We start from the raw sequence: 112,503 nt of genomic DNA, 5'->3' as shown, positions 1-112,503 counted from the left end.
CCACGACGGTGCTGTCCACGGCGGATCCGTCGACATCGTCCAGGCGCAGAATCTCGAAGCGCATGGGGCTTCTCCCTTCGTCAGTGTTCTCCTTGCACTGTTCCAACGAAGTGTAAGAGGCAAACATTCCCTACGCTAAGGAAATTTTTTCACTCGCTAACTAACCGTGCGGGTGGGCATCCCAGAACGAGGCCAGTGCACCTGCCGTGACCTGCGGATTCTCCGCATTGGGGGAGTGCTCGGCACCCTCCACGACCACCCGGGCCGCACCCAGTCGCCGTGTCATCTCGTCCATCAGCGGGACCGGCCACGCGTAGTCGACCTCGCCGGACAGCACCAGCTTCGGCAGCTCCACGGCGCGGAGCCGGTCCACCCGGTCCGGCTCGGAGACCAGGATCCGGCCCGTGGCGATCAGCTGCTCCGGCACCGTGGCCAGCCACCGCTCGCGCAGGAAGTCCGCGAGCTCGGGGGAGTCGGGCACCGCGTCCTCGGGATCGAAGGACCGCATCGCCGTCCACACGCCCGGCATGTCCTCCCGCATCGCCTCCAGCGCGGCGACCAGCAGCTTCGTACGCTCCCGCTGGTCCTCGGCGATCGCGGCCGGCCCGCTGCTCATCAGGGTCAGGGAGGCGAAGGGGGCCGCGTCGCGCAGTACGGCGGCCCGCGCGATCAGCCCGCCCAGCGAGTGGCCGACCAGGTGGACCGGGCCCCCGTCCACGGCGGCGGCCTGGGCGAGCACGTCCTGCGCCAGCTCCTCCAGTGCGTACGCAGACTCCTCGCGCGGGCCGGGGCTCTCGTGCTGCCCGCGCCCGTCGACCGAGACCACCCGGTACCCGGCGGCGGCCAGGGGCGCCAGGAGGCCGATGAAGTCCTCCTTGCTGCCCGTGAACCCGGGGACCAGCAGGGCGGTGCCGCGGACCGGCTCGCCGGCCTCGTGCACGGCGAACGCTCCGCGGGCGGTGGACAGGAGGTGTGCGCGGGCACCGGACGGCAGCGTGAGGCGGGGCGGCTTGCTCATGGGCCAGAGGCTACCGGCCTTGGGTTACCGGCGCGTAGGGGCGGTGTGCACGGCCCGGATACGCCGGTGGCCCGGCCCCCTCGGAAGGGGACCGGGCCACCGGACGGTGCAGCGGGGATCAGGCTTCCGTGGTCTCCGCGACGGGAGCGGCGGCCTTGCGGGTCCGCGTGCGCTTCGGCTTCGCGGGGGCCTCCTCGGCCACCGGCGCGGCCGGAGCCTCGACGACGGCAGCGGCGGTCTTGCGGGCCCGGGTGCGCTTCGGCTTGACCGCGGCCTCCTCGGCCTCCTCGGCCTCCTCGGCCACCGCGGCCACCGCGGCGGTCTCGGCGACCGGAGCGGCCGCCGCGACCTTGCGGGTCCGGGTGGTGGGAGCGCTGCGTCGGGCCTTCACCGGGGGCTCCACGGGCGGGGCCACCTGGAAGTCCGGCTCCGGGGCCGCGACGACCTTGCGGGTACGGGTCCGGCGGGCCGTGACCACCGTCTCCGCGGCCGGAGCCTCGGCGATCGGGGTCACCTGGGCGAGGACCGGCTTCTGGGTCGGGACCCGGCGGGCCCGGACCGGCTCGGCTTTGACGGGCTCGGCCGTGACCGGCTCGGCCGGTGCGGCCTGCACGAACTCCGGCTCCGCGAAGACCGGGGCCTCCGCGACCTTGCGGGTGCGGGTCCGGCGGGCCTTGACCGGGGCCTCCTCGGCCGGAGCCTCGGCGACCGGGGCGACGGCGACGGGGGCGGCCTCCACGACCGGGGCGACCACGGTGACCGGGGCCGACTCGGCCACGGCGGCGGCCGCGGCGGCCGCCGTCGTCACCGAACGGGTCCGGCGGCGGCGCGGCTTGCGCGCCTCGTCGCCGGCCGTGGCCTCGGAGGCCTCGGCCACCGGCGTCACGGCGGCGACCTCGCCGCCGAGCTCGCTGCCACCACGCGTACGGCGGCGCTGACGCGGGGTGCGCGTACGGGCCTCACGCTCCTCGACCGGGGCGGCGGCGGCCGGACCGCGGTCACCGCGGTCACCGCGACCGCCACGGCCACCGCGGCCGCCGGTCTCGCCCAGGTCCTCGAGCTCCTCGGCCTTCAGGCCGGCCCGCACGCGCTCGGCGCGCGGCAGGATGCCCTTGGTGCCGGCCGGGATGTGCAGCTCCTCGAACAGGTGCGGAGACGTGGAGTACGTCTCGACCGGGTCGTGGAAGTCCAGCTCCAGCGCCTTGTTGATCAGCTGCCAGCGCGGGATGTCGTCCCAGTCGACCAGGGTGACGGCGGTGCCCTTGTTGCCCGCGCGGCCGGTGCGGCCCACGCGGTGCAGGAAGGTCTTCTCGTCTTCCGGCGTCTGGTAGTTGATGACGTGGGTGACGCCCTCGACATCGATGCCGCGCGCGGCGACGTCGGTGCACACCAGCACGTCGACCTTGCCGTTGCGGAACGCGCGCAGCGCCTGCTCGCGCGCGCCCTGGCCCAGGTCGCCGTGGACGGCGCCGGAGGCGAAGCCGCGCTTCTCCAGCTGCTCGGCGATGTCGGCCGCCGTGCGCTTCGTACGGCAGAAGATCATGGCCAGCCCGCGGCCGTCGGCCTGCAGGATGCGGGAGACGAGCTCCGGCTTGTCCATGTTGTGCGCACGGAAGACGTGCTGCTTGATGTTGGCGACGGTGACGCCCTCGCCCTCGGGCGAGGTGGCGCGGATGTGCGTCGGCTGCGTCATGTACCGGCGGGCCAGGCCGATGACCGCGCCCGGCATGGTCGCCGAGAACAGCATCGTCTGACGCTTGGCCGGGAGGTAGTTGATGATCTTCTCGACGTCGGGCAGGAAGCCCAGGTCGAGCATCTCGTCGGCCTCGTCCAGGACGAGGGCCTTGACGTGCGACAGGTCGAGCTTGCGCTGGCCGGCCAGGTCGAGCAGGCGGCCCGGGGTGCCGACGATCACGTCGACGCCCTTCTTGAGCGCCTCGACCTGGGGCTCGTACGCGCGGCCGCCGTATATGGCGAGGACGCGGACGTTGCGGACCTTGCCCGCGGTGAGCAGGTCGTTGGTGACCTGGGTGCACAGCTCGCGCGTCGGGACGACGACGAGGGCCTGCGGGGCGTCGGTGAGCTGCTCGGGCGTTGCCCGGCCGGCCTCGACGTCCGCGGGGACGATGACCCGCTCCAGCAGCGGAAGGCCGAAACCGAGCGTCTTGCCGGTACCGGTCTTGGCCTGGCCGATGACGTCCGTGCCGGAAAGGGCGACGGGGAGGGTCATCTCCTGGATCGGGAAGGGGGACACAATGCCGACGGCCTCAAGGGCTTCGGCCGTCTCGGGAAAGATCCCGAGGTCTCGGAACGTAGTCAGGGTGCTGCCTCTTCTGTGAGACGCGGCGCGAGGCGGCGAGGGGGGTCGTACCGTGCCTGGCTTGCAGTACTGCGCCCCTCCGGAGATCGGAAGAGCCATTACTAAGCTGCGCGGGACCACTGGCCTTCGCTCAAGCGCTTGTGCCGCTGAGGGGGCCCCTCGTGGAGAGGCGGTACGCATGAACGTACGCATCACGCCGAGGGCGGTCGGGTGGAGCCGATCGGGCCACCGACCGGGCATCCTCATTCGGATGGCCCGCCGAGTATCCGGCAGGCGCATTACCACTGTACCCCGGAATCGCGCAGGTGTGTCGGGTGAATTCACCTGGTAGTCGCGTTTAGGCAGACCACCGGTGACCCGATGCGGTGCCTGTGGCGGGGTTCCGGCGGGCTATTGTGCGGAGCATGTCGACCGTTGAAAACGCATCGCCCTCCGACGACAGCGCCGGCGCCGAGGCGACCGGGATCGCTGCCCAGGACTGGGCGACCGCCTCCGCCTCGCCGCAGTACCGGGCAGCCGTCGTGGACCTGCTGGGAGCGCTCGCGTACGGAGAGCTCGCGGCCTTCGAGCGCCTCGCGGAGGACGCGAAGCTCGCGCCCACCCTCGACGACAAGGCCGAGCTCGCGAAGATGGCCTCCGCGGAGTTCCACCACTTCGAGCGGCTGCGCGACCGCCTCGCGGCGATCGACGCCGAGCCCACCGCGGCCATGGAGCCCTTCGCGAAGGGCGTCGACGACTTCCACCGCCAGACCGCGCCCTCGGACTGGCTGGAGGGCCTGGTCAAGGCGTACGTCGGCGACTCCATCGCCAGCGACTTCTACCGCGAGGTCGCCACCCACCTGGACAGCGACACCCGCGCCCTCGTCGTGAGCGTGCTCGACGACACGGGTCACGGCGGCTTCGCCGTCGAGAAGGTGCGCGCCGCCATCGACGCCGATCCGCGCTGCGGCGGCCGGCTCGCGCTGTGGGCCCGCCGGCTGATGGGCGAGGCGCTCTCGCAGGCGCAGCGCGTGGTCGCCGAGCGCGACGCGCTCTCCACGATGCTGGTGGGCGGCGTGGACGGGATGGCGGCCGGCTTCGACCTGGCGGCCGTCGGCGAGATGTTCACCCGGATCACCAAGGCGCACACCAAGCGCATGGCCGCACTGGGCCTCGCCGCCTGATCGTTCTACCCGCTCGTACGCCGGCCCCGGCGCGGAATCCCGCGCCGGGGCCGGCGTACGAGGTGACGGAGTGCGGACGATCCGGATCAGGTCGGCCGGAGGACCGGTCAGCCCTGCGACGGGAGTGAAAACGGAGTCCGGCGCGATGAGCGCCGGGGTCCCGCGCCGGGGCGCAGCAGCAGCGACAGCACCACCGCGGAGACCAGCACCGAGCCGACCAGGGTCGCGAAGAGCGTGTTGTGTCCCGGACCGAGCGCGAACTGTGTCAGGTACGCCCCGAAGAGGGCCCCCAGGACCCCGCTGACCAGCACCGTCCTCCGGGACGGCAGCCGCAGGGCCAGCACTCGCAGGGCCGCTCCGGCAAGGGCGAGGCCCAGGAGGGCGGAGCCGAGCGCTTCCAACAGCAGCATGGGGGTCTCCCGCAGGTCAGGGGCAAACCGGTTCACTGCGGTCCTACCCGAAGCGGAGGAAAGGGAAACGGCCCGGTGGAATCAACCACCGGGCCGTTTCACCCAGTTCTGCCGAATGCCGGTCGCGATGCGTCAGAGCGCGCCGAAACCGACCTTGCGGACGCTCGGCTCGCCCAGGTCGATGTACGACAGGCGGTCGGCCGGCACCAGGACCTTGCGGCCCTTGTTGTCGGTGAGGCTCAGCAGCGGCTCCGAACCGGTCAGCGCGGCGGTGACGATGCGCTCCAGCTCCTCGGCGCTCAAGTCGCTCTCCAGCACGATCTCCCGGGGTGCGTGCTGCACGCCGATCTTGACCTCCACGGCTTTGTCCCTCCGATGGTCGGTTGTGCGCGATCAGCCGCGCCGTACCCGGTCCACATTAGCCCGGAGAGGGGACCCGGATGCGGCGCTCCGGACACGCTCGCAGCGAACATCGGGCCTGGCGGCCGCCCGGCGGCCGCCAGGGCGTCCGGTCAGGCCTGCGGGGCCTGGCCGCCCTCCGTGCCGTGCAGCGGGAAGCCGGCGATGCCGCGCCAGGCCAGCGAGGTCAGCAGGCCCACCGCGGTGTCGCGGGCGACCGGGCTCTCGCTGGAGAGCCAGTACCGGGCCACGACCTGCGAGACCCCGCCCAGGCCCACGGCCAGCAGCATCGACTCGTCCTTGGACAGGCCGGTGTCCTCGGCGATGACGTCGGAGATGGCCTCGGCGCACTGGAGCGAGACGCGGTCGACGCGCTCGCGCACCGCGGGCTCGTTCGTCAGGTCGGACTCGAAGACCAGCCGGAAGGCGCCGCCCTCGTCCTCCACGTACGCGAAGTAGGCGTCCATGGTGGCGGCCACGCGCAGCTTGTTGTCCGTCGTCGACGCGAGCGCCGTGCGCACGGCGAGCAGCAGGGCCTCGCAGTGCTGGTCCAGCAGCGCCAGGTAGAGGTCGAGCTTGCCCGGGAAGTGCTGGTAGAGCACGGGCTTGCTGACGCCGGCCCGCTCCGCGATGTCGTCCATCGCCGCCGCGTGGTAACCCTGCGCGACGAAGACCTCCTGGGCCGCGCCCAGCAGCTGGTTGCGCCGGGCTCGGCGCGGCAGTCGCGTGCCCCGGGGACGCGCTGCCTCCGTCTGCTCGATGGCTGTCACGCCGCCTCCCACTTTCTCTAAGAACACAGTGCGCTCTGCGCCGCGCGGCCATCGTACTTTTCGGTAACCGAATCTGTAGGGTCCAAGCGGAGTTTTCTCGCTGTGCGGACCGTGTACGGACTGCCCGGAGACGCTGGTCAGCGGTAGTCGTCCTCGTCCAGGGTCACCACCCGCGCCTGCTCGGCGGCGTCCCCGTCCGCGGCCTCGTCGCGGTCCACCCCGGTGACCCGGTCGTCGTCGTCCGGCTGCAACTCGGCCAGCTGTTCCGCCGCATCGGCCTCGGGCGCCTCGGTGTCGAGGGTCTCCGGGAAGCGCTCCTGGAAGGTTTCCGGCTCTGCGGGGTCGACGGTCATGTGGCTCCCCTTCTTCCCTCGCCCCTCGTGGGCCTGCCGCATCTGTGGCCTGCCTCATCTATGAGCGTAGGAGGATCGCGAATACCCCGCTACGTGGATCCCCATGCATCTGTGATGTCGAACACAAGAGTCCGGACGTGATCGTCTCGTAACATTGGCGGCATGTCTTCGACCGAGCTGCCGGGTGTGCGATCCGCATCCGAAGCGTTCTCCCAGGTGGGAGCCGTCCACGTCGCCGAGGGGGAGCAGCTGCGCCTCGCGGTGCTGCCCGGACTGGAGCTCGCCGTCCGGTCCCGGCCCCCGCTGCGCACGGGTCTGCCGCCCGCGCTGTTCGTCCACGGACTCGGCGGTTCGTCGACGAACTGGACGGACCTCATGGCACAGCTGGAGGACAGCGTCGACGGGGAGGCGCTCGACCTGCCCGGCTTCGGCTGGTCCCCGCCGCCCGCCGACCGCGACTACTCGGTCACGGCGCTGGCCCGCGCCGTCATCCGGCACCTCGACGCCGCCGGCCGCGGCCCCGTCCACCTCTTCGGGAACTCCCTCGGCGGAGCCGTCTCCACCCGCGTCGCGGCCGTCCGCCCCGACCTGGTGCGCACGCTGACGCTGATCTCGCCCGCGCTGCCCGAGCTGCGCGTGCAGAAGTCGGCCGTCCCCACCGCACTGCTCGCCGTACCCGGGATGGCCTCGCTGTTCGGCCGGCTCACCAGCGGGCTGAGCGCCGAGGAACGCACCCGAGGGGTGACGGCCCTCTGTTACGGGGACCCCTCCCGGGTGACACCGGAGGGCTTCGCGCACGCCGTCGCGGAGATGGAGCGGCGGATGGCCCTGCCGTACTTCTGGGACGCGATGACCCGCTCCTCGCGCGGCATCGTCGACGCGTACACCCTCGGCGGGCAGCACGGACTGTGGCGCCAGGCGCAGCGGGTGCTCGCCCCGACACTGCTTGTCTACGGCGGCCGGGACCAGTTGGTCTCGTACCGTATGGCGCAGAAGGCGGCGGCGGCCTTCCGGGGCTCGCGGCTGCTGACCCTGCCCGAGGCCGGGCACGTGGCGATGATGGAGTACCCCGGGGTGGTGGCGCAGGCCTTCCGGGAGCTGTTGCACGACACCGACCCGGACGCGCCCGGCACGCCGGGCATCCGAGATACCGAAGACGGCAGAGGCTGAGGACCGTGGGACGACATAGTCGCAAGGGGCCCGCTCCGGCCCCCGCCCCCGTCCGTCCGGCGCCCGCGCCGCAGGCGGAACCCGGGGCGGCCCCGTACGAGGAGCGGCCGCCGTACGCGGAGCGGACTTCGCACGAGGAGCGGTCCGTCTTCGAGGAGCGCCGCCCGTACGAGGGGCAGCGCGGGTCCGCGGACGCGTACCGGCCGTACGAGGAGCACCGGCCGCACGAGGAGCAGTGGCCCTCCGGCGGGTACCCCGCGTACGAGGAGCCGCGCGGCGGCCACCCCGAGCAGCGCGAGCCGGGCGGCGCCTGGGGCGCGGGGTCCGACACGGTGTACGGGGACTGGAGCGGCGTACCGCGGTCACGCGGCTCCGCGAACACCGCGCCGGCCGCCGCCGTGCCGGACACCGACACCCCCGCCTTCGGCACCCCCGCGGTCGGCTTCCCGCAGGTGACCCTCCCGCAGCCCGCCGCCGACCCCTCGACCTCCACCGGCTCGCACCCGCGGGTGCCGGGGCCGCGCGCGCCGATGGCCGCCCCGGTCTCGACCCCGGCCGCTCCCGCGGCGCCGGCCGAACCGCTCGCGCCCGCCGAGTCCGCCGCTCCCGCCGAGGAGCCGCCCGGCCCCGGGCGCGGCCGGAAGGTCCGTGCGTACACCGGGATGGCCGTGGCGGCCGTCACCACCGCGCTCGCCGTCGTCGTGGCCGTACAGATGGCTTCCGACGGCGACAGCGGCTCCTCGCCCACCGCGAGCTCCGCCGGCGGCGCCCAGAAGCGCGCCGAGCCCGGCACGTCCGCCGCCTCCCGCTCCGACGGCCGGGCGACCCCGGCGGCGCCCGCCGCCCCGGCCGCGCCCGCGGTGGAGCTGTCGTACGAGCAGAAGATGGCCCAGCAGTTCCCCATCGACGAGAAGCTGAAGGGGCCGGGCACCTTCGACACCGTTCCCGGGGTGGCGCCGGCGCCCGGCAAGGGCAAGAAGATCCGCTACCGGGTCGACGTCGAGCAGGGGCTCGGCCTGGACGCGCAGCTGTTCGCCGAAGCCGTCCACCGCACCCTCAACGACGACCGCAGCTGGGGCCACGGCGGGACGAAGACCTTCGAGCGGGTGCCGGGCGGCGAGGCCGACTTCGTCATCACGCTGGCCAGCCCCGGCACCACCGGCGTGTGGTGCGCCAAGTCCGATCTGGACACCACCGTCGACAACGTCAGCTGTGACTCCGCCTCCACGGACCGGGTCATGATCAACGCGTTCCGCTGGGCGCAGGGCTCGACGACGTACGGCGCGGACCAGATGTTCACGTACCGGCAGATGCTCATCAACCACGAGGTGGGCCACCGGCTCGGGCACGGGCACGTGAACTGCCAGACCCCGGGCGCGCTCGCGCCGATCATGCAGCAGCAGACGAAGTCCCTCAACATCGGCGGAATTCAGTGCAAGCCCAACCCCTGGGTGTTCCCCGGGAGTTGACCGGCAGGAGGTGGTGAGCGGCGGAATGCCGCGTTGACAACTTGTCCGATGATCGGTAATTGTTCTCCGCATGTCGCACCACCACACCACCATCGCGAGCGCCGCCATTGAGCTGGCGCTGCTCGGTGTGACCGCGCACAGCGTGGCCGACATCCTCTGTCGCTGACGCCCGCCCGATCGCGCCGCGACTTCTCCTTCTTCCTTCCTTCGCCGCGCCCGGGTGCATCCATGCCCGCAGGTGCGGCTTTCTCATTCCACCCGCATGCGGCCACATACAGGCCGCTGCCGGTTTCCGACTGCTGACCGCTGCCCCTCGCGTGGCCCTTTCCTCCCTTTTGTTCGGTTCCTGAAGCCGAGCGATCCGCGATTCACGCCGAGAGGTCCCTTTTCCCATGCTCCGTCAGTCCCAGACATCGCGCCGCGTGGCCGCGGTCGCCGTCAGCCTCGTCCTGGCCGGGGGCGCCGCGGCGTGCGGGCCCAAGGGTGCGGCGGACCAGTCCGGCGCCAAGTCCGGCGCCGCCGGCGGCGCCCCGCAGAAGGGCGGCACCCTGACCGTCCTCAACTCCGAGCCGCAGAGCGACTTCGACCCGGCCCGCCTCTACACCTCCGGCGGCGGCAACGTCCCCTCGCTGGTCTTCCGGACGCTCACCACCCGCAACCGCGAGGACGGCGCCGCCGGCACCAAGGTCGTGCCCGACCTGGCCACCGACACCGGCAGGCCCAACGCCGACGCCACCGAGTGGACGTACACGCTCAAGGACGGGCTGACGTACGAGGACGGCACCCCGATCACCACCGCCGACATCAAGTACGGCATCGAGCGGTCCTTCGCCGCCGAGCTGTCGGGCGGCGCCCCGTACCTGCGGGACTGGCTGGTCGGCGGGGAGACCTACGAGGGCCCGTACAAGGACGGCGGCAAGGGGCTCGACTCGATCCTCGTGCCCGACGCGAAGACGATCACCTTCAAACTGCGCAAGCCCGAGGGCGAGTTCCCCTTCGTGGCGACCCAGACCCAGTTCGCCCCCGTTCCCAAGGCCAAGGACACCGGGGTGAAGTACGAGGAGCACCCCGTCTCCTCAGGCCCGTACAAGGTCGTCAAGAACGAGAACGACGGCGAGCACCTCACCCTGGAGCGCAACGGGAACTGGGACCCGAAGACCGACGAGGAGCGCAAGGCCTACCCGGACCGCATCGACGTCCGCTCCGGGCTCGACGCCGCGGTCATCAACCAGCGGCTGTCCACCAGCTCGGGCGCCGACGCCGCGGCGATCACCACCGACACCAACCTCGGGCCCGCCGAGCTCGCGCAGATCGGCAGCGACAAGGAGCTGGAGGGACGCGTCGGCACCGGCCACTTCGGCTACGTCAACTACCTCGCCTTCAACCCGAAGGCGGCCCCCTTCGACAACCCGAAGGTGCGCCAGGCCATCTCCTACGCGATCAACCGCACCAGCGTCGTCAACGCGGCCGGCGGCTCCGCCCTCGCCGAGCCGGCCACCACCTTCCTGCCCGAGCAGAAGGCCTTCGGCCACACCCCGTACGACCACTTCCCGGCGGGCAAGGCGGGCGACCCGGCCAAGGCCAGGGAGCTGCTGAAGGAAGCCGGCTTCCCGGACGGGCTGAGCATCACCCTGACGCACTCCACCGCGCAGAACCGGCAGACCAGCCCCGAGGTCGCGACCGCCGTGCAGCAGGCGCTCGCCGCCGCCGGGATCACCGTCAAGCTGGAGGGCCTGGAGAACAACGCCTTCAACGAGAAGCGCTGGGACGCCAAGAACACCCCCGGCTTCTTCCTCTCCCGCTGGGGCGCCGACTGGCCCTCCGGCGGCCCCTTCCTCGCGCCGATCTTCGACGGCCGGCAGATCGTCACCAACGGCACCAACTACAACCACGCCCAGCTGAACGACCCGGCCGTCAACGCCGAGATCGACGAGATCGCCAAGCTGACCGACCTCGGCGAGGCGGGCAAGCGCTGGGGCGCGCTCGACAAGAAGATCGGTGAGCAGGCCCTCGACGTGCCGCTCTTCCACCCGGTCTACAAGCGGCTGGTCGGCAAGGACGTCAAGAACGTCGTCATCAGCGACTGGACCGGCGTCCTCGACATCTCGCAGGTCTCCGTCAAGTGACCGTCACCCTGCAGCAGCCTGCCGCGCCGTCCGCGCCCGGGGCCCCCGCCCCGGGCGCGGGCGCCGCGCGCCAGGTCTGGCGGCGGCTGCGCCGGCGGCCCTCGGCCGCCACGGCCGCCGCCGTCCTCGCGCTCCTCGTCCTCCTCGCCCTCGCGGCACCCCTCTTCGCCGGGCTGACCGGCCAGGACCCGAACGCGTACCACGACGATCTCGTGGACTCGGCGCGCGGCGGCGTCCCGCTCGGCTCCCTCGGCGGGATCTCCGCCGACCACTGGCTCGGCGTCGAACCCGGCACCGGCCGCGACCTGTTCGTCCGGCTGCTGTACGGGGCCCGGATCTCCCTGCTCGTCGCGCTCGGCGCCACCGCCGTGCAGATCCTCGTCGGAGTCGCCGCCGGACTCGCCGCCGCCCTCGGCAACCGCTTCACGGGACACCTCATCGGCCGGCTCACCGACGTGATGATCGCCCTGCCCATGCTGGTGCTGGGCATCGCCCTGACCGCCGTCGTCCCGGCCGACTTCCCCCGGACCCTGCTGCTGATCCTCGTCATCGGACTGCTCAGCTGGGGCGGCACCGCCCGGATGGTCCGCGCCCAGACCCTGGCCCTGCAGGGCCAGGACTTCGTCGCCGCCGCCCGGCTGTCCGGCAACGGCACCCTGCGCATCGCGCGCCGCGAACTGCTGCCGTCCCTGGCCGCGCCCGTCATCACGTACGCGGCGATCCAGGTCCCCGCCAACATCGTCGCCGAGGCCTCGCTGTCCTTCCTCGGCGTGGGCGTGAAGCCGCCCACCCCCTCCTGGGGGCAGATGCTCTCCAGCGCCCAGACCTGGTTCCGCGCCGACCCCCTGTACGTCCTGCTCCCGGCCGGACTGCTCTTCGTCACCGTGCTCGCCTCCACCGTGCTCGGCGACGCCGTCCGCACCGCCCTCGACCCGCGCGAAGGCTCCCGCCTGCGGATCGGCACCGGAAAGGAGGCCGCGGCGTGACTCGCTTCGCGCTGGGCCGGATCGGCGGCGCGCTCTTCGTGCTGCTCGCCCTCTCCGTCACCGTCTACCTCCTCTTCTACGTCGCCCCCGGCGACCCCGCCCGGCTCGCCTGCGGGGAGCGCTGCAATCCGGCGCAGGTCGCCCAGGTGCGCGAACAGCTCGGCCTGAACGACCCGGTGGTCGTCCAGTACCTGCAGTTCCTCCAGGGGCTGTTCACCGGCCGGGACTACTCGGGCGGCGCCGGGCTGGTGCTGCACTGCGACGCGCCCTGCCTCGGGTTCTCGTACCAGAACGACCAGCAGGTCACCGGCCTGCTGCTCGACCGGCTGCCGGCCACCCTGTCCCTGGCTCTCGGCGCCCTCGTCATCTGGCTCTTCGTCGGCGTCGGCACCGGACTGCTGTCCGCGCTGCGCCGCGGGGGACCGACCGAGCGGATCCTGACCGTGCTGACCCTGGCCGGGACCGGGACGCCCGTGTTCATCCTCGGGCTGCTGCTGCTCATGGCGGTCTGCGCGTACCTGCAGTGGCTGCCCTTCCCGACGTACGTGCCGCTGGGCGAGGACCCCGAGCAGTGGGCCTGGAACATGCTGCTGCCCTGGATCACGCTCGGCGTCTTCGAGAGCGCCAAGTACGCCCGGCTCACCCGCAGCTCCACCCTGGAGACGCTCGCCGAGGACCACATCCGCACCTTCCGCGCCTACGGGGTGGGGGAGCGGGCGATCGTCACCCGGCACGCGGTGCGCGGAGCGGTCGCCCCGGTGATCGCTCTCAGCGCCGTGGACTTCGGGACGATGATCGGCGGCGCGGTGCTCACCGAGTCGCTGTTCGGGATCCCCGGCCTCGGCAAGACGCTGATCGACGGCGTGCGGGTCGTGGACCTGCCCGTGGTGGTCGGCGTCGTCCTGGCCATCGGCACGGCCGTGGTCCTCGCGGGCGCCGTGGCCGACCTGCTGTACGCCCTCGCCGACCGAAGGGTGGCGCTGACATGAGCCGGACGCTGGTGGAGGTCACCGGTCTCGCGGTCGACTTCCCGGTCGACGGGCCCGCCGGCGGACCGCGGGAGTACGTACGGGCCGTCGACGGGGTCTCGTTCACCCTGGAACCGGGCGCCGCGCTGGGCATCGTCGGCGAGTCCGGAAGCGGCAAGTCCACCGTCGCCGCGGCCCTGCTGGGACTGCACCGCGGGACCGGGGCCCGGCTCGGCGGCTCGGTCCGGGTCGGCGGCACCGACGTCGGCGCGGCCTCGGCCGCGGAACTGCGCGCGCTGCGCGGGGGCACCGCCGCCATGGTCTTCCAGGACCCGCTCAGCTCCCTCGACCCGTACTACGCCGTCGGCGACCAGATCGCCGAGGTGTACCGGGTCCACGCGGACGCCTCGCGGCGCGCCGCGAGGGCCCGGGCGGTCGAGGTGCTGGACCGGGTGGGCATCCCCGACGCGGTGCGCCGCGCGCGGGCGAGGCCGCACGAGTTCAGCGGCGGCATGCGGCAGCGCGCGCTGATCGCCATGGCGCTGGCGTGCGAACCCCGGCTGCTGATCGCCGACGAGCCGACCACCGCCCTCGACGTCACCGTGCAGGCCCAGATCCTGGAGCTGCTGCACGGGCTGCGCGAGGAGCGCGGGCTCGCCCTGTTGCTGGTCACGCACGATGTCGGCGTGGCGGCGCACAGCGTGGACGAGCTGCTGGTCATGCGAGACGGCGCCGCCGTGGAACGCGGCCCCGTGGGGCAGGTCCTGACCGCGCCCTCGGACCCGTACACCCGGGGCCTGCTGGCGGCCGTGCCCAGGCTCGACACCCCGCGGCCGCGGCGGGGGGCCGCCCCGGTGGCGGGCCCCGAGGCGGGCGTGCCCGTCGTCGAAGCCGTCTCGCTGCGGCGGGAGTTCGGGCGGGGCAAGCGGCGCGTCGCCGCCGTCGGCGGGGTCTCGCTCTCCGTACGGGCGGGGGAGACGCTGGGCATCGTGGGGGAGAGCGGCAGCGGCAAGAGCACCCTGGGGCGGATGCTCGTGGGCCTGCTGGAGCCCGGCTCCGGACAGGTCCGCCACGACGGCCGGGCGACCGCGGGCGTGGTCCCCGGAGTCCAGATGGTGTTCCAGGACCCGGCGTCCTCCCTCAACCCGCGCCGTTCCGTCGGGGAATCCATCGCCGACCCGCTGCGCGCGGCGGGGGAGCGCGACGAGGCCGCGATCCGGGCCCGGGTCGGGGAACTCCTGGTCCGTGTCGGGCTGGAGGCCGGGCACCACGACCGCTACCCGCACGAGTTCAGCGGCGGCCAGCGCCAGCGCGTCGGCATCGCCCGGGCCCTGGCGCCGCGGCCGCGGCTGATCGTCTGCGACGAGCCCGTCTCCGCGCTCGACGTGACCACGCAGGCGCAGGTCACTGCCCTGCTGGCCGAGCTGCAGCGGGAGCTCGGGATCGCGCTGGTCTTCATCGCGCACGACCTCGCCGTGGTCCGGCAGGTCAGCGACCGGGTCGCCGTCATGCGGGGCGGCCTGGTCGTCGAGGAGGGACCGGTCGACGAGGTGTACGACCGTCCCCGGCACGCGTACACCCGGCAACTGCTCGCCGCCGTACCGGCTCCGGGAGGCGCGGGGGCAGACACCGGGGGCGCCTGAGGTACGAGGGCCGCAGGCCCTTTCTAGCGCGCTCGAACGCGGACCGTGGGCGAAAGTTACGACTCTTCACCCCTTCCGGTGGCGCGACGGACAACCGTCCGTCGCGTCATCGGCATATCCGCTTGAGTTTCCCGCGGCGGGTCACCGGACCACGGAGACCGCCTGAACGGGAGATCGGGGGTGCCACTCGTGCGGATCGGACTGCTCACGGAAGGTGGTTATCCGTATGCGACGGGAGAAGCGCGGCTGTGGTGCGACCGGCTGGTCCGCGGGCTGCCGCAGCACGAGTTCGAGCTCTACGCGCTGAGCCGCAGCGCAGAGCAGGAAGAACGCGGCCGGGTCGTCCTCCCCGAGCACGTCACCCGCGTCTGGACCGCCCCGCTCTGGGCCCCGGCGGACGACGGGCGCACGTACTCCCGGCGTGAGCGCCGGCGCTTCGCCGACAGCTTCAAGGAGCTGGTCCGCGGGATCTGCGCGGGCGAGCCGGAGCCCGAGCCCTTCGCCGCAGGACTGTACGGACTGGCCGAACTCGCCCGCGAACAGGGCGGGTTGTACGCGGCCCTGCGCTCCGAGACCGCGGTGCGGGCGGTGGAGTCCGGCTGCCGGGCCCCCGGCGCGCGCCGCTCCGTACAGCGCGCCCAGGTGGCCGACCTCCTCGACTTCGTCGACGAACTGGAGCGGCTGCTGCGGCCGTTGTCCCTCGACTGGTACGAGGACCTGCGCGAGGTCGACGTCTGCCACGCGGCGGCGGGCGGGATCGCGGCGCTCCCCGGCCTGCTGGCCAAACGCTTCTTCGGGGTTCCGCTGCTGGTGACCGAGTACGGGGTCCAGCTCCGGGCCCACTACCTGGAGCACGCGGCGGACCCCTCGGCCGCCACGGGCACCGGCGGGCGGGGGGCCCCGCCGAGACCCGCCGTACGGGCCCTGCTCGCGGCCTTCCACATGCGGCTGGCCTCCGAGATCTATGCCGAGGCCGACCTCCTCACCCCCGGCAACGCGCACGCCCGGCGCTGGCAGGAGCGCTGCGGCGCCACCCGCGACCGGCTGCGGACGGTGTACCCGGGGATGGAGGCGGACCGATTCGCCACCGTCGGCGAGGACCCCGGCTGCGGGGACCCCGACACCCTGGTCTGGGTCGGCCGGATAGAGCCCGCCAAGGACCTGATCGCCCTGCTGCACGCCTTCGCCGAGGTGCGCCGGGCCGCGCCCGGCACCCGGCTGCGGATCTTCGCGACCGCCGTGGTCCCCGGCTACCTCGCCGACTGCCGCTCGCTCGCCGCGCAGCTCTTCCCCGACGAGGCCGCCGACGCCGTCACGGTCGGGGAGAACCCCGTCACCTTCGAGGAGATCGGCGGCCCCGAGGCCCCGACGCCGGCTCACGCGTACGGCTCGGGACGGGTGGTCGTGCTGTCCTCGGTGATCGAGGGCTTCCCGATCACGCTCGCCGAGGCGATGCTCTGCGGCCGGGCCACCGTCTCCACCGACGTCGGCGCCGTGTGCGAGGTCATCGGCGGTACGGGTCTGGTCGTCCCGCCGCGCAATCCGCGGGCGCTGGCCGACGCCTGCCTGTCGCTGCTGCGGGATCCCGAACGGGCCCTGCGGCTGGGCGCTGCCGCCCGGGCACGGGCCCTGGAGCTGTTCACCGTCGAGCAGAACGTGGCCGCCTTCCGGGAGATCTACCTCCAGCTGCTGGCCCGCGGCCGGGCCCGGGCGGAGGGCGGGGTCCCGTTCGAACAGCCCCTGGAGGCGCGGGTCCCGGGGCACTGGACGAGCCCGACGTGGGCGGAGCCGGCGGCGGACCGGTCAGGGGGCCCTGCTTCGGCCGGCGCTTCGGCTCCTGCTGTTCCTGCTCCTGGTCCTGCTCCTGCCGCTCCTGCTGCTGCCGTTCCTCCTTCTCCTTCTGCTTCTGCCGCCGCTGCCGCCACGGCCCCGGCGCCGGGCGCGGCTTCGGCGACGGCCCCGGGCGCCGTGGCCGCGAAGACCCCGAGTACCACCACCAACACGGCCACGGAGGCGACCGTATGACCCTGGACGAAGCCGCCCCCGTCGCCCCGGCCCCCCGCCGCAGGGCCGCCGGGGACCCCGTCAAGACGCTGCTGCACCACCACCGGGCGCTCTGCGAGCGGGCCGTGGACCCGCTGGAGATCGCCGCCGGGCTGGAGGTACAGGGCATCACCGACCGCACCGCCGCGCGCTTCCGGCACCGGGACGTGTTCTCGCTCGCCGAGGAGCTCTATGCCCGCACCCCGCGCGGGGACGAGCCGGTCGCGCCCTGCGTCGCCCGGCCCCGCGACGCCCGGGCCTTGCGGGGCTTCGGGTACGCCGTGCTCCCCGGGGCCCTCGCGCTCGGGGCGAGCGCGGCCGGGCTGCCGTTCGCGGGCCCCGTCGCCGTGCTCGCCGCCGTCGCCGCCCTGGTGTGGCCCGCCGGGCCCGGGCGGCCCGCCGCCGGCCGGTTCCCGTACGCCGTGCTGCTGCTCGCCGCGGCCGTCGTGGGCTGGGCGGTGTACCGCGACGGCACCGCGCTCGGGGGCGGCCTCGCCCTGGCCGCGGCCCCCGGGCATCTGGTCGGCGCCGTGTTCGCCGCCCGTGCCCGGAGCCGGCTCGCCGGGAGCCGGGCCCTGGAGGAATTCGCCGACCGGGCCCGGCCGCTGCTCGTCGCGGCCGTCCTGGCCTTCGGCGCGGCCGCCGCGGGGGCGGCCGCGCTCGCCGGGACCCCGCTCGGCGTCGCCGTGCCGCTCGCCGTGCTGCTGTTCCTGACCCGCCTGCTGCTCGGGCACGGGGCTCCGCGCGGGCCCGTCGCCGCAGCCCTGGCCCTCGCCCTGGTCCCGACCCCGCCGGCGGTGTCCGCCGCCGCGGCGGTGCTCCTCGTACACGCCGTCCTCGCGCTGTCCCGGGCGTCCGCGCACGCCCGGCCCTGAGCCCGGCCGCCGCGTCCCCCCTTTCCGCCGCCGCTCTTCGGAGCCGTACCCACCCCTACCCCCACCACCCCCGACCCCCGCCCATCGACCAAGGAGACACAGGATGACCGGCCAGCCAACCAACCAAGGGGCCGCGCGATGAGGGTGCTGCTGATCGGAGCCAACGGATACCTCGGCCGCTACGTCGCCGACCGGCTGCTCGCCGACCCCGCCGTCCAGCTCACCGCGCTCGGCCGCGGCGACGACGCGGACGTCCGCTTCGACCTCGCCACCGGCAGCCCCGGCGCCCTCACCCGCTTCCTCGACGCCGTCCACCCCGGCGTCGTCATCAACTGCGCCGGGGCCACCCGCGGCGGGGCCCGGGAGCTGACCCGGCACAACACCGTCGCCGTGGCCACCATCTGCGAATCCCTGCGCCGCAGCGGCTGCGGGGCCCGTCTCGTCCAGCTCGGCTGCGCCGCCGAGTACGGGCCCAGCCAGCCCGGTTCGTCCACGGCCGAGGACGCCGTGCCGAGACCTGGTGGCCCGTACGGCGTCAGCAAGCTGGCAGCCACCGAGCTGGTGCTCGGGTCGGGGCTGGACGCGGTCGTCCTGCGGATCTTCTCGCCCGTCGGGCCCGGCACCCCCGCCGGATCCCCGCTCGGCCGGCTCGCCGAGGCCATGCGCCGCGCGATGCAGAACGGGGACGGCGAGCTCAAGCTCAGCGGGCTCGGCGTGCAGCGCGACTTCGTGGACGTACGGGACGTGGCGCGGGCCGTGCACGCCGCCTCGCTCTCCGCCGCCCAGGGCGTCGTCAACATCGGCACCGGGCGCGCGGTCCGGCTGCGCGACGCGGCCGCGGTGCTGGCCAGGGTCGCCGGATACGGAGGCGCCCTGCACGAGCTGGACGTACCGCAGCAGGGCCAGCTCGGGCCGGGACACGGCCAGGGCCACGGTCACGGACCGGGCCACGGGCACGGGCTCGGGCTCGGGCTCGGCCACCAGGGCGGCGGCCGGCCGGGGCTCGCCGCCATCGGCTCCCCGCGCTCCGAGGCGACGGCCGAGCAGCTCGCAGGCGGCTCCGTGACGCCCCCGTACCCCGACGGCTGCGGCGCCTGGCAGCAGGCCGACGTGCGCACGGCCCGGGACCGGCTGGGCTGGCGGCCCCGGATCAACCTGGAGGAGTCCCTCGCCGACATCTGGATGGAGGCGGCGTGCCGCATCTGACGACCGCGGCCACGGCGGCCGCCGCGACGGATGCGGGCCGCCTCGGCCTCGGCGCCCCCGGATACGCGCACCCGCTGCTCGCGCCGGTCGAGTGGGCCGAACTGACCCGGCCCGGAACCCCGCTGCACTGGACGGTGCTCAACGTCACGGACGGGCCGGGCGGCCGGCCCGATCCGCACTGCACCGAGGCTGCGGGCAAGCTCCGGGAGGCCGGCGGGACCGTACTCGGCCATCTCGCGATGCGAGACGGATCCCGCTCGTTCGGCGAGCTGGTCTCCGACGCCCACCGCTTCCTCGACTGGTACCGGGTCGGAGGTTTCTACCTGGCCGACGTCCCGGCGGACCGGGCCGAGCTGGCCGCCGTGCGCCGGGTCACCGACGCCCTGCGCGGCCTCGGCGAGGACCTCCGTATCGTGCTGGGACACGGCACGCACCCGTACGAGGGCTATGCGGAAGCCGCCGACCAACTGGTCACCTTCTCCGGGGCGTGGGCCGACTACCGGTGGTCGCAGGTGGCGGAGTGGACCGCCGAGCACCCGCCCGAGCGCTTCTGCCACCTGGTCCACGGGGTGCCGCAGACGCATCTGGAGGAGGCGGTGCGGATCGCCCGCTGGCAGGGCGCCGGCACGATCTGGTTCACCGACCGGGGCGGGGCCGGAGGCCGCGATCCGTGGGCCTCGCTGCCCGCGTACTGGGACGAAATCGTCTCGCGGATCGGACCGGGTGTCTCGGAATGAAGAAGGGCGTGGCAGTGTTACGGGAAGAACCACCGTTACGACGTAACCATCTACGGAGTCCCCGTGTCGCTGCCACCCCTGGTCGAGCCAGCTGCTGAGCTCACCGTTGACGAGGTCCGTCGGTACTCCCGCCACCTGATCATCCCGGATGTCGGGATGGACGGCCAGAAGCGCCTGAAGAACGCCAAGGTGCTGGCCGTGGGCGCGGGCGGCCTCGGCTCCCCCGCCCTCATGTACCTGGCCGCGGCCGGCGTCGGCACGCTGGGCATCGTGGAGTTCGACGAGGTCGACGAGTCGAACCTCCAGCGCCAGATCATCCACAGCCAGGCGGACATCGGCCGTTCCAAGGCCGAGTCCGCGCGCGACAGCGTGCTGGGCATCAACCCGTACGTCAACGTGGTCCTTCACGAAGAGCGGCTCGAAGCCGAGAACGTGATGGAGATCTTCAGCCAGTACGACCTCATCGTCGACGGCACGGACAACTTCGCCACGCGCTACCTCGTCAACGACGCCTGCGTGCTGCTGAACAAGCCGTACGTGTGGGGTTCGATCTACCGCTTCGACGGCCAGGCCTCGGTCTTCTGGTCCGAGCACGGCCCGTGCTACCGCTGCCTGTACCCGGAGCCCCCGCCGCCGGGCATGGTCCCGAGCTGCGCCGAGGGCGGCGTGCTGGGCGTGCTCTGCGCGTCCATCGGCTCCATCCAGGTGACGGAGGCCATCAAGGTCCTCACGGGCGTCGGCGAGCCGCTGGTCGGCCGCCTGATGATCTACGACGCCCTGGAGATGCAGTACCGGCAGGTCAAGGTCCGCAAGGACCCCGACTGCGCGGTCTGCGGTCCGAACGCGACGGTCACCGAGCTCATCGACTACGAGGCCTTCTGCGGCGTCGTGTCGGAGGAGGCGCAGGAGGCGGCCGCCGGCTCCACGATCACTCCGAAGCAGCTCAAGGAGTGGATCGACAACGACGAGCCGATCGAGATCATCGACGTCCGCGAGAAGAACGAGTACGAGATCGTCTCGATCCCCGGCGCGAAGCTGATCCCCAAGGGCGAGTTCCTGATGGGCACCGCCCTCCAGGACCTCCCGCAGGACAAGCGCATCGTCTTGCACTGCAAGACGGGTGTCCGCAGTGCGGAGGTCCTCGCGGTGCTGAAGTCCGCGGGCTTCTCCGACGCGGTCCACGTCGGTGGCGGCGTCATCGGCTGGGTCCACCAGATCGAGCCCGAGAAGCCGGTCTACTAAGACGGTCGAGAAGGCCCTTGCCCCGCCCCCCATGGGCGGCGGGGCAAGGGCCTTCTCCGTTGTCAGGCCGGGGTGCAGACGGTGTCGGCGGGGGGCACCTTCCCGTCCAGCAGGTAGCTGTTGACCGCGGCCTGCACGCACTTGTCGCCGCTGTTGTAGGCGCCGTGCCCCTCGCCCTTGTACGTGAGCTCCATGCCCACGCCGGGGCCGAGCCGCTCCACCATCTTGCGGGCGCCCTCGTACGGGGTGGCCGGGTCGCCGGTGTTGCCGATCACCAGGATGGGCGCCGATCCGGGGGCGGAGACGTCCGGGGTGTCCCAGGCGCCCGGGACCGGCCAGTCGGTGCAGCTCATCATGGCCCAGCCGAGGAAGTCCCCGAAGACGGGAGAGGCGGCGCGGAAGTCGGGCAGCTTCGCCTTCGTCTGCGCCAGCGTGTACCGGCCCTTGGAGTCGGCGCAGTTGATCGCCGTGTTGGCGGCGCCGATGTTGCTGTAGCGACCTTGCTGGTCGCGGCCGTTGAGCGCGTCGGACAGCGCCATCAGCAGCTGCCCCTGCCCGCCTTCGGCCTCGTCCAGCCCCTGCTCCAGCAGCGGCCACAGCTCCTTGGAGTACAGGGCCTGGGCGATGCCGTTGGTGGCGGCGGAGTCGGTGAGCATCCGGCCGCCGATTCCGGGGATGGGCTTGTCGGCCAGGCTCTTCTGCAGCTTGATGATGTTGTCCTCGATCTCCTTGGCGGTGCTGCCCTGGAGCCGGCATTCATCGCCGCGGTTCACGCAGTCCTGCGCGAAGTTGCCGAGGGCGAGCTGGAACCCCTTGGCCTGGCCGAGCGCGCCCTCCTCGGAGGTCTGGGTCGGATCGACGACGGCGTCGAAGACGGCCCGGCCGACGTTCTTGGGGAAGAGGTGGGCGTAGACCCCGCCGAGCTCGGTTCCGTAGGAGATCCCGAAGTAGTTCAGCTTCTCGTCGCCGAGGGCCTGCCGGATCCGGTCGAGGTCGCGGGCGGCGTTCTCCGTGCCGACGTGGGGCAGCAGGTGCCCGGACTTGTCCTTGCAAGCCCGTTGGTACTTCTCGAGGTTCGCGAGGTAGGTCTTCTCCTCCTGGGGAGTCTCGGGCGAGGAGTCCTGCGCGTAGTAGGCGTCGAGCTGCTTGTCGTCCTCGCACTCGACGGGGGCGCTGCGCCCCACGCCGCGAGGGTCGAAGCTCACGAGGTCGTACCGGGCCCGCAGCGCCTCGTACTCCTTGGCGGCGCCGGGCAGCGTACTGATCCCGGACCCCCCGGGCCCGCCGAAGTTGAACACGAGCGAGCCGAGCCGCTTGCCCTTGTCCCGGGCCTTGGCCCGGATCAGCGCGAGCGGGATCGTCTCGCCCTCGGGCTTGGCGTAGTCGAGGGGCACGTGGAGCGTGGCGCACTCCCAGTCCTTGGGCGGCGCCTGCCCGCCGCCTTCGGCGACGTCCGGAGCGGTGCACTCCCCCCACTTCAGGGGCGCGGCCCCCGGGGTACCCCCGGCCTTGGGCTTGCCTTCGCCGCTGTCGGAGCACCCGGCGACCCCGGCCAGCCCGAAGGCGACGATGACGGCCATGGCACCCCGCACCAAGTTTCGACCCATACCCCCATCCTGCGACCCCCACCCCCACCCCGCCCCCGCGCTGACCCATTGGGGTGCCCTTGACCGGCTGTGCCCTGCGCCCGCCGCGCAGACGGGGCTGCGGTCAGGGGTGGGTGAGGAGGTGGTGGGCCGCTTTGCGGGCCGTGGCCACGCAGGCTGCGACCTACGCCCTCGTACGCCGCGCCGCACACGGCCAGGCCCGGGAGCTTCGACGTGGCCTCACTGATGCGGGTGACGCGGGCTGCCACCGGTTCGCCCATCGGGCCCACCGCGCGGTGGAGTTCGGCGATGGCCGCGCGGATCAGGTGGCGGTCCGGGCGGGAGAGTGCGCTCTCTTCGCCCGCGCGGCCCATCGAGGCGCGCAGGACGAACATCTCGGGGGACGAAGCGTGCAGCCGAGGCCACTTGTTGGAGAGGAACGAGGCTGCCTTGAGCAGGTGGCCGTCCACCCGCGGGACCAGGAAGCCGTTGCCCGTCGGGAGGAAGCGGGCGCCGAGCTCCTCCGGGTACGGGAAGCTGCCCGGCTCGTACGCGCAGTACGGGTCCGCCGCGAGCACGTCTCCCGTGGATCCGTACGCCCGCGAGCCCCCGCACACCTCCTTGAACTCGCACCGGCCGCACTTGCCGCCCAGCGGCGACGGGTCCCGCAGCTTCGTGAACAGCGCCGAGCCCGGGTAGATCCCGGTCGTCGGACGGTTCTTCACGTTGCCCGCCGAAACGGGCAGAAGGCCGCTCGGGTGCACCTCCCCGGTGTGCGAGACGAAGACGAAGCCCCGTCCCGAGCAGACGTCCATCGGCGGCCGGCGGCCGGCGGCCGGCGGCCGCCGGGCGACGGGCAGTGCGGCGGGCGCCGTCGAACAGCCCGATCTCCGCGGCCCGCGCCGACAGGCGCCCGTACAGCGGTCCGAGCGCCGGCCGCTCGCCGCGCGCGTCCCCGAGTTCCCGCGCCGCCCGCCAGTCGTCCAGGGTCTGCTCGTACACCCCGGGCACGCCCCGGAACGCGTCGTGCCGCCGCGCCGTCGAGCCGTCCGGCGAGAGGGACACGGCGACCGCCCCCGCGTCCCGCACCTCCGAGAGCCTGTCCGGCGGATCAGGGCCGGGCAGGCCCTAGATGGCCTCTTTCCGGGTCAGGTAGTTGAAGGACAGCCAGCCCGGCAGCACCGGCAGCCAGAACGTCATCAGGCGGAACAGGAGCACCGCCGAGATGGCGACCTCCTTCTCCAGACCCGCCGCGATCAGACCCAGCGTCAGCGTGGTCTCCACCGCGCCGATGCCGCCCGGTGTCGGCGCCGCCGACCCCAGGGCGTTGCCGGCCAGGAACACCACCGCGATGCTCGCGTAGCTGATGGCCTGGCCGCCGCCGAACGCCCGGATCGACGCGTCCAGGCACATCACGAAGCAGCCGGTCAGCAGCAGCATGCCGCCGATGCCCGTCATCAGCTTCTGCGGCCGCTGGAGCACGTCCAGCATGCGCGGCACCACACCCGCGAACAGCGCCCGCACCCGGGTCGCCACGAACTTCCGCAGGAACGGCACCGCCGTCACCACCAGCACCAGCACGGCCACCGTCAGCAGACCCGCGATGACCGTCCGGGACGGCGTCATCTCCGGGGTCTTCTCCGTACCCGTCAGGTAGCCGAAGGCCAGCAGCAGCAGGATGTGGCTCGCCAGACCGAACAGCTGCGAGGCGCCCACGCTCGCCACCGCCAGCCCCGGCCGGATCCCGGCCCGCTGCAGGAACCGCGTGTTCAGCGCGACACCGCCGACCGCCGCCGGCGCCACGAGCTTCACGAACGACCCCGCCACCTGCGCGAGCACCGTCCGCAGGAACGGCACCCGCTCGGGTACGAACCCGAGCAGGCTCATCGCCGCCGCGAAGTAGGTGAGCGCCGAGAAGGCCAGCGCGGCCCCCACCCAGCCCCACTGCGCCTGGCCGACGATCGTCGCGAAGTCCACGTGCGCCAGCTGCGTCAGCAGGAAGTACGCACCGAACGCACCCGCGATGAACGACACCAGCGTGCGCGGCCGGATCCGCTCCAGCCGGGCCGGCTCCACCGGCGCCTGCGGGCGGATCAGCAGCACCTGCTGGCGGATCTGGCTCAGCAGATCCTCCTCGCGGGCCCCGTCGAGGGCGTCGTCCAGCGCCTTCTTCTCGGCCTTCTTCTCCGCTGCCGTGGTCGCCGCCGGCTTGGATCCGGCCTTGCCGGCCTTCCCCGCCTTCCCCGCCTTGCGGTCGGGCTTCGCCTCCTCGGCAGCCGCCTCGCGCGCCGCCTTCGCCGCCCGCGAGGACTCCAGTACGGCCTCCCGCTGCCGGTCGGCCCGCTCCCGGGCCAGCCTGCGCAGCGTCGCCCGCGTGGAGCGGCTCAGCGCGATCGGCTGGAGCAGCGGCAGGCAGTCCGCCACGGCGTCGGGGCCGAGCACCGACACCGCCGAGGCCACCGAGCGCTCGGCGCCGATCCGCAGGCCGAGCGTGGTCAGCAGCTGTGCGATGTCCATCCGGAGCACCAGGTCCCCGGCCGCGATCTCGCCGCCGCGCAGGTCGGTGAGGACGACATTGCCGGAACGATCCACCACGAGCGCGTCGCCGGTCAGCCGCCGGTGGGCGATCCGCCGCGACTGCAGGGCCTGTACCTGCTTCCACGTGTTGCGGGTCAGGTCGTCGGTGATCTCCTCGTCGGCGAGCGCGTCGAGGGGCCGGCCGTCCAGGTGCTCGTAGACGAGCATCACGGCGTCCGGGCCGAGCTCGGAGGTGGCGATCAGCTTCGGCGCGTTGGCCCCGGCCGCGATGGCCGCGTACGCGAGCAGCGCCTCTTGCTCCAGCGCCTGGCGCAGCGACTGCAGGCTGCGCCGCGTCGTGATGCCGCGCAGGGTGAGCCGGCGCCAGACCCGGTAGAAGAACCCGTGCGCCTGCTGCTCGCGGTCGACGACGGTGACGTCGAGCGGCGGTCCGTCCTCCAGCGTGACGTGGTAGCGCCGGCCCCGGTCGCTGACCTCCGAGGCGTCGGCGCCGTCCGGGAGCTCCGCGCGCATGGCGCTGACCGGCTTGAAGCCGACCCGGCGCAGGCCGGCGAGGAGGGTCTGCCCGGTGGGGCGGACGTTCGGCGAGCCGACCGCGTACAGGGTCCCGTACGCGACGCTCCAGCCGATGAGCACGGTCAGGATGATCGAGAACGGGGTGGTGTACCCGCTGACCAGCATCGCGAAGGCGTCGAGCAGCAGGACCACCCACAGCGCGACCCGCCAGCGGGGCCTGCGGGTCATGCCGACGGCGGTCATGTACGCGATGACGGGCGCGAGGTAGCCGTGCACCGGGTCGGTGAGGGGGCCGCCGATGCCGGTGGGACGGGTGAGGGCCTCCTGGATGGTGTCGGAGGCGGCCTGGGAGACCCACAGGTCGGTGGCCAGGGTGACGCCGTGGGCGAGGACGGCGGCGAGCACGCCGTCGGCGATGCGCAGCCCGTCCCGCTTGATCAGCCGCTCGATGGCGAAGGCCACGGGCACGAGCAGCACGGCGATGCTGGACACCAGCCCGGCGACCTTGATCAGCAGATCGGGGGCGGCGCCGGTGCCCTGGGAGATGTCGGCTTCGAGTCCGGCGGTGGTGCGGTGGGCGAAGGCGGCGATGGCGAGGACGACGGCGATGCCGAGGACGCCGACGAGCAGGCGTACGAGGTCCGAGGGGCGGTGGACACGGGCGGCGAGCAGCGGCTCGTCGACCTCGACCCGGTCGGCGGACGCGGAGGCATGCCCGTGCGTCCCGCCGGCGTCGGCCGCGGGCTCCGCCCCGGCCCTGGCGCGGGCCCGGCCGGGAGGGTCGTCGGGGAGCTTCCCGGACCCGGGGTGCGGGTCAGGGCGCGTGCCGTCGTCCTCAGCCGCGCCGTCCGGAGGGCTCACACCCTGCTCCTTCGTCGTCACTTCCGTCTCTTCTTGATCACGTATCACCAGTCACCGCCCGGAAGATGGTGGCACGGACCGACGTGCGGGCGGGGCATCAGGGTGCGTGCCGGTACGGAAGGAAACCTTCCGGGAACCGGTCCGTGATGTACGGCACCATGGGCGCAATGAGCGAAGAGCTGCCCGAGTACGCGGAGCGGGTGCTGGAGGTGGCCGAGCGGATTCCGCCCGGCCGGGTGATGACGTACGGGGACGTCGCCGAGTGGCTCGGCGAGGGCGGACCGCGCCAAGTCGGCCGTGTGATGGCCCTGTACGGGGGAGCGGTGCCCTGGTGGCGCGTGGTCCGGGCGGACGGCCGGCCGCTGCCCGGCAGCGAGGTCCGGGCCCTGGAGCACTACCGCACGGAGGCCACTCCGCTGCGGCTGACCGCCGCCGGCGAGGCCCGGCTGAACATGCCGCGGGCGCGCTGGGACGGGCGGGAGGAGTACGCCGCACGGGACGAGGGTCACATCTGACAGCTTCGGCCATGCGGGGGCGGGGCGGGCGGTCGAGCGCCCGTACGGGCGACGGCACGGGGGCGCTCCGTCCCGACCTCGGGGAACTGCGCCGGCCCCGGCGGTTGCCGTAGCGTTGCCCCTTCGGCTTCGGCCTCGGCAGGCGCGGCGGTGACCGCGGCACCCGCGGGGACGGCCGTGACCGCAACAACCGCAGACCCACCAGGACCTGGACCGGCACCCCACGTGATCACCTCTCCATCCGACCGCACCGAGCGGCGGCGTGCGCGGACCCCCGACGCGTACCGGCTCGTGCGTACCGGGCCGCAGCGGGTGGATCCCCCTGTTCTGGACGCAGCGCAGCAGGCGGTGGTTGATCACACCAGCGGACCGCTTCTCGTCCTGGCCGGACCGGGTACCGGGAAGACCACCACGCTTGTCGAGGCGGCCGCGGCCCGGGTCGAGGCCGGGACGGACCCGGCCCGGATCCTCATCCTCACCTTCAGTCGCAAGGCGGCCGTCGAACTGCGTGACCGGGCCGCCCTGCGGCTCGGCGGGGCGCACGCCCCGCAGGCCACCACCTTCCACTCCTTCTGCTACGGACTGGTCCGCGCCCACCAGGACACCGACCTGTTCGCGGATCCGCTGCGGCTGCTGTCGGGTCCGGAGCAGGACGTGATGGTCCGCACCCTGCTCGACGGCCAGCGCCGGATCCGCTCCATCCGCTGGCCGGACGACCTGAGGGCCGCGCTCACCACGCGCGGATTCGCGGACGAGGTCCGCGCGGTGCTCGCCCGCGCCCGCGAGCTGGGCCTCGGCCCGGCGGCGCTCGACGCGTTCGCGACCCGGCTGGGCCGCCCGGACTGGAAGGCGGCGGCCGCGTTCCTGTCGGAGTACCTGGACGTACTGGACATGCAGGGCACGCTGGACTACGCGGAGCTCGTCCACCGGGCCGTCCTCCTCGCCGAACGCACTCCATCCCTCGCCCTGTCCTACGACGCGATCTACGTGGACGAGTACCAGGACACGGACGCCTCCCAGCTGCGGCTGCTGCGGGCCCTGGCCGGACCGGCGGGCACGCTGGTCGCCTTCGGCGACCCGGACCAGTCGATCTACGCCTTCCGCGGCGCCGACATCAACAACATCCTCGACTTCGAGGGCTCGTTCCCGGGTGCGGCGGTCCACGCGCTGACGGTGGGCCGCCGCTCGCGGGCCGGCCTCCTGGCGGCGACCCGCCTCCTGACCACCCGTATGCCGGTCCCGCGCCTCCCCTCGGCGGCGGTCCGCGCCCACCGCGCCCTGACCCCGGTCCGGGAGGGCGGCGGGGTGGAGGTGTTCACGTACCCCACGGCCGGGGCCGAGCTGGACAACATCGCCGACATCCTGCGCCGGGCGCACCTGGAGGACGGCGTGCCGTGGCAGGACATGGCCGTCCTGGTCCGCTCCGGCGGCCGCACCCTCCCGGCGATGCGCCGCGCCCTGATCTCGGCGGGAGTCCCGGCGGAGACGGACGGCACGGACACCCCCCTGCGCCACGAACCGGCGATAACCCCCCTCCTGACGGCCCTGCGCATCGCCGCGACCCCGATCCCGGCCCCCGCCGGCGAACCCTCCCCTCCCCAGGTCGCCGAGGGCCCGGACGCGGAGCCGGACGCGGGCCCGGACACCTCGGGCCCGGACACCTCGGGCCCGGAGCCGGAATACGAGGCCGAAGTCGAGACCGAGACCGAGACCGAGGCCGACGCCGACGCCGAGGCCGAGTCCGCGCCCGCAGCGGATGAAGGGTGGGTCGGGGTCGAGGCCGCGCTCGCGCTGCTGAGCTCGCCGCTCGGGGGGATGGACGCCGCCGATCTGCGGCGGCTCGGGCGGGCCCTGCGCGACGAGGAGCGGGCGGCCGGCGTCAAGGTACCGGCCCCCTCCGACGTCCTGCTCGCCCGCGCCCTCGCCGAGCCCGAGCGGCTCACCGCCCACGACCCCGCGTACGCCCGCGGAGCACAGCGCCTCGGGCTGCTCCTGCGCAAGGCCCGCGAGCTCCTCCAGGGCGGCGGCACCGCGGAAGAGGCCCTCTGGACCCTCTGGGAGGGCACCCCCTGGCCCCAGCGCCTGGAGCGCGGCGCCCGCCGCGGCGGCGCGGCCGGCCGCAACGCCGACCGCGACCTCGACGCCGTCTGCGCGCTCTTCGACACCGCGGCCCGCGCCGAAGACCGCACCGGCGGCCGCGGCGCGCTCAACTTCCTCGAACAGCTCGAAGCCGAGGACATCGCCGCCGACACCCTGACGGGCAAGGCCACCCGCACCGACGCCGTCCGCCTCATGACCGCCCACCGCTCCAAGGGCCTGGAGTGGTCCCTCGTCGTCGTCGCCGGCGTACAGGAAGGGCTCTGGCCCGACCTGCGCCGCCGCGGCTCCCTCCTCGAAGCCGACCGCATCGGCCGCGACGGCCTCGCCGAGCCCCTCACCCCCGGCGCCCTCCTGGCGGAGGAGCGCCGCCTCTTCTACGTCGCCGCCACCCGAGCCCGCGACCGGCTCGTCGTCACCGCCGTCAAGGCACCGGCCGAGGACGGCGACCAGCCCTCCCGCTTCCTCACCGAGCTCGGGGTCATCCCGAAGGACGTCACCGGCCGTCCCCGCCGCCCCCTCGCCGTCCCCGCGCTCGTCGCGGAACTGCGCGCCACCACCGTCGACCCCGACGCCTCGCCCGCGCTCCGCGAGGCCGCCGCCCGCCGTCTCGCCCGCCTCGCCGCGCTCACCGACGAGGACGACCGCCCGCTGGTCCCCGCCGCGCACCCGCAGCGCTGGTGGGGGCTGTACGAGCCCACCCGCAGCAGCGTTCCGCTGCGCGACCGGGACCGGCCCGTCGCCCTCTCCGGCTCCGCCCTGGACCAGCTCGCCAACACCTGCTCCCTGCAGTGGTTCCTCGGCCGCGAGGTCAAGGCCGACGCCCCCTCCACCGCCGCCCAGGGCTTCGGCAACGTCGTCCACGTCCTCGCCGACGAAGTCGCCTCCGGCCGCACCCCCGCCGACCTCGCCGTCCTGATGGAACGCCTCGACTCCGTCTGGGACGCCCTCGCCTTCGACGCCCCGTGGAAGTCCCGCCAGGAGAAGGACAACGCCCGCGCCGCCCTGGAGCGCTTCCTGCGCTGGCACACCACCGACCGCGGGGGCCGGGAGGCCGTGGCCACGGAGCACGCGTTCGACGTCACGCTCGAAGCCGGTGACGTCGCCGTCCGCATCCGGGGCTCCATGGACCGGGTCGAGGCCGACCCGCAGGGGCGCGCGTACGTCGTCGACTTCAAGACCGGCAAGTCCGCGCCCACCAAGGCCGAGGTCGAGCGCCACCCCCAGCTCGCCGTCTACCAGCTCGCCGTACGCGAAGGCGCAGTCGACGAGGTCTTCGACGGGGTGCGCCCCGAGGCCGGCGGCGCCGAGCTGGTGCAGCTGCGCCAGGGCGCCGCCCAGCGGGAGGGCGGCGAGACGGTGCCCAAGATCCAGGCGCAGCAGCCGCTGAACGGCGAATGGGTCGGCGACCTCCTCGCCACCGCCGCCGGCCGGGTCCTGGACGAGCGCTTCGCGCCCGCCACCGGCAAGCACTGCGACCACTGCTCCTTCCGCAGCGCGTGCAGCGCGCGCCCGGAGGGCCGCCAGACCGTGGAGTGAGTCACACGGCCGGCACCCGCGGCCAACCGGCGGTTGACCGCGGCCGGCCGGTGACCGGCCGGCCCGTGAGACGGCGGCCGGGAGTGTCGGCGGGTCCGGCTAGCCTCTTCACGTGCCCGCGCGTCCGTCCGTCCTCACCGACCCCGAGCAGCTCAAGGAGCTCCTCGGCATCCCGTTCACGCCCGAACAGCTGGACTGCATCACGGCCCCCGCCGCCCCCCAGGTCATCGTGGCCGGCGCCGGTTCCGGCAAGACCACCGTCATGGCCGCCCGCGTGGTCTGGCTGGTCGGCACCGGAGCGGTCGCCCCCGAGCAGGTCCTCGGCCTGACCTTCACGAACAAGGCCGCCGCCGAGCTCGCCGAGCGCGTGCGCAAGGCCCTCGCGCGGGCCGGCATCACCGACCCGGACCCCTCGCCGGCCGATGCCGACGCGGCCGGCGGCGAGCCGCGCATCTCCACGTACCACGCCTTCGCCGGCCAGCTCCTGGGGGACCACGGCCTGCGCATCGGCCTGGAGCCCAGCGCCCGCCTCCTCGCCGACGCCACCCGCTTCCAGCTCGCCGCGCGCGTGCTGCGCGAGGCCCCCGGCCCGTACCCGGCACTCACCAAATCCGTCCCCGACCTGGTCAGCGACCTGCTCGCGCTCGACGGCGAACTCTCCGAGCACCTGGTCACCCCGGCCGAGCTGCGCGCGTACGACACGGAGCTCCTCGACGCCCTCGCCGGCGCCAAGCTCACCAACGACGACCTGCGCAAGGTCCCCGAGGCCGTCCGCGGCCGCCTCGAACTGCTGGAGCTGACCGAGCGCTACCGCACCGCCAAACGCTCCCGCGACCTGCTCGACTTCAGCGACCAGATAGCCCTCTCCGCGCAGCTCGCCACCACCCGGCCCGAGGTCGGTGCACTGCTGCGCGAGGAATTCCGGGTGGTCCTGCTCGACGAATACCAGGACACCTCCGTGGCCCAGCGGCTGCTGCTGTCCGGCCTGTTCGGCGGGGGCAGCGGGCACGCGGTGACCGCCGTCGGCGACCCCTGCCAGGCGATCTACGGCTGGCGCGGCGCGTCCGTGGCCAACCTGGACGACTTCCCCGAGCACTTCCCGCACGCCGACGGCCGCCCCGCGACCCGGTTCTCGCTGAGCGAGAACCGGCGCAGCGGCGGCCGCCTCCTCGACCTGGCCAACGAGCTGGCCGCGCCGCTGCGCTCGATGCACGAGGGCGTGGAGGCGCTGCGCGCGGCGCCGGGGGAGGAGCGGTCCGGATCGGTCCGCTGCGCCCTGCTGGACACGCACGCCGAGGAGCTGGAGTGGCTCGCGGACTCGGTCGCGCACCTGGTCCGTACGGGGACGGAGCCGCGCGAGATCGCGGTGCTGTGCCGGTCGGCGCGGGACTTCGCGCAGATCCAGGCCGTACTGGTGGCCCGGGACGTGCCGGTGGAGGTCGTCGGGCTGTCCGGGCTGCTGCACCTGCCGGAGGTCGCGGACCTGGTCGCGGTGTGCGAGGTGCTCCAGGATCCGGGCGCCAACGCCTCCCTGGTACGCCTCCTCATCGGCCCGCGCTGGCGGATCGGCGCGCGCGACCTGGCCCTGCTGGGGCGCCGGGCGCGGCAGCTGATCGGCCGCGCACCGGGCGAGGTGGAACCGGACGAGCGCCTCGCGGCGGCGGTGGAGGGGGTGGACCCGGCGGAGGTCGTCTCGCTGGCGGACGCGCTGGAGACGTTCCTGGACGGTTCCGGGGCGGGGTCCTCCGCCGACGACCTGCCGTTCTCCCCGGCGGCCCGGGTCCGCTTCGCGCACCTGGCCCAGGAGCTGCGGGACCTGCGGCGTTCGCTCGCGGACCCGCTGATGGACGTACTGCACCGGGTGCTGGCCGCGACCGGCCTGGACGTGGAGCTGTCGGCGTCGCCGCACGCGCTGGCGGCCCGGCGGCGCGAGTCGCTCTCCGGCTTCATGGACGTGGCGGCCGGCTTCGCGTCCCTGGACGGCGAGGCGAGCCTGCTGGCCTTCCTGGGCTTCCTGCGCACGGCGGTCCAGTACGAGAAGGGCCTGGACCACGCCCTGCCCGGCGGGGAGAACACGGTGAAGGTGCTCACCGCCCACAAGTCCAAGGGGCTGGAGTGGGACGTGGTGGTGGTCCCGGACCTGTGCGCGGGCGCGTTCCCGAAGGAGAAGGCCCCGGAGCCGTGGACCTCGTACGCCAAGGTCCTGCCGTACGGCCTGCGCGGCGACGCGGCCACCCTTCCGGGTGATCCGGCGTGGACCCCGGCCGGCCTGAAGGCGTTCAAGGCGGCGCTGAAGGAGCACAAGGCGGTGGAGGAACTCCGCCTGGGCTACGTCACGTTCACCCGCCCCCGCACGCTCCTCCTGGCCTCGGGGCACTGGTGGGGCCCGACGCAGAAGAAGCGCCGGGGCCCGTCCGCCTTCCTGTCCGCCCTGTACGACCACTGCGTGGCGGGGAACGGCGAGATCGAGGCCTGGACGCAGGAACCGGACCCGGACGCGGAGAACCCGTCCCTCGCCACGGAGTCCACCCCGGACCGGTCCTGGCCCCTCCCCCTGGACCCGGCGTCCCTGGCCCTGCGCCGCGCGGCGGCGGCCCTGGTCGAGTCGCACCTGGCTGCTCCCGAGCCGGACCCCGCCCCTGCCGCCGCCCCCGCCCCGGAGCCGGAGCCCTACCTGTGGCCCCCGGACTGCGAGGACCCCTCGTACGGCGAGGAGCCGGACGGCGAGGACCTCTGGGCGGCGGACGGGGCCTGGGACGCGGACGAGTCCTGGCCGGCGGACGAAGCCCGGCCGGCGGACGAAGCCCCGGTCGTACGAGGCGGGGCGGCGGCCGTCCCGCACCCCCGCACCGGGCCCGCGGTCCGGGACCCGGCTCCCGCCGGTCCGCCCGACGACGGCCGGGGCTCCGCCCCCGCGGGACGGCGTACCGCGGGAGCGGCCGCCCTCACCCCCGAAGAGGCCCGGGCCATCGCCTCCTGGGACCGGGACCTCGACGCCCTCGAGGGCGAGCTCCGGCGCGCCCGCGCCGCCGTGCGCGACGTCGAGCTCCCGGCCGCCCTCTCCGCCAGCCAGCTCCTGCGCCTCGCCGCGGACGAGCAGGGCTTCGCCCGCGACCTGGCCCGCCCCATGCCGAAGCCCCCGCAACCCGCGGCGCGCCAGGGCACGCGCTTCCACGCCTGGGTCGAGTCCCGCTTCGACGAGCTCCCGCTGCCGCTCCTCGACGTACTCGACCCCGTCACCGAGCTGCCCGGCTCCGACCAGGACATCGCCGACGAGGCCGACCTCGACTCCCTCAAAGCCGCCTTCGAGCGGAGCGAGTACGCCGAGCGCACCCCGTACCGCATGGAGGTCCCGGTCCAGTTCACCCTTGCCGGCCGCGTCGTCCGCGGCCGGATCGACGCCGTGTACCGGACCGAGGACGGCGGCTACGAGATCGTCGACTGGAAGACCGGCCGCACCACCGAGGCCGACCCCCTCCAGCTCGCCGTCTACCGCCTGGCCTGGGCGGAAGCCACCGGCACCCCCCTCGACCGGGTCGGCGCCGCCTTCCTCCACGTCCGCAGCGGCCGCGTGATCCGCCCCCGCGACCTCCCCGGCCGGGACCGTCTTGAGCGGATCCTCCAAGGCAAATCGGACACGGACAGTGACCGGCACCCCGACAGTTAGGCTCGTAGGCATGAGCGAAACCCCGGCGGACAGCGTCGTCCGCACCGTCCGCACGTACATCGACACCCACCGCGCCGCGTTCCTCGAGGACCTCGCCGAGTGGCTGCGCATCCCCTCCGTCTCGGCCCAGCCCGAGCACGCGGACGACGTACGGCGCAGCGCCGAGTGGCTCGCGGCGAAGCTCAAGGAGACCGGCTTCCCGGTCACGGAGATCTGGCCGACCCCCGGTGCGCCCGCCGTCTTCGCCGAGTGGCCGAGCGCGGACCCGGACGCCCCGACCGTCCTCGTCTACGGGCACCACGACGTGCAGCCCGCCGCCGTTGCCGACGGCTGGCACACCGACCCGTTCGAGCCGGTGGTCCAGGGCGGCCGCCTGTACGCGCGCGGCGCCGCCGACGACAAGGGCCAGGTCTTCTTCCACACCCTCGGTGTACGGGCCCACCTGGCGGCCACCGGCGCCGAGGCCCCGGCCGTCCACCTCAAGCTGATCATCGAGGGCGAGGAGGAGTCGGGCTCCCCGAACTTCCGCGCCCTCGTCGAGCGTGAGGCGCAGCGCCTCGCCGCCGACGTCGTGATCGTCTCCGACACCGGCATGTGGTCCGAGACCACGCCCACCGTCTGCACCGGCATGCGCGGCGTCGCCGACTGCGAGATCGACCTGCACGGGCCCGACCAGGACATCCACTCCGGGGCCTTCGGCGGGGCCGTGCCCAACCCGGCCACCGTCGCCGCCCGCCTGGTCGCGGCGCTGCACGACGCCGACGAGCGGGTCACGATCCCCGGCTTCTACGACAACATCGCCGAGCTCACGGACGAGGAGCGGGCGCTGATCGCCGAGCTGCCGTTCGACGAGTCCGAGTGGCTGCGCACGGCCAGGTCGCACGCCGCCGCGGGCGAGAAGGGCTACTCCACCCTGGAGCGGGTCTGGGCCCGCCCGACCGCCGAGGTCAACGGCATCGGCGGCGGCTACCAGGGCCCCGGCGGCAAGACCATCGTGCCCGCCTCCGCCCACCTGAAGCTGTCGTTCCGCCTGGTGTCCGGGCAGGACCCGTACGAGGTCGAGGCGGCCGTCCGGGACTGGGTCGCGGCGCGGATCCCGGACGGGATCCGGCACTCCATCGTCTTCGGCGCCCCCACCCGGCCCTGCCTGACGCCGCTGGACCACCCGGCGCTGCAGTCCGTCGTACGGGCCATGGGGCGGGCATTCGGCGAGAAGGTCCGCTTCACCCGCGAGGGCGGCTCCGGACCGGCGGCCGACCTCCAGGACGTACTGGACGCGCCCGTCCTGTTCCTCGGCATCTCCGTGCCGTCGGACGGCTGGCACTCGCCGAACGAGAAGGTCGAGCTGGACCTGCTCCTCAAGGGCGTCGAAACGGCCGCCTACCTGTGGGGCGACCTGGCCGCCTCCCGCGGGAAGCCCGCCTGAGGCACCCACAGCCTCACCGGTTCACCGCGTTCACCGCGTTCACCGCGTTCACCGCGTTCACCGCGTTCACCGCGTTCACCGCGTTCACCGAGCCACGAGCCACGAGCCACGAGCCACGAGTCACGAGTCACTGAGCCTGCCTGTCCCACCACCGGGGGAGTTGGAAGTACCTGTGAGCACCCATACCGAGCACCCGATCTCGCTCGCCGCGCCCAGCGGAATCGACCGCGCCGCGCACCACCGCCTCGACGAGGCCTGGCTCGCGGCGGCCTGGAGCCACCCGGACACCCGCGTCTTCGTGGTCTCCGGCGGCCAGGTCCTGATCGACGACACCCCCGACGGGGTGACCGGAATCGTGATGACCCCGGCCTTCGAGGCCCCGGTCACCGAGACGCACCGCTATTTCCTGGGCACCGACGACGACGGCGTACGGTACTTCGCGCTCCAGAAGGACTCCCTGCCCGGCCGGATGGACCAGTCGGCGCGCGCGGCCGGCCTGCGCGAGGCCGGGCTGCTGCTGTCCCCGCGCGACGCCGGGCTGATGGTGCACGCGGTGGCCCTGGAGAACTGGCAGCGGATGCACCGCTTCTGCTCCCGCTGCGGCGAGCGCACGGTGGTCGCGGCCGCCGGGCACATCCGCCGCTGCCCGGGCTGCGGCGCCGAGCACTACCCGCGCACCGACCCCGCGGTGATCATGCTGGTCACCGACGAGCACGACCGCGCGCTGCTGGGCCGCCAGGTGCACTGGCCGGAGGGGCGCTTCTCGACGCTGGCCGGGTTCGTGGAGCCGGGCGAGTCGATCGAGCAGTCGGTCGTGCGCGAGGTGTGGGAGGAGGCGGGCATCAGGGTCGGCGAGGTCGAGTACGTCGCCAGCCAGCCCTGGCCGTTCCCGTACAGCCTGATGCTGGGCTTCACGGCGCGCGCCACGACCACCGAGATCACGGTCGACGGCGAGGAGATCGAGGAGGCCCGCTGGTTCTCCCGCGAGGAACTGCGCGCCGCGTTCGAGTCCGGCGAGATGCTGCCCCCGTCGGGGATCTCCATCGCGGCCCGCCTGGTGGAGCGCTGGTACGGGGAGCCGCTGCCGCGCCCGGTCGCGTGAGACCGGTCGCGTAAGACTCGTCACACGGCGGCGCGCAACGCCCCTCACACGCCAGAAGGCCCCCGCACGCTGCGGGGGCCTTTCTGCGCGCGCACCGCGCCGGGCTGCGGACGCTGCGGATCAGACGGCGAGGGCCTGCTTGACCTGGGCCAGGCTCGGGTTCGTCATGACCGACTCGGCGCCGGCGGCGGACTTCACGAGCACGGTCGGGACCGTCTGGTTGCCGCCGTTCGCCTTCTCCACGAACGCCGCGGACTCGGGGTCCAGCTCGATGTTGATCTCGTTGTACGCGATGCCTTCCCGGTCCAGCTGGGTCTTCAGCCGGCGGCAGTAGCCGCACCAGGTCGTGCTGTACATCGTGACGGAACCCGTGTCCTGCATGCTGCGCTCTCCTCTGTGGGGTCTGGGTGGTCCGAGTACTCGAACGTACGGGACCGCGGGGCCATTCCCGCACCCGCGTTGCGGCCGGGACGTCCGAGTACGTCAAGTACGCCGGGTCCGTCAAGTGCGACGGTGCGATGAACGGCGCACCCTGTGGACAACTTTCCCGGCCGCCCCTCGGGACCTGGCAGCATGGCGGGGTGACATCAGCAACGCACTCCTCATCCTTCCCCGCCGGCGCGGACTCGGCCGACGCGGTGCTCCTGGGCCTGGACCCGGAGCAGCGCGAGGTCGCGACGACCCTGCGCGGGCCGGTGTGCGTGCTGGCGGGTGCGGGCACGGGCAAGACCCGGGCGATCACCCACCGCATCGCCTACGGGGTCCGCTCCGGGCAGCTGATGCCGGCCAGTGTGCTGGCCGTCACGTTCACCAACCGGGCCGCCGGCGAGATGCGCGGCCGCCTGCGCACCCTCGGCGCGGGCGGGGTGCAGGCGCGGACGTTCCACTCCGCCGCCCTGCGCCAGCTCCAGTACTTCTGGCCCAAGGCGATCGGCGGAGACGTGCCCCGGCTCGTCGAGCGCAAGATCCAGCTCGTCGCCGAGGCCGGCGCCCGCTGCCGCATCCGGCTCGACCGCGGCGAGCTGCGCGATGTCACCGGCGAGATCGAGTGGGCGAAGGTCACCCAGACCGTGCCCTCCGACTATCCGGCGACCGCCCTCAAGGCGGGCCGTGAAGCCCCGCGGGACATGGCGGAGATCGCCCAGATCTACGGGACGTACGAGCAGCTCAAGCGCGACCGCGGCATGATCGACTTCGAGGACGTGCTGCTGCTCACCGTCGGCATCCTCCAGGACCGCCACGACATCGCCGAGCAGATCCGCACCCAGTACCAGCACTTCGTGGTGGACGAGTACCAGGACGTCAGCCCGCTCCAGCAGCGGCTGCTGGACCTGTGGCTCGGCGAGCGCGACAGCCTCTGCGTCGTCGGCGACGCCAGCCAGACGATCTACTCCTTCACCGGTGCCACCCCGGACCACCTGCTGAACTTCCGCACCCGCTACCCGCAGGCGACCCTGGTCAAGCTGGTCCGCGACTACCGCTCCACCCCCCAGGTGGTCCACCTCGCGAACGGGCTCCTCGCCCAGGCCAGGGGCCGCGCCGCCGAGCACCGCCTGGAGCTGGTCTCCCAGCGCGAGCCCGGCCCCGACCCGGTCTACGCCGAGTACCCGGACGAGCCCGCCGAGGCCGAGGGCGTCGCCCTGCGGATCCGGGACCTGATCGCGGCGGGCGTCCCGGCCGGCGAGATCGCGGTGCTCTACCGCATCAACGCCCAGTCCGAGGTCTACGAGCAGGCCCTCGCCGACGCGGGCGTCCCGTACCAGCTGCGCGGCGCCGAGCGCTTCTTCGAGCGCCCCGAGGTGCAGAAGGCGATCCTCGCCCTGCGCGGCGCCGCCCGCTCCGGGGGCAACGACCCGCTGCTCGAGGACGTCGTCGAGCTCGGCTCCCAGGTCCGGGCCGTGCTCAGCTCCACCGGCTGGACCACCGAGCCGCCCGCCGGCTCCGGCGCCGTCCGCGACCAGTGGGAGTCGGTGGCCGCCCTCGTCCGGCTCGCCGAGGACTTCGCCCGCGGCCGGCCCGGGGCCACCCTGGCGGAGCTCACCGTCGAGCTGGACGAGCGCAAGGCCGCCCAGCACGCCCCGACCGTCCAGGGCGTCACCCTCGCCTCGCTGCACGCCGCCAAGGGCCTGGAGTGGGACGCCGTGTTCCTGGCCGGCCTCACCGACGGCATGCTGCCGATCACGTACGCCAAGACCGACGAGCAGGTGGAGGAGGAGCGCCGGCTGCTCTACGTCGGCGTCACGCGGGCGCGGCTGCACCTGACGCTCTCCTGGGCGCTCTCCCGGGCTCCGGGCGGCCGGGCCTCCCGACGCCCCAGCCGCTTCCTGAACGGCCTGCGGCCGGGCTCTGCGGCCCCGGGAAGCCGGCAGGGCGCCGAGGCCGAGCGAGGGGTCCGCAAGCGCGGGCGCCGCGGACCGGCGCTGTGCCGGGTCTGCGGCAAGACCCTCACCGAGGCCGCCGAGCTGAAACTGATGCGCTGCGACGACTGCCCGTCCGACATGGACGAAGGGCTCTACGAGCGGCTGCGCGAGTGGCGCGCGGGGCAGGCGAAGGAGCAGGGACTGCCCGCGTACTGCGTGTTCACGGACAGGACGCTCGTCGCGATCGCGGAGGCCCAGCCGTCCGAGGCGGGCGAGCTCTCGATGATCTCTGGAGTCGGCGGCCGCAAGCTCGACCGGTACGGAGCCGATGTCCTGGCCATCTGCGCAGGTCAGGAGCGCGGGGGTGCGGATGCTGACGACGCGTAGAAACTCGTCGGAAAAATAGTTTGCACATGCCCAGCGAATCCCCATAGGTTCTTAGCAACGGAAACGGTGGCTTCTCCGAAGCTCCGGATCCGTGCTGTACTTATCCGAATACGCATGGGACAGGCCCCCGGGCCCCGTCCCCGAGACGCCGAGAGGAGGCGAGACCAGTGACCAGCTTCATCACCACCACCAAAATGACCGATCGCTCGGTCGCCGCTTCCTGCACGCTCGGCTCCTCCTCGCTCCTCCCGCTCCTGGGTACCGGTCTGTCCGCGATTTCCGCTGACAGCCGCGCCCTGCTGGCCGCGCCCTCCGCGCTCCTGGCGAGCGAGCGGAATGAGCGACCGACCCAGGCACCGGTGGCAGTACTGGAAGCCCAGGCGCATGGCGCCTATGGGTTTGCGGCCGCAGCCGGTGCCGGATCCAAGACGACGCAGACGAAGAAGCAGCAGCACCACCTGATGTGGGCCTTCCGCGGGCTCGAACCCTGGAGTGATCCAGCCTGATCCATGATCAGGCCGGCGCCTTCAGGGCCGCGGAACCCCACCCGGGATCCGCGGCCCTTCTGTTTGTCCCCGACCAGGGGACGACGGCACGAAGGAGCCTCGGGACTGGCAAGACCAGGTACCAGCCGCCCCCGGCCGAACCCGGCCGGAACGACTAGCCAACCAAGACGAGGAAGAAAACACCGTGCAACTCGAAGCGCACGCCCCGTCCGTACCGCAGACCCAGACGATCTCCCCGCCCGCAGTCCCGGAGGACTCCACCTTGACTCCCCTCACCGCGCTGACCGCGCTCGACGACGCCATCGAGAACCTCGGCGTACCCGTCGCCTGCCGTACCTACGACCCCGAGGTCTTCTTCGCCGAGTCCCCCGCGGACGTCGAGTACGCCAAGTCCCTCTGCGCCACCTGCCCGCTGGTCGAGGCCTGCCTCGCCGGTGCGCTCGAGCGCCGCGAGCCCTGGGGTGTCTGGGGTGGCGAGCTGTTCGTCCAGGGCGTTGTCGTAGCCCGGAAGCGCCCCCGTGGCCGTCCGCGCAAGAACCCGGTTGTCGCGGCATGACCGCCATCGGAACCATCGACCGCCCCGTGACGCACGACCCCTTGAAGCAGGCCCTCATGACCGCCCACACGACGAGCGAGCAGCCGCACGGCTCCGCCCACGCAGACTTCATCACCACCGGCGCGATCACCTCGCGTCAGAACAGGACCCGAGAAATGCAACTCATCCCAGAAGCCCTGGCCCGTGCCCATATGGACGACCGCATGCGCGAGGTCGACGCCGAGCGTCGCGCCGTGCGCCTGGTCGCCGCCCGCCGCATGCAGCGGCGTGCCGAGCGCGTCTCGCTGCGCGCCCGGCGGGCCCTCGCCATGGCCGTCATGCACTGAGCAACCGCTGAACCGCCGCTGACCAGCGGCGCAGCAGCGTACGGGGGACCGGTCCGAACGGACCGGTCCCCCCGGTGCGTTGCGGACGGCTCTCCACCCCTCGCGGGGATATCGTCTGGAGGTGGACCAGCCGAATCCCCACCCCGCCCCGTCGGGACCCGAGGCCCAGCCCGTCGTCTGCGCGCGCTGCGGCAAGAAGGCCCCCGACGGCGCCCCGCCCACCTGGACCTGCTCGGTGGAGAACGGGACCAGACAGTACTTCTGCGTCGACTGCGCGCGAGCCAACCTCAGGGCGATCGAGGGCCGCCTCGACTCCTCCTGGTGGTGAGCCGGAGTCCGCGGCGCCCAGTGCTCACTCCTCGGGCAGGAACCCCGGGAGCCAGGACTCCAGTTCGTCCCGCAGCCGTACCGTCGCGCCCAGCTGGCAGAGCACCCCGATGGTGCTCAGCGTCACCCGGTGGATCAGCAGGTACGAGGGCGGCAGATTGATCTGCCGGCCCAACTGGTGTGCGGGGGAACGGGGATCGGCGATCCGCGCCGCCTGGCCGCGCAGCCACGGCCGCGTGAAGGTGAACTCCTGCGCCTGGGCGGGCTCGATGATGGGCAGCAGATAGTCCAGCACCGCCTCCGGATCCAGTTCGATGGACTCCCTCACGAACCCCTCGGCGCACAGGTGCCCGTAGATCCCCTCGGCGTCACCCTCCAGCGTCATCCGCAGCGAGGTGCCTATGGGCTTGGGCCAGCCGCCGGGCAGCCGGTCGACGGTGCCGAAGTCCAGCACGCCCAGCCGTATCCGCCCGTCCGCCCCCGTCAGCAGCCGGAAGTTGCCCGGGTGCGGATCGGCGTGCAGCAGCCCGGTGCGCGCGGGCCCGGAGAAGAGGAACCGGGCCAGCAGCTGTCCGGCGCGGTCGCGCTCCTCCTGGGTGCCGTCCGCTATCACCTCCGACAGCGGGGTCCCCTCCATCCACTCGGTCACCAGCACCTGGTCGCTCTGGTGCACGACGTCCGGTACGACCACGTCCTCGTCGCCCTCGAACGCGTCCGCGTGGGTCCGCTGCGCCTCCGCCTCCAGCTCGTAGTCCAGCTCCTCGGAGACCCGGTCGCGCAACTCCTTGATCAGCGGCTTGACGTCCATGCCGGGAATCAGCGGCCCCAGCAGCCCCGCGAACCGGCCCAGTTGCTTCAGGTCCGACAGCAGCGCCTCGCCGGCCCCCGGGTACTGCACCTTGACCGCGACCTGCCGGCCGTCGTGCCACACCGCCCGGTGCACCTGCCCGATCGAGGCGGCCGCCGCCGGCTTGTCCTCGAACTCCTCGAACAGGTCCCGCCAGTCGGCTCCCAGCCGGTCCGCCAGCACCTGGTGCACCGTCTGGGCGGGCAGGGGCGGAGCCGCCTCCTGGAGCTTGGTCAGCGCCGCCCGGTACGGGCCGGCGACCTCCTCGGGCAGGGCCGACTCGAAGACCGAGAGCGCCTGCCCGAACTTCATGGCACCGCCCTTCAACTCCCCGAGCGTGCGGAACAGCTGCTCGGCGGTGCGCTGCTGGAGCTCGCGCGCCACGATCTCCGCCGACTTGCCCCCGATCCGCTTCCCCAGCCCCCAGGTGACCCGGCCCGCGAAGCCGAGCGGCAGCGCGGCCAGCTTGACGGTACGGGTGACCGCCTTCCGGGGAAGATCAGACATGCGCCCCTCCAGTTCCCAGACAGCTGTGCCGCAAGCGGCGGTTCAGGATGACCCCTCGGACAACCGCATCCTGTCATGGCGCCCCCACCCCACCCCGTCCGAGGCGCCCACCCCGACGGCGAGCGGATCCCCGGTGCCAGGCCGTGTCCACCCCCGCGGGCCCGCGCGACCGGCGAACCCGTGGAGCCTTCACGAGGGCACCGCCTGTTCCGCCGGGATGCGGGCCGCAGCGCAGGGGCAGTCGGAGTGGGGGTGTACGGGGGTCCGCTGCCAGTGGAGGCCCGGGAGGGCAGCTTCCCAGCGGGTGGCCGTGGAGGCGGGGAGTTCCCCGTCGAGGAAGGACAGGGCGTGGGCCGCGGCCAGGCCCGCCACCGCCGTCGCCAGGCCCAGATCGCAGGCCGCGGTGGTCCGGCGGCGGTGCGCCGAGCGCCATTGCACCAGCATGCGGGGCCAGGCCGGATCCGCCTCGACCCGGTCGCGTTCCATGCAGCCCGCGCACGCCGTGGCCCCGGGCAGCACCAGTGGCCCCACCAGCCCCGTGGCTTCCAGGACCCCGGCGTACAGATGAGGGGTGCCGGAGGCGATCCAGTCGGCCGCGGTACCCGGATCCGGGGCCCACGCCTGCAAGCCGTCCCGGGGCGCGACCACCACCAGGGACACCCCCGGCCCGGGCCCCTCGTACTCCGCGGTCCGCGGTGGGCTCCCCGGGGCCGAGGCGCGGACCAGCCCGGCCGCGGCCTCCGCCCGCATCCGGCCCACGCTGTCGGGGGCGAGTCCGCCCGGCGCCACATCCGCCGGCTCCACCCGGCCGCCGTCGAGCACCTCGACCCGGCCCACGCCCGCAGCCGCCAGGACCCCGGCGATCACCGCGCCCACCCGGCCGCTCCCGCGTACCTGGACCCGTACGGCCCGCCGCGCCGCGACCGCCCGTAAGTCACCCCCCGGCTCGCGGCGCACCAGCGACAGCGAGCCCAGATCGGGCCCGAGCCGCTCCAGGGTCTCCGGCCGCTTGCGCACGGCCTGGGCCCGCGGACCGCCCGCCGTGGCATCGTCCAGCAGCCCTGCCTCCGCCAGCCGCCGCACCAGCGCGTCGACCTGCCCCTCCGGCAGCCCCACCGCCACCGCCTCCGCGCGCAGCAGCTCCATCCCCCGCGTCCCGTCGATCCGGTCGATGAGCGACCCCGTCGCCGTGTCCACCGGGCCGAGCACCACCGCATGCGCGGGCGTCACCCCGAACTGCACCGTCTGCAGATCCCGCCACGCCCTCGCCAGCGTCGGCTTCACCTTCGGATACATGACTCTCCCCCTCCTGCGAACCCCGCCTCGTTCCCGTCCTTTCGAAGAGTGCCCGCCCGCCGCGCTCCGTGCGTCAGTTTGTCCACAGGCAAGGGTTATTAGGCATATGAGATGGAGAGAAGAGGTGCTTTTGGTGCCGCCTTCGAATCGATCACGTTCGAAGCGTGGAGCGTGAGGACTTCGGGCAGGCGAGCGGGTACGGTCTTGGGCGTGTCCGCCGACCCACAGCAGCGCGCCGTCGAAGTCCGCCGGAGCGCGCGCCGCCGCAGGACCGTATCGGCCTACCGCGAGGGTGACCGTACGGTCGTCCTCATCCCTGCCCGGATGTCCGAGGCCGAGGAGCAGCGCTGGGTGGGGGTCATGCTCGACAAACTGGCCGCGCAGGAGAGCAAGCGCACCCTGGGGGACGCGGAACTCACCGAGCGCGCCGAGCGTTTGTCCGACCAGTACCTCGGCGCCCGCGCCCGCCCCCGCTCGGTCCGCTGGGTCACCAACCAGAACACCCGCTGGGGCTCCTGCACCCCCGCCGAAGGCAGCATCCGGCTCTCCCACCGCCTCCAGGGGATGCCGGAGTACGTCGTCGACTACGTGCTGCTCCACGAGCTGGCCCACCTCCTCGTGCCCGGCCACGGCCCCCGCTTCTGGGAACTGCTCGAGGCCTACCCGCGCACCGAGCGGGCCCGCGGCTACCTGGAGGGAGTGGTCGCCGCCGAGCGCCTCCCCAAGGTCCCGGCGGCCCGCGAGGAATGATCCGCCCGAGCACCCGGCCCGAGCACCCGCCCCGAGCACCGCCCGAGCACCCGTGCCGCGCACCCCGGGCGGCTGACGTCTCGATATGTACCGGGTCGGTACCGACTTGGCCGGATGTCGGCGGATGCGGCTAGCCTGAGCGGCACGCAAATCACTGTCGGGATGGGGGACGGTCGTTACGTATGGCCAGGGAATTCCAACGCGGTCACAAGGCCAAGATCAGCGATCTGACGGCAGGCACGGATCTGTACGTGGGCGTGCAGGTCGCCGGTCCGGGACTCGCCTTCGACATCAGCTGCTTCGGCCTTGACGCCAACGAGCAGCTCTCGGACGACCGGTACTTCGTCTTCTACAACCAGCCGAAGTCGCCGGAGGAGTCGATCCAGCAGCTCGGTGCCCAGGCCGGAGACACCGAGTCCTTCCGGGTGACGCTGGACCGCGTCCCGGCGGGCATCCACAAGCTGTCCTTCACCGCCACGATCGACGGCGCCGGACATATGTCGCAGATCGGACCGGGCTACATCCGGATCGTGGCCGGCGGCGAGGAAGTCGTCCGGTACTCCTTCACGGGCGCGGAGTTCAGCACCGAGCGCGCGGTCATGCTCGGCGACTTCTACCTCAAGGACGTGTGGCGCTTCGCCGCCGTGGGCCAGGGCTTCGACGGCGGGCTCGCCGCGCTGCTCAAGAACTTCGGCGGCGAGGTCGCCGAGGAGGAAGAGCAGCCGGCACCGCAGCAGCAGGCCGCCGCCCCGGCCCAGGCCGGCGCCGCGCCGGGATTCGCCCCGCCGCCGCAGGCAGCCGCTCCGGCGCCGTCCTTCGGCACTCCGGTCCAGGCCCCGCAGGCACCCCAGGCCCCGTACGTCCCGCAGCCCGCACCAGCCCCGGCCCCCGCCCCGCAGTACCAGCAGCCCGCCCCGCCCGCCCCGGTGCACTCGGCCCCGACCATGGTCGGCCCGATCACCACCCCGCCGGCCCCCGCCCCGTACGGCCAGCCGCCGCACGCCCCGCAGCCGCCCGGCCCGCCCTCGTACGGCCAGCCGCCGCAGCCCTCGTACGGCCAGGTGCCCGGCTACGGCGGCCAGGTCCCGCCCCCCGCCCCGGCTCCCGCCCCCTACGGCCAGGTCCCCGGCCAGCAGCCGCCCCCGTACGGCCAGCAGATCCCCGGGCAGCAGCCCGGCTACGGCCAGGGCGCCCCGCAGGCCGCCGGCGCCGGCCTCGCCGCCGCCCTCCAGCCGTACAAGGAAGTCCCCACCGGCACCCGCTGGACCTCGCAGAACCAGCAGCTCATGCGGGTCGACCTGTCGATGGGCGGCCAGCCCGTCCTCGCCCGCCAGGGCAGCATGGTCCTCTACCAGGGCAAGGTCGACTTCAGCTACAAGGGCGCCGGTTTCGCCGGCCGCATCGTGGGCAACGCCACCGGCCAGGAGATGCAGCTGATGCGCTGCAGCGGCCGCGGCCAGGTCTTCCTCGCCGAGAACGGCGCCCACCTGCACGCCATCGAGCTCCAGGGCGACGGGATCTGCGTCTCCGCGGAGAGCGTCCTCGCCTTCGACGAGTCCCTCCAGCACGAGGTCCGCCGCATCGAGGGCCACGGCATCCCCGGCGGCGCCCTGTTCACGATGTTGTTCCAGGGCTCCGGCACGGTGATCGTCAAGACGCACGGCACGCCCGTCGTCCTGCCCGTCACCCCGACCACCTTCGCCGACAGCAACGCCATCGTCGCGTGGTCGGCGGCCTCCCAGGTGATCGTCTCCAGCCAGGTCCGGCTGCGGCGCAACGCCTACCCCGGCCACAGCGGGGAGACCGTGAACCTCCAGTTCCGCGGCGCTCCCGGCAACTTCATCGTCGTCCAGCCGTACGAGGTCTGAGGGAGCCCCACATGAATGCCATGAACGCAATGAACCAGCAGCTCGCGGGCTACGCCCCCACCCCCGTCACGGCCCGCATGGAGAACCACGGCAAGGCCATGCTCAAGGTCGCCATGCAGAGCGGCCAGGACCTCTTCGCGCGCACCGGATCGATGGTCGCGTACGAGGGCTTCGTCCAGTACGAGCCCAACCCGCCGGCCCTGCGCCAGATGGCCTCCCAGTGGCTCACCGGCGAGGGCGCCCCGCTGATGAAGTGCACCGGTGACGGCCTGCTCTACCTCGCCGACTACGGCGCCGACGTCGTCGTGATCAACCTCAACAACGACGCGCTCTCGGTCAACGGCACCAACCTGCTCGCCTTCGACGCCCACCTCCAGTGGGGCGTCGAACGCGTCAAGGGCATGGCCAAGTTCGCCGGCCAGGGCCTGTTCAACGTACAGATCGCGGGCACCGGCTGGGTCGCCATCACCTCCCGCGGCACCCCGATCGTGGTCGACTGCGGCCGGGGCGACGACGAGACGTACGTCGACCCGGACGCGCTCGTCGCCTGGTCCCCGAACCTCAAGGTGAAGGGCAAGCGCAGCTTCAAGGCCTCGTCGATGATCGGCCGGGGCAGCGGGGAGGCCTACCAGATGGCCTTCTCCGGCCAGGGCATCGTCGTCGTACAGCCCAGCGAGGACAGCACCGACCGGCTCCGGACCCGGGGCTGAGGGGGAGCGGACACATCATGCAGAGCTCACTTTTCGGCCACGCCGAGCAGCAGTCCCAGGAGCGGTACGCCGTCCAGAACCCGCAGCTGCTGCGGGTCACCCTGGCCGGCTCCGACGACGTGCTCGCCCGCAAGGGCGCCATGGTCGCCTACCAGGGGATCATCGACTTCGACGGCGAGTACCAGAGCACCACGCAGCGCACCGCCCGCGCCCGCACCGGCGAGGGCCTCGACCTGATGCGCTGCTCCGGGCAGGGCACGGTCTACCTGGCCAACCTCGCCCAGTACGTGCACGTCGTGGACGTGGACCAGGACGGCCTCACCGTCGACAGCAGCTACGTGCTGGCCCTGGACTCCACCCTGCACACCGAGGCCATCGCGGTGGACAGCCAGTACGGGGTCTCGGGCTCGGGCAAGTATCAGCTCAACATCACCGGCCGCGGCAAGGTCGCGCTGATGACCTCCGGGCAGCCGCTGATGATGCAGGTCACCCCCGACAAGTACGTCAACGCCGACGCGGACGCGATCGTCGCCTGGTCCACCTCGCTGCGCGTGCAGATGCAGGCCCAGACGCACTCCACCGGCGTCTGGCGGCGGCGCGGCAACACCGGCGAGGGCTGGGAGCTCAGCTTCCTGGGCACCGGCTTCGCGCTGGTGCAGCCGAGCGAGGTGCTGCCGCCGCAGAACGCCCAGCTCGGGCAGGGCATGGCCGCGCAGTACGGGATGGGCCAGCACGGCGTCCAGGCCCAGAACCAGAACAACGCCTGGAACTAGCGCGCCCGACGGGTACGGGGAAGGGGCGGCTCCGCAGGATGCGGGGCCGCCCCTTCCGGGCTGTTCGAGGGGTGTCAGAGCCGCGCCCGGGTCGCCTCCATCAGCCGTACGACCGAGGTGTCGGCCGCCGCCGCCACCTCCTCGTACGGGAACCAGCGCAGGTCCAGCGACTCCTCGCTGATCTCCGCCACCGCGTCGGCCGGAGCCAGCGCCGCGTACTGGACGTCCAGGTGCCAGTTGCACGGCGCCGGGATCGGGTGCCTGTCCAGCCGTACGGGGCCGCCCGGAAGCAGGGTCAGCCCGGAGGCGATACCCGACTCCTCGACGGCCTCGCGCAGTGCGGCTCCGGCGAGGGTGGTGTCCTCGGGCTCGCAGTGCCCGCCCATCTGCAGCCAGATGCCGAGCTTCTTGTGCAGGGTGAGCAGGACGCGCCCGCCCGCCGGGTCGATGACCAGCGCGCTGCCGGTGATGTGCCCGGCCTGGCAGGGCTTGTACATCGCGTCCGGGTGGGCGGCCAGGTGTTCCAGATAGAGATCGCGCAGCTCGGGCTGGCCCTCGTACTCCTTGAGGACCAGCACCGCGTCGTCGTACAGGCTCACTTCTTCGTTTCACCCTCACCGTCGGAGCCGTCAGAGCCGGCTTCGCCCTCGGGGCCCTGCCCGCCCTGCTCGCCTTGCGTGCCCTGCTCGCGCTTCTGCGCCGCTTCGCCGAGCATCTTGTCGATCTCGGAGAAGTCCAGCTGCTCCCGGTGCACGAACCCGTCCGGGTCGTCCAGGTCGGAGGCCGTCGGCAGCATGTCCGGGTGCTCCCACAGCCCGTCCCGGCCGTCCACGCCGCGCGCGTCGGTCAGCGAGGCCCACAGCCGCGAGGCGTCGCGCAGCCGGCGCGGGCGCAGCTCCAGCCCGACCAGCGTCGCGAAGGTCTGCTCCGCCGGGCCACCCGAGGCGCGCCGCCGGCGCATGGTCTCGCGCATGGCGTCCGCCGAGGCCAGCCGGGGCTTGGCCGCCTCGTGCACGACCGCGTCCACCCAGCCCTCGACCAGCGCGAGCGCCGTCTCCAGGCGGGCCAGCGCGGCCTTCTGCTCGGGGGTGTCCTGCGGCTGGAACATGCCGCCCTGGAGCGCCTCCTGCAGCTGCTCCGGGTTCGACGGGTCGAGCTGGCCGACCACGTCCTCCAGCTTCGAGGTGTCGACCTTGATGCCGCGCGCGTACCCCTCGACCGCGCCGAACAGGTGCGAGCGCAGCCACGGCACGTGCGCGAAGAGCCGGGCGTGGGCCGCCTCGCGCAGCGCCAGGTACAGCCGCACCTCCTCGGCGGGGACGCTCAGGTCCTTGCCGAAGGCCTCGATGTTCAGCGGCAGCAGGGCGGCCTTGCCGGCGGGGCCCAGCGGCAGCCCGATGTCGGTCGAGCCGACGACCTCGCCCGCGAGGGTGCCCACGGCCTGGCCGATCTGCTGGCCGAACATGGCCCCGCCCATGGAGCGCATCATGCCGAGCAGCGGGCCCGCCATGGCCTGCATCTCCTCGGGCAGCACGCTGCCCATGGCCGCGCCGACGCGCTCGGCGACCGGGTCGACGAGCTCCTTCCACACCGGCAGGGTCGCCTCGACCCACTCGGCGCGGCTCCACGCGACGGCCGTGGTCGCGCCCGAGGGCAGCGAGGTCACGCCGTCCAGCCAGTGGTCGGCGAGGCGCACGGCCTCCTCGACGGCGGACTTCCCGGCGCCGCCGACGCTGGCGTCCTTCACCCCGTCCGCGGTGCCCTGGGCGACGGTCTGGCGGGCGATGTCCTTGGCCATGTCCCAGTTCACGGGACCGCCCTCGTAGCTGAGCATCTGGCCGAGCTGCTGGAAGGCCGCGCCCAGGTCGTTCGGGTTCATCGAGCCGAACATCGCCGCGAACGGGTTGTCCGCGCCGCCGGCGCCGCCCGGCAGGCCCATGCCCGGGAACCCGAACGGATTCGGGCCGCCCTGACCGCCCTGATTGCCCTTCTTCTTGCCTTCGTCGCCGTTCTCCGGCTCCTCCGGCGGAAGGCCGAATCCGAATGGGGTGTCGCTCACGGGTTTCCTCGGCTCGTAGGGCCGTCGGCAAGGGCCGACGGGAAATGGTCCGACAACACCACCCAGCGTAGACACCTGACCCGCTTCCGGGCTCGGTGCTCCGCCGACTCCTGGGCTGCGGCAGGATGGACATCACCTGGTAGGTACGCGTCACGGCGCGTCCCCACTGAAGACAACCGCTGGAGACGCCTGGTGAGTTCCCCAGATCCACAGGTTCGCGCGCCGCACGACGCCGAAAACCGCCCTGAGCACGGTGAGAGCGCCCACGGCGTTCGCCTGCCGCGAAACCAGGCGGACCCCCGCAAGAACGGCCCCGTGATCGCCGTGACCGGCGCCGCCTCCGGTGTCGGAGCGGCCCTGGTGGCCCGCCTGGCCGCATCCGACGAGGTCAAGCAGGTCGTGGCGATCGACGAGCGGCGCGGCGAGTGTGCCGCCGCGCAATGGCATGTCCTGGACGTACGCGATCCCGCGATCGCCGAAAGACTGCGCGGCGCCGACGTGGTCGTCCACCTGGCGCTGGACCTCGACCTGGAGACGGATCCGGCGGCCCGTACGGCGTACAACGTACGCGGGACCCAGACCGTGCTGACGGCGGCCGCGGCTGCCGGGGTGCACCGGGTCGTGCTGTGCACGTCCGCGATGGTCTACGGGGCGCTGCCGGACAACGACATCCCGCTGTCGGAGGACTCCGAGCTGCGCGCCACGGCCGAGGCGACGGGCGTCGGCGACCTGCTGGAGATCGAGCGGCTGGGCCGGCGGGCGCCGCGCGCGCACCCCGGTCTGAACGTGACGGTGGTCCGCCCGGCGGTCCTGGTCGGCGGTACGGACACGGCGCTGACCCGCTACTTCGAGTCCCCGCGGCTGCTGGTGGTGGCCGGATCCCGGCCGACCTGGCAGTTCTGCCACGTGGAGGACCTGGTCAGCGCGCTGGAGTACGCCGCGCTGGAGAAGGTCGAGGGCGAGCTGGCGGTGGGCTGCGAGGGCTGGCTGGAGCAGGAGGAGGTCGAGGAGCTGAGCGGCATCCGCCGCATGGAGCTCCCGTCGGCGGTCGCGCTGGGCGCGGCGGCACGGCTGCACAGGATCGGCCTGACGCCGTCCCCGGCGGGCGACCTCGCGTACACGATGCATCCGTGGGTGGTCAGCGTCAGCGCGCTGCACGCGGCGGGCTGGCGGCCGCGCTGGACCAACGAGGAGGTGCTGGCCGAGCTCCTCCAGGAGGTCGCGGGCCGGCACACCGTCGCGGGGCGCCGGCTGGGCCGCAAGGACGCCACCGCGGCGGGGGCCGCGGGCGCGACGGTCGCCCTCCTCGGCGCCGCGGCGGTGGTCCGCGCCGCCCGCCGCCGCCGCGGCCTCTGACCCGCCCGGCCGCCCGGGCAGGGGCCCGGCTCCGGGCTCCGGGCTCCGGGCTTCGGCCCGGGCCACCGGCCCCGGCCGCCCGCCGGGGCGGCCGGCTCCGGGCCCCGGTCCTGTAGGAGGCTCCATACGCGTGGGTCGTACAGCCGGTCGAATCGGCTATATCGCGATGTGAGACCGGTGGTGCACGATGGCTGCATGGCACCGCACTTCGACCACCCCGGCGAGCAGGCCGCTCCGGACCCGATCCGGCTGCTCGAGATCCGCGAGACCCCGCTCTCGATAGACGAGGTCTTCAAGGCCGTCGGCGACGACGCGACGGGCGGCACCACGCTCTTCGTCGGCACGGTGCGCAACCACGACAGCGGGGCCGACGTCGACGCGCTCGGCTACTCCTGCCACCCGACGGCCGAGGCCGAGATGCGCCGCGTCGCCGAGCGCGTGATCGCCAAGTACCCGGTCCGCGCCCTGGCCGCAGTCCACCGCATCGGCGACCTGTCCGTCGGCGACCTCGCGGTGGTCGTGGCCGTGTCCTGCCCGCACCGCGGCGAGGCCTTCGAGGCCTGCCGGATGCTGATCGACGACCTGAAGCACGAGGTCCCGATCTGGAAGCACCAGACGTTCTCCGACGGCACGGAGGAGTGGGTCGGCGCCTGCTGAGCCGCGTCGGCACCCCCGCGCGCGGGGTGCGTGGGGCGAACGGGTACTGTCCCACCCGTTCGGCCGCGCAACACGCCCTCGATTTGCGTAACCCCTTTCCGGGCACGAGCGTTGAAGCCACCAACGACACGTACTTTCGGGGCAGGGAGGCACGTCCATGGCGTCATTGGCGTGGTTGCTGATTCCGCTGTTCGCCGCCATCGGAGCGGCGATATGGGGCAGCTGGGCGGCTCGCGACCGCACGCAAGGCGACATATCCGAACTCGCGGGATACGCGAGGTTCCGTGAAGCCATGGACAAGGCCGATCAGGCCAGGGTGAAGGAAGCGGCCCATTCCGGTTCCGACGCGGTGTGACGCGTCCCGGGCGAGGCCCCCAGGCCCTCTGAGAATCCGCTGAGAGTTTCCGCGTACGGCCCCCGTACGGACCGGCCCCGGCGGCCGCCCGTCTGGGCCGTCACGTACTGTCGATCCATGCCACGCCGCACTGCGACGATGCTCGCCTCCACCCTCATGCTGTTCGCGCTGCTCTGCGCAGGGGTGTTCATCAAGGTCCCGTACTCGGAAATGAGCCCGGGCCCGACGGTGAACACGCTCGGGGACTCGCGCGGCGAGCCCGTCATCAGCATCGCGGACCACAAGACGTACCCGGCCAGCGGGCACCTCAACATGACGACGGTCCGCGTCACCGGCGCCGACTACGACATGAACCTGCTGGAAGCCGTCTACGGCTGGCTCTCCGACGACAACATCGTCGTCCCGCACGAGAACCTCTACCCGGGCGGCAAGACGGAGGAGCAGTCCACCCAGGAGAACGCGGAGGAGTTCAGCCAGTCGCAGGAGAGCGCCAAGGTGGCCGCCCTCAAGCAGCTGGGCACGCCGGGCGTCACCACCCGCGTCGTGGTCTCCACCGTGGTCAAGGGCAGCCCCGCCGAGGGCAAGCTGCACGCCGGAGACGTGATCCTGGCGGTCGACGGCAGCCCGGTGGGCGCCCCCGAGGACGTGGCCAAGCTCGTCACCAAGCGCAAGGCCGGCGAGCAGGTGGAGTTCACCATCGTGCCGGCCGCCGAGGCGGCCGAGGCCGAGAAGGCGCACCGCGAGCCCACCGGCTCGTCCAAGGTCGTGATCACCACCGCCAAGGCGGAGGGCGACGGGCACGCCATCGTCGGCATCCGGGCGGGCACCGACCACACCTTCCCGTTCACGATCGACATCAAGCTGGCCGACGTGGGCGGCCCGAGCGCGGGCCTGATGTTCGCCCTCGGCATCGTCGACAAGCTCACCCCCGGTGACCTGACCGGTGGCAAGTTTGTCGCGGGCACCGGCACCATCGACGACGCGGGCAAGGTCGGCCCCATCGGCGGCATCCAGATGAAGACGATCGGCGCCCGCCAGGCCGGCGCCCGGTACTTCCTGACCCCCGCCGAGAACTGCGGCTCCGCCTCCGAGCACGTCCCCGACGGCCTGACCCTGGTGAAGGTCGCCACCATCGCCGACGCCGCGAAGGCGCTGGAGAAGATCAGCAAGGGGGACACGGCCGGGCTGCCGCAGTGCGGCAAGCCCTGACCGGTCCGCCGACCCGTCCGAAGCCCGGGCTCAGTCCAGGAACGTCGCGGCCAGCGCCTCGGCCAGGCCCGGGACCAGGGTCGCGCCGGTCAGCACCTCGGTCGACGAGTCCTTCTCGCGCAGCCGTACCGCCGACTCCCGCGACCCGTCGCGCAGCACGCCCACGGTGAGGCGCACCTCCTGCCGGTCCGGGTGCGCGGCGACCCACTTGGCCAGCTGCTTGTCGCTGAGCCCCTCCGGTACGGAGGCCTCCGCGGACGGCGGCAGCATCAGCCGCTCCACCGTCAGCGCGCAGCCCACGATCGACGGGGGCCAGGCGATGGTTCCCAGGAACTTGTCCAGCGGCGTGCCCTTCGGCACCTCGTCCTGCTCGATCGGGGTGAGCTGGCTCTTGCCCGCGTCGTCCTGGTCGAGGCCGAGCTGGCCCGCGAGGCGCGGCTCCGACTTGCGCAGCTTGGCGGTGTCGACGAGCGCGAACAGCCGGGCGGGCTTGTCCCAGCCGAGGGAGGAGGCGTAATCGTCGATCTCGAGGACGGCACGCGTCAGGGGGGTGGCGGCCATCGGCGTGCCGCCCTGGGAAGGCGAAAGGTTGGACATGGACAACATCCTGCCTCCTTTCCGCCCGATAACGGGAACTGACTAAAGCCTCAGTAAGTTGCATGAGTGGGCCCTACCATCGGGGGCCCAGCTTTTGAAATGTTCCGCAACGAGACTCAGCGACTTTCGAGGTGCGCACCTTGGCTTTCCAGATGCCGGACCGCGGCGGAGGCCCCTCCGGGCCACGGATGAGAGTCGGCCGCCCCTCCCGGCGCGCCCGGACTCTTCTGATGACCTTGGGCGTGCTGGCCGTCCTGGCCATGGCGTTCATCATGTTCGCGGGCTTCTGGACGGACTGGCTCTGGTTCCGCTCCGTGAAGTACTCGACCGTCTTCACCACCACCCTGTGGACCAAGATCGGCCTCTTCGCCGTCTTCGGCCTGCTGATGGCGGGTGCCGTCGGGTTCAACATCTGGCTGGCGTACCGGCTGCGGCCGCCGCTGTCCGCGATGTCGATGGAGCAGCAGAGCCTCGACCGCTACCGGATGAGCGTCGCCCCGTACAAGACGTGGCTGCTCCTCGGGATCGCGGCGCTCGTCGGCATGATCGCGGGCGCCTCGGCGGCGGGCCAGTGGAAGACCTGGCTGATGTACGTGAACGGGGTGCCCTTCGGGCAGAAGGACCCCCAGTTCCACCTGGACGTGTCGTTCTACACCTTCGACCTGCCCTGGTACCGCTTCCTGCTCGGCTTCGGCTTCGCAGCAGCCGTGCTGTCGGTGATCGCCGCGGTCGTCGTCCACTACCTCTACGGCGGACTGCGCGTGACGAGCCCGGGCGCCCGGGCCACCGCCGCCGCGACCGGGCACCTGTCGGTGCTGCTCGGCTTCTTCGTGACGCTGAAGGCGATCGCGTACTGGCTCGACCGCTACGGCCTCGCCGTGAAGTCCAGCGACTTCAAGGCCGCGGACAACTGGACCGGCCTGCGCTACGTCGATGCGAACGCGTACCTGCCGGCGAAGACGATCCTCCTCGCCATCGCCGCCATCTGCGCCGCGCTCTTCTTCGCGACGCTGTGGCGCCGCACCTGGCAGCTGCCGGTCATCGGCTTCGGCCTGATGGTGCTCTCGGCGATCCTGATCGGCGGGCTGTACCCGGCGATCGTGCAGAAGTTCCAGGTCCAGCCGAACGAGCAGGCCAAGGAATCGCCGTACGTCGAGAAGAACATCAAGGCCACGCGCGACGCCTACGGGATCGACCAGGCGGACGTCAAGGACTACCCGGGCGTCCCGCAGACCGAGGACAAGACCAAGCTGCGCGAGGCGGCCAACACCACCGCCAGCGTCCGGCTCCTCGACCCGAACATCGTCTCCCCGGCCTTCCAGCAGCTCCAGCAGGTCAAGGGCTACTACGCCTTCCCGTCCACGCTCGCCGTGGACCGGTACAGCGGCCAGGACACGGTCATCGGGCTGCGCGAGCTGAACATCGGCGGCATCCCGAAGAACAACTGGATCAACGACCACTTCAAGTACACCCACGGCTACGGCGTGGTCGCGGCCAAGGGCACCACCGTCAAGGACGGCGCCCCCGACTTCACGCAGTCCGACCTTCCCTCCAAGGGCATGTTCGGCACGGACTTCGAGCAGCGCATCTACTACGGCGAGCAGACGAAGCAGTACTCGATCGTCGGCGGGCCGCAGAAGGAGCTCGACTACTCGGACGACAAGGGCGAGAAGGAGACGAGCTACAAGGGCGACTCCGGCGTCAACCTCGACAACCCGGTCAACCGGGCCGCGTACGCGCTCGCGTTCAGCGAGCCGCAGATCCTGTACTCCGGCGCCATCGGCGACGGCTCGCGGATCCTCTACCACCGCACGCCCAAGGAGCGCGTCGAGGCCGTCGCCCCCTGGCTGACCATCGACGGCGCCCCGTACCCGGCGGTCGTCGACGGCCGGATCAAGTGGATCGTCGACGCGTACACGACGACCAACGGCTACCCGTACGCCTCGCGCACCACGCTGGGCCAGAGCACCGCGGACTCCCTCACCAACAGCCAGCGTGCCGTGGTGGCGCAGGAGAACCAGGTCAACTACATCCGCAACTCGGTCAAGGCCACCGTCGACGCGTACGACGGCACGGTCAACCTGTACCAGTGGGACACCGAGGACCCCGTCCTCAAGACCTGGATGAAGGCGTTCCCGGGAACGGTCAAGCCCAAGAGCGACATCTCCAAGCCGCTCATGGACCACCTGCGCTACCCGCAAGACCTCTTCAAGGTCCAGCGCGAGCTGCTCACCCGGTACCACGTGACCGACCCGCAGACCTTCCTCAGCGGCAGTGAGGCCTGGGCCGTCCCGGACGACCCGACGACCAAGGCCGGCACGGCGGTCCCGCCGTACTACCTGTCGATGAAGATGCCGGGCCAGAAGGAGAAGGACCAGGTCTTCTCGCTCACGACGACGTTCACGCCGAACGAGCGGGACAACCTGAGCGCCTTCATGGCGGTCAACGCCGATCCGGGCACCCCGGACTACGGCAAGATCAGAATCCTGAAGCTGCCGACCAGCAAGCCGGTCGACGGCCCCAAGCAGGTCCAGAGCAAGTTCCAGTCGGAGCCGAAGATCGCCGAGTCGATCCGGCTGCTGCGCGGCGGCGACTCCGAGGTGGAGTACGGCAACCTGCTCGCGGTGCCGCTCGACGGCGGAATGCTGTACGTGGAGCCGGTGTACGTGCGCAGCTCGGGGCTGAAGTACCCGCTGCTGCGCAAGGTGCTGGTGACGTACGGGAACCAGACGGCGTTCGAGGACAGCCTGGAGAAGGCGCTGAACGTGGTCTTCGGGGCGGAGGCGCCGACGGTGCCCACCACTCCGGTGACCCCGCCGGGCGAGGGCACCACCACGCCCCCGACCGCCACGGACCCGACGGTCAAGACGGCACTCGACGACGCGAAGAAGGCGATCGAGGCAGCCGAGAAGGCCCGCCAGGCCGGTGACTGGGCGGCCTTCGGCAAGGCGCAGGACGACATCAAGGCGGCGCTGCAGCGGGCGATCGACGCGGAGGCGAAGCTGACGACCCCGAAGCCCGGTACGTAGTCGGAAGAGGGCGCAGCTTCGGTAATGGCTCAGTCCCGCGTCGTGATACTGTGGTTTCACCGACGCGGGGTGGAGCAGCTCGGTAGCTCGCTGGGCTCATAACCCAGAGGTCGCAGGTTCAAATCCTGTCCCCGCTACTGAAGATGAAGGCCCGGATCCATGGGATCCGGGCCTTCGTCATGTCCTGGATCATCAGGTCGTTCGTCATGTCCAGGGGGACACGCGGGGGTCATGAGATAGCTGAGACGGGTGAGTTGGGGTGGGAGCGTGTTTGACTTATCTCTCTGTGGGCATGTCGACAAAACGCTGTAGTGACCTCACAGGCTGCGACATACCAGGTGTACGCGGGTAGCAGGTGATGCGACGATGGGATTTATGGGGGACAGGTCAACTCTGCTGGAGACAGGGCGGTTTGTGAGGGCGGAAGTCGAATCGGGCGCAGAGGCCAACGAGGAGGCTCCGGTCGTTAACGCGCAGACCGCGCTGACCGATGCGGATTTCGCGGAGGAAATGTTCGCCGAGACGGACCCGGCGAGCGACACCGAGCTGGAAGCACGGCACCGCGTCGCGGCCGACCGGGGGGACCCGGGCGCGATGAGCGTGCTCGGGGCGCTGCTGCTGCGCCGCGGCGACCTGGCCGGGGCCGAACCGTACCTGCGCGGTGCCACCGCGGAGGGGGACCGCGCCGCCGCGAACAACCTCGGCGTGCTCCTGCTCCAGCGCGGCTACCCCGAGGAGGCCGCCGGCTGGTGGCGGGTCGCCGCCGTGGCCGGGTCCGCCCCGGCCGCACACGCCCTGGGCCGCCACTTCCGCGAGCGCGGGGACGAGCCCGCCGCCGAGTACTGGCTGCGCCAGGCAGCGGAATCCGGCCACGCCCTGGGCGCGTACGGGCTCGCCGACCTGCTGGAGCACCGCGGTGACAAGGGCGTCGAGCGCTGGCTGCGCCAGGCCGCCGAGCAGGGGCACCGCGAGGCCGCGTACCGGCTGGCCCGGCACCTGCGCAAGGGCGACCCCGCCGAGGCCGAGCAGTGGTACCGGCAGGCGGCCGCGCGCGGCCACCGCAGGGCCGCGCTGCACCTGGGCGCTCTGCTGGAGGCGCGCGGGGAGCTCAAGGAGGCCGGGCGCTGGTACCTGACGTCCGCCAAGCAGGGCGAGGCACGGGCCGCGTGCGCGCTCGGCTTCCTGCTGCGCGACGCCGGCGACGAGGAGAGCGCCGTCGCGTGGTGGAACCGGGCCGCGCAGGACGGAGACGGCAACGCCGCCAACGCGCTGGGCGCCCTGCACGCCGCGCGGGGCGAGACCCAGACCGCGGAGAAGTGGTACCGCACCGCCATGGACGCGGGCGACCAGAACGGGGCGTACAACCTTGCTTTGCTGTGCGCCGCACAGGAGCGGACCGCGCAGGCCGAGCAGTGGTACCGGCGGGCGGCCTACGCGGGCCACCGGGAGGCGGCCAACGCCCTCGCGATCATGCTGCTGCAGGTCGGCGACGCGGCCGGCGCCGAGCCGTGGTTCTCGAAGGCGGCCGAGGCGGGCAGCGTGGACGCCGCCTTCAACCTCGGGATCCTGTTCGCGAGCCGGGACGAGGACCGGACGGCGCTGAAGTGGTACGAGCGGGCCGCGTCGGCGGGCCACACCGACGCCGCGCTCCAGGTCGGCATCGCGCTGGTCCGCGACGGCGAGGACCGGGCGGCCGAGCGGCACCTGCGCTGCGCCGCGGGCGGCGGCAGCGCGGAGGCGGCGTTCCGGCTGGCCTCGCTGCTGGAATCGCTGGCTCCGCCGCCGGAGCCGGTGGCGTTGGGCGAGCCGGTCGGCGGTGCCCCGAAGTCCGAGAGCGAGGAGTGGTACGAGCGGGCCGCGGAGCTGGGTCACCGGCGCGCGCAGGTGCGGGTCGGGATGCTGGCGGCCGCGCGGGGCGACCTCGCCGTCGCCGCGCGGTGGTACCGGGAGGCGGCCGAGGCCGGCTCCCGCAACGGGGCGTTCAACCTCGGGCTGCTGCTGGCGCGCGAGGGGAACGAGCCGGAGGCCGCGCTGTGGTGGACCCGGGCCGCGGTGGCGGGCCACGGCCGGGCGGCGCTGCGGCTGGGGCTGCTCGCCGCGCGCCACGGGGACCTGGCCGAGGCGCAGAAGTGGTGCGTCCGGGCCATGGAGCTGGGCCCGGCGGAGGTCTCCGAGCGGGCGGCCCGGCTCCGCGAGGCCCTGGCGGAAGAGCTTTCCGCCTGACGCCGCGGCTCCGCCGAGCCGGAACGTTAAGCGATTTGCATCTGTGGGGTGGCGTCACGTAAAGTCGTGTTTACCGACGCGGGGTGGAGCAGCTCGGTAGCTCGCTGGGCTCATAACCCAGAGGTCGCAGGTTCAAATCCTGTCCCCGCTACTGAAGGCCGAAGGCCCGGATCCTCTGGATCCGGGCCTTCGGCGTTTCGAATCGTGAACGGCATGGACAAAGGGCCCGGGAGCATCGCTCCCGGGCCCTCCTTCGTCCGTCGTCACGCCCCCGCGCAGGCCGGGCACAGCCCGCGGTACGTCACCTCGACCGCCGACACCACGAACCCGAAGCGCTCCGCGTCCGGCAGGTCCGCCATCGGGTTGCCCGCCGGATGTACGTCCCGGATCGCGCCGCACTGCGCGCACACCAGGTGTTGGTGGGGCTTGTGGGCGTTCGGGTCGTAGCGCTTGGCCCGGCGGTCCGTGGAGACCTCCAGGACCTCGCCGAGGGACACCAGCTCGCCCAGCGTGTTGTAGACGGTGGCGCGCGAGATCTCCGGCAGCTTGTCCACCGCGCGCGCGTGCACCTCGTCAGCCGTCAGGTGAACGTGGTCACCGTCGAGCACCTCGGCCACGACACGCCGCTGTGCGGTCATGCGCCATCCGCGTCCGCGAAGTCGTTCCAGCAGGTCACTCATGGACACCACCTTACAGCGAGGGATTCGGTGTAACTCCCGAACCTGTTCGGACTTGGAACCTTACTTGACCTAGACAAAGTCCATTGTAGGATCGAATCGACAGGGCCCAAGGGCAGGCACATGGCAGGAATGACGCAGGAGGCGCACGTGACGCAGGGACCGCTCACCACGGAGGCCGGGGCTCCGGTCGCCGACAACCAGAACAGCGAGACGGCCGGCGTCGGTGGCCCCGTCCTGGTCCAGGACCAGCTGCTCCTCGAGAAGCTGGCCCACTTCAACCGCGAGCGCATCCCGGAGCGCGTCGTGCACGCCCGCGGCGCCGGCGCGTACGGCACCTTCACGCTCACCCGTGACGTCTCGCAGTGGACCCGGGCGAAGTTCCTGTCCGAGGTCGGCAAGGAGACCGAGACGTTCCTGCGCTTCTCCACCGTCGCGGGCAACCTCGGCGCGGCCGACGCGGTGCGCGACCCCCGTGGCTGGGCGCTGAAGTTCTACACCGAAGAGGGCAACTACGACCTCGTCGGCAACAACACCCCGGTGTTCTTCATCAAGGACGCCATCAAGTTCCCGGACTTCATCCACACCCAGAAGCGCGACCCGTACAGCGGCTCGCAGGAGGCGGACAACGTCTGGGACTTCTGGGGTCTGTCGCCCGAGTCCACGCACCAGGTGACCTGGCTGTTCGGTGACCGCGGCATACCGGCGTCCTACCGCCACATGAACGGCTACGGCTCGCACACGTTCCAGTGGAACAACGAGGCCGGCGAGGTCTTCTGGGTCAAGTACCACTTCAAGACCGACCAGGGCGTCAAGAACCTCACCCAGGCCGAGGCCAACGCCCTCGCCGGCGAGGACCCCGACTCGCACCAGCGCGACCTGCGCGAGTCCATCGAGCGCGGCGAGTTCCCGACCTGGACCGTGCAGGTCCAGATCATGCCGGCGGCCGACGCGGCGGAGTACCGCTTCAACCCGTTCGACCTCACCAAGGTGTGGCCGCACGAGGACTACCCGCCGGTCGAGATCGGCAAGCTGGAGCTCAACCGCAACCCGGAGAACGTCTTCGCCGAGGTCGAGCAGTCGATCTTCTCCCCGGCGCACTTCGTCCCCGGCATCGGTCCCTCCCCCGACAAGATGCTCCAGGGCCGCCTCTTCGCGTACGGCGACGCCCACCGCTACCGCGTCGGCATCAACGCCGACCACCTGCCGGTGAACCGCCCGCACGCCACCGAGGCGCGCACCAACTCGCGTGACGGCTTCCTGTACGACGGCCGCCACAAGGGCGCGAAGAACTACGAGCCGAACAGCTTCGGAGGCCCGGCCCAGACCGACCGCCCGCTGTGGCAGTCCGTCCCGGTCACCGGCGGCACGGGCAACCACGCGGCCCCGGTCCACTCCGAGGACGACGACTTCGTCCAGGCGGGCAACCTCTACCGCCTGATGTCCGAGGACGAGCAGGCCCGTCTGATCGAGAACCTGTCCGGCTTCATCGCCAAGGTCTCCCGTGACGACATCGCCGAGCGCGCGATCGGCAACTTCCGCCAGGCGGACGGCGACTTCGGCAAGCGGCTGGAGGCCGCGGTCCAGGCCCTTCGCGGCTGACGGGACCCGCTCGCCGAGAGTTGAAGGGCCGGACCCCGTCGGGGTCCGGCCCTCCGGCTCTACGCCGGTACGGTGCTGCGCCGGGCCGGTACCCAGCAGCGGATCACGTCGCGTACGGACACGATGCCGACGGGGCCGCCGTGCTCCAGCACGATCAGATGGCGGAAGCCGCCGCGGACCATCGCCTCGGCGGCCTCCTGGACGGTGGCCTGCGGGGTGCAGAACACCACGTTGTTGGTGGTGTGCGCGCCCACGTTCTCCCGGTCGGGATCGTGGCCCGCGCCGATGGAGTTGAGGATGTCGCGCTCGGTCAGGATGCCGATGCCGCTGTGGTCGGGATCGAGGACGACTGCTGCGCCGACCCGACGGCCGGACATCAGGCAGGCCGCCTGCCTGAGGGTGTGGGCGGGTCCGAGGGTGAGGATCACGGTGCTCATGGCGTCGCGGACGAGCATGAAAGGAGCCACCTCCTGGGGAGAGTCCTCCGCGCACTTAGAGAAGGTCTTCACAAGCGCACAAGCGGAGGAGTCCCAGATTCCCATGGGTACGGAGGGTCATCAAGAGGGCGCACCCGGTTGTCCGGATGCAAGACCCTTACGGCTCGGGCGGCTCAGGCGCGCGGGCGCAGACGTCCCAGCATCTCCTCGTGCAACAGCCCGTTCGAGGCGGCCGCGTTCCCGCCGTGTACGCCCTCCACGCCGTCCAGGTCGGTGAACCGGCCGCCCGCCTCCTGGACCACGACCGCGATGGCCGCCATGTCCCACAGGTTCAGCTCCGGCTCGGCGCACAGGTCCAGGGATCCCTCCGCGACCATCATGTACGGCCAGAAGTCGCCGTAGCCGCGGGTGCGCCAGCACTGCCGGGTCAGCTCCAGGAACCCGGCGAGCCGGCCCTGCTCCTCCCAGCCGCCCAGCGAGGAGTAGGCGAACGAGGCGTCGCCGAGGGTGCCCACCTTCGAGACGCCGAGCGGTACGGGCGCACCGCCCAGCGCACCGCCGGCGTACGCGCCCCGGCCCTGCGCCGCCCACCAGCGGCGGCCCAGCGCCGGCGCCGAGACCACGCCGACCACGGGCCGGAAGACCCCGTCGGGGCCCTCCTCCATCAGCGAGATCAGCGTCGCCCAGACGGGGACGCCACGCACGTAGTTCTTCGTGCCGTCGATCGGGTCCACGACCCAGCGGCGCGGGCCGCTGCCCTTGAGCCCGTACTCCTCGCCCAGGATCGCGTCGGCCGGCCGCGCGGCCTCGATCCCGGCGCGGACGATCTCCTCCGCGGCCTTGTCCGCCTCGCTCACCGGGGTCATGTCCGGCTTCGTCTCGACCTTCAGATCGAGGGCGCGGAACCGCTGCATCGTGGCGGCGTCCGCCGCGTCGGCGAGCTCAAGGGCAAGGCGGAGGTCATCGTCATACTCGGGCATGCTCGAACAGTATCGGGACTGCCCACAGGCGGCGAACGGCGTCCACCGTGCGACCCTCCGGCGCCCTTGACAGGATCTGTCGGTCCGTCAACTCTGGCGGGGGAGCCGAGCGGGGAATCGGAGCGGGGGAAGTCGAGCGGGGAGGCGCGCATGCCGGCAGCCCGGGAGTCCTTGCTGGAAGCGGCGGGAGCGGCGCTCTTGGCGCGCCCCTGGCCGTCCGTGCGGATGGTCGACGTGGCCGCCACCGCCGGGGTGTCCCGGCAGACCCTCTACAACGAGTTCGGCGGCAAGGCCGGGCTGGGCAGAGCCCTCGTGCGCCGCGAGGCCGACTGGTACCTCGAAGGGGTGGACCGGGTCCTGCGCTCCCCGGCCGCCGCCGCCGAGCGGCTCGCCTCGGTCGCCGAGTGGACCGTACGGGCGGCCCGCGCGCGTCCCCTCGTACGGGCGCTGCTGACGGGGTGCTGGGACGGGAACCTGCCGACGCCGCCCGGGCAGGGCGTGCGGCCGGGAGTTCCGGCCCCCGGACCCGGGGAGCTGGCCCGGGCCGTCCGGGACCGGGCCTCGGCCACGCTCAGTCCGGGGGAGGGGGCGCAGCACTGCGAGCTCGCCGTACGCCTCGCCCTCTCGTACGTGATAGCGCCGGGGGAGGAGCCGGGGCTCGGGGAGCTGATGCGGTTGCTGCGCCTGCTCAGTGAGCCGAACCGGACAGCTGCAGGCCGATGACGCCCAGGATGACCAGCGAGATCGAGACGAGTTTGAGCGTCGAGACGAGGTCTCCGAGGAAGACCATGCCGTAGATGGCCGTTCCGGCGGCCCCGATGCCCGTCCACACCGCGTAGGCCGGGCCCACGTCCAGCTTCTTCAGTGCCAGCGTCAGCAGCCCGAAGCTGCCCAGGGCGAAGGCGGCGAAGGCGATGGTCGGCCACAGCCGGGTGAACCCGTGCGACAGCTTGAGGCAGACCGCGAAACCGGTCTCCAGGATTCCGGCGACGACCACCAGCAGCCAGGCCATGGCGAATGCCTCCCGCGTCAGGTGACGTCGTGTCACGTGGTGCGATTATGCATTTACCAGACCTGGTGGGTGGCAAACCCCGCCGGACGATCAGTCTCCTTCGCGGCGCTCGCGGGTCTGCAGCAGCCGCCGCAGCGAGTACAGGCGTGCCGGATCGGCGTGACCGTCCTCCACCCATTTGTCCAGCGCGCAGTCCTGCTCGTCGTGGCTGCAGGCCCGCGGGCAGTTCTCCGTACCGGGAACGAGTTCGGGGAAGGCCAGGATCACCCGGGACGGGTCCACGTGGTGCAGGCCGAAGGAGCGCACGCCCGGGGTGTCGATGACCCAGCCGTCGCCGTCCGGCAGCGGCAGCGCGAGTGCCGAGGTGGTGGTGTGCCGGCCGCGGCCGGTCACCGCGTTGACGTGCCCGGTGGCGCGCTGGCGGCCCTCGGCGACCAGCGAGTTCACCAGCGTGGTCTTGCCGACGCCCGAGTGGCCGACGAAGGCGGTGATCCGGCCGTTCAGGCGCTCGCGCACCCGGTCGGCGGCGTCGCCCGTCGCCAGCTCCTCGCGGTTGGTCACCACGTAGTTCAGGCCGAAGGTGGAGTAGATCTCCAGGATCTTGTCCGCGGAGGTCAGGTCCGACTTCGTGAGCACCAGCAGCGGCTCCAGCCCGGCGTCGTACGCGGCCACCAGACAGCGGTCGATCATCCGGGGCCGCGGCTCCGGGTCGGCCAGCGCCGTGACGATCGCCAGCTGGTCCGCGTTGGCGACGACCACCCGCTCGTACGGGTCGTCGTCGTCCGCGGTGCGCCGCAGGACGGACTTGCGCTCCTCGATCCGCACGATCCGCGCGAGGGTGTCCTTCTTGCCGGTCAGATCGCCGACGATCCACACGCGGTCACCGACCACCGCCGCCTTGCGGCCCAGCTCGCGGGCCTTCATCGCGTGGATGGTGCGGCCGTCGACCAGGCAGGTCAGCCGGCCGCGGTCGACGGTCAGGACGAAGCCCTCGGCCGCGTCCTCGTGCTTGGGCCGGATGGTGGTCCGGGGCCGGTTGCCCTTGGGGTTGGGCCGCTGGCGGATGTCGTCCTCGTCGGTGTGCTTGCCGTACCTGCGCATGACGGGGCCTACGCTCCCGCTACTCGCGTCGTTTGGCCGAGCATGCCGGCCCACATCTTCGGGAAGTCCGGCAGGGTCTTCGCGGTCGTCGCCACGTTCTCGATCCGCACGCCCTCCACCGCCAGGCCGATCACCGCGCCCGCGGTGGCCATCCGGTGGTCGTCGTACGTGTGGAACACGCCGCCGTGCAGCGGACGCGGGCGGATGTGCAGGCCGTCGGCGGTCTCGGTGACCTCGCCGCCGAGCCCGTTGATCTCCGCGGTCAGCGCCGCCAGCCGGTCCGTCTCGTGCAGCCGCAGGTGCGCCACCCCGCGCAGGGTGGAGGGTGAGTCGGCCAGCGCCGCGACGGCCGCGATGCCCGGGGTGAGCTCGCCGACCTCGCCCAGGTCCACGTCGATGCCGTGGATCTTGCCGCTGCCCGTGAAGACCAGGCCCGCGTCGGTCAGCTCGCAGGAGCCGCCCATCTCCGTGAAGATCCGGCGCAGCTCGTCGCCGGGCTGCGTGGTGCGGCGCGGCCAGTCGGGGATGGTGACCGTACCGCCCGTGATCAGGGCGGCCGCCAGGAACGGCTGCGCGTTCGACAGGTCCGGCTCCACGACCACGTCACGGCCCAGCAGCGCGCTCGGCGCGACCCGCCACACGTTCGGCTCGCCGCCCGCCTCGGGGGTGTCGACCTGGGCGCCCGCCGCGCGCAGCATCTCCACCGTCATCCGGATGTGCGGCATCGACGGCAGGGTGGTGCCGGTGTGCCGGACCTCGACGCCCTGGTTGAAGCGCGGGCCCGACAGCAGCAGCGCCGAGACGAACTGCGAGGAGTTGGAGGCGTCGATCTCGACGACGCCGCCCTCCAGCGCGCCGCCGCCCTGGACGGTCAGCGGCAGCGCGCCCCGGCCGTCGTCGTCGATACGGGCTCCGAGGGTGCGCAGGGCGCTGATGACCTGGCCGAGTGGGCGCTCGTAGGAGCGGGGGTCGCCGTCGAAGCGGATGTCGCCGGCGGCCAGGGTGGCGACGGGCGGCAGGAAGCGCATGACCGTGCCCGCGTTGCCGACGTCGACGGTGGCCGGGCCGTGCAGCGCGGCCGGGATGACCCGCCAGGCCTCGCCGCCGGAACCGTCGCCGGAGCTGGAGGAGGCGGTCTCCTCGATGCCGACGCCGAGCGCGCGCAGGGCGTCCGACATCAGCTGGGAGTCGCGCGAGCGCAGCGGGCGGCGCACCCAGCCCGGCTCGGCGGCGAGCGCGGCGAGGACGAGGGCGCGGTTGGTGACCGACTTCGACCCGGGCACGGTGACGGTGGCGTGGACGGTGCCGTCGGCGAGCGGAGCGGGCCAGAGGGCGGGGAGCGCGGGGGTCTCGGTCATGGCCCCCACTTTAGTGGCTCGTCCCGGGCCCAGATCTTGATCGCACGCTGGTCTCGGAGGTTGGACGCGGAGTTCGGACACGGACGTCGGACACGGACGTCGGACACGGACGTCGGACACGGACGTCGGACGAGGACGTCGGACACGCACGTCGGGCCCGGACGGCTCAGAGGCCGAGGAGCCAGCGCCCGCCGCCGATCAACGAGCACAGCGCGACGGCGTGGAAGAGGAGCAGCCAGGCCACCGGGTGGACGTGCGTGAGCCGGCCCAGCTGGTCGGCGTCCGAATCCGGCGCCCCGCCGTGCCGGCGCTTGGCCCCCAGCTCGAAGACCGGCCGCACCCCGCCCAGCAGCAGGAACCACACCACCAGGTACGCGAAGACCGCCTGGACATCGGCCGGGGCCAGCCAGGAGACCAGCACGAACGCGGCGCCCGACAGCACCACCGTCAGGGCGCCGTACGCGTTGCGGATCATCACCAGCATCGCCAGCAGCAGCGCGGTGGCCGCCCACAGCAGCAGCGTGATCCGGTGGGCCGACAGCAGGGCGGCCCCGCCGAGCCCGAGCAGCGAGGGTGCCGTGTACCCGGCCGCGGCGGTAAGGATCATCCCGAGCCCGGTCGGCTTGCCGCGGCTGACGGTGACCCCGCTGGTGTCGGAGTGCAGCCGGATCCCGTCGAGCCGCCGGCCGGTCAGCAGAGCCAGCAGCCCGTGGCCGCCCTCGTGGGCGATGGTCACGGCGTTGCGTGACAGCCGCCACAGCGGGCGCGGCCCCACGGCGAGCAGGGCGACGACGCCCGTCACGATCACCAGCCACAGGGCCGGCGGGGTCTGTATGCCCGTGAGCCGGTCCCACAGGCCGGCGGTCGCGGAGCTGTCCGTGGTGCTGTTCATGGAGTGGCGGACTCCTTGCGGTGGTGGGCGGATGGGATGGCAGTCTGGCAGCCATGTGCGGACGGTATGCAGCGAGTCGTCGGCCGGAGGACCTGGTGGAGGCCTTCGGCATCGAGAAGTGGGAGCCAGAGGAGACACTGGCCCCCGACTGGAACGTGGCGCCGACGAAAGAGGTCCACGTCGTCCTCGACCGTCCCGTGAAAGACGCTCCGAACCCGCGTCCGGTTCGTCAGCTGCGCACGGTGCGCTGGGGGCTCGTCCCCTCGTGGGCCAAGAACCCCGAGGGCGCCGCCCGGATGATCAACGCCCGGTCGGAGACCGTGGCGGAGAAGCCCTCCTTCCGCCGCCCCTTCGCGCAGCGCCGCTGCATCGTCCCCGCCGACGGCTACTACGAGTGGGTCACCGCCCACGACGAGCGGCAGCTGGAGGTCGAGGGCAAGAAGAAGCGGGCCCGCAAGCAGCCCTACTTCGTGCTCCCCGCCGACGGCTCCGTCTTCGCCATGGCCGGCATATACGAGTTCTGGCGCGACCCGGCCCTCCCCGGCGACCACCCGCAGGCCTGGTGGGCCACCTGTTCCGTGATCACGGCCGAGGCCGAGACCGGGCCGCTGGGCGTGGCCCCCGCGGAGGGGCCCGCCTCGCTCGCCGAGATCCACCCCCGGATGCCGCTGATGCTGCCCCCCGACCGCTGGGACGCCTGGCTGGACCCGGCCCGGACCGACACCGACGAACTCCAGGCCCTGCTCGCGCCGCCGCCGGGAGGGCTGATGCGCGCGTACCCGGTCTCCACCGCCGTCAGCAACGTGCGCAACAACGGGCCGGAGCTGTTGCACGAGCTGGCCGCGCCGGAGGAGGCCACGCTCTTCTAGCCGGGGCTTCCGCCCCGGGCGGGACGCCCCGGGCAGGATGGGTGCCATGACCACGCGTACGCGCACCGAGAGCGTCGACACCCCGGCGGGCGAGGCCCGCATCACCTGGCACCCCGTCCCCGCCCGTACGGCCGCACGCCTCGTGCTGGCCGTGAGCCACGGCGCCGGCGGCGGGATCGAGGCCCGCGACCTCGTGGCCCTGGCCGCCGCCCTGCCCGCCCACGGGGTGACGGTGGCACTGGTCGAGCAGCCGTGGCGGGTGGCCGGGAAGAAGGTGGCCGCCGCGCCCAAGGTGCTGGACGAGGGCTGGCGGGGCCTGTGGCCGGCGCTGGCCGGACCCGGGCTGCCGGTGGTGGCGGGCGGCCGCAGCGCCGGGGCCCGGGTGGCCTGCCGGACCGCCGCGGAGCTGGGGGCGGCCGGGGTGCTGGCCCTGGCGTTCCCGCTGCACCCGCCGGGCCGGCCCGAGAAGTCCCGGGCCGAGGAGCTCACGGGGGCCGGGAGGCCCACCCTGGTGGTCCAAGGCGGCCGGGACCCCTTCGGGCGGCCCGGGGAGTTCCCGCCGCCGACCGCGCAGGCACCGTACGAACTGGTGGAGATCCCCTCCGGCGATCACGGTTTCGCCGTGCCGAAGAAGGCGGACCTGACCCAGGACGAGGCCCTTGCGGTGATCACCGGGGCCGTCGCCGCATGGCTCGCCGGGCTTCCCCTGTGACGGACGCGGTCCGGGGAGTGAGACGGACCCGGGAGTGATCCGTACCACATCGCGGACGCCCACCTGACAGAGGCCGGAGGTACGGGCCCCGGCGGGGAATGCGCGGCCCGACCCTTCTGTTGTGCGGGATGTCAGAACGCACGGGATCAGTCGGAGGAGAGGGACCGCATGACCCAGGTCATCAGCCAGCACCGTCCGCAGGCGGCAGGCCTGGACTGGACGGTCCTGCCCGCGCCCAAGCGCCGCCCGCTTCAGGCGGCGGAGGGCCGGGATGGTCGACTATTCTCCGATTCGAGCGGGTCCGCTTTCGGAGCCGTCACGCAGTCGGAGGAGGTGGGTCCTGTCGCTGGGACCGACGAAGGCCACGCGGAGGAGACGACCCCGGAGCGCAATGCGCGCTTCGAGAGGGACGCCCTCGGCTACCTCGACCAGATGTACTCGGCCGCGCTGCGCATGACGCGCAATCCGGCCGACGCCGAGGACCTGGTCCAGGAGACGTATGCGAAGGCATACGCGTCCTTCCACCAGTTCCGCGAGGGCACCAACCTCAAGGCGTGGCTCTACCGCATTCTGACCAACACGTTCATCAACTCCTACCGCAAGAAGCAGCGTGAACCGCAGCGCAGCGCGGCCGAGGAGATCGAGGACTGGCAGCTGGCGCGCGCCGAGTCGCACATGTCGACGGGCCTTCGTTCCGCCGAATCGCAGGCACTCGACCACCTGCCCGATTCGGATGTGAAGGAAGCGCTGCAGGCGATTCCGGAGGAGTTCCGCATCGCGGTCTATCTTGCCGACGTAGAGGGCTTTGCGTACAAGGAGATCGCGGACATCATGGGTACACCCATCGGTACGGTCATGTCGCGACTGCACCGTGGCCGCCGTCAACTCCGCGGAATGCTGGAGGACTATGCCCGTGAGCGCGGGCTGGTTCCCGCCGGCGCGGGAGAGTCGAACGACCTGAAAGGCTCGGGCTCATGAGCTGCGGAGAGCCGCACGAGACGGATTGCTCTGAGGTCCTGGACCACCTGTACGAGTTCCTGGACCACGAGATGCCGGACAGCGATTGCACGAAGTTCGAGACGCACTTCGGCGAATGCAATCCCTGCCTGGAGAAGTACGGCCTCGAGCAGGCCGTAAAGAAGCTGGTGAAGCGCTGCTGCGGTTCGGACGACGTGCCGACCGACCTGCGCTCGAAGGTCATGGGACGGATCGAGCTGATCCGTTCCGGGCAGGCCGTCCCCGAACACGATGTGACAGCGGACCCCGCCACCGGCTGATCGAACAACCGCCCCTGGAAGCCGAATCGTTCACTCGATGGTGCTAATCCGGGGGTGCCCGTACGGCGCAATACGAAAATGTGGCCCCCTGTGCGAGGGGGCCCCACTTATTCTCCCCAAACGGTGTGCACGGCACAGGGGAGGAGAGCGTCATGCGGGGACTTCCGCCGGCGGCGCGCCCCGATCCCGTGTGGGCCGTCGTCTTCTGCGCCGTCCTCGCGGCATCCGCCTGCGCCGCCCCGGCCTTCGCCGATTCCGGCACTCCCTGGCCCGCCGTCGCGCTGCTCGCCGCCCTGTACCTCGGCGGTGAACTGGTCAGGATCTGCCCGCTGCCGGGCAAGCGGGTCCCCGAGGGCATCGGCTCGTTCTTCCCCGTGCTGCTCGCCGCCGTCTTCCTGCTGCCGCCGGCCGCCGCCGCGCTCGTCGCGCTGCCCGGCGGGTTCGCGCAGGCGGTGGTCCGCAGGCCCGCTCGGGTCCGGCGTGTGTGGCACGCGGCGCAGCAGGCCCTCGCGGCCTGGGCGGCGGGGCGGACGTTCGGGCTGCTGGGCGGCGGCCCTTCGCCCGGCTCCCCTTCCGCCCCGTTCGCGGAGCTCCCGCACTTCCCGTACGCGCTGCTGCCCGCGGTGGCCGCGGCCGCCGCCTTCTGCCTCGTACTGACCGCCCTCGACGCGGGCGTCCTGGCCGCCGCCGAACGCCGGCCCCTGAGCACGGCATGGCGCGGACCGCTCGGCCGCTCCCTGGTGCCGCACTGCGTGCACGGCCTCGCCGGGCTGATGATGGCCGTCCTGTGGCGCAGCCCGTACGGGCTCCCGGCCGCGCTGCTCGTCCTGCTGCCGATGTACATCTCCTGCTGGGTCTTCGCCCAGTACCACCGGGAACGGGCCGCCCACCAGGCCACGATCCGGGCCCTCGTCCAGGCCGTCGAGCTGAAGGACCGCTATACGCGCGGCCACGGCGAGCGCGTCGGCCAGGCCTCCGCGATGATCGCCCGCGAGCTGGGCATGGACGGGGACCGGCTCGAAGTCGTCCGCATCGCCGGGATCCTGCACGACGTCGGCAAGCTGGGCGTCCCGACCCGGCTCCTGCGCAAGGACGGCCCGCTGACCCCGGAGGAGCGGCGGATCATCGAGCTGCATCCCGAGTACGGGCACGAGATGGTCCGCGGCATCGGCTTCCTGGGCGAGGCGCGGTCCGCGATCCTGCACCACCACGAGCGGGTCGACGGCTCCGGATACCCGTACGGGCTGACCGGCGAGCAGATCCCGGTGCCGGCCCGGGTGGTGGCGGTGGCCGACGCCTTCGACGCGATGACCTCGACCCGCTCGTACAGCCGGGCCCGGCCGGTGCCGGTGGCCCTGGCCGAGCTGGAGCGGTGCGCGGGGGCCCACTTCGACCCGGTGATGGTGCACGCGCTGGTCGAGGCGATCGGCCGGGAGGGCTGGCATCCGGTGGTCACGGCGGACGAGGACGAGCTCCAGGTGATCCCGGCCGGTTCCGCCCCCGGCCGGGCGGCGGCGCCCGCCTCCGCGGCCCCGGACCCCGGCGGGCCCGCGCTGTCCGGGCTGCCGGCCCAGGGCGCCCGGACGCGCGTACGGACCGTGGACCCGCCGAAGGGGCCGGAACCGGACGGCGGGAGCGGGACGTGAGGGGCGCCGTCGCCCGGGGCGCGGTCGTCTGGGGGGTGCGCGGGGCCGCCGTGCTTCTCACCCTGGCCGGGCTCGGGCACACCCTGTGGAACGGCCTCGTCGAACCCGGCACCGCCCTGGCCTTCGGTGCCCTGATCGCCTGTGGCGAGCTCGCCCGCCGCGACACCCGGGACGCCGGGGGCGCACGCGGCCCCCGTGATGCCCGTGACCCCCGTGACTCCTGGGGTACCTGGGCCGCCGCCGCAGCCGCACCGGACGCCGCAGACGACCGCCAGCCCGCACCCCTGGCCTTCGCCGGGGCCCTCGCGTACGCCCTGCTCGGCCCGGACGCCGCCGAGCCCACCCACCACGGGGTGCTCCAGATCGTCACGGTCGTCGTCGCCGCGGCCCTCGCCGGGATCGTCCCGCACATCGCCCGCGGCCGCGCCCCCGCCGCCGACCACCTGGCCCGGCGGGTCCTCACCGTCGCCTTCGCCGCCGTCTGCTTCCAGCCGCTCTACAACTCCGGCCGTCTGGAGGACGGGATCGGGCAGGGCCCGTACCTCGTCCTCTTCCTGCTCCTCCTGCTCGGCCTCACCGCCCTGTGCGACGCCGTGCTCGCCGCCGCCCTGGCCCGCGCCCGCACGGGCTGGCCGTACGGTCCCCTGCTCCGCGACGAGCTGCGCGCCCAGCTCGGCATCGGCTCCGCGATCTGCGCCACCGGGGTCGTCATGGCCCTCGGCGTGGCCGTCGCCGGCCTGTGGGCCCTGCCCGTCTTCTGCCTGCCCCTGCTGCTGACCCAGCTCTCCTTCCACCGGATCACCGCGATCCGCACCACCTACCGCCAGACCATCACCTCCCTGGCCCGGGCCACCGAGATCGCCGGGTACACCCGCCCGGGGCACTCCCGCCGGGTCGCCGCCCTGAGCTGCGCCGTCGGCCGGGAGCTGGGCCTCTCGGAGCGGGAGCTCACGGTGCTGGAGTACGCCGCCCTCATGCACGACATCGGCCAGCTCTCCCTCGTCGACCCGGTCCGGTCCGGGGCCACCGCCGGGCTGCCGGCTGCCGAGGCCCGCCGGATCGCCGCGCTCGGCGGGGAGGTGGCCCGCCAGACCGGGGTGCCCGCCGAGGTGGCCGTCATCGTGGAGCGGCAGGCGGACCCGTACCGGGAGCAGCCCGCCCTGGCGCGCATCGTGCGGGCGGTCAACGCGTACGAGGACCTGCTCGGCGGGCCCCGTCACCCGGGTGGCCCCCTCGCGGCCCTGGAGCAGCTGCGGCTGGGCACCGGGCGCGACTACCAGCCGGAGGTCGTGGAGTGTCTCGCGAGGGTTCTGGCCAGGGGCGGACGTGACAGAGTTGTTCCCGTCCCACCTGGGTAACCCATGGGTAATGAGCGGCCGTCCGAGTGGGCATGGTTGGATGCCAGTAGGAGTGTCCGTGAGGGTGTCCGCAAGGCTGCACCGTTGGACCGGCAGGCGGGAATCGTGAGGATCTTCGGGAAGGTACGGCATCGGCCCTCCGCTTCGTGGCGGCAGGCCACCGACCGCGCGTTCACGCTGATCGGCGACGGGCGGTACGAGGACGCGGGTGCGCTGCTGACCAGAGCCGCGGACCTGGAGCCCTGGCTGTCCGAGTCCTGGTTCAACCTCGCCCTGCTGCACAAATTCCGGCACGACTGGGAGCAGGCCCGGGCCGCGGGGCTGCGCGCCGTGGCCCTGCTGGACCGCGAGACCGGCGCCCCGGACTGGTGGAACGTCGGGATCGCCGCGACCGCGCTGCAGGACTGGCCGCTGGCCCGCCGGGCCTGGCAGGCGTACGGGCTGAAGGTCCCCGGGGACCCGCACGGCTCGGGCACCCACCCCGCGAAGGGCAGCGGCGAACCGGTCGGCATGGAGCTCGGCAGCGCCGCCGTACGGCTGTCCCCGGAGGGGGAGGCCGAGGTGGTCTGGGGCCGTCGGCTGGACCCGGCCCGCATGGAGGTCCTGTCGATCCCGCTGCCCTCCTCGGGGCGGCGCTGGGGCGAGGTCGTCCTGCACGACGGGGTCCCGCACGGCGAGCGGGTCACCGCGGCCGGCCCCTCCTACCCGGTCTTCGACGAGATCGAGCTGTGGGCCCCCTCGCCGGTGCCGACCTGGGTGGTGCTGCTGGAGGCGGCCACCGAGGAGGACCGCGATGCGCTGGAGCAGCTGGCCTCCGACGCGGGCTTCGCCGCCGAGGACTGGTCGTCCTCGGTGCGACTGCTGTGCCGGACCTGCTCGGAGAGCGTGATGCCGAGCGGCGAGGGCGACGGGGAACACCTGGACCCGCACGACCACAGCGAACCGGGGCACCCCGGTCCGCTGGGCCACCGCACGAACGGGTCCGGTCCGCTCTGGGTGCCCGAACGCGAATGCGGGATCGCGGCGCCGGCCGGCCTGGTGCGCGGACTGCTCGACGGCTGGGTCGCGGACAGCCCGGACACCCGTGAATGGCGGGATCTCGAAGAGGTCTGCTGACCCGGCACCGTAGGCTGTACCGGCACATTGTGAACGGGTGGACTTACGGAAGGCTTACGGCGGACATGGCGCAGCAGGAGAACGAGGTCGTCGAGATCGTCAACGACGGGTACGTCGTGGACACCGAGGACGGTGAGGCGCGCGAGCTCGCCCACCGCGAGCGCGGCACCGCCCGCCCGATCACGGTGGTCGGCAACCCCGTCCTGCACCGTGAGTGCAAGGACGTCACCGAGTTCGGCGACGAACTGGCGCAGCTGATCGACGACATGTTCGCCAGCCAGAAGGCCGCCGAGGGCGTGGGCCTGGCCGCGAACCAGATCGGCGTGGACGCCAAGGTCTTCGTCTACGACTGCCCGGACGACGACGGCGCGCGCCACACCGGTGTCGTGGTCAACCCGAAGCTGGTGGAGCTGCCGGCCGGTTCCCGCGTGCTCGACGACTCGAACGAGGGCTGCCTGTCGGTCCCGACCGCGTACGCCTCGCTGGCCCGCCCGGACTACGCCGAGGTGACCGGCCAGGACGCGCAGGGCAACCCGATCAAGGTCCGCGGTACGGGCTACTTCGCGCGCTGCCTCCAGCACGAGACGGACCACCTGTACGGGTACCTGTACATCGACCGCCTCTCGAAGCGGGACCGCAAGGACGCCCTCCGCCAGATGGAAGAGGGCACCCCGCGCTACGAGACCGTCCCGAACGCGTAGCCCCGACCGGCCCCGGGTGCGGCTAGGCGCGGCCCAGCAGCACCCGGAGGTCCTCCGGGAGGGGCATCGGCGTGAACAGCCCCGCGGCCGTGCGCCCGGTGTTGCCGTACGGCACGCGCCCGGTCGCCGACCCGGCCCCCGCCACCAGGATCCGCACCACCTGGCCCACCGCCTCCGCCCGGTCCCGGCAGCGCACCGCGAGCCGGAACATGTGCCAGTGGGCGCGGGTGTGGGGCCAGGCCCAGGCCTGGGAGATGATGTGCGCCCGCTCCAGGGCGTCCCACATGGCGGCGGTGTCGGGCGCGCAGTCGCGGGCCCGCAGCAGCTCGGCCTCGAAGGCCGCGCGCACGGCGGCCGGCATGGTCTTCGGCGTGCATGCGGTGATGCAGGTCTTCAGTACGTTTCGCATGCGTCAACGGTGCGGCCGAAGGCCCCGCCGGCGCTTGAACGAACCTGCTACATCCACTGGATGGTGCGGGTGAAGTCCGACGGCGGGATCCCGAACATCCGCCGCCACACCCGGCTGAAGTGGGCCCCGTCGGCGAAGCCCGCGCCGTGCGCCGCATCCGTCAGGGAGTGCCCGCGGGAGGCGAGTTCGGCGGCCCGCATCAGCCGCAGCCACAGCACGTACGGGCGGAACGGCAGCCCCAGCTCCGCCCGGAACAAGTGCGCGAGGCGGCTCTCCGACAGGCACGCCACCTCGGCCGCCTGGGACAGCCGTACGCCGTCCCGCCCGGGCAGCCAGGCCAGCACCCGCGCCAGCCCCGGATGCGCCGCAGCCTCCGGCAGCGGGCCACCGGGGAGCAGGGAGTCCAGCGCGCAGGCCGCCTCGAAGGGGTCGGCGGGCAGGGAGCCGGCGACCGGTACGAGGTCCCCCGCGTCCCCCGCCGGCGAGGCGAGCAGGCGGCCGGCCGAGGAGAGCGGGTCGTAGTGCAGCACCACCCCGCGCGCGGTGCCCGCCAGTACGGAATGCCGTACCCCGGCCGGGACCACGTACGCCCGGCACCGCAAGGGTTCCCCGTCCGGCCCGGCCATCAGCAGCCCGTCCCCGTCCAGCGCGGCGATGACCTGCACGGAGTGGTGCGCGTGCGCGGTGGCGGACCCGACGGCGCCCCCGTACAGCAGGCCGCCGGGCCGCAGCCGGGCCCGCCCGGCCCACCCGGTCACGGACATGGCGAAGCGCCCCCGCCCGAGAACCCGGAGGACCGGGTGTTGCTCCCCATGGGCGGGGACGCTATCAAGTCGTACCGGCGGTGGCCGACGGGACTTAGAAGTCCTCGTCCAGGTCGACCGTGCCCTCGACCGCGACCTGGTAGGCCGACGGGCGGCGCTCGAAGAAGTTCGTCAGCTCCTGCACACCCTGCAGCTCCATGAAGGAGAACGGGTTCTGCGAGCCGTACACCGGCGGGAAGCCGAGGCGGACCAGGCGCTGGTCCGCGACGCACTCCAGGTACTCGCGCATCGACTCGGTGTTCATGCCCGGCAGGCCGTCACCGCACAGGTCGCGGCCGAACTGGAGCTCGGCCTCCACGGCCTCCTTCAGCATGTCCGTGACCTGCTGCTGGAGGGCGTCGTCGAAGAGCTCCGGCTCCTCCTTGCGGACGGTGTCCACGACCTCGAACGCGAAGTTCATGTGCATGGTCTCGTCGCGGAACACCCAGTTGGTGCCGGTGGCGAGGCCGTGCAGCAGACCGCGCGAGCGGAACCAGTACACGTACGCGAAGGCGCCGTAGAAGAACAGCCCCTCGATGCACGCCGCGAAGCAGATCAGGTTCAGCAGGAAGCGGCGGCGGTCGGCCTGCGTCTCCAGCCGGTCCAGCTTCTCGACCTCGTTGATCCACTTGAAGCAGAACTGCGCCTTCTCGCGGATCGACGGGATCTCCTCGACGGCGTCGAAGGCGGCCGCGCGGTCGTCCGGGTTGGGCAGGTAGGTGTCGAGCAGCGTCAGATAGAACTGGACGTGCACGGCCTCCTCGAACAGCTGGCGCGACAGGTAGAGGCGCGCCTCCGGGGAGTTGATGTGCTTGTAGAGCGTCAGCACCAGGTTGTTCGAGACGATCGAGTCACCCGTCGCGAAGAACGCGACCAGACGGCCGATCATGTGCTGCTCGGCCGGCGTCAGCTTCGCCAGGTCGGCGACGTCCGAGTGGAGGTCGACCTCCTCGACGGTCCAGGTGTTCTTGATCGCGTCCCGGTAGCGCTCGTAGAAGTCCGGGTAGCGCATGGGGCGGAGAGTCAGCTCGAAGCCCGGGTCGAGCAGGTTCTTCTTTGCGGTGGAGCTCATTACTGGCAGGCCTCGCAGGACTCGGGGTTCTCAAGGGAGCAGGCCAGCGCTTCCGCGGCCGCGGCCTCGGCGGCGGCGTCGGCCAGGGGGAGCGCTGCGGGGGTGGCCGCCTGGGCGGCGCGGGCGATCTTCGTCGCCGGGCGCGAGCGCAGGTAGTACGTGGTCTTCAGGCCCTGCTTCCAGGCGTACGCGTACATCGAGGACAGCTTCCCGATGGTCGGCGTCTCCAGGAACAGGTTCAGCGACTGCGACTGGTCGAGGTACGGCGTACGGGCCGCCGCCATGTCGATCAGACCGCGCTGCGGGATCTCCCACGCCGTGCGGTACAGCTCGCGCACCTCGGCCGGGATCCAGCCGAAGCCCTGGACGGAGCCGGACGAGTCGCGCAGCGCCTCGCGGGTCTGGGAGTCCCACACGCCGAGCTTCTTCAGCTCCTCCACCAGGTAGCCGTTGACCTGGAGGAACTCACCGCTGAGCGTCTCGCGCTTGAAGAGGTTGGAGACCTGCGGCTCGATGCACTCGTACACGCCGGCGATCGAGGCGATCGTCGCCGTCGGCGCGATGGCCAGCAGCAGCGAGTTGCGCATGCCGGACTCCGCGACGCGGGCGCGCAGCGCGTCCCAGCGCTCGGGCCAGTTCAGCTGGACGTCGTAGTGGTCCGGGTGCAGGACGCCGCGGGCGGTGCGGGTCTGCTCCCAGGCCGGGAGCGGGCCGCTGCGCTCGGCGAGGTCGCAGGAGGCCTCGTACGCGGCCAGCATGATGCGCTCGGAGAGCTTGGTGGACAGCGCCTTCGCCTCGGGGGAGTCGAACGGCAGCTTCAGCTTGAAGAAGACGTCCTGCAGGCCCATCGCGCCCAGGCCCACCGGACGCCAGCGGGCGTTGGAGCGGCCGGCCTGCTCGGTCGGGTAGAAGTTGATGTCCACGACGCGGTCGAGGAAGGTGACGGCCGTACGGACGGTCTCGTCCAGCCGCTCCCAGTCGATCTCACCGGTCTCGGTGAGGACGAACGCGCCCAGGTTGACCGAGCCCAGGTTGCAGACGGCGGTCTCGCCGTCGTCGGTGACCTCGATGATCTCGGTGCACAGGTTCGAGGAGTGGACGACGCTGCCCGGCTCGGCGGTCTGGTTCGCCGTGCGGTTGGAGGCGTCCTTGAAGGTCATCCAGCCCTGGCCGGTCTGCGCGAGGGTGCGCATCATCCGGCCGTACAGGTCGCGGGCGGGCATGGTCTTGCGGGCGAGGCCCGCGGCCTCGGCCTTGTGGTACGCGGCGTCGAACTCGTCGCCCCACAGGTCGACCAGCTCGGGCACGTCGGCCGGGGAGAACAGCGACCAGTCGGCGTCCGCGTTCACGCGGCGCATGAACTCGTCCGGCACCCAGTGCGCCAGGTTCAGGTTGTGCGTACGGCGCTGGTCCTCGCCCGTGTTGTCGCGGAGCTCCAGGAACTCCTCGATGTCCGCGTGCCAGGTCTCCAGGTAGACCGCGGCGGCGCCCTTGCGGCGGCCGCCCTGGTTCACGGCGGCGACGGAGGCGTCGAGGGTCTTCAGGAACGGCACGATGCCGTTGGAGTGGCCGTTCGTACCGCGGATCAGCGAACCGCGGGCGCGGATGCGCGAGTACGAGAGACCGATGCCGCCGGCGTGCTTCGACAGACGCGCGACCTGGTGGTAGCGGTCGTAGATCGAGTCGAGCTCGTCCAGCGGGGAGTCCAGCAGGTAGCAGGAGGACATCTGCGGGTGCCGGGTGCCGGAGTTGAAGAGCGTGGGGGAGGACGGCAGGTAGTCGAGGCGGCTCATCAGCCGGTAGAGCGAGGCCACTTCCTCGACGGCCTGGACACTGTCGTTCTCGGCGAGGCCGCAGGCCACGCGGAGCATGAAGTGCTGCGGGGTCTCGATCACCTGGCGGGTGATCGGGTGGCGCAGCAGGTAGCGGCTGTGCAGGGTGCGCAGACCGAAGAAGCCGAAGCGGTCGTCGGCGCCCTCGGCCAGCGTGTGGTCGACCAGCGCGTCCAGGCGGTTCGCGTGCAGCGCCACGAACTCGGCGGTGCGGTCCGCGATCAGGCCCTCGCGGTGGCCCACCGCTACGCAGGAGGAGAAGGAGGTGGCCCCCTGGCCGGCGGCTTCCTCGGCGACGGCCAGCGTCAGCAGCCGGGCGGCGAGCCGGGAGTACGCCGGGTCCTCGGAGATCAGACCGGCCGCGGCCTCCGTGGCCAGCCCGCGCAGTTCGGCCTCGTCGGCGGCGGCGCTGCGCCCGCGGAGCGCGGCGGCGGCGACCCGGCCCGGGTCGGTGTCGGGGAGGTCGGCCGTCAGCTCGGTGAGGGTACGCAGCAGTGCGGCCCCAGGTCCCCCGGTCTCGATTCCGGTGTCGGACGGGTCGGACTCGGCGCGCGGTGCGGAAGGCGCGATGGTCACGGGGGGAGCTCTCCCTCGCTCGGCTCCGGGACACCTGCGGTGCGGGCGCGAGCGGGCGCGTGCGGGCATGACGGGGCAGCACCGCGCGGCGTCCACCGGCCCAACCGCGAGGCCCGGACGTATCGACACCCGGTTCGGTCGAGCCGGGCGTACTGTCGGCAGGTCATCGGACTTGCGGTGACACCAATGGGTGTACTTCATACCGTTGCGGGACAGTTCCGGATTCGCACCGGATTCCCCTGCGACGACAGCGAGGACGAGCATACATGTGGGGGCCCCTTCATGCGCGACCCCCTAGATGTTGTGTCGGCGTGGCTACAGTTCGAGACCGTACGTGCGCAGAGGGAGGCCGGGGACGGGCTCCCAGTCCCGTTCCGGCGTGCGCACGAAACCGAGCCGTTCGTAGATCCGGTGGGCGCCGGCCATGTCGTCCGTGGTGGACAGCACGAGGCGCCGTACGCCCTCGACGGCCCGGGCGCGGTCCGCGCAGGCCCGCACCAGAGCCTCCCCGGCGCCGCGCCCGCGGCCCTCCCGGGCGACGGCCAGCATCCGGAACTCGGCCTCGTCGGGTCCGGCGATGTCGCACAGCGGGCTCCCGGGCGCGGCGAAGGCCACCCCGCCGAGGAGCCGGCCGTCGCCCGTCGCGGCGACGAGTATCACCCCGTCGGCGGCACGCCCGGCCACGTCGCGCAGCCGAGCGAGGTACGGGTCGTCCTCGCCGAACGTCAGGAACCCGTCCCCGAGGTAGGCCTGCGCGGTGATTTCCCCGAGCGTCCCGTACTCCGCCGCCAGAGCTTCCCTGATCACGATGTCCATGCGGTCGAGTGTGCCGGACGGCTGCCGGTGCCCGGCGCTGTCGTCGGAGACGGCACCGTCGAGGAAGGCGAGCGAGGCATGACCGTGATGCCCGACCGGCCCCACATGACGACCGCAGTGTTCGAGCACCTCGCCCGGATAGCGGCCCGCGAGGAGGAGGGGCTGCGACTGGAATTCATCGGTGGGGTGCTGAGGAGCAAGGCAATGACGGTCGGGGACCACGGGACGGGCGGATCATTCTGTGGTTGACGCGGATCTGCATCCGGCACCACCCGGGCTTCTGGCTGCACCCAGGGCAGGGAATCAAGGCAGAGCAGTACCGGGAGGGCCGTGCCATTCCGGACGGCGTACTGGCGCACGAGGACGCGTTCGTCGGGCAGGGCGACTGGGTGGACCCGGGCCCGATCCTGATGGCTGTCGAGGTGACCTCGTGGGACTCCGATACCGAGCGGCGAGACCGGATCGAGAAGCCGCGTGCCTACGCGGAGACCGGCATCCCCGTCCACCTGCTCGTCGATCGGCTCAAATGCCAGGTTCTCGTCCACAGTGACCCGGATGGCGCCCGCTACGAGACCGTACGCACGGTGCCGTTCGGCAGGGAAGTCCGGCTCCCGGACCCTGTCGGCATCACCCTGGATACCGAGCCCCTCAAGGACTGGGTGCGCTGACCCGCACGACGTGAAGGGGCTCAGCCGGTGACCGGCGGAGCCCCTTCACGTAAGTCCTCAGCAGCAGCGGAAGCCCTCGCGGGGGTCCGCCTCGCGGGAGTCCGTGCGGGCGCGTTCGAAGGCGCGGCGGGTCATGACCTGCGCGTCCGGGTCGTGCGTACGGGCGTGCGCGACGTAGCGCTCGTACGCCGCCTCGCCCGAGAACTCCCGTACGAAGAACCGCGCCTTCGCCAGCGCCGCGCGGACCCCGCTCACGCCACCGGCTCCTTCACGCGGCCGCCGCCCGAGTCCAGGCCTGCGGCGGCGAGCTCCGCCCGCTCCTCGGGCGTCGCGATGAGCCCGGCCGGGGCGATGATCTTCGATTCGGTCCACGGGACCTCGGACAGCCTGACCGCCTCCGGGTTGCCGGCGGCCTTCAGGCAGGTCCGCGCCGCGTCCAGCAGCACGATGACGATCAGGATCGCGAACAGCGCCGACAGCGCGCCGTCTACCGTCGCGTTCGTGACGATCGTGTGCATCTCGCCCATGTTCTTGGCGGGCGGCAGGACCTTCCCGGCGTCGATCCCGGTCTGGTACTTGTCGCGCTGCGCGAAGAAGCCGACCTTCACGTCGTCGGAGAACACCTTCTGGTAGCTCGCGGTCAGCGTGACGGCCACGTCCCAGGCCAGCGGGACGCCGGTCACCCAGGCCCACTTGAGCCGGCCGGACTTGACCAGCAGCGTGGTGCAGACGGCCAGTGCCACCGCCGCCAGCAGCTGGTTCGCGATCCCGAACAGCGGGAACAGCTGGTTGATGCCGCCCAGCGGGTCCTTGATGCCGACCCACAGGAAGTAGCCCCAGCCGCCCACGACCACCGCGCTCGCCAGCCACACGCCCGGCTTCCAGCTGACGTCCTTGAAGGACTTGTGCACGTTGCCGAGGGTGTCCTGGAGCATGAACCGGCCGACCCGGGTACCCGCGTCGAGGGTGGTCAGGATGAACAGGGCCTCGAACATGATCGCGAAGTGGTACCAGAACGCCTTCAGCCCGGCGCCGCCGACCACGGAGGAGAAGATCTCCGACATTCCGAGTGCGAACGTCGGCGCCCCGCCCGTACGGGACAGCAGGCTGGTTTCCTCGACGTCCTTCGCGGCCTGCGCGAGGAACTCGGGCGAGATGGCGAAGCCGAAGTTCGTCACGGCCTGCGAGGCGGTCTCGACCGTGGTGCCGACGACACCGGCGGGGGAGTTGACCGCGAAGAACAGGCCGGGCTCGATGATGCAGGCCGCGATGATCGCCATGACGGCGACGAAGGACTCGGTCAGCATCGCGCCGTAGCCGATGACCCGGACCTGGGTCTCCTTCTGGATCATCTTCGGGGTCGTGCCCGAGGAGACCAGGGCGTGGAACCCGGACAGCGCCCCGCACGCGATGGTGATGAAGACGAACGGGAACATCGACCCGGCGAACACCGGCCCGTCCCCGCGGGCGGCGAACTCGGTGACCGCGGGCATCTTCAGGGTCGGCATGGCGACGACCACGCCCACGGCGAGCAGCGCGATGGTGCCCACCTTCATGAAGGTGGAGAGGTAGTCGCGGGGCGCGAGGAGCATCCACACCGGCAGCACCGAGGCGATGAAGCCGTACGCCACCATCCAGAGGACCAGAGTCTCCTTCTCCAGCGTGAAGGTGCTCGCCAGCGAGGAGTCGGCGACCCAGCCGCCGGCGACGATGGCGAGCAGCAGCAGCGCGACGCCGATGACGGAGATCTCGGTGACCCGGCCCGGGCGCAGCACGCGCAGGTAGAAGCCCATGAAGAGGGCGATCGGGATGGTCATGCCGATGGAGAAGACACCCCAGGGGGAGTGCGCCAGGGCGTTGACGATGACCAGGGCGAGCACGGCCAGCAGGATGATCATGATGGCGAACACGGCGACCAGGGCGGCGGCTCCGCCGACCGGGCCGATCTCGTCCCGCGCCATCTGGCCGAGCGAGCGGCCGTCGCGGCGGGTGGAGAAGAAGAGGGTGACCATGTCCTGGACGGCGCCCGCGAAGATGACGCCCGCGACGATCCAGATGGTGCCCGGCAGGTAGCCCATCTGCGCGGCGAGCACGGGGCCGACCAGCGGGCCGGCGCCGGCGACGGCGGCGAAGTGGTGGCCGAACAGCACGCGGCGGTCGGTGGGGTGGAAGTCGACACCGTTGTCAAGGCGTTCGGCGGGGGTGGCCCGCGTCTTGTCGACCTTCAGGACCCGGTCGGAGATGAAGCGCGCGTAGAAGCGGTAGCCGATGGCGTACGAGCCCAGCGCGGCGGCGAGCAGCCAGGCGGCCGAGATCTCCTCGCCGCGCGAGAGGGCGAGGATGCCCCAGCCGAGGGCCCCGACGAGGGCGACGAGGACCCAGACGGCGACGGACTTCGGGTTCATGCCCCCCGACGCCCCTGGGTCCTGCGGCGCGGAAGGCGAGTCCGCCGCCGTGTCCGGACTCGCCGCGTTCCGTTCTGTACCTGTTGCTTCCGGTTCCGGCATGATCCTCGTCCCCTCGTTGATCATCTGCGTAAGCGCAGGGAATCTACGGGGGCCCGCCCGGTGAACGTAAGCCCCCGTCCGCATAGCGGAACGAGAGTCAACTACGAATCAGACGGCGGGGCGCTGGAGTCGGGCGACGAACTTGTAACGATCGCCGCGGTACACCGAGCGGACCCACTCGACCGGTTCGCCGTCGGCGTCGAGGGAGTGGCGGGAGAGCATCAGCATCGGCAGGCCGACGTCGGTGCCCAGCAGGCCCGCCTCGCGCGGGGTGGCGAGGGAGGTCTCGATCGTCTCCTCGGCCTCCGCGAGCCGTACGTCGTACACCTCGGCCAGCGCCGTGTAGAGGGAGGTGTACTTCGCCAGGGACCGGCGCAGCGCGGGGAAGCGCTTGGCCGAGAGGTGGGTGGTCTCGATGGCCATCGGCTCGCCGCTCGCGAGGCGCAGCCGCTCGATGCGCAGCACCCGGCCGCCCGTGGCGATCTTGAGGAGTCCGGCCAGGGTGTCGTCGGCCGTCACGTATCCGATGTCGAGGAGTTGGGAGGTGGGCTCCAGGCCCTGGGCCCGCATGTCCTCCGTGTACGAGGACAGTTGGAGGGGCTGGGAGACCTTCGGTTTCGCGACAAAGGTGCCTTTGCCCTGAATGCGCTCCAGCCGTCCCTCGACGACGAGCTCCTGGAGAGCCTGGCGCACGGTGGTGCGGGAGGTGTCGAATTCGGCCGCGAGCGTGCGCTCCGGCGGCACCGGGGTGCCCGGGGGCAGTGTCTCGGTCATGTCGAGCAAGTGCCGCTTGAGTCGGTAGTACTTGGGCACCCGCGCCGTGCGAGTGGCTGCCCCGCCTTCCGGCTCGGTGGTCGCCCCTTCGGTGGACATCGCCGCCCGCCTTCCCGACTCCAGTTTCGCTGCCGTCACCGGCTCCTCCGATATGTGCGGTCACATCGTGACACGGGTGGGAGGGCAGGCCTCCTCCCTCCCCCAGGTGTCGGTCCGGTAACGGACCGATCACCCGCTCATTAGACCCTTGACACCCCTAAAGGTCTAGGCCAAGCTCCGGTTACTGGTCTAAACCAATATGGATCAGATCCCGGCCCCACGGCAGTACTTGGTACGTCACCGCGGCGGGCGAGGGAAGTGCAGAGCATCCCTGAGGAGGGTGGCGTGAAGCGCAAGCTCATCGCGGCGGTCGGAGTCGCGGGCATGGTGATCGGCCTCGCGGCGTGCGGTGGCAACGACGGCGACGACAAGGGCAAGACCGACGCCGGCGGCGCCAAGGAGATCACCGTCTGGGTGATGGACGGCTCCGCCCCGAAGGCCTGGATCGACGCCGTCAACGCCGAGTTCTCGGCCAAGCACCCGGGTGTCACGGTAAAGGTCGAAGAGCAGCAGTGGAAGGGCATCCAGGAGAAGGTCACGACCGCCCTCTCCGAGAACACCCCGCCGGACGTCCTCGAGCTCGGCAACACCCAGACCGCGGGCTACGCCGTCACCGGCGGCCTCGCCGACCTGACCAAGGACAAGGCCAAGCTCGGCGCCGACGCCTGGCAGAAGAGCATGCTCGCCTCGGCCGAGTACGACGGCAAGCTCTACTCCGCCCCCTGGTACGCGGCCAACCGCGTCGTCGTGTACGACAAGAAGGCCTACGCCAAGGCCGGCGTCACCCCGCCGGCCACCCGCGACGAGTGGATCGCCGGCCTCGACAAGCTGAAGGCCGCGGACCCCGCCTCGCAGCCGATCTACCTCCCCGGCCAGAGCTGGTACGTCCTCGCCGGCTTCATCTGGGACGAGGGCGGCGACCTCGCCGTCAAGGACGGCGGTAAGTGGAAGGGCGGCCTCGGCACCCCCCAGGCCGCGTCCGCGATGGAGTTCTACAAGAAGCTCCAGGCGTACTCCACCGCCCCCAAGGACAAGGACGAGGCCACCCCGCAGCAGTCCACCGACGTCGTTCCCAAGGGCGGCGTCTCCTCCTGGATCGGTCTCGGCTGGGAGGCCGGCGGTGCGGAGAAGGCCCTGAAGGACGCGGGCAAGGAAGCCGACTTCGGCTTCTTCCCGATCCCGGGCAAGACGGCCGACAAGCCGGGCACCGTCTTCCTCGGCGGCTCGAACCTCGCCGTCGCGGAGCGCTCCAAGAACAAGGAGCTCGCCAAGGAGTGGCTGGCGCTGGCCGCCGGCAAGGACCAGATGACGAAGTACGCCGCCGAGACCAAGGGCGCGCTGCTCCCGAACCAGGCCGGCGCGAACTTCACCCCGGCCGCGGGCTCCTTCGCCGAGGCCATGGGCAAGGGCGGCGTCAACGGCCGCATCACCCCGGTCACCCCGGGCTGGGCGAACGTCGAGACCGAGCCCAACCCGCTCAAGGAGTTCATGACCAAGGTCCTGAAGGGTGAGGACGCCGCCAAGGCGGGCGCGGACGCGGACAAGGAAATCGCGAGCCGCATCAACAAGTAGCACGTAGCACCGGGGGTGCGGCCGGCGCCCACGCGCCCGCCGCACCCCCGGTCGCGCATTGACAGACCTGTGCGACGCCCGACCGCAGCCGAGGTAACCAAGACATGACCGTGCACTCCCAGGGAGCGGTGACCGCTCCACAGGACGCACCACCGAAGTCCGCCGGAGGGCAGCAGACGCCGCCCACGACCAAGGGGGCCGGCCCGTCGGCTCCGCGCCGGGGCAGAAAGCCGCTTCCCGCGGGCTGGCTGCCGTACCTCCTGATCGGACCCGCGGTCCTCAGCCTGGCCACGCTGCTGCTGTACCCGCTGATCAAGAACGTGATCCTGTCGTTCCAGAAGGTCGACAAGATCGAGTTCATCCAGCGGAAGGCACCCTTCAACGGGGTCGAGAACTACACCCAGCTGCTGGGCGACGCGCACTTCTGGACCGTTGTCGTCCGCACCTTCGCCTTCACCGCCGCCAACGTCGCGCTGATCATGCTGATCGGCAGCCTCGTCGGCATCCTGCTGAACCGCCTCGGCAAGTGGATGCGCCTCGTCCTGTCGATGGCCCTGGTGATGGCCTGGGCCATGCCGATCGTCGCGTCCGTCACCGTCTTCCAGTGGCTGTTCGACGAGCAGTTCGGCGTCATGAACTGGGTCATGCGCACCCTCGGCTTCACCGGCTACGAGCAGCACAACTGGTTCGAGTCCGGCTTCTCCACCCTGGTGATCGTCACGGTCCTGGTGGTGTGGGGCTCCGTCCCCTTCGTCGCCCTCAACATGTACGCCGGCCTGACCACGGTCAGCGGCGAACTGTACGAGGCCGCGCGGATGGACGGCGCGAACGGCTGGCAGACCTTCTGGCAGGTCGTCTTCCCGAACCTCAAGCCGTTCTTCACCGTCACCACGTTCCTCGAGGTGATCTGGGTCTTCAAGGCCTTCACCCAGGTGTACGCGATGAACCGCGGCGGCCCCGACCGCGGCTCCGAGACCCTGCCCGTCTTCGCCTTCGTCGAGGGCCAGAGCCAGGGCCACTACGCGCTCGCGGCAGCGATCTCCGTCCTGACGATCGTGATGCTCGTGATCGTCATGTCCTTCTACTTCCGCCTGATCCTGAAGCAGGAGGAGGAGCAGTGAGCACCACCACCGCCCCGAAGCCCGCACCCGCCGCGCCGCAGCCCGCGAAGCCCGCACAGCAGCTGCGCAAGCGCCGCCCGCTGCGCCCCGCCACGGTGGCGAAGAACCTGGGCGCGCTCGTCGTGGCCGTGGTCTTCGTCTTCCCGGTCTACTGGATGTTCTCCTCGGCGCTCAAGCCGTCCGGGCAGATCCTCTCCAAGGCCCCCGTCTTCGTCTTCACCCCGACGCTGGACAACTTCACCAAGGCCACGGGCGTCGAGCTGTTCTGGACGTACGTGACGAACAGCCTGCTCGTCACCGTCGGCGCCGTCGCGCTGGCCCTGGTCGTGGCCCACGCCGCGAGCTTCGCCATCGCCCGCATGAAGTTCAAGGGCCGCAAGGGCCTCGTACTCGGCGTGATGATGGCGCAGATGGCCCCCTGGGAGGTCATGGTCATCGCGATGTACATGATCGCCCGCGACGCCGAGATGCTGAACAGCCTCCCGCTGCTGACCGCGATCTACTTCGTGATGGTCCTGCCCTTCACCATCTGGACCCTGCGCGGCTTCATCGCCGCCGTCCCGGTGACGCTGGAGGAGGCCGCCCAGATCGACGGCTGCACCCGCGGCCAGGCCTTCCGCAAGGTGATCTTCCCGCTGCTCGCCCCCGGCCTGATGTCCACCTCGCTCTTCGGCTTCATCACCGCCTGGAACGAGTTCGCGATGGTCCTGATCCTCAACAAGGACAAGACCGCGCAGACCCTGCCCCTGTGGCTGACCCAGTTCCAGACCGCCTTCGGCAACGACTGGGGCGCCACCATGGCCGCGTCCTCGCTGTTCGCGGTCCCGGTCCTGGTGATCTTCGTCTTCCTCCAGCGCAAGGCCGTCGGCGGCATGACCGCCGGCGCAGTGAAGGGATAACGCCGCATGACCCTCCTTGCGCACGGCGCCGACACCTTGACCCGCGACGCCCTCGCGGTCCTCCAGCCCGGCTTCGAAGGCACCACCGCCCCGGCGTGGCTGCTCCGCCAGGTGGGCGAAGGGCTGACCGCCGTCGGCCTGTTCGGCCGCAACATCGCCTCGCCCGGGCAGCTCGCCGCGCTCACCGCGCAGCTGCGCGCCGAGCGCGACGACGTCCTGGTCGCCATCGACGAGGAGGGCGGCGACGTCACCCGCCTGGAGGTCCGGGGCGGTTCGTCCTTCCCCGGCAACCTGGCCCTCGGCGCCGTCGACGACACCGGCCTCACCCGGGACGTGGCCCGCGAGCTGGGCCGCCGCCTCGCCGAGTGCGGGGTCAACCTCAACTGGGCGCCGTCCGCCGACGTCAACTCCAACCCGGACAACCCGGTCATCGGCGTACGGTCCTTCGGCGCCGACACCCGGCTCGCCGCCCGGCACACCGCCGCGTACGTCGAGGGCCTGCAGGCCGCCGGCGTCGCCGCCTGCACCAAGCACTTCCCGGGCCACGGCGACACCAACGTCGACTCGCACCACGCGCTGCCGCGCATCGACGCGGACCTGGACACGCTGGCCGCCCGCGAACTGGTCCCGTTCAAGGCGGCCATCGCGGCCGGCACCAAGGCCGTGATGAGCGCGCACATCCTGGTGCCCGCCCTGGACCCGACCCGCCCGGCCACGCTCAGCCCGCAGATCCTGACCGGGCTGCTGCGCAAGGAGCTCGGCTACGAGGGCCTCATCGTCACCGACGGCATGGAGATGAACGCCATCGCCGGGACGTACGGCATCGAGCGCGGCTCGGTCCTCGCCATCGCGGCCGGCGCCGACGCGATCTGCGTCGGCGGCGGGCTCGCCGACGAGGCCACCGTGCTGCGGCTGCGCGACGCCCTGGTCGCGGCCGTACGGGAGGGCGCGCTCCCGGCGGAGCGGCTCGCCGACGCCGCCGCCCGGGTAAGGGAGCTGGCCTCATGGACCCGGCAGGCCCGGGCCGCCGCCGCGCCGGGCGCGCCGCAGGAGGGGAGCGCGCCCGGCATCGGCCTGGCGGCGGCCCGCCGCGCGCTGGTCATCACCGGCACTGCCGAGCCCGTGACCGCCCCGTACGTGGCCACGCTCGCACCCGTCGCGAACATCGCGGTGGGCGACGAGACCCCGTGGGGCGTGGCGGCCGAACTGGCCGCGCTGGTACCGGGAACCGCCTCCGGGGTGTTCCCCGAGGGGGCCACGGCCGCCGACGTGCTCGCGGCGGCGGGGGAGCGGACCGTCGTGATGGTGGTCCGCGACGCGCACCGGCACCCGTGGATGGCGCAGGCCCTGGAGGCGCTGGTCGAGGCCCGCCCGGAGACCGTCGTGGTCGAGATGGGCGTACCGCGGGCCGAGCCGCGCGGGGCGCTGCACATCGCGACGCACGGTGCCTCGCGGGTCTGCGGCAGGGCGGCGGCGGAGCTGATCGCCGGGACCTGACCAGTCCCGGAGCTCCCGGTCCGCCCTGTCCCGTGCCCCCAGGACACACCCTGTCCCGGGGGCGCGGGCATACCCGGGCCCGTACGCTCCGTGCGGTTCGCGGGGTCTGTGGGGGCCCCGGCAGCCGTGCGGACGCGCAAGGGCCGGGCTCCCCGCGGGAGCCCGGCCCTTCGTGCGCGTGGGAAGGTGCCGCCTAAAGCCCCTGCCACGCGGGCTTGTCGGCGTACGTGTGCCGGAAGTAGTCCGCAAGCTTCAGCTTCGACGCCGCCGCCTCGTCCACGATGACCGTGGCATGGCGGTGCAGTTGCAGCGCCGAGGCCGGGACCAGCGCGGACAGCGGGCCCTCGACGGTCTGCGCGACGGCCTCCGCCTTGCCCTCGCCGGTCGCGAGCAGCACCAGGTGGCGGGCGTCGAGTATCGTCCCGATCCCCTGCGTGATGACGTGGTGGGGCACCTGCTCCATGTCGTCCTCGAAGAACCGCGCGTTGTCGACCCGCGTCTGCTGCGTCAGCGTCTTGATCCGGGTGCGCGACGCCAGCGAGGAGCACGGCTCGTTGAAGCCGATGTGCCCGTCCGTGCCGATGCCGAGCAGCTGCAGGTCCACCCCGCCCGCCTCGGCCAGTGCGCGGTCGTACGCCTCGCACGCGGCCACGATGTCCTCGGCGGAGCCGTCCGGGCCCATGAACGAGGCCTCGGACAGGCCCAGGGGCTCCACGACCTCGCGCAGTACGACCGCTCGGTAGGACTCCGGGTGCCCGGCCGGCAGGCCGACGTACTCGTCGAGCTGGCAGATCCGCGCCCGGGAGGCGTCGACCTCGCCGCCCCTGACCTTTGCGGCCAGCGCCTCGTAGACGGGCAGCGGGGTGGAGCCGGTCGCCACGCCGAGCAGGGCGTCGGGCTTGCGGCGGACCAAGGCGGCCATGGCCTCCGCGATGAGCTCGCCGCCTGCCTTGGCGTCGGGGACGATGACAACTTCCACGCGGGGCCTGCCGATCTGGAGTGGGACGATGTGGTATAGACCAATCTAGCAGAGGCGGGGCGTCTGCGGCCGGTCCGTGCCCACTCCCGTTCGCTTTCGTTCGCCCCCGTCCTCCACTCCCATCGTCGGCCTCCGCGCCGAGGCGTGCAGCCCGGCCCGGGGGATCCCCCGCCGCTGCGACGGCATTCCCCAGGGCCGGCCGCGCAGCGCTCAGAGCAGCGACAGCTGGAGGCCGCCCGTCGCGTCCAGGTGCTGGCCCGTCACCCAGCGGGCGTCCGCCGAGGCCAGGAAGGCCACCACGTCGGCCACCTCCTCCGCCGTGCCCACCCGCCCGAAGACGGAGCGGGAGGCCGCGTGCGCCCGCGCCGCGGGGTCCGCCAGCCAGCCGGCGCTGAGCTCGGTGTCCGTGATGCCGGGGCCCACCGAGTTCACGGTGATCCCGCGCGGGGCCAGTTCGGCGGCGAGCGAGCGGGTCAGCGCGTTCACCGCGCCCTTGGCGGTGATGGTGGCCAGGATCGCCGGCAGGGCGATCTCCGGGGTGCCGGTCACGTTCACGATCCGGCCCCCGTCCCGCAGTCGCGCCAGGCCGTGCTTGATCACGAAGAAGGGCGCCTTCGCGTTGAGCGCGTGGACGCGGTCGTACGTCTCCTCGTCGGTGTCCGCGAGCCCGGCGAAGGTGGCGGCGCCCGCGTTGTTGACCAGGATGTCGACCCCGTCGGTGTGCAGCGGGTGCTCCCCGTACGCCGCCCACAGCGCCTGCGCGTCGCCCGGCACCCCGAGCTCGGCCCCGATCGCGAACGCCCGCCCGCCCGCCGCCCCGATCGCGGCGACCGTCTCCTTCGCCGCCTGCTCGTTGCGCCCGTAGTGCACGGCGACCAGCGCCCCGTCCCGGGCGAGCCGCTGCGCCACCGCCCGCCCGATCCCCCGGCTGCCGCCCGTGACCAGTGCCGTCTTCCCCTTGAGCACGCCCATGACGCGCCCCCCTTCAGCATTCGCTAGTGGTCGCTACAGAAAGGGACCGTACCAGATTCCGTAACGCCCGCTATAGAATCTGCGCATGGTGACCGGACAGCGCGGCAGACCGCGCTCCTTCGACCGCGACGCCGCCCTCGACAAGGCGATGCTGGCCTTCTGGGAGCACGGCTACGAGGCGACCTCGATCTCCGACCTGACCGCCTCGCTCGGCATCGGCGCGCCCAGCCTGTACGCCGCCTTCGGCGACAAGCGCAAGCTCTTCGACGAGGTCGTGGTGGTCTACGGCGGCCGGTACACCGATTTCGCGCGCGCGGCCCTGGCGGAGGAGCCCACCGCCGTGGCGGGCCTGCGCCGCGTCCTGCGCGAGGCCGCGGAGATCTACACGGACCCGGCCCACCCGCCGGGCTGCCTGGTGATCAGCGCGGCCGTGAACACCACCTCGCAGGAGGTCGCGCAGGCCCTGCGCGAGCGCCGCGACGCCAACCTGGAGATGTTCGAGCGCAGGATCCGCGCCGATGTCGCCACCGGCGCACTGCCCGCCGGTACGGACGCGCAGGCGCTGGCCCGCTACGCGCTGGCGGTGCTGATCGGGATGTCCCAGCAGTCGCGCGACGGCGCGAGCCGGGAAGAACTGGAAGCCGTGGCGGAACTGGCGATGGGGGCCTGGCCTCGGTAGGGCCGGCGGGCGGGGGCGGGTCCCGGGAATCGCGCCGCGGGGAGCCGCATTCCTCTGGGCCACGGTGCCGGGTCGGGACCCTCAACCCGTCCGGCACCGTAGCCCGGAGTACTTACGGCCGGCGGGTGTGCGGTTCCCGGCGGCCGGTGGGAGGTGCCCGCGCGGTCAGGGCAGAGCGCGCGGCTTACCTCGATCCGTCCTCCTGTGCGGGGAGGGCGGAAGCATAGGGCAATTGTGGACTAGACCAATCTGTTCTGTCCATCCAATGGCGGGCTCTACGATCCCGTCACTTCATCCAACAGTACGCGGCCGGAGTGCCTCCTGGATACTCCTGAGTAGTCGCGGTGGGGAAAGTCATGGCCCATACCCGGGGTACGCTCGGCCCGTGCCCTCCATGAACGACCTCGTACGCCAGCACACCGCTCTCAGTGAAACCGACCTGGAGTGGCTCCACCTGCTGGTCTCGGAGTGGCAGCTGCTCTCCGACCTCTCCTTCGCGGACCTCGTGCTGTGGGTCCCCACCCTCGACGGCACCCGGTACGTCTCGGTCGCGCAGATGCGCCCCAACACCGGCCCCACCTCGTACCAGGACGACATGGTCGGCCACCTGGTTCCGCGCGGGCGCCGCCCGCTGCTCGACGCCGCGCTCGACGAGGGCCGGATCGTGCGCGAGGGCGACCCGGAGTGGCGCGAGGAGGTGCCCGTCCGCGTCGAGTCCATCCCGGTGCGCCGCGAGGGCCGGGTGCTCGGGGTGATCGCCCGGAACACCAACCTGCTCACTGTGCGTACACCGAGCCGGCTGGAGCTCACCTACCTCCAGTCCGCGTCCGACCTGGCCCAGATGATCGCGGCCGGCTCCTTCCCGTTCCCCGGCCAGCAGGTCGACATGGACGCCTCCCCGCGCGCCGGGGACGGCCTGATGCGGCTCGACGCCGACGGCGTGGTCACGTACGCCTCCCCGAACGCTCTGTCCGCGTACCACCGGCTCGGCCTCGCCGCCGACCTCGTCGGCCAGCACCTGGGCACCACCACCTCCGAACTCGCCCCCACCCGCGGCCCCGTGGACGAGGCGATCGTCAAGCTCGCCAGCGGCTGGGCCCCGCGCGAGACCGAGGTCGAGGGCAACGGCGGGGTCATCCAGCTGCGCGCCATCCCGCTCAAGCCCAAGGGCGTCCGGATCGGCTCCCTCGTCCTGTGCCGGGACGTGACGGAACTCCGCCGTCGCGAACGCGAATTGATCACCAAGGACGCGACCATCCGGGAGATCCACCACCGGGTGAAGAACAACCTCCAGACCGTGGCCGCCCTCCTGCGGCTACAGGCCCGCCGGATGGATTCCGAGGGCGGCCGTGAGGCGCTCAACGAGGCCGTGCGCCGGGTCGGTTCGATCGCGATCGTGCACGAGACGCTCTCTCAGAACCTGGACGAGCGGGTCGAGTTCGACGAGATCGCCGACCGCGTGATCGCGATGGTCGCCGAGATCTCGCCGGGCAAGGTGGAGTGCCGGCGCACCGGACGGTTCGGAATCCTGGACGCGGAGGTCGCCACTCCGCTGTCGATGGTGCTGACCGAGATCCTCCAGAACGCCCTGGAGCACGCCTTCACCCAGGGGGAGGGCGGCCGGGTCGAGGTGTCCGCGATCCGTACCGGCTCCGGCCGCGCGGACGGCCGGCTGCTGATCACCGTGCTCGACGACGGCTCCGGTCTGCCCGAGGGCTTCGACCCGCAGCGCGCCGGGAACCTCGGACTCCAGATCGTCCGGACCCTGGTCGAGGGCGAACTCGGCGGCACGTTCGACATGCTCCGGGCGGAACCGCGCGGCACCAAGGTCGTCCTCGACATCCCGGCCAGCCCGCAGAAGTGACGACGGTTCCGTCACCCAACGTGACGGAACCGAGCGGCCCCACCCCGGACAGCACTGAGCCCCGGACCGAAAACTTCTCGGTCCGGGGCTCAAGAGCACGTTGCTGAGCGCTGGTGTGGTGTTGCTACGCGCTGCGGCTCGAGGCTCGAAAGTCGATGTCAGGCGGTGGCGTTGCGCGCCCGATTGCGAGCGGCGCGGCGCTTCATCGCGCGGCGCTCGTCCTCGCTGAGACCGCCCCAGACGCCGGAGTCCTGACCGGACTCGAGCGCCCACTGCAGGCACTGCTCCATGACGGGGCAGCGGCGGCAGACGGCCTTGGCTTCCTCGATCTGCAGCAGCGCAGGACCGGTGTTGCCGATGGGGAAGAAGAGTTCCGGGTCTTCCTCGCGGCAAACGGCGTTGTGACGCCAGTCCATGGCTGCTCCATCTCCTTGTATTGCGGGCAGGTTGCTTGTGAATGTGAACGCTTTCACGAATCCCCCCGTGAGGGAAGGGCGACCGCCCAGTTTCCTGGAAGGTCAGTCAGGGACTCGTGGAGGGGTTCTGGCGGTCTGTGTGGGTGCCGGGTTCTGCGGGCTGTCCCGATCGCCATGAAGAGATTCGCAAACCTCGGACGGGGATACAACCCCTTCCGGAAAGTTTTTTTTGATTCGTCGGTGTCTACTAGGTCACAGCCCTACATCGTGAGGGTGGACCGGCGTGTAAACGTTCGAGTGAAAGGACTTTAGGCCCTTCCACTCACACAATCATACGCAGTGCCCGGCGTACGCCTGTGAACCGAACGCTGGTGCGCAGGCCGAGGTGGTCTCCGTCCATCTGGAACGGAAGGGGAACCTTCGAATGCAAGGTGAAGTCCGTCAGATCGTGCAGAGACACCGCATGCTTGCCGCGCGGACCACGCTCAGGAGTCGAGGTCAGGAGCTGCGTGGCGTAGCGGGCGACCGTCGGAGTTGACAAACGGTTGAGTGCCAATACGTCAAGCGCAGTATCGAACGACGCCTCCGGGGAGGCGTAAATCGGGCGATTCCCTAGATACGTCCACGGCGAGGTGTTGCAGACTATCGACAGCACCAGATCCGTCACGGGATCCGCGCCGGGACGCTCCAGCGTCAACGCGCCGTGGCGCCGGTTCGGCTCCTCCCAGAACTGGCGCATCAGCTGTCGTACATACAGAGCGTGCGTCGAACGCTTGCCGCGCTCCCGCTGCTGCTCGACCCGGCCCACCACCCCGGCGTCGAAACCGAAGCCCGCGCAGAACGTGAACCAGCGCGCCGGAACCGACTCGTCCTCCGTGCCCGGAGTGCCGGCCGCCAGTCCGAGCCCCACCGTCCGCTCGCGCTGCTCCCGCAGCGCGTCGAGCAGGGCGCCGGTCGCCTCGACCGCGTCGTTGGGCAGTCCGAGCGCGCGGGCGAACACGTTGGTCGAGCCGCCGGGGACCACCGCCAGCCGCGGCAGCCGCTCCGGATCCGGCCCGTTGTGCAGCAGTCCGTTGACCACCTCGTTGACCGTGCCGTCGCCGCCGAGCGCCACCACGAGGTCGATCCCGTGCTCGGCCGCCCTGCGGCCCAGGTCCCGGGCGTGCCCCCGGTACTCGGTGGTCACCGCCTCCAGCTTCATCTCGCTGGCCAGGGCGTGGGTGAGGACGTCGCGCGTGCGCGCACTGGTGGTCGTTGCTGCTGGATTGGCCACGAGAAGTGCACGCATGACCGCCAGCCTACCGACCCGTACGGACGCGGCCCATACTGCCCGTCCCGTACGGGGCCGCGGCTACCCTGCTGGGGTGAGTACGAAGCCCACCCCCGCCCCGGCCCAGCCGACCGCCCCGCTGCCCCGGCGGCTCACCGCCGCCGCCGCGCTGACCGCGCTGGAGGGCCTGGCCCTGGCCGGCCTCGGCGCGTACATGCTGTTCGTGGGCATCGTCGGCGACCCCGACTCCCCGCAGCAGGCCGAGACCGGCGGGATCACGCTGTTCCTGCTCGCCGCGCTGCCGCTGGTCGCGGCCCGCGGGCTGAGGCTGGGCCGGCGCTGGAGCCGCGGGCCCGCGCTGATCACCCAGCTGATGGCACTGCCGGTGGCCTGGACCCTGTACTCCACGGGCGGGGCGATGATCGCCGCCGCCGTGGCGCTGGCCGCGGCCGCGGTGGCCGTCTCGGCCCTGCTGGTGAACCCCACGGCGACCGAGGCGCTGGGAATCGGGCCCGGCGAGCAGGCCCGATAGCCCGTTTCCGTTCCTACTCCTCGACGAGGAGCTTCTCGCGCAGCTGGGCCAGGGTGCGGGCCAGCAGCCGGGAGACGTGCATCTGGGAGATGCCGACCTCCTGTGCGATCTGCGACTGGGTCATGTTGCCGAAGAACCGCAGCAGCAGGATCCGCTTCTCCCGCGGGGGCAACCCCTCCAGGAGCGGCTTGAGCGACTCGCGGTACTCGACGCCCTCCAGCGCCTCGTCCTCCGAGCCCAGCGTGTCCGCCACCGCCGGCGACTCGTCGTCGGTGTCCGGGACGTCGAGGGAGAGCGTGCTGTAGGCATTGGCCGATTCCAGCCCCTCCAGCACCTCCTCCTCGGAGATCCCGAGCCGTTCCGCGAGCTCGTGCACGGTGGGGGAGCGGCCGTGCTGCTGGGACAGCTCCGCCGTGGCCGTGGTCAGCGAGAGCCGCAGCTCCTGCAGGCGCCGCGGCACGCGTACGGCCCAGCCCTTGTCGCGGAAGTGCCGCTTGATCTCGCCGACCACGGTGGGCGTGGCGTAGGTGGAGAACTCGACCCCGCGGTCCGGGTCGAAGCGGTCCACCGACTTGATCAGGCCGATGGTGGCGACCTGGGTCAGGTCGTCCAGCGGCTCACCGCGGTTGCGGAACCGCCGGGCGAGGTGCTCGACCAGCGGCAGGTGCATCCGTACGAGCCGGTTGCGCAGCTCCGCCTTCTCCACCGAGCCGTCGGGCAGCGCCCGCAGCTCGATGAACAGGGCCCGCGCGCCGCTGCGGTCGCGCGGATCGGGCAGCGCCGGGGGCGCCGGCGGCAGTGGCGTGTCCGCCTCCGGCTGTCCCCCCACCGGTTTCGGTTCCGTGTCCGGGGCCGTGGCAGCGGCCCCGGGTGGTTGTGAGACGTGTGGTTCTTCGTGCTGGTTCCCGCTCATAGGGCCCGCCCGTCGCTCCGCCGAGTCCAAAAAGCCGTATTCCGCATCCGCGTCAGCCGGGTGCGGCCGGGCGTGCTGCTGCTCCGGGATGCCGCCGTCGACCTCGTGCCGTACCCGGGGCCGATCCCCGCCCCGCACCGGGATCTCCCCGCTGCTCACGCCGGGCCTGGACCCGCGCCGCGCTGTTTGTAGAGGCTGATGCTCACCGTCCGGTCCTCCTCGACCGTGGACTCGACCTTGCCGGCCAGCGCCGACAGGACGGTCCAGGCGAACGTGTCGCGCTCGGGCGCACGTCCGTCCGTGGTCGGTGCGGAGACCGTCACCTCCAGCGAGTCGTCGACCAACCGGAACACGCAGCTGAGGACGGAGCCCGGCACGGCCTGTTGAAGCAGGATCGCGCAGGCCTCGTCCACCGCGATGCGGAGGTCCTCGATCTCGTCGAGGGTGAAGTCCAAACGTGCCGCGAGGCCGGCCGTGGCCGTTCGCAGCACCGACAGGTAGGCACCCGCAGCGGGCAGCCGGACTTCCACGAAGTCCTGGGTCCCGGGCTCGCCTGCGATATGGGACACCCTCACCTCCAAGGTGGTACGAGCTCTGTTCGCCGGTGACGCTATCGCGATCCGGGCGATCGTGTCGCGGCACCCCTCATGGGGCCTGTTACAGGCACCCCCGCCTACGGCCAGTGACTGATGGTATGCCCTTGGGTACGCACAGTGGCTAGGGGTCTGCGGGCCCAAATCAGGGGAACCGGCGGAGGGTTGACCTACCCCGACTCAGACGATCGAACCGTCGGGATAACACCACCGCCAGGTCTCGCCCGGTTCGAAGCTCCGCATGACCGGATGGCCGGTGCTCTGATGGTGCGCGGTGGCGTGCCGGTGCGGGGAGGAATCGCAGCATGACACGTACCCGCACTCCAGGCACATCCGCAACTGCACCGGGTGGCTGCCCAGTGCCAGACATTCGGAGCATGTCAGGGCACTCGGGACGGGCTCGGGGCGCGGCAGTTCGGCAACGTGGGTGCACTCGCTCATGATGGCCAGCGTACTGACGTGCGGGCGCCTCAGGACGACATGCCGGTCAGCGACGACGAGCGAGGATGGATCTTCGATGGAGGTATTGCCGCTGGTGGCGCTGGTGGCGGGCAGTGCGGTCGTTGCCGGGGCCGCCCGGTGGACCCGGGTGCCCGCGCCCCTGCTGCTGGTCGCCGCCGGTCTGATGGCCGCGTACATCCCGGGCGTGCCCTCGTACGCCCTCGACCCGCACATCGTGCTGCCGCTGCTGCTCCCGCCGCTGCTGTACACGGCCGCGGTGGACAGCTCGTACCTCGACCTGCGGGCGAACATCCGGCCCGTGGCGCTGCTGTCGGTCGGGTACGTGCTCTTCGCGACGGTCGCCGTCGGGTACGTGGCGTACCTGGCGGTGCCGGCACTCTCGCTGCCGGTGGCGCTGGTGCTGGGTGCGGTGATCGCGCCGCCCGACGCGGTGGCGGCGACGGCGATCGCCCGCAAGCTGGGGCTGCCGAACCGGATCACGACCATCCTGCAGGGCGAGTCCCTGGTGAACGACGCCACCGCGATCACCGCGTACAAGGTCGCGCTGGCGGCGGCGGTCGGGGTGAGCGCCGGCTGGGCGGGCGGGATCGCGGAGTTCCTGCTGGCCTCCGTGGGCGGCGTCGGCGTCGGCCTGGTGCTGATGGTGCCGATCCACCACCTGCGCAAGCGGCTGCGGGAGCCGCTGCTGCAGAACACCCTGTCCCTGCTGATCCCGTTCGTGGCGTACGCGGCGGCCGAGCGGGTGCACGCCTCGGGCGTGCTCGCCGTGGTTGTGGTCGCGCTGTACCTGGGGCACCGGAACTGGCAGGTCGACTTCGCGACCCGGCTCCAGGAGGAGGCGGTGTGGCGGATGGTCGCCTTCATCCTGGAGTCGGTGGTCTTCGCGCTGATCGGCCTCCAGCTGCCGGTGGTCCTCAAGGGGCTTGCGGAGTACGAGGGCTGGGACGCGGCCTGGTACGCGCTGGTGGTGTTCGTGGCGGTGGTGGTGGCCCGCTTCGTGTGGGTGTTCCCGGCGACGTTCGTGCCGCGGCTGTCGGAGCGGATCCGGACACGGGAGCCGGACACCAGCTGGAAGTCGCCGGTGGTCGTCGGCTGGGCGGGGATGCGCGGGGTGGTCTCGCTGGCGATCGCCTTCTCGGTGCCGATCAGCGTGCCGCACCGGAACCTGATCCTCTTCCTGACCTTCACGACGGTGATCGGCACGCTGGTGGTGCAGGGGCTGACGCTGCCGCCGCTGATCCGGCTGCTGCGGCTGCCGCAGCGGGACGCGCAGGCGGAGACCCTGGCGGAGGCCCAGGCCCAGAGCGAGGCCTCGCGCTCGGCGGAGGACCGGCTGGCGGAGCTGCTGGCGGAACCGGAGAACGCGCTGCCGCCGCCGCTGGCGGAGCGGCTGCGCACGGTGATGGAGCGCCGCCGCAACGCGGTCTGGGAGCGGCTGGGCGAGGTCAACCCGGTCACGGGTGAATCGGCGGACGACGTCTACCGCCGCCTGGCCCGGGAGATGATCGCGGCCGAACGCGAGGTCTTCGTGAACCTCCGTGACGACCGCCGCATCGACGACGAAATGCTCCGCAGCCTCCTGCGCAGACTGGACCTGGAGGAGGCGGCGGCCTACCGCGAAGACGCGGCCTGACGGCCCGGGCGGGGGAGCGGGCCGGGCGCGTCGCCCGTCACGGGCGGCCGGTGACGACGGCTGTCAGGGTCGTGCCCGGGGGGAAGGCGCCCGATTCCGCGAGCGCCGCCAAGGCCCACAGCAGCTTGGCCACGTAGATGCGCTCGACGGGGAATCCGTGCCGCTCCCCGAAGTCCGCGGCGAACGCCTCCAACCGTGCGGGTACCCGGGCGTAGCCGCCGTGGTGGAACCCCTCCGCCAGGCTCCACACCCCGGCCGGCCCGCCGAAGGCCGCCTCCTGGAGGGAACGTATCTCCGCCCCCAGGAACCCACCCGCCAGTACGGGCACGCCCAGCGCCCGCTGCCCCGGCCCCAGCCCCGCCGCGAGCCCGGCCAGCGTGCCCCCCGTACCGCAGGCCACGGCGACCACGTCCGACACGCCCCGCAGCTCGCGCCCCAGCTCCGCGCACCCCTCCAGCGCGAGCGCATTGCTCCCGCCCTCGGGGACGAGGTACGAGGACCCCGCCCCGGCTTCCGCCAGCAGCCGCGTCCGTACCTCCGGCTCCGCCTTGCGCCGGTACTCCGAACGCGTGACGAAGCGGAGCCGCATCCCGTCCGCCGCGCACCGCGCGAGCGAGTCGTTGAGCGGCCGCCCCGCGAGTTCGTCGCCCCGGACGATCCCGACGGTCGGCATCCCCAGCAGCCGCCCGGCCGCCGCGGTGGCCCGCAGATGGTTGGAGTACGCCCCGCCGAAGGTCACGACCCCGGGGAAGCCGCCCTCGACGGCGGCCCGCAGATTCGGCGCGAGCTTGCGCCACTTGTTCCCGGGCAGCTCGGGATGGACCAGGTCGTCGCGCTTCACCAGCAGCCGCACCCCGTACCGCCCGAACCGCTCGTCCTCCAGCTCCACCACCGGCGAAGCCGGCCGGGGCCGCAGGAGGAAGCCGAGGTCAGGGGAGTGGTTCACCCACCCATTGTCCGCCCCGCGCCGTCGGCCGGGAGGCGGAGGTGGACGTACGGGACCGTCGCGCCGTCGAGGGTGTAGCGGTCGGACTCCGTGAAGCCGCGCGACCGTGCGAAGCGCAGGCCGTCCTCGTTGGAGGCCAGGACGATCGTCTCGATCGCGGCGGGGGCCGGGACGAGGGCGCGTGCCTCGGCGAGGCCGTGGGCGTAGAGCGCGGTGCCGAAGCCCTGCCCGCGGTGGGCGGGCAGGATCCGGGCGATCACGGTGGCCACCGAGGGGGCGTCGGCCGTGGGCCGGCGCACGGTCGTGCAGCCGACGAGCACGTCGCCGGCGTACGCGTTGTCCAGGATGTGGCGCCCGGCCCTCTCGCGCACCTCGTCGAGGGTGAGGGCGTCCGGGGGAACGATCAGGTTGTGGACGTGGCGCCAGTCCTGGAGGGAGGCTTCGCCGGCCACCCGTTCGATTCGGAGATCATCGGTCATCGGGTCAGGGAAGCCGGTGGGTCTTCCCGGCGTCAACTCCCCTATTTGAGGCGCTCTCCCACCCGGGCGCGGAACGCGTCCATCGTGAAGCCCTTCGGGTCGATCTTGCCGGGCTGCCACTCCAGGTGGCCGATCACCGAGCGTTCGGTCCAGCCGTGGACCCGGCACAGGGCCGCCGCCGCGCGGGCCATGGCGTCCAGCTGGACCTCCGGCCAGGGGTCGTGGCCGTCGCCGAGGTTCTCGCACTCGAAGCCGTAGAAGTGCCGGTTGCCGTCGGTGTTCGCGCGGCGGTCCGGCGGGAGCCGCTTCTCCGCGATCACCGCCGCCAGGACGTCGGAGTCGCCCGCCCCGGCGTGGTTGGCGCGGCCGTAGCCGACCAGGTGGACCCGGCCGTCCTTGGTGATCACGCCGTGGCAGAGCGGGCCGGGGAGGTCCTCGTCCCCGTCGCGGCAGAGTTCGACGGTGAACTTCGTGCCGTGCGTGACGGTGTGGTGGATCATCACCCCGTTCACCGGGCCCCACGGGCCCTTATGGTTGCGGTTGTGGGTGCGCCAGGCGCCGATCTCGACGACGGTCAGGCCCTCGTTCCGCAGTGCGCCGATGAACCGGTCCGCGGACATGGGTGCGGACATGGCCGCCTCCTCTCCGGATGCACGGTGGTCACCTTGCGTGTCCACTTCGTTGCTCTCCGGTGTAGTGGAGGCGGCCCCTCCGGGCTAGTGTTTTCGTACAGCGAGCGAGCCGATCCGGACACTCGTCCCGACCGGCCCACCCGTCACGGGAGTTACGCGGAGGCCGATCCGGAGGCCGATCCGGGGGCCTCGGCCGAGGCCAGCCACAGGTCCGGGCCGAACACCTCGTAGTGGATGTCCGAGGCCGGGACGCCCTTGGCGAGCAGCTGCGCGCGCACGGCCCGCATGAAGGGGAGCGGCCCGCAGAGGTACGCCGTCGTGCCCGGGGCGAGCGGTACGTCCGCCAGGTCGAGGCGGCCCTCGCCGTCGCCCGGCTCGGCGGCGGCCTCGTACCAGAAGCGGGCCGAGCCGTCGGCGAGCTTGTGCGTCAGGGCCCGGTGGTCGGCCCGCAGCGCGTGGTCGGCGGGGGAGCGGTCGGCGTGCAGGACGGTCACGGGGGCGGCGTGCCCGGTGTCGGCGAGGTGCTCCAGCATCGAGAGCATCGGGGTGCAGCCGATCCCGGCCGAGGCGAGCAGGACCGGCGCGGCGGAGTCCCGCAGGACGAGGTCGCCGTACGGGGCCGAGACCCGCAGGGCGTCCCCGGTCGCGATCCGGGTGTGGAGGTGGTTCGAGACCTCGCCGTCGGGGCCCTCGCCGTGGACCCGCTTGACGGTGATCGAGCGGACGGGGGAGCCGGGTGCGCCGGAAAGGCTGTACTGGCGTATCTGCCGGGACCCGTCGGCCAGTTCGACCTGGACCGAGACGTACTGGCCGGGCTTGAAGGAGGGGGCCGCGGAGCCGTCCGCCGGGGCGAGGTGGAAGGTGGTGCAGTCCGCGGTCTCCTCGACGCGGGCGGCCACCGTCCAGGTGCGCCACACGTCGCCGGCGAGGACCTGCTGCTCGGCGTAGAGCCTCTCCTCGATGGCGATCAGGGCGTTGGCCATCAGCCAGTAGACCTCGTCCCAGGCCTCGGCCACCTCCGGGGTGACGGCCTCGCCGAGGATCTCGGCGATCGCCGCGAAGAGGTGGCGGTGGACCACCGGGTACTGCTCGCGGGTGACGCCGAGCGAGGCGTGCTTGTGCGCGATGCGCTGCAGCATCACGTCGGGGCGGGTGTCCGGGTGGGCGACGAGGCGGGTGGCGAAGGCGGCGATGGAGCCGGCGAGGGCCTGCTTCTGGAGGCCGGCGTTCTGGTTGCCGCGGTTGAACAGGTCGCGGAGCAGCTCGGGGCGGGCCGCGAACAGCTTCGTGTAGAAGAGGTCCGCGATGTCGCCGATGGCCGCGCCGACGGCGGGCAGGGTGGCGCGTACGGTCTCGGTCGACTTCTCGGACAGCATGGGGGCTCCTCTTCGGTGCTTCGGATCTTCGGATCGGTAGACGGCAGCTAATAGGTATCTGGGATGCTTATTTTTGGATGCGGATCCGTCCGGGTACACCCGTTCGGGCCGTTGATGTCAGGTGGCGGGAACCGGCCAACCGCCGCCGGGGCTCAGGGGCTTGCGGTCCGCCCCGGTGGGCCGCCCGCGATGCCCAGCAGCAGCGGGCCGGTCGGCGCCGCGACGAGGTCGTCCACCGTCAGCGGGTCCAGTGCGGCGAAGAAGGCCTCCTGGGCCCGGCGCAGCGCGCCCCGCAGGACGCAGGCCCCGCGCAGCGGGCAGGGGGTGGTGCCGTCGCAGTCCACGACGTCCCCCGCACCCTCCAGTTCGCGTACGACCCCGCCCACCGAGGCGGCCCGCCCGGCTGCGGTCAGGGCGAGCCCGCCGCCGCGGCCGCGCCGCGCCTCGACCAGGCCGAGGTGCTGCAGCCGGGCGACCACTTTCGCCGTGTGCGTATACGGGACCTCCATGGTCGCCGCCACGTCACGCGTGGTCGGGAGCTCCGCGTCCGCGACGGCGAGGCGCATCAGGACGCGCAGCGCCAGGTCGGTGAATCGGGTCAGCCGCATGACCCCACTCTAGAAAATTCGCATCTGTCATGCAAATTAAATCCGCCGCATCGCCCCCCGAACCGCCCCGAAATCCGGGGTTGGCCGGAACCGGTGGGATGAAAGCGGTCTCGTGTGCAGGAGGTGAACTCCAAAGAGTGCCCACACCCGGACGGAGTAGTCCCACCCTTTTGTGTAATGGTCCCACCACGTTCCGTACTGGAAGGCTGCGTCCCGCAGATCCATGGAGTGATCGAAAGGGATACACATGTCGGTCCAGGCAGGTTCCGAATCCGAGGCCCAGGCGCCGCAGAGGAGTCTTGCGACCTCGGCCGCGCGGAACTTGGCAACCACGACCAAGTCCGCGCCGCAGATGCAGGAGATCACCTCCCGGTGGCTCCTGAAGATGCTCCCGTGGGTGTCCGTACAGGGCGGCACGTACCGGGTGAACCGGCGGCTGAGCTACTCGGTCGGCGACGGACGCGTGGAGTTCATCAAGACCGGGACCCAGGTCCAGGTCATCCCGGCCGAGCTCGGCGAACTCCCGCTGCTGCGCACCTACGAGGACCTGGAGGTGCTCACCGAGCTCGCCCAGCGGTGCCGGCAGATCGACTTCGAGGCCGGCCAGGAGCTGACCTCCTTCGGCAGCGCCTCCGACAACGTGTTCCTGCTGGCGCACGGCCGCGTCGAGCAGATCGGCCCCGGCCCGTACGGGGACGACGCCGTCCTGCGGACCGTCGCCGACGGCGCCTACTTCGGCGAGGACTCCCTCGTCGACGAGGAGGCGATCTGGGAGTACACCGCCCGCGCCGTCACCTCCGGTACCGCACTCGTCCTGTCCCGCCAGGACTTCCGGCTGCTCGCCGACCGCGTCGACTCCCTGCGCGCGCACGTGGAGGCCCAGCGCTCCCTGCCCGCCCAGCGCGCCAACCAGTACGGCGAGGCCGCGATCGACCTCTCGGCCGGCCACCACGGCGAGGCCGTCCTCCCCGGCACCTTCGTGGACTACGAGGCCAGGCCGCGCGAGTACGAGCTCTCCATTGCACAAACGGTCCTGCGGGTGCACACGCGCGTCGCCGACCTCTACAACCAGCCGATGAACCAGACCGAGCAGCAGTTGCGGCTCACGGTCGAGGCGCTGCGCGAGCGCCAGGAGCACGAGATGCTCAACAACCCGGAGTTCGGCCTGCTCCACAACGCCGACTACGGCCAGCGCATCCAGCCGCACGACGGCGGACCCGGCCCCGACGACATGGACCAGCTGCTCAGCATGCGGCGCGGTTCCGACATGTTCCTCGCCCACCCCAAGGCCATCGCCGCCTTCGGCCGCGAGTGCAACAAGCGCGGCCTGGTCCCCGAGACGATCGACGTCGGCGGCACCCGGATGACGACCTGGCGGGGTGTGCCGATCTTCCCGTGCAACAAGATCCCGATCAGCGACGCGCAGACGACGTCCATCCTCTGCATGCGCACCGGCGAGGACGAGTCCGGTGTCATCGGCCTCCACCAGCCCGGCATCCCGGACGAGATCGAGCCGAGCATGTCGGTGCGCTTCATGGGCATCAGCGAGCAGGCGATCATCTCGTACCTGGTCACCGCGTACTTCTCCGCCGCGGTGCTGGTGCCGGACGCGCTCGGCATCCTGGAGAACGTCGAGATCGCCCGCCGGCGCTGAGCGGCCGGCCGGGCACGACAACCGGGGATCGGGGATCGGGGACACGCCATGGGCACCACTGAGGCGATGACGACCGGCGAGGGCCACGAAGCCGCGGCCCTGCTGGAGCGGACGAGGGAGACGGTCAATCCGGAACTGCGCCGCACGGTCGAGAGCCTGCCCGGCTCGATGAAGCGCGTGGCGATGTACCACTTCGGCTGGGAGCAGGCGGACGGCACCCCCGCCGCGGGCAATGCGGGCAAGGCCATCCGGCCCGCCCTCGTGCTCGCCGCGGCCCGGGCGCTGCTGGGCGGCCGGGACGACAAGGAGGCCGAGGGCGCCGTACGGGCGGCGGTGGCCGTGGAGCTGGCGCACAACTTCACGCTGCTGCACGACGACGTCATCGACAAGGACACGAAGCGCCGGGGCAGGCCCACCGCCTGGACCGTGTTCGGGATACCGGACGCGATCATCACCGGCGACGCCATGATGGCGCTCGCGCTGAGGCTGCTGGCGGAGGATCCGCACCCCGCCTCCGCGGCGGCCTCGGGGCGGCTCGCGGCCTGCGTCATCGAGCTGTGCGCCGGCCAGCAGGCGGACTGCGCGTTCGAGCAGCGGCCGTACGTCTCGCTCGACGAGTGCCTGACCATGGCGACGGCCAAGACCGGGGCCCTGCTGGGCTGCGCCTGCGCGCTCGGCGCGCTGTACGCGGGCGCCGGGCCGGACGAGGTCGACGCGATGGACGCGTTCGGCCGGGAGGCCGGGCTGGCCTTCCAGCTGATCGACGACCTGATCGGCATCTGGGGGGATCCGGGGCACACCGGCAAGCCCGCCGGGGCGGACCTGATCGCCCGCAAGAAGTCGCTCCCGGTCGTGGCCGCCCTCACCTCGGGCACCGCGGCCGGCGAGCAGCTGGCGGCCCTGTACGCGGGCCCCATGACGGGGGACGACGTACGTGCGGCCGCCGACGCGGTGGACCGGGCCGGCGGGCGCGACTGGGCGCAGGCCCATGCCGCGGACCGGATGGGCCGGGCGGTGCAGCTGCTGTCCCGGGCCGTGCCGGACCTCGGGGCGGCGGGCGGGCTGCTGGCGCTGGCGGAGTTCGTGACGCGGCGTACGCGGTGAGGGCGTAGCAGGTGGGGGACGGTCGTGCGCAAGCCTCGTTCCGGCACCGCATGGTGCCGGAACGAGGCTTTCCGCCGCTCCGGGCCAACTCTAGGATCGCTCGCGGTAGTTGATACGTGAGCGAAGGGTGTGACCAGTGGCGCTGGAGATACGTCAGGCGGACCAGTCGGACCGGGACGCGGTGGCCCGCCTCCTCGACGAGGCCTTCCGTACCGACCCGGTGAGCAGCTGGGTCTTCCCGGACCCCGAGCACCGGGCGGCGGTGCACGGCAGGTTCCTCGGCGTCTTCGTGGACGTGGCACTGGCCGAGGGCCGGATCGACTGCGCGGCGGACGGCTCGGCGGCCGCCCTGTGGCTGCGGATCCCGGCGGGGGAGCCGGAGGGGGAGGACGAGATCCCGGCGAGGATGCGGGCGGCCGCCGACCCCGACAACGAGCGGTGCGAGCTGGTCGGCCGGCTGACGGGCGAGGTCCACCCGACCGCCGAGGAGCACGAGTACCTGCTGATGATCGCGGTGGCCCCGGGCCGCCAGGGCGAGGGGCTCGGGACCGAGCTGATGCGGCCGGTGCTGGAGCGCTGCGACCGCGAGGGCGTGCCGGTGTACCTGGAGGCGAGCAGCGAGCGGAGCAAGGGGCTGTACGAGCGGCTCGGCTGGGAGTTCACGGGCGAGGCGGTGCGGCTGCCGGAGGGTCCGCTGATGTGGCCGATGTGGCGCAAGCCGCAGGGGGCGGCGACGGCGACGGCGTAATGGCCCTTGCGTGACCACTGCGCTCGCAGTACTTTGATTGACGTGCCATGGGAACCCGTGGCGCCGTCCAGTGGAAGAGATCCCGCTTGCGCAAGCTCACGTACTTCATCGCCACCACCGTCGACGGTTTCATCGGGGCCCCGGACGGTGACGGCGACTTCTTCTACAGCTCCCTGGACCCGGAGTTCGTCGGGTACCTGGCGCAGGAGTACCCCGAGACCATCGCCGCCCGAGGGCGCGTCCACCTCGGACTCGCCGACGCCCCGCCGAAGCGCTTCGACGCGGTCCTGATGGGGCGCAGGACGTACGAGCCGGGCCTCAAGGAGGGCATGACCAGCCCGTACGGCCACTTCTCCGAGCAGTACGTGGTCTCGCGCTCGCTGACCGCCTCTCCGGACCCGCAGGTGCGGCTGATCAGCGGTGATCTCGTGGCCAGGGTGCGGGAGCTGAAGGCCCGCGACGGGCTCGGCATCTGGCTGTGCGGCGGGGCGGACCTCGCGACGCAGCTGATCGACGAGATCGACGAGTTCGTCGTGAAGACCTACCCGTTCTTCGCCGGCACCGGCATGCCGATGTCCCGCGCCGGTTTCGGCGTGCGCCCCCTCGAGCTGACCGGTTTCCGCGCCTTCGGCGGCGGCCAGACCGTCGGCTCGTACGCCGTGAAGCGCTGAAACCCGCCGAACGCGCGGAACCGGCCTACCGTGGAGGTATGGCCGGTGAACAGCACCAAACGCAAGATCGGCGCCACCCGCAGCCGCACGAGGTGGTGGCCCCGCAGGCCGGGCACGATCAGCTCGCGTGCCCGACCTGCGGTCGCTCCGTCGACACCCTCGTACGGCGGCGCAAAGCGCTCGGGATCTTCATCCCGGAGTGGGTTCCGGGTCCCTGCAGGAACCCGGACTGCCCGGAGTACGCAGCCGAGGTGGGGAAGCTCCCCGAGCTCTAGCTAGCTCTTCGTGCCCAGGCCCGATGCCGCCAGCCCGTTGACCCACAGCTGGTTCACGCGGGAGCGCTCAGCGCTGTTCGGGTACGGGTTCTGGCAGGAGGTGCCGGGGCCGCCGCCCGACATCAGCTCGGAGCAGGGGCCCGAGTAGTGGTCCGGCAGGCCCAGCACGTGTCCGGTCTCGTGCGCGGTCACCCGGGTGGAGTTGTACTGCTGGTTCTGCCGGTAGTCGAGGAAGATGTAGCCCCGGCCGTGGCCGTCCGTGCTCGCGTACGAACCGCGCGAGTCGTTGCCCTCGTAGTACGAGAAGTTCCCGCCGGAGGAGACCTCCTGGAGCTTCACGTTCGAGACCGAGCTGTTCCATATCTGGGTGGAGCCGGCTATCTGGCTGCGGAAGCTGGGCGCGTTGCGCGTGTTGTAGGTGACGGTCACCGCGAGGACGCCCGGGTTCGCGGCGCGCTGCTCGGCGACCGAGCGCTGCACGGCCTCGAAGAAGGCGCGGTTCGCGTCCTGGTTCTCCTGTGAGCGCTCGTACGCCGAGTAGGTCGCGGCGTTGCCGACGGGCGCGGGAGCGGGGGCGGCGCTGGCGCTGGGGACGGCGCCGAGGGCGGCGGCGAAGCCGAGGCCGATGGAGGCGGCCAGGACGGCCTTTCGGGACGTACGGGAGTGGCGCATGTGGGGGGCTCCTACTCATCCGGTGCGGGGGGTGGGTGGTTCGGTACCGGAGTCTGCGGGAGCGGGAGCGGCCGGCGGATGATGTCAGCCACCGATAACGCCGCCCTATCGGGAAGATTTCGGAAGGTCAACTTCCGTGAGAATGGCGGGATTCGATGGGGTATCAGTGGCTGGTGCGGTCCCCTGGGACCGGCCTACTCTCGGGGCATGGAGCTCGAGGTGAGGCACCTGCGCGCGCTGTGCGCCATTGCCGACGCCGGCAGTCTGCACAAAGCCGCGCGCCAGCTCGGCGTGAGCCAGCCCTCCCTGACGACCCAGCTGCGCCGCATCGAACGCGCCCTGGACGGCGAGCTGTTCCTGCGTGAACGCACCGGCTGCAGGCCCACCCCGTTCGGCCGCACCGTCCTCGGCCGGGCCCGTCCGCTGCTGGCCGAGATGGCCGCGCTCGTCGCGGAGGCGAGGGCGCTGGCCCGCGGGCCGCGGCTGAACATCGGCTCCACCGCCAGCCGCGCGATACCGGGATGGCTGCGCCGGATCCACCGCCGGATGCCGGACACGGAGACCTCGCTGGTGGTGGACGTCTCCGCCAACGCTCTGCTGAGGATGGTGGCGTCGGGGCAGCTGGACGTGGCGTTCGTCCACGAGGTGGAGGGCTGCCCGCTGCGGGTGCCGGCCGGGCTGGAGCTGCGGACACTGATGGAGCGGGAGCCGCAGTTCGTGTCGATGTCCCGGGACCATCCGGCGGCGCGCCGGCCGGTGGTGGAGTTACAGGACCTGGCGGCCGACCGGTGGACGGTCGACCCCTCCGTGGACGGCGAATGGGACGGCCTGCGCCGGGTGTTCGCCGGGGCCGGCCTGGACCCGCCCGTACTGCACGCCGACTACCACACCGCGACCTCGCTGATCGTCTCCGGCGAGGCGGTGGCCCCCTGCCAGCCGACGTCGGGGCCGCGCGACGACATGGCGATCCGCCCGCTGTCCGGCGACCCCCTGGCGGTCCGGCTCCTGCTGGCCACCCGCCCGGGCGCCCATGCCGAGGTCTTCGAGGACCTCCGCGCCGCCTACCGCGAAGCCGCTCTGCGCACCGCTCCGTACCGCGCCTGGCTCCACCACCACGAAAGCCCCCTCCTCGCGGCTTAGCCGCGGCAGTCGACCCCCGTCGCCGTTCGAGGCGCGGGGCGCCGAGGGCTGCCCCCGTGCCGCGGCCGTCCCGCAAGGGGGAACGGGCTTGACTTCGACGTGCCGCGATATATCGTGTTCTTCAGAAGACGCGATATGTTGCGTGCCGTGTCCGTACGCCGAGGAGGATCAGCACCATGGCAGAGCAGAAGACGTGGTCGGTCGCCGAACCGCAGAAGCTCACCTTCGAGGAGCCGGTGACCGAGCTCCGCGTCCGTGTCGTGGGCGGCACGGTGAACGTCGTCGCCGACGACGGGCCGGCCCGGCTGGAGGTGGCCGCGGTCGACGGGCCGCCGCTGTACGTCGTGCAGGAGGGCGGCACCCTCACCGTCTCCTACGAAGACCTCCCCTGGAACGGCTCCCAGGGCTTCAAGCAGTGGATCGAGGCCAAGCCCTGGAAGGCCTGGTCCCGCTCCGCCGACGGCCGCAAGGCCTGGGAGCGCAGCGCGACCGTCACCCTGACCGTCCCCGCCGCCACCCACGTGCAGGTCGCGGCCGTCGGAGCCGCCGCGGTCGTCTCCGGTATCGCCGCCGGCACCGATGTCACCGGGGTCTCCGGCGACGTCACCCTGGTCGGCCTGGCCGGCAAGGTCAGCGCGAACACCGTCTCCGGCGCCGTCGAGGCACAGTCCCTCACCGGCGAGCTCGGCTTCCACTCCGTATCCGGCGGCCTGACCGTCGTCGAGGGCGCGGGCGGCAGCGTACGGGCCGACTCGGTCAGCGGCGACATGCTCATCGACCTCGCCCTCGACCCGGCCGCCCCGCGCCCCGTGGACATCTCCCTGAACTCCGTGTCCGGGCAGGTCGCGATCCGCCTCCCGCACCCGGCCGACGCGCGGGTGGAGGCCAACACGGCCACCGGCGGCGTCTCCAACGCCTTCGAGGACCTGCTCGTCTCCGGCCACTTCGCCGCCAAGCGCATCGCCGGCACCCTCGGCGCGGGCACCGGCACCCTGAGGGCGACCACCGTCTCGGGTTCCATCGCCCTGCTGCGCCGCCCGGCCGCCGACGCCGCGGCCGACGAAGGCTCCGCCGCCCCCCTCGTGCTCGACAAGAAGGTGCTCTGACATGCCGCCCGTCTTCGCCCACGGCCGCCTCCGCCTCTACCTGCTCAAGCTGCTGGACGAGGCCCCGCGGCACGGGTACGAGGTGATCCGCCTGCTGGAGGAGCGCTTCCAGGGCCTGTACGCGCCCTCCGCGGGCACGGTGTACCCCCGGCTGGCCAAGCTGGAGGCCGAGGGGCTGGTCACGTACGCCACCGAAGGCGGGCGCAAGGTGTACTCCATCACCGAGGCGGGCCGTGCCGAACTGGCCGACCGCGGCGGTGAACTCGCCGACCTGGAGCTGGAGATCCGTGACTCGGTCTCCGAGCTGGCCGCCGAGATCCGTGACGACGTACGGGGTGCGGCGGGCGCCCTGCGGCGCGAGATGCGGGCCGCGGCCTCCGCGTCCGCGGCTCCGGTCGAGGACGCGTCCTGGGCGGCGGCCAAGGAGGAGCTGCGCAAGGCCAAGCAGGAGTGGAAGGAACAGGCGCGCCGGGCGAAGGACGAGAGCCGCCGGGCCCGCGAGGAGGCGCAAGCGGCCCGCCGCCAGGCCAAAGAGGCACAGGAGCGGGCGCGCGAGGAGGTCATGCGGATCGCGAGCCAGTTCCAGGAGCAGTTCGCGAAGTCCGGCGGGATGCTGGGCAATCTGGCCGGCAGCTGGCTCGGTGGCACCACCACCACGGCCAGGCCCGGCGACGCGGGCGCCACGGCTGCCGACACCGCCTCCGATACCGCCGCCCCCGACCCGCACTGGGCCGAGGACCTCACCTCCACCGGCGACCCGGCCCGTGACCTGGACCGGATGCTCGACCGCTTCCGCGACGACATCCGCGACGCGGCCCGCGACCACGGCGTCACCCCGGCCAGGCTGGCCGAGGCCCGTGCCCACCTCGCGGCGGCCGCGGACCGCATCGCCGAGACGCTCCGTCCTCGGCGCTAGCAGAGCCGAGGCGGCCTGACTCGCGACAGGTCGCGAG

General features: G+C 72.4%; 103 protein-coding genes, 2 tRNA genes, 1 pseudogene and 1 riboswitch (1 of these 107 only partly in view). Of the genes and pseudogenes, 63 read left to right on the top strand and 43 right to left on the bottom strand.

The features are described from left to right. The 3 genes from ACFXGI_RS11535 to ACFXGI_RS11525 all read right to left on the bottom strand — a co-directional run. Window positions 1-64, bottom strand: partial view of a hypothetical protein gene (locus ACFXGI_RS11535; protein ID WP_166663124.1) — the beginning only. It extends 89 nt beyond the left edge of the window; 64 of the gene's 153 nt are visible here — the first part of the coding sequence; its start codon is at window positions 62-64; its stop codon lies off the left edge, out of view. Window positions 65-160: 96 nt separating this feature from the next. Next, window positions 161-1,018, bottom strand: coding sequence for an alpha/beta fold hydrolase (locus ACFXGI_RS11530; protein WP_384705205.1), 858 nt, complete (start codon window positions 1,016-1,018; stop codon window positions 161-163). 118 nt (window positions 1,019-1,136) lie between these two features. Further along, complete coding sequence (locus ACFXGI_RS11525; protein WP_384705204.1) at window positions 1,137-3,437, bottom strand: DEAD/DEAH box helicase; 2,301 nt, start codon at window positions 3,435-3,437, stop codon at window positions 1,137-1,139. Between the two features lie 305 nt (window positions 3,438-3,742). Here ACFXGI_RS11525 and ACFXGI_RS11520 point away from each other — a divergent pair, with 305 nt between their 5' ends. Further along, window positions 3,743-4,501, top strand: coding sequence for a ferritin-like fold-containing protein (locus tag ACFXGI_RS11520; protein ID WP_384705203.1), 759 nt, complete (start codon window positions 3,743-3,745; stop codon window positions 4,499-4,501). A gap of 107 nt (window positions 4,502-4,608) precedes the next feature. Here ACFXGI_RS11520 and ACFXGI_RS11515 read toward each other — a convergent pair whose 3' ends face one another. From ACFXGI_RS11515 to ACFXGI_RS11500, 4 genes are all read right to left on the bottom strand, one after another. After that, window positions 4,609-4,911: a hypothetical protein gene (locus ACFXGI_RS11515; RefSeq protein WP_384705202.1), complete on the bottom strand. Its 303-nt coding sequence runs from the start codon at window positions 4,909-4,911 to the stop codon at window positions 4,609-4,611. 132 nt (window positions 4,912-5,043) lie between these two features. Beyond that, window positions 5,044-5,271: a DUF3107 domain-containing protein gene (locus ACFXGI_RS11510; protein WP_030868281.1), complete on the bottom strand. Its 228-nt coding sequence runs from the start codon at window positions 5,269-5,271 to the stop codon at window positions 5,044-5,046. A gap of 152 nt (window positions 5,272-5,423) precedes the next feature. Further along, window positions 5,424-6,080 (bottom strand): TetR/AcrR family transcriptional regulator, encoded by a 657-nt coding sequence (locus ACFXGI_RS11505; protein WP_030153469.1) that lies wholly within the window; start codon window positions 6,078-6,080, stop codon window positions 5,424-5,426. A gap of 137 nt (window positions 6,081-6,217) precedes the next feature. Further along, on the bottom strand, window positions 6,218-6,433 hold the full coding sequence (locus ACFXGI_RS11500) for a hypothetical protein (protein ID WP_030868279.1): 216 nt from the start codon (window positions 6,431-6,433) through the stop codon (window positions 6,218-6,220). 162 nt (window positions 6,434-6,595) lie between these two features. Here ACFXGI_RS11500 and ACFXGI_RS11495 point away from each other — a divergent pair, with 162 nt between their 5' ends. The 12 genes from ACFXGI_RS11495 (at window position 6,596) to moeZ (ending at window position 20,898) form a co-directional block, all read left to right on the top strand. Beyond that, a complete protein-coding gene (locus ACFXGI_RS11495) occupies window positions 6,596-7,603 on the top strand; it encodes an alpha/beta fold hydrolase (protein WP_384705201.1) in 1,008 nt (335 codons plus the stop codon). Window positions 7,604-7,608: 5 nt separating this feature from the next. Beyond that, window positions 7,609-9,072 (top strand): DUF3152 domain-containing protein, encoded by a 1,464-nt coding sequence (locus tag ACFXGI_RS11490; protein ID WP_384705200.1) that lies wholly within the window; start codon window positions 7,609-7,611, stop codon window positions 9,070-9,072. Window positions 9,073-9,142: 70 nt separating this feature from the next. Further along, the gene (locus ACFXGI_RS11485) at window positions 9,143-9,238 is read left to right on the top strand and encodes an Ms4533A family Cys-rich leader peptide (RefSeq protein ID WP_383493200.1); all 96 of its coding nucleotides are present in this window, start codon (window positions 9,143-9,145) and stop codon (window positions 9,236-9,238) included. Between the two features lie 226 nt (window positions 9,239-9,464). Continuing rightward, entirely contained in the window at window positions 9,465-11,198 is a 1,734-nt protein-coding gene (locus tag ACFXGI_RS11480) for an ABC transporter substrate-binding protein (RefSeq protein ID WP_384705199.1), read from the top strand. Further along, window positions 11,195-12,184 carry an ABC transporter permease gene (locus ACFXGI_RS11475; RefSeq protein ID WP_384705198.1) on the top strand — a complete coding sequence of 330 codons (990 nt, stop codon included), beginning with the start codon at window positions 11,195-11,197 and terminating at the stop codon, window positions 12,182-12,184. Before ACFXGI_RS11480 ends, ACFXGI_RS11475 begins: the two co-directional genes overlap by 4 nt. After that, complete coding sequence (locus ACFXGI_RS11470; protein ID WP_384705197.1) at window positions 12,181-13,173, top strand: ABC transporter permease; 993 nt, start codon at window positions 12,181-12,183, stop codon at window positions 13,171-13,173. The genes ACFXGI_RS11475 and ACFXGI_RS11470 overlap by 4 nt, the downstream gene beginning before the upstream one ends. Beyond that, complete coding sequence (locus ACFXGI_RS11465) at window positions 13,170-14,795, top strand: dipeptide ABC transporter ATP-binding protein (RefSeq protein ID WP_384705196.1); 1,626 nt, start codon at window positions 13,170-13,172, stop codon at window positions 14,793-14,795. Before ACFXGI_RS11470 ends, ACFXGI_RS11465 begins: the two co-directional genes overlap by 4 nt. A gap of 189 nt (window positions 14,796-14,984) precedes the next feature. Then, window positions 14,985-16,820, top strand: a complete 1,836-nt coding sequence (pelF, locus tag ACFXGI_RS11460) for a GT4 family glycosyltransferase PelF (RefSeq protein ID WP_384705301.1) — start codon at window positions 14,985-14,987, stop codon at window positions 16,818-16,820. Further along, the gene (locus ACFXGI_RS11455) at window positions 16,817-17,713 is read left to right on the top strand and encodes a hypothetical protein (RefSeq protein WP_384705195.1); all 897 of its coding nucleotides are present in this window, start codon (window positions 16,817-16,819) and stop codon (window positions 17,711-17,713) included. Before pelF ends, ACFXGI_RS11455 begins: the two co-directional genes overlap by 4 nt. 138 nt (window positions 17,714-17,851) lie before the next feature. Next, complete coding sequence (locus tag ACFXGI_RS11450; RefSeq protein WP_384705194.1) at window positions 17,852-18,919, top strand: NAD-dependent epimerase/dehydratase family protein; 1,068 nt, start codon at window positions 17,852-17,854, stop codon at window positions 18,917-18,919. Next, a complete protein-coding gene (locus ACFXGI_RS11445) occupies window positions 18,907-19,656 on the top strand; it encodes a spherulation-specific family 4 protein (RefSeq protein ID WP_384705193.1) in 750 nt (249 codons plus the stop codon). The genes ACFXGI_RS11450 and ACFXGI_RS11445 overlap by 13 nt, the downstream gene beginning before the upstream one ends. Window positions 19,657-19,719: 63 nt before the next feature. Further along, window positions 19,720-20,898 (top strand): adenylyltransferase/sulfurtransferase MoeZ, encoded by a 1,179-nt coding sequence (gene moeZ / locus ACFXGI_RS11440; protein WP_384705192.1) that lies wholly within the window; start codon window positions 19,720-19,722, stop codon window positions 20,896-20,898. A gap of 62 nt (window positions 20,899-20,960) precedes the next feature. Here the strand turns inward: moeZ and ACFXGI_RS11435 are convergent, their stop codons facing one another. After that, window positions 20,961-22,505, bottom strand: coding sequence for an alpha/beta hydrolase (locus tag ACFXGI_RS11435; RefSeq protein WP_384705191.1), 1,545 nt, complete (start codon window positions 22,503-22,505; stop codon window positions 20,961-20,963). 429 nt (window positions 22,506-22,934) lie between these two features. Between ACFXGI_RS11435 and ACFXGI_RS11430 the strand changes: the two genes are divergently transcribed. After that, complete coding sequence (locus ACFXGI_RS11430; protein ID WP_384705190.1) at window positions 22,935-23,183, top strand: hypothetical protein; 249 nt, start codon at window positions 22,935-22,937, stop codon at window positions 23,181-23,183. 429 nt (window positions 23,184-23,612) lie between these two features. On the opposite strand, the gene ACFXGI_RS11425 is transcribed toward ACFXGI_RS11430, so the two are convergent. Then, entirely contained in the window at window positions 23,613-26,447 is a 2,835-nt protein-coding gene (locus ACFXGI_RS11425; protein WP_384705189.1) for a YbhN family protein, read from the bottom strand. 119 nt (window positions 26,448-26,566) lie between these two features. Here ACFXGI_RS11425 and ACFXGI_RS11420 point away from each other — a divergent pair, with 119 nt between their 5' ends. The 5 genes from ACFXGI_RS11420 (at window position 26,567) to nudC (ending at window position 36,745) form a co-directional block, all read left to right on the top strand. Continuing rightward, window positions 26,567-26,914 carry an MGMT family protein gene (locus ACFXGI_RS11420; protein WP_384705188.1) on the top strand — a complete coding sequence of 116 codons (348 nt, stop codon included), beginning with the start codon at window positions 26,567-26,569 and terminating at the stop codon, window positions 26,912-26,914. 225 nt (window positions 26,915-27,139) lie between these two features. Further along, window positions 27,140-30,550, top strand: a complete 3,411-nt coding sequence (locus ACFXGI_RS11415; RefSeq protein WP_384705187.1) for an ATP-dependent helicase — start codon at window positions 27,140-27,142, stop codon at window positions 30,548-30,550. A gap of 112 nt (window positions 30,551-30,662) precedes the next feature. Then, entirely contained in the window at window positions 30,663-34,217 is a 3,555-nt protein-coding gene (locus tag ACFXGI_RS11410) for a UvrD-helicase domain-containing protein (protein WP_384705186.1), read from the top strand. Between the two features lie 10 nt (window positions 34,218-34,227). Continuing rightward, window positions 34,228-35,643, top strand: coding sequence for a dipeptidase (locus ACFXGI_RS11405; protein WP_384705185.1), 1,416 nt, complete (start codon window positions 34,228-34,230; stop codon window positions 35,641-35,643). A 160-nt stretch (window positions 35,644-35,803) separates the two neighbouring features. Next, window positions 35,804-36,745 carry an NAD(+) diphosphatase gene (nudC, locus tag ACFXGI_RS11400; protein ID WP_384705184.1) on the top strand — a complete coding sequence of 314 codons (942 nt, stop codon included), beginning with the start codon at window positions 35,804-35,806 and terminating at the stop codon, window positions 36,743-36,745. A 120-nt stretch (window positions 36,746-36,865) separates the two neighbouring features. On the opposite strand, the gene ACFXGI_RS11395 is transcribed toward nudC, so the two are convergent. Beyond that, window positions 36,866-37,126: a mycoredoxin gene (locus tag ACFXGI_RS11395; RefSeq protein WP_030153502.1), complete on the bottom strand. Its 261-nt coding sequence runs from the start codon at window positions 37,124-37,126 to the stop codon at window positions 36,866-36,868. Between the two features lie 137 nt (window positions 37,127-37,263). Between ACFXGI_RS11395 and ACFXGI_RS11390 the strand changes: the two genes are divergently transcribed. The 5 genes from ACFXGI_RS11390 (at window position 37,264) to ACFXGI_RS11370 (ending at window position 41,208) form a co-directional block, all read left to right on the top strand. After that, complete coding sequence (locus ACFXGI_RS11390) at window positions 37,264-39,492, top strand: ATP-dependent DNA helicase UvrD2 (RefSeq protein WP_384705183.1); 2,229 nt, start codon at window positions 37,264-37,266, stop codon at window positions 39,490-39,492. Window positions 39,493-39,659: 167 nt separating this feature from the next. Then, a complete protein-coding gene (locus ACFXGI_RS11385; RefSeq protein WP_384705182.1) occupies window positions 39,660-39,998 on the top strand; it encodes a hypothetical protein in 339 nt (112 codons plus the stop codon). Window positions 39,999-40,182: 184 nt separating this feature from the next. Beyond that, window positions 40,183-40,554: a WhiB family transcriptional regulator gene (locus tag ACFXGI_RS11380; protein ID WP_030153506.1), complete on the top strand. Its 372-nt coding sequence runs from the start codon at window positions 40,183-40,185 to the stop codon at window positions 40,552-40,554. Further along, window positions 40,551-40,880 carry a hypothetical protein gene (locus tag ACFXGI_RS11375; RefSeq protein ID WP_384705181.1) on the top strand — a complete coding sequence of 110 codons (330 nt, stop codon included), beginning with the start codon at window positions 40,551-40,553 and terminating at the stop codon, window positions 40,878-40,880. Before ACFXGI_RS11380 ends, ACFXGI_RS11375 begins: the two co-directional genes overlap by 4 nt. 121 nt (window positions 40,881-41,001) lie before the next feature. Then, complete coding sequence (locus ACFXGI_RS11370; RefSeq protein WP_099889587.1) at window positions 41,002-41,208, top strand: hypothetical protein; 207 nt, start codon at window positions 41,002-41,004, stop codon at window positions 41,206-41,208. Window positions 41,209-41,232: 24 nt separating this feature from the next. On the opposite strand, the gene ACFXGI_RS11365 is transcribed toward ACFXGI_RS11370, so the two are convergent. Then, window positions 41,233-42,561 (bottom strand): ABC1 kinase family protein, encoded by a 1,329-nt coding sequence (locus tag ACFXGI_RS11365; protein ID WP_384705180.1) that lies wholly within the window; start codon window positions 42,559-42,561, stop codon window positions 41,233-41,235. A 189-nt stretch (window positions 42,562-42,750) separates the two neighbouring features. Further along, entirely contained in the window at window positions 42,751-43,857 is a 1,107-nt protein-coding gene (locus ACFXGI_RS11360) for a ThiF family adenylyltransferase (RefSeq protein WP_384705179.1), read from the bottom strand. 210 nt (window positions 43,858-44,067) lie between these two features. On the opposite strand from ACFXGI_RS11360, the gene ACFXGI_RS11355 reads away from it, so the two are divergent. From ACFXGI_RS11355 to ACFXGI_RS11340, 4 genes are all read left to right on the top strand, one after another. Further along, window positions 44,068-44,607, top strand: a complete 540-nt coding sequence (locus ACFXGI_RS11355) for a M48 family metallopeptidase (RefSeq protein WP_030859424.1) — start codon at window positions 44,068-44,070, stop codon at window positions 44,605-44,607. A gap of 182 nt (window positions 44,608-44,789) precedes the next feature. Beyond that, window positions 44,790-46,475, top strand: coding sequence for a TerD family protein (locus ACFXGI_RS11350; RefSeq protein ID WP_384705178.1), 1,686 nt, complete (start codon window positions 44,790-44,792; stop codon window positions 46,473-46,475). A 29-nt stretch (window positions 46,476-46,504) separates the two neighbouring features. After that, window positions 46,505-47,185, top strand: a complete 681-nt coding sequence (locus ACFXGI_RS11345) for an AIM24 family protein (RefSeq protein ID WP_384705300.1) — start codon at window positions 46,505-46,507, stop codon at window positions 47,183-47,185. 17 nt (window positions 47,186-47,202) lie between these two features. Beyond that, window positions 47,203-47,958 (top strand): AIM24 family protein, encoded by a 756-nt coding sequence (locus ACFXGI_RS11340; RefSeq protein ID WP_384705177.1) that lies wholly within the window; start codon window positions 47,203-47,205, stop codon window positions 47,956-47,958. Window positions 47,959-48,032: 74 nt separating this feature from the next. Here ACFXGI_RS11340 and ACFXGI_RS11335 read toward each other — a convergent pair whose 3' ends face one another. Next, on the bottom strand, window positions 48,033-48,557 hold the full coding sequence (locus tag ACFXGI_RS11335) for an NUDIX hydrolase (protein WP_384705176.1): 525 nt from the start codon (window positions 48,555-48,557) through the stop codon (window positions 48,033-48,035). After that, entirely contained in the window at window positions 48,554-50,017 is a 1,464-nt protein-coding gene (locus ACFXGI_RS11330) for a zinc-dependent metalloprotease (protein WP_384705175.1), read from the bottom strand. The genes ACFXGI_RS11335 and ACFXGI_RS11330 overlap by 4 nt, the downstream gene beginning before the upstream one ends. Before the next feature lie 192 nt (window positions 50,018-50,209). On the opposite strand from ACFXGI_RS11330, the gene ACFXGI_RS11325 reads away from it, so the two are divergent. The 4 genes from ACFXGI_RS11325 (at window position 50,210) to ACFXGI_RS11310 (ending at window position 53,594) form a co-directional block, all read left to right on the top strand. Continuing rightward, window positions 50,210-51,373, top strand: coding sequence for an SDR family oxidoreductase (locus ACFXGI_RS11325; RefSeq protein WP_384705174.1), 1,164 nt, complete (start codon window positions 50,210-50,212; stop codon window positions 51,371-51,373). A 195-nt stretch (window positions 51,374-51,568) separates the two neighbouring features. Further along, window positions 51,569-52,030 (top strand): molybdenum cofactor biosynthesis protein MoaE, encoded by a 462-nt coding sequence (locus ACFXGI_RS11320; protein ID WP_030859412.1) that lies wholly within the window; start codon window positions 51,569-51,571, stop codon window positions 52,028-52,030. 157 nt (window positions 52,031-52,187) lie between these two features. Continuing rightward, the gene (locus ACFXGI_RS11315) at window positions 52,188-52,385 is read left to right on the top strand and encodes a hypothetical protein (RefSeq protein WP_030859410.1); all 198 of its coding nucleotides are present in this window, start codon (window positions 52,188-52,190) and stop codon (window positions 52,383-52,385) included. A 117-nt stretch (window positions 52,386-52,502) separates the two neighbouring features. After that, on the top strand, window positions 52,503-53,594 hold the full coding sequence (locus ACFXGI_RS11310) for a PDZ domain-containing protein (protein ID WP_384705173.1): 1,092 nt from the start codon (window positions 52,503-52,505) through the stop codon (window positions 53,592-53,594). Between the two features lie 30 nt (window positions 53,595-53,624). Here the strand turns inward: ACFXGI_RS11310 and ACFXGI_RS11305 are convergent, their stop codons facing one another. Then, window positions 53,625-54,200 carry a PPA1309 family protein gene (locus ACFXGI_RS11305; RefSeq protein WP_384705172.1) on the bottom strand — a complete coding sequence of 192 codons (576 nt, stop codon included), beginning with the start codon at window positions 54,198-54,200 and terminating at the stop codon, window positions 53,625-53,627. 143 nt (window positions 54,201-54,343) lie between these two features. Here ACFXGI_RS11305 and ACFXGI_RS11300 point away from each other — a divergent pair, with 143 nt between their 5' ends. From ACFXGI_RS11300 to ACFXGI_RS11285, 4 genes are all read left to right on the top strand, one after another. Then, window positions 54,344-57,220, top strand: a complete 2,877-nt coding sequence (locus tag ACFXGI_RS11300) for a UPF0182 family protein (protein ID WP_384705299.1) — start codon at window positions 54,344-54,346, stop codon at window positions 57,218-57,220. A gap of 63 nt (window positions 57,221-57,283) precedes the next feature. Next, window positions 57,284-57,357 (top strand) — tRNA-Met (locus ACFXGI_RS11295). A gap of 238 nt (window positions 57,358-57,595) precedes the next feature. Then, a complete protein-coding gene (locus ACFXGI_RS11290; RefSeq protein ID WP_030859404.1) occupies window positions 57,596-59,443 on the top strand; it encodes a tetratricopeptide repeat protein in 1,848 nt (615 codons plus the stop codon). A 77-nt stretch (window positions 59,444-59,520) separates the two neighbouring features. Continuing rightward, window positions 59,521-59,594: transfer RNA gene (locus ACFXGI_RS11285), tRNA-Met, on the top strand. Between the two features lie 112 nt (window positions 59,595-59,706). On the opposite strand, the gene ACFXGI_RS11280 is transcribed toward ACFXGI_RS11285, so the two are convergent. Continuing rightward, window positions 59,707-60,123, bottom strand: a complete 417-nt coding sequence (locus tag ACFXGI_RS11280; protein WP_030859402.1) for a Fur family transcriptional regulator — start codon at window positions 60,121-60,123, stop codon at window positions 59,707-59,709. Window positions 60,124-60,252: 129 nt separating this feature from the next. On the opposite strand from ACFXGI_RS11280, the gene ACFXGI_RS11275 reads away from it, so the two are divergent. Beyond that, window positions 60,253-61,722: a catalase gene (locus tag ACFXGI_RS11275; protein WP_384705298.1), complete on the top strand. Its 1,470-nt coding sequence runs from the start codon at window positions 60,253-60,255 to the stop codon at window positions 61,720-61,722. Window positions 61,723-61,781: 59 nt separating this feature from the next. Here ACFXGI_RS11275 and ACFXGI_RS11270 read toward each other — a convergent pair whose 3' ends face one another. Beyond that, window positions 61,782-62,177 carry a cyclic nucleotide-binding/CBS domain-containing protein gene (locus ACFXGI_RS11270; protein WP_030859397.1) on the bottom strand — a complete coding sequence of 132 codons (396 nt, stop codon included), beginning with the start codon at window positions 62,175-62,177 and terminating at the stop codon, window positions 61,782-61,784. A gap of 155 nt (window positions 62,178-62,332) precedes the next feature. Next, window positions 62,333-63,139 carry a histidinol-phosphatase gene (gene hisN, locus ACFXGI_RS11265; protein WP_384705171.1) on the bottom strand — a complete coding sequence of 269 codons (807 nt, stop codon included), beginning with the start codon at window positions 63,137-63,139 and terminating at the stop codon, window positions 62,333-62,335. Window positions 63,140-63,289: 150 nt separating this feature from the next. On the opposite strand from hisN, the gene ACFXGI_RS11260 reads away from it, so the two are divergent. Continuing rightward, window positions 63,290-63,862: a TetR/AcrR family transcriptional regulator gene (locus ACFXGI_RS11260; protein WP_384705170.1), complete on the top strand. Its 573-nt coding sequence runs from the start codon at window positions 63,290-63,292 to the stop codon at window positions 63,860-63,862. On the opposite strand, the gene ACFXGI_RS11255 is transcribed toward ACFXGI_RS11260, so the two are convergent. From ACFXGI_RS11255 to ACFXGI_RS11240, 4 genes are all read right to left on the bottom strand, one after another. Then, a complete protein-coding gene (locus tag ACFXGI_RS11255) occupies window positions 63,828-64,151 on the bottom strand; it encodes a multidrug efflux SMR transporter (protein ID WP_030153546.1) in 324 nt (107 codons plus the stop codon). The two genes, ACFXGI_RS11260 and ACFXGI_RS11255, sit on opposite strands and share 35 nt — an antisense overlap. Before the next feature lie 90 nt (window positions 64,152-64,241). Beyond that, window positions 64,242-65,252: a ribosome small subunit-dependent GTPase A gene (gene rsgA / locus ACFXGI_RS11250; RefSeq protein WP_384705169.1), complete on the bottom strand. Its 1,011-nt coding sequence runs from the start codon at window positions 65,250-65,252 to the stop codon at window positions 64,242-64,244. A gap of 8 nt (window positions 65,253-65,260) precedes the next feature. Further along, window positions 65,261-66,610, bottom strand: a complete 1,350-nt coding sequence (gene aroA, locus ACFXGI_RS11245) for a 3-phosphoshikimate 1-carboxyvinyltransferase (protein WP_384705168.1) — start codon at window positions 66,608-66,610, stop codon at window positions 65,261-65,263. Between the two features lie 166 nt (window positions 66,611-66,776). Further along, window positions 66,777-67,502 carry a M50 family metallopeptidase gene (locus ACFXGI_RS11240; RefSeq protein ID WP_384705167.1) on the bottom strand — a complete coding sequence of 242 codons (726 nt, stop codon included), beginning with the start codon at window positions 67,500-67,502 and terminating at the stop codon, window positions 66,777-66,779. Window positions 67,503-67,555: 53 nt separating this feature from the next. Between ACFXGI_RS11240 and ACFXGI_RS11235 the strand changes: the two genes are divergently transcribed. From ACFXGI_RS11235 to def, 8 genes are all read left to right on the top strand, one after another. After that, window positions 67,556-68,371 carry an SOS response-associated peptidase gene (locus tag ACFXGI_RS11235; RefSeq protein ID WP_384705166.1) on the top strand — a complete coding sequence of 272 codons (816 nt, stop codon included), beginning with the start codon at window positions 67,556-67,558 and terminating at the stop codon, window positions 68,369-68,371. Window positions 68,372-68,417: 46 nt separating this feature from the next. After that, entirely contained in the window at window positions 68,418-69,083 is a 666-nt protein-coding gene (locus ACFXGI_RS11230; RefSeq protein ID WP_384705165.1) for an alpha/beta family hydrolase, read from the top strand. Window positions 69,084-69,416: 333 nt separating this feature from the next. Beyond that, window positions 69,417-70,061, top strand: coding sequence for a sigma-70 family RNA polymerase sigma factor (locus tag ACFXGI_RS11225; protein ID WP_008741505.1), 645 nt, complete (start codon window positions 69,417-69,419; stop codon window positions 70,059-70,061). Further along, window positions 70,058-70,360 (top strand): mycothiol system anti-sigma-R factor, encoded by a 303-nt coding sequence (gene rsrA, locus ACFXGI_RS11220; RefSeq protein ID WP_048477498.1) that lies wholly within the window; start codon window positions 70,058-70,060, stop codon window positions 70,358-70,360. The genes ACFXGI_RS11225 and rsrA overlap by 4 nt, the downstream gene beginning before the upstream one ends. A gap of 152 nt (window positions 70,361-70,512) precedes the next feature. Then, window positions 70,513-72,006, top strand: coding sequence for an HD-GYP domain-containing protein (locus tag ACFXGI_RS11215; RefSeq protein WP_384705164.1), 1,494 nt, complete (start codon window positions 70,513-70,515; stop codon window positions 72,004-72,006). After that, complete coding sequence (locus ACFXGI_RS11210) at window positions 72,003-73,364, top strand: HD-GYP domain-containing protein (protein ID WP_384705163.1); 1,362 nt, start codon at window positions 72,003-72,005, stop codon at window positions 73,362-73,364. The genes ACFXGI_RS11215 and ACFXGI_RS11210 overlap by 4 nt, the downstream gene beginning before the upstream one ends. Window positions 73,365-73,469: 105 nt before the next feature. Then, the gene (locus ACFXGI_RS11205; protein WP_229336581.1) at window positions 73,470-74,480 is read left to right on the top strand and encodes a hypothetical protein; all 1,011 of its coding nucleotides are present in this window, start codon (window positions 73,470-73,472) and stop codon (window positions 74,478-74,480) included. Window positions 74,481-74,545: 65 nt separating this feature from the next. Further along, window positions 74,546-75,181 (top strand): peptide deformylase, encoded by a 636-nt coding sequence (gene def / locus ACFXGI_RS11200; protein ID WP_384705162.1) that lies wholly within the window; start codon window positions 74,546-74,548, stop codon window positions 75,179-75,181. Between the two features lie 22 nt (window positions 75,182-75,203). On the opposite strand, the gene ACFXGI_RS11195 is transcribed toward def, so the two are convergent. From ACFXGI_RS11195 to ACFXGI_RS11175, 5 genes are all read right to left on the bottom strand, one after another. Further along, window positions 75,204-75,590 carry a DUF3703 domain-containing protein gene (locus tag ACFXGI_RS11195; protein WP_384705161.1) on the bottom strand — a complete coding sequence of 129 codons (387 nt, stop codon included), beginning with the start codon at window positions 75,588-75,590 and terminating at the stop codon, window positions 75,204-75,206. A gap of 47 nt (window positions 75,591-75,637) precedes the next feature. Next, a complete protein-coding gene (locus ACFXGI_RS11190; RefSeq protein WP_384705160.1) occupies window positions 75,638-76,354 on the bottom strand; it encodes a helix-turn-helix domain-containing protein in 717 nt (238 codons plus the stop codon). A 94-nt stretch (window positions 76,355-76,448) separates the two neighbouring features. After that, window positions 76,449-77,465, bottom strand: coding sequence for a ribonucleotide-diphosphate reductase subunit beta (locus ACFXGI_RS11185; protein ID WP_384705159.1), 1,017 nt, complete (start codon window positions 77,463-77,465; stop codon window positions 76,449-76,451). After that, window positions 77,465-79,873, bottom strand: a complete 2,409-nt coding sequence (locus ACFXGI_RS11180; protein ID WP_384705158.1) for a ribonucleoside-diphosphate reductase subunit alpha — start codon at window positions 79,871-79,873, stop codon at window positions 77,465-77,467. Before ACFXGI_RS11180 ends, ACFXGI_RS11185 begins: the two co-directional genes overlap by 1 nt. A gap of 139 nt (window positions 79,874-80,012) precedes the next feature. Continuing rightward, a riboswitch (cobalamin riboswitch) is annotated at window positions 80,013-80,154 on the bottom strand. A 34-nt stretch (window positions 80,155-80,188) separates the two neighbouring features. Further along, the gene (locus ACFXGI_RS11175; RefSeq protein WP_384705157.1) at window positions 80,189-80,689 is read right to left on the bottom strand and encodes a GNAT family N-acetyltransferase; all 501 of its coding nucleotides are present in this window, start codon (window positions 80,687-80,689) and stop codon (window positions 80,189-80,191) included. 78 nt (window positions 80,690-80,767) lie between these two features. Here ACFXGI_RS11175 and ACFXGI_RS11170 point away from each other — a divergent pair. Continuing rightward, window positions 80,768-81,357: pseudogene (locus tag ACFXGI_RS11170) on the top strand (Uma2 family endonuclease). Between the two features lie 57 nt (window positions 81,358-81,414). On the opposite strand, the gene ACFXGI_RS11165 reads toward ACFXGI_RS11170, so the two are convergent. From ACFXGI_RS11165 to ACFXGI_RS11155, 3 genes are all read right to left on the bottom strand, one after another. Further along, the gene (locus tag ACFXGI_RS11165) at window positions 81,415-81,612 is read right to left on the bottom strand and encodes a CstA-like transporter-associated (seleno)protein (RefSeq protein WP_384705156.1); all 198 of its coding nucleotides are present in this window, start codon (window positions 81,610-81,612) and stop codon (window positions 81,415-81,417) included. Then, entirely contained in the window at window positions 81,609-83,762 is a 2,154-nt protein-coding gene (locus tag ACFXGI_RS11160; protein WP_384705155.1) for a carbon starvation CstA family protein, read from the bottom strand. Before ACFXGI_RS11160 ends, ACFXGI_RS11165 begins: the two co-directional genes overlap by 4 nt. A 210-nt stretch (window positions 83,763-83,972) precedes the next feature. Further along, on the bottom strand, window positions 83,973-84,737 hold the full coding sequence (locus tag ACFXGI_RS11155; RefSeq protein WP_030153577.1) for a GntR family transcriptional regulator: 765 nt from the start codon (window positions 84,735-84,737) through the stop codon (window positions 83,973-83,975). Between the two features lie 285 nt (window positions 84,738-85,022). Here ACFXGI_RS11155 and ACFXGI_RS11150 point away from each other — a divergent pair, with 285 nt between their 5' ends. The 4 genes from ACFXGI_RS11150 (at window position 85,023) to ACFXGI_RS11135 (ending at window position 89,826) form a co-directional block, all read left to right on the top strand. Then, window positions 85,023-86,309 (top strand): extracellular solute-binding protein, encoded by a 1,287-nt coding sequence (locus ACFXGI_RS11150; protein ID WP_384705154.1) that lies wholly within the window; start codon window positions 85,023-85,025, stop codon window positions 86,307-86,309. A gap of 104 nt (window positions 86,310-86,413) precedes the next feature. Continuing rightward, entirely contained in the window at window positions 86,414-87,430 is a 1,017-nt protein-coding gene (locus tag ACFXGI_RS11145; protein ID WP_384705153.1) for a carbohydrate ABC transporter permease, read from the top strand. An 80-nt stretch (window positions 87,431-87,510) separates the two neighbouring features. Beyond that, a complete protein-coding gene (locus ACFXGI_RS11140; RefSeq protein WP_384705297.1) occupies window positions 87,511-88,329 on the top strand; it encodes a carbohydrate ABC transporter permease in 819 nt (272 codons plus the stop codon). Between the two features lie 6 nt (window positions 88,330-88,335). Further along, window positions 88,336-89,826 carry a glycoside hydrolase family 3 protein gene (locus ACFXGI_RS11135; protein ID WP_384705152.1) on the top strand — a complete coding sequence of 497 codons (1,491 nt, stop codon included), beginning with the start codon at window positions 88,336-88,338 and terminating at the stop codon, window positions 89,824-89,826. A gap of 193 nt (window positions 89,827-90,019) precedes the next feature. Here ACFXGI_RS11135 and nagB read toward each other — a convergent pair whose 3' ends face one another. Beyond that, complete coding sequence (nagB, locus tag ACFXGI_RS11130; protein WP_384705151.1) at window positions 90,020-90,805, bottom strand: glucosamine-6-phosphate deaminase; 786 nt, start codon at window positions 90,803-90,805, stop codon at window positions 90,020-90,022. 210 nt (window positions 90,806-91,015) lie between these two features. After that, a complete protein-coding gene (locus tag ACFXGI_RS11125) occupies window positions 91,016-91,777 on the bottom strand; it encodes an SDR family NAD(P)-dependent oxidoreductase (protein ID WP_384705150.1) in 762 nt (253 codons plus the stop codon). A gap of 85 nt (window positions 91,778-91,862) precedes the next feature. On the opposite strand from ACFXGI_RS11125, the gene ACFXGI_RS11120 reads away from it, so the two are divergent. After that, window positions 91,863-92,456, top strand: a complete 594-nt coding sequence (locus ACFXGI_RS11120) for a TetR/AcrR family transcriptional regulator (protein WP_384705149.1) — start codon at window positions 91,863-91,865, stop codon at window positions 92,454-92,456. A gap of 394 nt (window positions 92,457-92,850) precedes the next feature. Then, window positions 92,851-94,320: a sensor histidine kinase gene (locus ACFXGI_RS11115; protein WP_030859346.1), complete on the top strand. Its 1,470-nt coding sequence runs from the start codon at window positions 92,851-92,853 to the stop codon at window positions 94,318-94,320. Window positions 94,321-94,478: 158 nt separating this feature from the next. Here the strand turns inward: ACFXGI_RS11115 and ACFXGI_RS11110 are convergent, their stop codons facing one another. After that, window positions 94,479-94,736: a WhiB family transcriptional regulator gene (locus tag ACFXGI_RS11110; RefSeq protein ID WP_004937597.1), complete on the bottom strand. Its 258-nt coding sequence runs from the start codon at window positions 94,734-94,736 to the stop codon at window positions 94,479-94,481. Window positions 94,737-95,058: 322 nt separating this feature from the next. Next, complete coding sequence (locus tag ACFXGI_RS11105) at window positions 95,059-96,024, bottom strand: diacylglycerol/lipid kinase family protein (protein WP_384705148.1); 966 nt, start codon at window positions 96,022-96,024, stop codon at window positions 95,059-95,061. 76 nt (window positions 96,025-96,100) lie between these two features. Between ACFXGI_RS11105 and ACFXGI_RS11100 the strand changes: the two genes are divergently transcribed. Further along, on the top strand, window positions 96,101-96,538 hold the full coding sequence (locus ACFXGI_RS11100; protein WP_384705147.1) for a hypothetical protein: 438 nt from the start codon (window positions 96,101-96,103) through the stop codon (window positions 96,536-96,538). 13 nt (window positions 96,539-96,551) lie between these two features. Here ACFXGI_RS11100 and ACFXGI_RS11095 read toward each other — a convergent pair whose 3' ends face one another. From ACFXGI_RS11095 to ACFXGI_RS11085, 3 genes are all read right to left on the bottom strand, one after another. Then, window positions 96,552-97,610, bottom strand: a complete 1,059-nt coding sequence (locus ACFXGI_RS11095) for an RNA polymerase sigma factor SigF (protein WP_384705146.1) — start codon at window positions 97,608-97,610, stop codon at window positions 96,552-96,554. Next, window positions 97,607-98,020, bottom strand: a complete 414-nt coding sequence (locus tag ACFXGI_RS11090) for an anti-sigma regulatory factor (protein WP_384705145.1) — start codon at window positions 98,018-98,020, stop codon at window positions 97,607-97,609. The genes ACFXGI_RS11095 and ACFXGI_RS11090 overlap by 4 nt, the downstream gene beginning before the upstream one ends. A 204-nt stretch (window positions 98,021-98,224) precedes the next feature. Beyond that, window positions 98,225-98,485, bottom strand: coding sequence for a UBP-type zinc finger domain-containing protein (locus ACFXGI_RS11085; RefSeq protein ID WP_384705144.1), 261 nt, complete (start codon window positions 98,483-98,485; stop codon window positions 98,225-98,227). A 76-nt stretch (window positions 98,486-98,561) separates the two neighbouring features. On the opposite strand from ACFXGI_RS11085, the gene ACFXGI_RS11080 reads away from it, so the two are divergent. Then, complete coding sequence (locus tag ACFXGI_RS11080) at window positions 98,562-100,139, top strand: Na+/H+ antiporter (protein ID WP_384705143.1); 1,578 nt, start codon at window positions 98,562-98,564, stop codon at window positions 100,137-100,139. A 37-nt stretch (window positions 100,140-100,176) separates the two neighbouring features. On the opposite strand, the gene ACFXGI_RS11075 is transcribed toward ACFXGI_RS11080, so the two are convergent. The 5 genes from ACFXGI_RS11075 to ACFXGI_RS11055 form a co-directional block, all read right to left on the bottom strand. Further along, window positions 100,177-101,085 carry a 1-aminocyclopropane-1-carboxylate deaminase/D-cysteine desulfhydrase gene (locus ACFXGI_RS11075; RefSeq protein ID WP_384705142.1) on the bottom strand — a complete coding sequence of 303 codons (909 nt, stop codon included), beginning with the start codon at window positions 101,083-101,085 and terminating at the stop codon, window positions 100,177-100,179. After that, window positions 101,082-101,564: a GNAT family N-acetyltransferase gene (locus ACFXGI_RS11070; RefSeq protein ID WP_384705141.1), complete on the bottom strand. Its 483-nt coding sequence runs from the start codon at window positions 101,562-101,564 to the stop codon at window positions 101,082-101,084. Before ACFXGI_RS11070 ends, ACFXGI_RS11075 begins: the two co-directional genes overlap by 4 nt. A 41-nt stretch (window positions 101,565-101,605) precedes the next feature. Then, a complete protein-coding gene (locus ACFXGI_RS11065; RefSeq protein WP_384705140.1) occupies window positions 101,606-102,196 on the bottom strand; it encodes an N-acetylmuramoyl-L-alanine amidase in 591 nt (196 codons plus the stop codon). A gap of 152 nt (window positions 102,197-102,348) precedes the next feature. Beyond that, window positions 102,349-103,572 (bottom strand): globin domain-containing protein, encoded by a 1,224-nt coding sequence (locus ACFXGI_RS11060; protein WP_384705139.1) that lies wholly within the window; start codon window positions 103,570-103,572, stop codon window positions 102,349-102,351. Window positions 103,573-103,724: 152 nt separating this feature from the next. Continuing rightward, window positions 103,725-104,180, bottom strand: coding sequence for an RrF2 family transcriptional regulator (locus ACFXGI_RS11055; RefSeq protein WP_384705138.1), 456 nt, complete (start codon window positions 104,178-104,180; stop codon window positions 103,725-103,727). A 247-nt stretch (window positions 104,181-104,427) separates the two neighbouring features. Between ACFXGI_RS11055 and ACFXGI_RS11050 the strand changes: the two genes are divergently transcribed. The 5 genes from ACFXGI_RS11050 (at window position 104,428) to ACFXGI_RS11030 (ending at window position 108,632) form a co-directional block, all read left to right on the top strand. Next, window positions 104,428-105,834 carry a family 2B encapsulin nanocompartment shell protein gene (locus tag ACFXGI_RS11050; RefSeq protein ID WP_384705137.1) on the top strand — a complete coding sequence of 469 codons (1,407 nt, stop codon included), beginning with the start codon at window positions 104,428-104,430 and terminating at the stop codon, window positions 105,832-105,834. A 48-nt stretch (window positions 105,835-105,882) separates the two neighbouring features. Next, complete coding sequence (locus ACFXGI_RS11045) at window positions 105,883-106,938, top strand: family 2 encapsulin nanocompartment cargo protein polyprenyl transferase (RefSeq protein ID WP_384705136.1); 1,056 nt, start codon at window positions 105,883-105,885, stop codon at window positions 106,936-106,938. A gap of 136 nt (window positions 106,939-107,074) precedes the next feature. Next, entirely contained in the window at window positions 107,075-107,686 is a 612-nt protein-coding gene (locus ACFXGI_RS11040; protein ID WP_384705135.1) for a GNAT family N-acetyltransferase, read from the top strand. 86 nt (window positions 107,687-107,772) lie between these two features. After that, entirely contained in the window at window positions 107,773-108,357 is a 585-nt protein-coding gene (locus ACFXGI_RS11035) for a dihydrofolate reductase family protein (protein ID WP_384705134.1), read from the top strand. Window positions 108,358-108,395: 38 nt separating this feature from the next. After that, entirely contained in the window at window positions 108,396-108,632 is a 237-nt protein-coding gene (locus ACFXGI_RS11030) for a hypothetical protein (protein WP_384705133.1), read from the top strand. Here the strand turns inward: ACFXGI_RS11030 and snpA are convergent, their stop codons facing one another. After that, entirely contained in the window at window positions 108,633-109,304 is a 672-nt protein-coding gene (gene snpA / locus ACFXGI_RS11025; RefSeq protein ID WP_384705132.1) for a snapalysin, read from the bottom strand. It abuts the gene before it with no gap. Between the two features lie 207 nt (window positions 109,305-109,511). Here snpA and ACFXGI_RS11020 point away from each other — a divergent pair, with 207 nt between their 5' ends. The 3 genes from ACFXGI_RS11020 to ACFXGI_RS11010 all read left to right on the top strand — a co-directional run bounded on the left by ACFXGI_RS11020 (window position 109,512) and on the right by ACFXGI_RS11010 (window position 112,466). Continuing rightward, window positions 109,512-110,444: a LysR substrate-binding domain-containing protein gene (locus ACFXGI_RS11020; RefSeq protein WP_384705131.1), complete on the top strand. Its 933-nt coding sequence runs from the start codon at window positions 109,512-109,514 to the stop codon at window positions 110,442-110,444. Between the two features lie 176 nt (window positions 110,445-110,620). Beyond that, the gene (locus ACFXGI_RS11015) at window positions 110,621-111,550 is read left to right on the top strand and encodes a DUF4097 domain-containing protein (RefSeq protein WP_384705130.1); all 930 of its coding nucleotides are present in this window, start codon (window positions 110,621-110,623) and stop codon (window positions 111,548-111,550) included. 1 nt (window position 111,551) lies between these two features. After that, window positions 111,552-112,466 carry a helix-turn-helix transcriptional regulator gene (locus ACFXGI_RS11010; protein ID WP_384705129.1) on the top strand — a complete coding sequence of 305 codons (915 nt, stop codon included), beginning with the start codon at window positions 111,552-111,554 and terminating at the stop codon, window positions 112,464-112,466. The last annotated feature ends 37 nt before the right edge of the window (window positions 112,467-112,503 follow it).

It is taken from the genome of Streptomyces sp. NPDC059355 (assembly GCF_042752335.1).
Classification (GTDB): Bacteria; Actinomycetota; Actinomycetes; order Streptomycetales; family Streptomycetaceae; genus Streptomyces.
The sequence above is the reverse complement of the archived record's forward strand: the minus strand, read 5'-3'. Positions and strand labels throughout refer to the sequence as shown.

What these genes read in the sequence shown, in the direction of transcription:
- ACFXGI_RS11195 (WP_384705161.1), bottom strand. Translation starts at nt 75,590, where the DNA reads ATGCGAAACGTACTGAAGACCTGCATCACCGCATGCACGCCGAAGACC.
- ACFXGI_RS11360 (WP_384705179.1), bottom strand. Translation starts at nt 43,857, where the DNA reads ATGTATCCGAAGGTGAAGCCGACGCTGGCGAGGGCGTGGCGGGATCTG.
- ACFXGI_RS11315 (WP_030859410.1), top strand. Translation starts at nt 52,188, where the DNA reads ATGGCGTCATTGGCGTGGTTGCTGATTCCGCTGTTCGCCGCCATCGGA.
- ACFXGI_RS11030 (WP_384705133.1), top strand. Translation starts at nt 108,396, where the DNA reads ATGGCCGGTGAACAGCACCAAACGCAAGATCGGCGCCACCCGCAGCCG.
- ACFXGI_RS11055 (WP_384705138.1), bottom strand. Translation starts at nt 104,180, where the DNA reads ATGCGGCTGACCCGATTCACCGACCTGGCGCTGCGCGTCCTGATGCGC.
- def (WP_384705162.1), top strand. Translation starts at nt 74,546, where the DNA reads ATGGCGCAGCAGGAGAACGAGGTCGTCGAGATCGTCAACGACGGGTAC.
- ACFXGI_RS11405 (WP_384705185.1), top strand. Translation starts at nt 34,228, where the DNA reads ATGAGCGAAACCCCGGCGGACAGCGTCGTCCGCACCGTCCGCACGTAC.
- ACFXGI_RS11050 (WP_384705137.1), top strand. Translation starts at nt 104,428, where the DNA reads ATGTCGGTCCAGGCAGGTTCCGAATCCGAGGCCCAGGCGCCGCAGAGG.
- ACFXGI_RS11045 (WP_384705136.1), top strand. Translation starts at nt 105,883, where the DNA reads ATGGGCACCACTGAGGCGATGACGACCGGCGAGGGCCACGAAGCCGCG.
- ACFXGI_RS11270 (WP_030859397.1), bottom strand. Translation starts at nt 62,177, where the DNA reads ATGCTCGTCCGCGACGCCATGAGCACCGTGATCCTCACCCTCGGACCC.
- ACFXGI_RS11110 (WP_004937597.1), bottom strand. Translation starts at nt 94,736, where the DNA reads ATGGACTGGCGTCACAACGCCGTTTGCCGCGAGGAAGACCCGGAACTC.
- ACFXGI_RS11215 (WP_384705164.1), top strand. Translation starts at nt 70,513, where the DNA reads ATGCGGGGACTTCCGCCGGCGGCGCGCCCCGATCCCGTGTGGGCCGTC.
- ACFXGI_RS11105 (WP_384705148.1), bottom strand. Translation starts at nt 96,024, where the DNA reads ATGCGTGCACTTCTCGTGGCCAATCCAGCAGCAACGACCACCAGTGCG.
- ACFXGI_RS11120 (WP_384705149.1), top strand. Translation starts at nt 91,863, where the DNA reads ATGGTGACCGGACAGCGCGGCAGACCGCGCTCCTTCGACCGCGACGCC.
- ACFXGI_RS11530 (WP_384705205.1), bottom strand. Translation starts at nt 1,018, where the DNA reads ATGAGCAAGCCGCCCCGCCTCACGCTGCCGTCCGGTGCCCGCGCACAC.
- ACFXGI_RS11395 (WP_030153502.1), bottom strand. Translation starts at nt 37,126, where the DNA reads ATGCAGGACACGGGTTCCGTCACGATGTACAGCACGACCTGGTGCGGC.
- ACFXGI_RS11280 (WP_030859402.1), bottom strand. Translation starts at nt 60,123, where the DNA reads ATGAGTGACCTGCTGGAACGACTTCGCGGACGCGGATGGCGCATGACC.
- ACFXGI_RS11525 (WP_384705204.1), bottom strand. Translation starts at nt 3,437, where the DNA reads ATGGCTCTTCCGATCTCCGGAGGGGCGCAGTACTGCAAGCCAGGCACG.
- ACFXGI_RS11015 (WP_384705130.1), top strand. Translation starts at nt 110,621, where the DNA reads ATGGCAGAGCAGAAGACGTGGTCGGTCGCCGAACCGCAGAAGCTCACC.
- ACFXGI_RS11145 (WP_384705153.1), top strand. Translation starts at nt 86,414, where the DNA reads ATGACCGTGCACTCCCAGGGAGCGGTGACCGCTCCACAGGACGCACCA.
- ACFXGI_RS11310 (WP_384705173.1), top strand. Translation starts at nt 52,503, where the DNA reads ATGCCACGCCGCACTGCGACGATGCTCGCCTCCACCCTCATGCTGTTC.
- ACFXGI_RS11520 (WP_384705203.1), top strand. Translation starts at nt 3,743, where the DNA reads ATGTCGACCGTTGAAAACGCATCGCCCTCCGACGACAGCGCCGGCGCC.
- ACFXGI_RS11235 (WP_384705166.1), top strand. Translation starts at nt 67,556, where the DNA reads ATGTGCGGACGGTATGCAGCGAGTCGTCGGCCGGAGGACCTGGTGGAG.
- ACFXGI_RS11515 (WP_384705202.1), bottom strand. Translation starts at nt 4,911, where the DNA reads ATGCTGCTGTTGGAAGCGCTCGGCTCCGCCCTCCTGGGCCTCGCCCTT.
- snpA (WP_384705132.1), bottom strand. Translation starts at nt 109,304, where the DNA reads ATGCGCCACTCCCGTACGTCCCGAAAGGCCGTCCTGGCCGCCTCCATC.
- ACFXGI_RS11305 (WP_384705172.1), bottom strand. Translation starts at nt 54,200, where the DNA reads ATGTTGTCCATGTCCAACCTTTCGCCTTCCCAGGGCGGCACGCCGATG.
- ACFXGI_RS11185 (WP_384705159.1), bottom strand. Translation starts at nt 77,465, where the DNA reads ATGAGCTCCACCGCAAAGAAGAACCTGCTCGACCCGGGCTTCGAGCTG.
- rsgA (WP_384705169.1), bottom strand. Translation starts at nt 65,252, where the DNA reads ATGCGCAGGTACGGCAAGCACACCGACGAGGACGACATCCGCCAGCGG.
- ACFXGI_RS11085 (WP_384705144.1), bottom strand. Translation starts at nt 98,485, where the DNA reads ATGAGCGAGTGCACCCACGTTGCCGAACTGCCGCGCCCCGAGCCCGTC.
- ACFXGI_RS11260 (WP_384705170.1), top strand. Translation starts at nt 63,290, where the DNA reads ATGCCGGCAGCCCGGGAGTCCTTGCTGGAAGCGGCGGGAGCGGCGCTC.
- ACFXGI_RS11450 (WP_384705194.1), top strand. Translation starts at nt 17,852, where the DNA reads ATGAGGGTGCTGCTGATCGGAGCCAACGGATACCTCGGCCGCTACGTC.
- ACFXGI_RS11495 (WP_384705201.1), top strand. Translation starts at nt 6,596, where the DNA reads ATGTCTTCGACCGAGCTGCCGGGTGTGCGATCCGCATCCGAAGCGTTC.
- ACFXGI_RS11435 (WP_384705191.1), bottom strand. Translation starts at nt 22,505, where the DNA reads ATGGGTCGAAACTTGGTGCGGGGTGCCATGGCCGTCATCGTCGCCTTC.
- ACFXGI_RS11290 (WP_030859404.1), top strand. Translation starts at nt 57,596, where the DNA reads ATGGGGGACAGGTCAACTCTGCTGGAGACAGGGCGGTTTGTGAGGGCG.
- aroA (WP_384705168.1), bottom strand. Translation starts at nt 66,610, where the DNA reads ATGACCGAGACCCCCGCGCTCCCCGCCCTCTGGCCCGCTCCGCTCGCC.
- ACFXGI_RS11320 (WP_030859412.1), top strand. Translation starts at nt 51,569, where the DNA reads ATGGCACCGCACTTCGACCACCCCGGCGAGCAGGCCGCTCCGGACCCG.
- ACFXGI_RS11255 (WP_030153546.1), bottom strand. Translation starts at nt 64,151, where the DNA reads ATGGCCTGGCTGCTGGTGGTCGTCGCCGGAATCCTGGAGACCGGTTTC.
- ACFXGI_RS11300 (WP_384705299.1), top strand. Translation starts at nt 54,344, where the DNA reads ATGCCGGACCGCGGCGGAGGCCCCTCCGGGCCACGGATGAGAGTCGGC.
- ACFXGI_RS11340 (WP_384705177.1), top strand. Translation starts at nt 47,203, where the DNA reads ATGCAGAGCTCACTTTTCGGCCACGCCGAGCAGCAGTCCCAGGAGCGG.
- ACFXGI_RS11060 (WP_384705139.1), bottom strand. Translation starts at nt 103,572, where the DNA reads ATGCTGTCCGAGAAGTCGACCGAGACCGTACGCGCCACCCTGCCCGCC.
- ACFXGI_RS11345 (WP_384705300.1), top strand. Translation starts at nt 46,505, where the DNA reads ATGAACCAGCAGCTCGCGGGCTACGCCCCCACCCCCGTCACGGCCCGC.
- ACFXGI_RS11020 (WP_384705131.1), top strand. Translation starts at nt 109,512, where the DNA reads ATGGAGCTCGAGGTGAGGCACCTGCGCGCGCTGTGCGCCATTGCCGAC.
- ACFXGI_RS11420 (WP_384705188.1), top strand. Translation starts at nt 26,567, where the DNA reads ATGAGCGAAGAGCTGCCCGAGTACGCGGAGCGGGTGCTGGAGGTGGCC.
- ACFXGI_RS11080 (WP_384705143.1), top strand. Translation starts at nt 98,562, where the DNA reads ATGGAGGTATTGCCGCTGGTGGCGCTGGTGGCGGGCAGTGCGGTCGTT.
- ACFXGI_RS11455 (WP_384705195.1), top strand. Translation starts at nt 16,817, where the DNA reads ATGACCCTGGACGAAGCCGCCCCCGTCGCCCCGGCCCCCCGCCGCAGG.
- rsrA (WP_048477498.1), top strand. Translation starts at nt 70,058, where the DNA reads ATGAGCTGCGGAGAGCCGCACGAGACGGATTGCTCTGAGGTCCTGGAC.
- ACFXGI_RS11240 (WP_384705167.1), bottom strand. Translation starts at nt 67,502, where the DNA reads ATGAACAGCACCACGGACAGCTCCGCGACCGCCGGCCTGTGGGACCGG.
- ACFXGI_RS11135 (WP_384705152.1), top strand. Translation starts at nt 88,336, where the DNA reads ATGACCCTCCTTGCGCACGGCGCCGACACCTTGACCCGCGACGCCCTC.
- ACFXGI_RS11465 (WP_384705196.1), top strand. Translation starts at nt 13,170, where the DNA reads ATGAGCCGGACGCTGGTGGAGGTCACCGGTCTCGCGGTCGACTTCCCG.
- ACFXGI_RS11230 (WP_384705165.1), top strand. Translation starts at nt 68,418, where the DNA reads ATGACCACGCGTACGCGCACCGAGAGCGTCGACACCCCGGCGGGCGAG.
- ACFXGI_RS11070 (WP_384705141.1), bottom strand. Translation starts at nt 101,564, where the DNA reads ATGACCGATGATCTCCGAATCGAACGGGTGGCCGGCGAAGCCTCCCTC.
- ACFXGI_RS11160 (WP_384705155.1), bottom strand. Translation starts at nt 83,762, where the DNA reads ATGAACCCGAAGTCCGTCGCCGTCTGGGTCCTCGTCGCCCTCGTCGGG.
- ACFXGI_RS11155 (WP_030153577.1), bottom strand. Translation starts at nt 84,737, where the DNA reads ATGTCCACCGAAGGGGCGACCACCGAGCCGGAAGGCGGGGCAGCCACT.
- ACFXGI_RS11065 (WP_384705140.1), bottom strand. Translation starts at nt 102,196, where the DNA reads ATGTCCGCACCCATGTCCGCGGACCGGTTCATCGGCGCACTGCGGAAC.
- ACFXGI_RS11480 (WP_384705199.1), top strand. Translation starts at nt 9,465, where the DNA reads ATGCTCCGTCAGTCCCAGACATCGCGCCGCGTGGCCGCGGTCGCCGTC.
- ACFXGI_RS11275 (WP_384705298.1), top strand. Translation starts at nt 60,253, where the DNA reads ATGACGCAGGAGGCGCACGTGACGCAGGGACCGCTCACCACGGAGGCC.
- ACFXGI_RS11125 (WP_384705150.1), bottom strand. Translation starts at nt 91,777, where the DNA reads ATGGGCGTGCTCAAGGGGAAGACGGCACTGGTCACGGGCGGCAGCCGG.
- ACFXGI_RS11115 (WP_030859346.1), top strand. Translation starts at nt 92,851, where the DNA reads ATGAACGACCTCGTACGCCAGCACACCGCTCTCAGTGAAACCGACCTG.
- ACFXGI_RS11485 (WP_383493200.1), top strand. Translation starts at nt 9,143, where the DNA reads ATGTCGCACCACCACACCACCATCGCGAGCGCCGCCATTGAGCTGGCG.
- ACFXGI_RS11390 (WP_384705183.1), top strand. Translation starts at nt 37,264, where the DNA reads ATGAACGGCGCACCCTGTGGACAACTTTCCCGGCCGCCCCTCGGGACC.
- ACFXGI_RS11365 (WP_384705180.1), bottom strand. Translation starts at nt 42,561, where the DNA reads ATGTCTGATCTTCCCCGGAAGGCGGTCACCCGTACCGTCAAGCTGGCC.
- ACFXGI_RS11190 (WP_384705160.1), bottom strand. Translation starts at nt 76,354, where the DNA reads ATGTCCGTGACCGGGTGGGCCGGGCGGGCCCGGCTGCGGCCCGGCGGC.
- ACFXGI_RS11010 (WP_384705129.1), top strand. Translation starts at nt 111,552, where the DNA reads ATGCCGCCCGTCTTCGCCCACGGCCGCCTCCGCCTCTACCTGCTCAAG.
- ACFXGI_RS11500 (WP_030868279.1), bottom strand. Translation starts at nt 6,433, where the DNA reads ATGACCGTCGACCCCGCAGAGCCGGAAACCTTCCAGGAGCGCTTCCCG.
- ACFXGI_RS11375 (WP_384705181.1), top strand. Translation starts at nt 40,551, where the DNA reads ATGACCGCCATCGGAACCATCGACCGCCCCGTGACGCACGACCCCTTG.
- hisN (WP_384705171.1), bottom strand. Translation starts at nt 63,139, where the DNA reads ATGCCCGAGTATGACGATGACCTCCGCCTTGCCCTTGAGCTCGCCGAC.
- ACFXGI_RS11350 (WP_384705178.1), top strand. Translation starts at nt 44,790, where the DNA reads ATGGCCAGGGAATTCCAACGCGGTCACAAGGCCAAGATCAGCGATCTG.
- ACFXGI_RS11175 (WP_384705157.1), bottom strand. Translation starts at nt 80,689, where the DNA reads ATGGACATCGTGATCAGGGAAGCTCTGGCGGCGGAGTACGGGACGCTC.